At 70.5% G+C, this 114,198-nt stretch carries 99 protein-coding genes and 4 pseudogenes (2 of these 103 only partly in view); 52 read left to right on the top strand and 51 right to left on the bottom strand.

Features of this window, described 5'->3' with window-relative positions; translation table 11 throughout:
• The 4 genes from OG780_RS40535 to OG780_RS40520 all read left to right on the top strand — a co-directional run.
• Nucleotides 1–1,566 carry the final stretch of a DNA-binding protein gene (locus OG780_RS40535; RefSeq protein WP_328456844.1) on the top strand. It extends 3,339 nt beyond the left edge of the window, so the window shows 1,566 of its 4,905 coding nt (coding positions 3,340–4,905); the start codon falls outside the window, past its left edge; it ends in the stop codon at nt 1,564–1,566.
• A gap of 111 nt (nt 1,567–1,677) precedes the next feature.
• Complete coding sequence (locus OG780_RS40530; protein ID WP_328456842.1) at nt 1,678–2,838, top strand: ATP-binding protein; 1,161 nt, start codon at nt 1,678–1,680, stop codon at nt 2,836–2,838.
• On the top strand, nt 2,835–6,476 hold the full coding sequence (locus tag OG780_RS40525) for a vWA domain-containing protein (RefSeq protein WP_328456840.1): 3,642 nt from the start codon (nt 2,835–2,837) through the stop codon (nt 6,474–6,476). The genes OG780_RS40530 and OG780_RS40525 overlap by 4 nt, the downstream gene beginning before the upstream one ends.
• Complete coding sequence (locus OG780_RS40520) at nt 6,473–8,482, top strand: hypothetical protein (RefSeq protein WP_328456838.1); 2,010 nt, start codon at nt 6,473–6,475, stop codon at nt 8,480–8,482. Before OG780_RS40525 ends, OG780_RS40520 begins: the two co-directional genes overlap by 4 nt.
• Here OG780_RS40520 and OG780_RS40515 read toward each other — a convergent pair whose 3' ends face one another.
• From OG780_RS40515 to OG780_RS40505, 3 genes are read right to left on the bottom strand one after another with little or no spacing between them, the layout of a single operon-like run.
• Entirely contained in the window at nt 8,483–8,932 is a 450-nt protein-coding gene (locus OG780_RS40515; RefSeq protein WP_103552443.1) for a response regulator, read from the bottom strand.
• On the bottom strand, nt 8,929–10,539 hold the full coding sequence (locus OG780_RS40510) for a sensor histidine kinase (RefSeq protein WP_328458719.1): 1,611 nt from the start codon (nt 10,537–10,539) through the stop codon (nt 8,929–8,931). The genes OG780_RS40515 and OG780_RS40510 overlap by 4 nt, the downstream gene beginning before the upstream one ends.
• A gap of 53 nt (nt 10,540–10,592) precedes the next feature.
• Nucleotides 10,593–11,810, bottom strand: a complete 1,218-nt coding sequence (locus OG780_RS40505; RefSeq protein WP_443062271.1) for a PP2C family protein-serine/threonine phosphatase — start codon at nt 11,808–11,810, stop codon at nt 10,593–10,595.
• A 271-nt stretch (nt 11,811–12,081) separates the two neighbouring features.
• On the opposite strand from OG780_RS40505, the gene OG780_RS40500 reads away from it, so the two are divergent.
• From OG780_RS40500 to OG780_RS40485, 4 genes are all read left to right on the top strand, one after another.
• Nucleotides 12,082–12,714: a TOPRIM nucleotidyl transferase/hydrolase domain-containing protein gene (locus OG780_RS40500; protein ID WP_328456830.1), complete on the top strand. Its 633-nt coding sequence runs from the start codon at nt 12,082–12,084 to the stop codon at nt 12,712–12,714.
• 140 nt (nt 12,715–12,854) lie between these two features.
• Nucleotides 12,855–13,817 (top strand): NAD(P)H-dependent flavin oxidoreductase, encoded by a 963-nt coding sequence (locus tag OG780_RS40495; RefSeq protein ID WP_328456828.1) that lies wholly within the window; start codon nt 12,855–12,857, stop codon nt 13,815–13,817.
• A gap of 354 nt (nt 13,818–14,171) precedes the next feature.
• Nucleotides 14,172–14,777 (top strand): hypothetical protein, encoded by a 606-nt coding sequence (locus OG780_RS40490; RefSeq protein ID WP_328456826.1) that lies wholly within the window; start codon nt 14,172–14,174, stop codon nt 14,775–14,777.
• A 171-nt stretch (nt 14,778–14,948) separates the two neighbouring features.
• The gene (locus OG780_RS40485; protein WP_328456824.1) at nt 14,949–15,494 is read left to right on the top strand and encodes a 2'-5' RNA ligase family protein; all 546 of its coding nucleotides are present in this window, start codon (nt 14,949–14,951) and stop codon (nt 15,492–15,494) included.
• Nucleotides 15,495–15,591: 97 nt separating this feature from the next.
• On the opposite strand, the gene OG780_RS40480 is transcribed toward OG780_RS40485, so the two are convergent.
• Together OG780_RS40480 and OG780_RS40475 are read right to left on the bottom strand one after the other, a co-directional pair.
• The gene (locus tag OG780_RS40480) at nt 15,592–16,092 is read right to left on the bottom strand and encodes a GNAT family N-acetyltransferase (RefSeq protein ID WP_328456822.1); all 501 of its coding nucleotides are present in this window, start codon (nt 16,090–16,092) and stop codon (nt 15,592–15,594) included.
• Between the two features lie 261 nt (nt 16,093–16,353).
• On the bottom strand, nt 16,354–17,196 hold the full coding sequence (locus tag OG780_RS40475; protein ID WP_328456820.1) for a hypothetical protein: 843 nt from the start codon (nt 17,194–17,196) through the stop codon (nt 16,354–16,356).
• 284 nt (nt 17,197–17,480) lie between these two features.
• Here OG780_RS40475 and OG780_RS40470 point away from each other — a divergent pair, with 284 nt between their 5' ends.
• The 3 genes from OG780_RS40470 to OG780_RS40460 all read left to right on the top strand — a co-directional run bounded on the left by OG780_RS40470 (nt 17,481) and on the right by OG780_RS40460 (nt 20,473).
• On the top strand, nt 17,481–17,954 hold the full coding sequence (locus OG780_RS40470) for a carboxymuconolactone decarboxylase family protein (protein WP_328456818.1): 474 nt from the start codon (nt 17,481–17,483) through the stop codon (nt 17,952–17,954).
• 49 nt (nt 17,955–18,003) lie between these two features.
• The gene (locus OG780_RS40465) at nt 18,004–18,927 is read left to right on the top strand and encodes an RNA polymerase sigma-70 factor (protein ID WP_328456816.1); all 924 of its coding nucleotides are present in this window, start codon (nt 18,004–18,006) and stop codon (nt 18,925–18,927) included.
• A 259-nt stretch (nt 18,928–19,186) separates the two neighbouring features.
• On the top strand, nt 19,187–20,473 hold the full coding sequence (locus OG780_RS40460) for an MFS transporter (RefSeq protein ID WP_328456814.1): 1,287 nt from the start codon (nt 19,187–19,189) through the stop codon (nt 20,471–20,473).
• Nucleotides 20,474–20,529: 56 nt separating this feature from the next.
• On the opposite strand, the gene OG780_RS40455 is transcribed toward OG780_RS40460, so the two are convergent.
• Nucleotides 20,530–21,369 carry a virginiamycin B lyase family protein gene (locus tag OG780_RS40455; protein ID WP_328456812.1) on the bottom strand — a complete coding sequence of 280 codons (840 nt, stop codon included), beginning with the start codon at nt 21,367–21,369 and terminating at the stop codon, nt 20,530–20,532.
• A 399-nt stretch (nt 21,370–21,768) separates the two neighbouring features.
• Here OG780_RS40455 and OG780_RS40450 point away from each other — a divergent pair, with 399 nt between their 5' ends.
• Both OG780_RS40450 and OG780_RS40445 read left to right on the top strand, forming a co-directional pair.
• Complete coding sequence (locus OG780_RS40450) at nt 21,769–22,026, top strand: hypothetical protein (RefSeq protein WP_328456810.1); 258 nt, start codon at nt 21,769–21,771, stop codon at nt 22,024–22,026.
• 127 nt (nt 22,027–22,153) lie between these two features.
• The gene (locus tag OG780_RS40445; RefSeq protein WP_328456808.1) at nt 22,154–22,711 is read left to right on the top strand and encodes a pyridoxamine 5'-phosphate oxidase family protein; all 558 of its coding nucleotides are present in this window, start codon (nt 22,154–22,156) and stop codon (nt 22,709–22,711) included.
• A gap of 105 nt (nt 22,712–22,816) precedes the next feature.
• Here OG780_RS40445 and OG780_RS40440 read toward each other — a convergent pair whose 3' ends face one another.
• Nucleotides 22,817–23,731 (bottom strand): helix-turn-helix domain-containing protein, encoded by a 915-nt coding sequence (locus OG780_RS40440; protein ID WP_443062270.1) that lies wholly within the window; start codon nt 23,729–23,731, stop codon nt 22,817–22,819.
• Between the two features lie 95 nt (nt 23,732–23,826).
• On the opposite strand from OG780_RS40440, the gene OG780_RS40435 reads away from it, so the two are divergent.
• On the top strand, nt 23,827–25,383 hold the full coding sequence (locus OG780_RS40435; RefSeq protein WP_328456806.1) for an alpha/beta fold hydrolase: 1,557 nt from the start codon (nt 23,827–23,829) through the stop codon (nt 25,381–25,383).
• Between the two features lie 47 nt (nt 25,384–25,430).
• On the opposite strand, the gene OG780_RS40430 is transcribed toward OG780_RS40435, so the two are convergent.
• Nucleotides 25,431–26,246 carry a DUF427 domain-containing protein gene (locus tag OG780_RS40430; RefSeq protein ID WP_328456804.1) on the bottom strand — a complete coding sequence of 272 codons (816 nt, stop codon included), beginning with the start codon at nt 26,244–26,246 and terminating at the stop codon, nt 25,431–25,433.
• Between the two features lie 557 nt (nt 26,247–26,803).
• On the opposite strand from OG780_RS40430, the gene OG780_RS40425 reads away from it, so the two are divergent.
• The 6 genes from OG780_RS40425 (at nt 26,804) to OG780_RS40400 (ending at nt 32,860) form a co-directional block, all read left to right on the top strand.
• The gene (locus tag OG780_RS40425; RefSeq protein WP_328456802.1) at nt 26,804–27,343 is read left to right on the top strand and encodes a toxin-antitoxin system, toxin component; all 540 of its coding nucleotides are present in this window, start codon (nt 26,804–26,806) and stop codon (nt 27,341–27,343) included.
• A 3-nt stretch (nt 27,344–27,346) separates the two neighbouring features.
• A complete protein-coding gene (locus tag OG780_RS40420; protein WP_328456800.1) occupies nt 27,347–28,558 on the top strand; it encodes an MAB_1171c family putative transporter in 1,212 nt (403 codons plus the stop codon).
• Nucleotides 28,559–28,781: 223 nt separating this feature from the next.
• Complete coding sequence (locus OG780_RS40415; RefSeq protein ID WP_328456798.1) at nt 28,782–30,092, top strand: hypothetical protein; 1,311 nt, start codon at nt 28,782–28,784, stop codon at nt 30,090–30,092.
• A gap of 251 nt (nt 30,093–30,343) precedes the next feature.
• The gene (locus OG780_RS40410) at nt 30,344–31,741 is read left to right on the top strand and encodes an FAD-dependent oxidoreductase (protein WP_328456796.1); all 1,398 of its coding nucleotides are present in this window, start codon (nt 30,344–30,346) and stop codon (nt 31,739–31,741) included.
• Nucleotides 31,742–31,838: 97 nt separating this feature from the next.
• Nucleotides 31,839–32,297, top strand: a complete 459-nt coding sequence (locus OG780_RS40405; protein WP_328456795.1) for a GNAT family N-acetyltransferase — start codon at nt 31,839–31,841, stop codon at nt 32,295–32,297.
• A gap of 149 nt (nt 32,298–32,446) precedes the next feature.
• Nucleotides 32,447–32,860, top strand: a complete 414-nt coding sequence (locus OG780_RS40400; RefSeq protein WP_328456793.1) for a pyridoxamine 5'-phosphate oxidase family protein — start codon at nt 32,447–32,449, stop codon at nt 32,858–32,860.
• Nucleotides 32,861–32,921: 61 nt separating this feature from the next.
• On the opposite strand, the gene OG780_RS40395 is transcribed toward OG780_RS40400, so the two are convergent.
• Complete coding sequence (locus OG780_RS40395) at nt 32,922–33,983, bottom strand: NAD(P)H-dependent glycerol-3-phosphate dehydrogenase (RefSeq protein ID WP_328456791.1); 1,062 nt, start codon at nt 33,981–33,983, stop codon at nt 32,922–32,924.
• A 311-nt stretch (nt 33,984–34,294) separates the two neighbouring features.
• Here OG780_RS40395 and OG780_RS40390 point away from each other — a divergent pair, with 311 nt between their 5' ends.
• On the top strand, nt 34,295–34,774 hold the full coding sequence (locus OG780_RS40390; protein ID WP_328456789.1) for an NUDIX hydrolase: 480 nt from the start codon (nt 34,295–34,297) through the stop codon (nt 34,772–34,774).
• A 142-nt stretch (nt 34,775–34,916) separates the two neighbouring features.
• On the opposite strand, the gene OG780_RS40385 is transcribed toward OG780_RS40390, so the two are convergent.
• Both OG780_RS40385 and OG780_RS40380 read right to left on the bottom strand, forming a co-directional pair.
• Nucleotides 34,917–35,255, bottom strand: a complete 339-nt coding sequence (locus tag OG780_RS40385) for a thioredoxin family protein (protein WP_328456787.1) — start codon at nt 35,253–35,255, stop codon at nt 34,917–34,919.
• A 370-nt stretch (nt 35,256–35,625) separates the two neighbouring features.
• Entirely contained in the window at nt 35,626–36,912 is a 1,287-nt protein-coding gene (locus OG780_RS40380) for a tetratricopeptide repeat protein (RefSeq protein ID WP_328456785.1), read from the bottom strand.
• 275 nt (nt 36,913–37,187) lie between these two features.
• Here OG780_RS40380 and OG780_RS40375 point away from each other — a divergent pair, with 275 nt between their 5' ends.
• Nucleotides 37,188–37,850, top strand: coding sequence for a lysophospholipid acyltransferase family protein (locus OG780_RS40375; protein ID WP_328458715.1), 663 nt, complete (start codon nt 37,188–37,190; stop codon nt 37,848–37,850).
• Between the two features lie 96 nt (nt 37,851–37,946).
• Here OG780_RS40375 and OG780_RS40370 read toward each other — a convergent pair whose 3' ends face one another.
• Both OG780_RS40370 and OG780_RS40365 read right to left on the bottom strand, forming a co-directional pair.
• Nucleotides 37,947–38,408, bottom strand: coding sequence for a hypothetical protein (locus OG780_RS40370; protein WP_328456783.1), 462 nt, complete (start codon nt 38,406–38,408; stop codon nt 37,947–37,949).
• A gap of 662 nt (nt 38,409–39,070) precedes the next feature.
• Nucleotides 39,071–40,846 (bottom strand): serine/threonine-protein kinase, encoded by a 1,776-nt coding sequence (locus tag OG780_RS40365; RefSeq protein ID WP_328456781.1) that lies wholly within the window; start codon nt 40,844–40,846, stop codon nt 39,071–39,073.
• 310 nt (nt 40,847–41,156) lie between these two features.
• Between OG780_RS40365 and OG780_RS40360 the strand changes: the two genes are divergently transcribed.
• The 3 genes and pseudogenes from OG780_RS40360 (at nt 41,157) to OG780_RS40350 (ending at nt 42,382) form a co-directional block, all read left to right on the top strand.
• A complete protein-coding gene (locus tag OG780_RS40360) occupies nt 41,157–41,450 on the top strand; it encodes a hypothetical protein (RefSeq protein WP_328456779.1) in 294 nt (97 codons plus the stop codon).
• Between the two features lie 48 nt (nt 41,451–41,498).
• Nucleotides 41,499–41,741: pseudogene (locus OG780_RS40355) on the top strand (alpha/beta hydrolase); the annotation flags it as partial.
• A gap of 173 nt (nt 41,742–41,914) precedes the next feature.
• Nucleotides 41,915–42,382: an HIT family protein gene (locus tag OG780_RS40350; RefSeq protein WP_328456777.1), complete on the top strand. Its 468-nt coding sequence runs from the start codon at nt 41,915–41,917 to the stop codon at nt 42,380–42,382.
• Between the two features lie 161 nt (nt 42,383–42,543).
• Here the strand turns inward: OG780_RS40350 and OG780_RS40345 are convergent, their stop codons facing one another.
• From OG780_RS40345 to OG780_RS40335, 3 genes and pseudogenes are all read right to left on the bottom strand, one after another.
• Nucleotides 42,544–42,999 (bottom strand): VOC family protein, encoded by a 456-nt coding sequence (locus OG780_RS40345; RefSeq protein WP_328458713.1) that lies wholly within the window; start codon nt 42,997–42,999, stop codon nt 42,544–42,546.
• Between the two features lie 102 nt (nt 43,000–43,101).
• Nucleotides 43,102–43,885 (bottom strand): annotated as a pseudogene (locus tag OG780_RS40340) (IS5 family transposase); the annotation flags it as partial.
• 624 nt (nt 43,886–44,509) lie between these two features.
• Entirely contained in the window at nt 44,510–46,195 is a 1,686-nt protein-coding gene (locus tag OG780_RS40335) for a ribonuclease J (protein WP_328456775.1), read from the bottom strand.
• 60 nt (nt 46,196–46,255) lie between these two features.
• Between OG780_RS40335 and OG780_RS40330 the strand changes: the two genes are divergently transcribed.
• Nucleotides 46,256–46,573, top strand: a complete 318-nt coding sequence (locus OG780_RS40330) for a MerR family transcriptional regulator (protein ID WP_328458711.1) — start codon at nt 46,256–46,258, stop codon at nt 46,571–46,573.
• On the opposite strand, the gene OG780_RS40325 is transcribed toward OG780_RS40330, so the two are convergent.
• The gene (locus OG780_RS40325) at nt 46,570–46,821 is read right to left on the bottom strand and encodes a hypothetical protein (RefSeq protein ID WP_328456773.1); all 252 of its coding nucleotides are present in this window, start codon (nt 46,819–46,821) and stop codon (nt 46,570–46,572) included. The genes OG780_RS40330 and OG780_RS40325 overlap by 4 nt on opposite strands.
• A gap of 210 nt (nt 46,822–47,031) precedes the next feature.
• Here OG780_RS40325 and OG780_RS40320 point away from each other — a divergent pair, with 210 nt between their 5' ends.
• On the top strand, nt 47,032–47,184 hold the full coding sequence (locus tag OG780_RS40320) for a hypothetical protein (protein ID WP_328456771.1): 153 nt from the start codon (nt 47,032–47,034) through the stop codon (nt 47,182–47,184).
• 163 nt (nt 47,185–47,347) lie between these two features.
• On the opposite strand, the gene snpA is transcribed toward OG780_RS40320, so the two are convergent.
• Nucleotides 47,348–48,043: a snapalysin gene (gene snpA, locus OG780_RS40315; protein ID WP_328456769.1), complete on the bottom strand. Its 696-nt coding sequence runs from the start codon at nt 48,041–48,043 to the stop codon at nt 47,348–47,350.
• A 186-nt stretch (nt 48,044–48,229) separates the two neighbouring features.
• Here snpA and OG780_RS40310 point away from each other — a divergent pair, with 186 nt between their 5' ends.
• Nucleotides 48,230–49,267 carry a LysR family transcriptional regulator gene (locus OG780_RS40310; protein WP_328456767.1) on the top strand — a complete coding sequence of 346 codons (1,038 nt, stop codon included), beginning with the start codon at nt 48,230–48,232 and terminating at the stop codon, nt 49,265–49,267.
• A gap of 373 nt (nt 49,268–49,640) precedes the next feature.
• On the opposite strand, the gene OG780_RS40305 is transcribed toward OG780_RS40310, so the two are convergent.
• Nucleotides 49,641–50,240, bottom strand: a complete 600-nt coding sequence (locus OG780_RS40305) for a hypothetical protein (RefSeq protein ID WP_328456765.1) — start codon at nt 50,238–50,240, stop codon at nt 49,641–49,643.
• 726 nt (nt 50,241–50,966) lie between these two features.
• On the opposite strand from OG780_RS40305, the gene OG780_RS40300 reads away from it, so the two are divergent.
• The 5 genes from OG780_RS40300 to OG780_RS40280 all read left to right on the top strand — a co-directional run bounded on the left by OG780_RS40300 (nt 50,967) and on the right by OG780_RS40280 (nt 57,364).
• On the top strand, nt 50,967–51,425 hold the full coding sequence (locus OG780_RS40300; RefSeq protein WP_328456763.1) for a hypothetical protein: 459 nt from the start codon (nt 50,967–50,969) through the stop codon (nt 51,423–51,425).
• A 450-nt stretch (nt 51,426–51,875) separates the two neighbouring features.
• Nucleotides 51,876–52,919 (top strand): hypothetical protein, encoded by a 1,044-nt coding sequence (locus OG780_RS40295; RefSeq protein ID WP_328456761.1) that lies wholly within the window; start codon nt 51,876–51,878, stop codon nt 52,917–52,919.
• Between the two features lie 43 nt (nt 52,920–52,962).
• On the top strand, nt 52,963–53,820 hold the full coding sequence (locus OG780_RS40290) for a hypothetical protein (RefSeq protein ID WP_328456759.1): 858 nt from the start codon (nt 52,963–52,965) through the stop codon (nt 53,818–53,820).
• Nucleotides 53,817–56,657 (top strand): ATP-binding protein, encoded by a 2,841-nt coding sequence (locus OG780_RS40285; protein ID WP_328456757.1) that lies wholly within the window; start codon nt 53,817–53,819, stop codon nt 56,655–56,657. Before OG780_RS40290 ends, OG780_RS40285 begins: the two co-directional genes overlap by 4 nt.
• Before the next feature lie 23 nt (nt 56,658–56,680).
• Entirely contained in the window at nt 56,681–57,364 is a 684-nt protein-coding gene (locus OG780_RS40280) for a hypothetical protein (RefSeq protein WP_328456755.1), read from the top strand.
• 317 nt (nt 57,365–57,681) lie between these two features.
• Here OG780_RS40280 and OG780_RS40275 read toward each other — a convergent pair whose 3' ends face one another.
• A complete protein-coding gene (locus OG780_RS40275) occupies nt 57,682–57,930 on the bottom strand; it encodes a hypothetical protein (protein ID WP_328456751.1) in 249 nt (82 codons plus the stop codon).
• A 176-nt stretch (nt 57,931–58,106) separates the two neighbouring features.
• On the opposite strand from OG780_RS40275, the gene OG780_RS40270 reads away from it, so the two are divergent.
• Both OG780_RS40270 and OG780_RS40265 read left to right on the top strand, forming a co-directional pair.
• Nucleotides 58,107–58,619: a GNAT family N-acetyltransferase gene (locus tag OG780_RS40270; protein ID WP_328456749.1), complete on the top strand. Its 513-nt coding sequence runs from the start codon at nt 58,107–58,109 to the stop codon at nt 58,617–58,619.
• 612 nt (nt 58,620–59,231) lie between these two features.
• Nucleotides 59,232–59,756 carry a pentapeptide repeat-containing protein gene (locus OG780_RS40265; RefSeq protein WP_328456747.1) on the top strand — a complete coding sequence of 175 codons (525 nt, stop codon included), beginning with the start codon at nt 59,232–59,234 and terminating at the stop codon, nt 59,754–59,756.
• 124 nt (nt 59,757–59,880) lie between these two features.
• Here OG780_RS40265 and OG780_RS40260 read toward each other — a convergent pair whose 3' ends face one another.
• Nucleotides 59,881–60,861, bottom strand: a complete 981-nt coding sequence (locus OG780_RS40260) for a phosphotransferase family protein (protein WP_328456745.1) — start codon at nt 60,859–60,861, stop codon at nt 59,881–59,883.
• A gap of 70 nt (nt 60,862–60,931) precedes the next feature.
• Entirely contained in the window at nt 60,932–62,068 is a 1,137-nt protein-coding gene (locus OG780_RS40255; protein WP_328456743.1) for an FAD-dependent oxidoreductase, read from the bottom strand.
• 219 nt (nt 62,069–62,287) lie between these two features.
• Here OG780_RS40255 and OG780_RS40250 point away from each other — a divergent pair, with 219 nt between their 5' ends.
• Entirely contained in the window at nt 62,288–62,917 is a 630-nt protein-coding gene (locus OG780_RS40250; RefSeq protein WP_328456741.1) for a TetR/AcrR family transcriptional regulator, read from the top strand.
• 26 nt (nt 62,918–62,943) lie between these two features.
• On the opposite strand, the gene OG780_RS40245 is transcribed toward OG780_RS40250, so the two are convergent.
• From OG780_RS40245 to OG780_RS40235, 3 genes are all read right to left on the bottom strand, one after another.
• Complete coding sequence (locus tag OG780_RS40245) at nt 62,944–63,462, bottom strand: adenylate kinase (RefSeq protein WP_328456739.1); 519 nt, start codon at nt 63,460–63,462, stop codon at nt 62,944–62,946.
• A 131-nt stretch (nt 63,463–63,593) separates the two neighbouring features.
• Nucleotides 63,594–64,490 (bottom strand): arginase family protein, encoded by an 897-nt coding sequence (locus tag OG780_RS40240; RefSeq protein ID WP_328456737.1) that lies wholly within the window; start codon nt 64,488–64,490, stop codon nt 63,594–63,596.
• A gap of 91 nt (nt 64,491–64,581) precedes the next feature.
• Nucleotides 64,582–64,914 (bottom strand): hypothetical protein, encoded by a 333-nt coding sequence (locus OG780_RS40235; protein WP_328456735.1) that lies wholly within the window; start codon nt 64,912–64,914, stop codon nt 64,582–64,584.
• Between the two features lie 97 nt (nt 64,915–65,011).
• Between OG780_RS40235 and OG780_RS40230 the strand changes: the two genes are divergently transcribed.
• Together OG780_RS40230 and OG780_RS40225 are read left to right on the top strand one after the other, a co-directional pair.
• Complete coding sequence (locus OG780_RS40230; protein ID WP_328458709.1) at nt 65,012–65,368, top strand: PRC-barrel domain-containing protein; 357 nt, start codon at nt 65,012–65,014, stop codon at nt 65,366–65,368.
• Nucleotides 65,369–65,395: 27 nt separating this feature from the next.
• Nucleotides 65,396–65,569, top strand: a complete 174-nt coding sequence (locus tag OG780_RS40225) for a hypothetical protein (RefSeq protein ID WP_328456733.1) — start codon at nt 65,396–65,398, stop codon at nt 65,567–65,569.
• A 48-nt stretch (nt 65,570–65,617) separates the two neighbouring features.
• On the opposite strand, the gene OG780_RS40220 is transcribed toward OG780_RS40225, so the two are convergent.
• From OG780_RS40220 to OG780_RS40210, 3 genes are read right to left on the bottom strand one after another with little or no spacing between them, the layout of a single operon-like run.
• Nucleotides 65,618–67,114: a pyridoxal phosphate-dependent decarboxylase family protein gene (locus OG780_RS40220; RefSeq protein ID WP_328456731.1), complete on the bottom strand. Its 1,497-nt coding sequence runs from the start codon at nt 67,112–67,114 to the stop codon at nt 65,618–65,620.
• Nucleotides 67,111–68,478, bottom strand: a complete 1,368-nt coding sequence (locus tag OG780_RS40215; protein WP_328456729.1) for an MFS transporter — start codon at nt 68,476–68,478, stop codon at nt 67,111–67,113. Before OG780_RS40215 ends, OG780_RS40220 begins: the two co-directional genes overlap by 4 nt.
• Nucleotides 68,475–69,137: a TetR/AcrR family transcriptional regulator gene (locus OG780_RS40210; RefSeq protein WP_328456727.1), complete on the bottom strand. Its 663-nt coding sequence runs from the start codon at nt 69,135–69,137 to the stop codon at nt 68,475–68,477. The genes OG780_RS40215 and OG780_RS40210 overlap by 4 nt, the downstream gene beginning before the upstream one ends.
• A gap of 315 nt (nt 69,138–69,452) precedes the next feature.
• Here OG780_RS40210 and OG780_RS40205 point away from each other — a divergent pair, with 315 nt between their 5' ends.
• Complete coding sequence (locus tag OG780_RS40205) at nt 69,453–70,193, top strand: DUF4142 domain-containing protein (RefSeq protein WP_328456725.1); 741 nt, start codon at nt 69,453–69,455, stop codon at nt 70,191–70,193.
• Between the two features lie 43 nt (nt 70,194–70,236).
• Here OG780_RS40205 and OG780_RS40200 read toward each other — a convergent pair whose 3' ends face one another.
• From OG780_RS40200 to OG780_RS40170, 7 genes are all read right to left on the bottom strand, one after another.
• Nucleotides 70,237–70,890: a nitroreductase family protein gene (locus OG780_RS40200; protein WP_328456723.1), complete on the bottom strand. Its 654-nt coding sequence runs from the start codon at nt 70,888–70,890 to the stop codon at nt 70,237–70,239.
• Nucleotides 70,887–71,762, bottom strand: coding sequence for a hypothetical protein (locus tag OG780_RS40195; protein WP_328456721.1), 876 nt, complete (start codon nt 71,760–71,762; stop codon nt 70,887–70,889). The genes OG780_RS40200 and OG780_RS40195 overlap by 4 nt, the downstream gene beginning before the upstream one ends.
• A 119-nt stretch (nt 71,763–71,881) precedes the next feature.
• Nucleotides 71,882–72,862 carry a ScbA/BarX family gamma-butyrolactone biosynthesis protein gene (locus tag OG780_RS40190; protein ID WP_328456719.1) on the bottom strand — a complete coding sequence of 327 codons (981 nt, stop codon included), beginning with the start codon at nt 72,860–72,862 and terminating at the stop codon, nt 71,882–71,884.
• Nucleotides 72,863–72,872: 10 nt separating this feature from the next.
• Nucleotides 72,873–73,817 (bottom strand): nucleoside-diphosphate kinase, encoded by a 945-nt coding sequence (locus tag OG780_RS40185; RefSeq protein WP_328456717.1) that lies wholly within the window; start codon nt 73,815–73,817, stop codon nt 72,873–72,875.
• A complete protein-coding gene (locus OG780_RS40180; RefSeq protein WP_328456715.1) occupies nt 73,814–74,995 on the bottom strand; it encodes an SDR family oxidoreductase in 1,182 nt (393 codons plus the stop codon). The genes OG780_RS40185 and OG780_RS40180 overlap by 4 nt, the downstream gene beginning before the upstream one ends.
• 53 nt (nt 74,996–75,048) lie before the next feature.
• Nucleotides 75,049–76,701 (bottom strand): hypothetical protein, encoded by a 1,653-nt coding sequence (locus OG780_RS40175; RefSeq protein ID WP_328456713.1) that lies wholly within the window; start codon nt 76,699–76,701, stop codon nt 75,049–75,051.
• Nucleotides 76,698–79,463, bottom strand: a complete 2,766-nt coding sequence (locus OG780_RS40170; protein WP_328456711.1) for a phosphoenolpyruvate synthase — start codon at nt 79,461–79,463, stop codon at nt 76,698–76,700. Before OG780_RS40170 ends, OG780_RS40175 begins: the two co-directional genes overlap by 4 nt.
• A 496-nt stretch (nt 79,464–79,959) precedes the next feature.
• Here OG780_RS40170 and OG780_RS40165 point away from each other — a divergent pair, with 496 nt between their 5' ends.
• Nucleotides 79,960–81,852 (top strand): arabinofuranosidase catalytic domain-containing protein, encoded by a 1,893-nt coding sequence (locus OG780_RS40165; RefSeq protein ID WP_328456709.1) that lies wholly within the window; start codon nt 79,960–79,962, stop codon nt 81,850–81,852.
• Between the two features lie 193 nt (nt 81,853–82,045).
• Entirely contained in the window at nt 82,046–82,903 is an 858-nt protein-coding gene (locus tag OG780_RS40160; protein WP_328456707.1) for a ribonuclease BN, read from the top strand.
• A 38-nt stretch (nt 82,904–82,941) separates the two neighbouring features.
• Here the strand turns inward: OG780_RS40160 and OG780_RS40155 are convergent, their stop codons facing one another.
• The 3 genes from OG780_RS40155 to OG780_RS40145 all read right to left on the bottom strand — a co-directional run bounded on the left by OG780_RS40155 (nt 82,942) and on the right by OG780_RS40145 (nt 86,614).
• Nucleotides 82,942–83,757 carry a hypothetical protein gene (locus OG780_RS40155; RefSeq protein ID WP_328456705.1) on the bottom strand — a complete coding sequence of 272 codons (816 nt, stop codon included), beginning with the start codon at nt 83,755–83,757 and terminating at the stop codon, nt 82,942–82,944.
• A 205-nt stretch (nt 83,758–83,962) separates the two neighbouring features.
• Nucleotides 83,963–85,636 (bottom strand): PASTA domain-containing protein, encoded by a 1,674-nt coding sequence (locus OG780_RS40150; RefSeq protein WP_328456703.1) that lies wholly within the window; start codon nt 85,634–85,636, stop codon nt 83,963–83,965.
• 228 nt (nt 85,637–85,864) lie between these two features.
• On the bottom strand, nt 85,865–86,614 hold the full coding sequence (locus OG780_RS40145) for a YoaK family protein (RefSeq protein ID WP_328456701.1): 750 nt from the start codon (nt 86,612–86,614) through the stop codon (nt 85,865–85,867).
• A gap of 377 nt (nt 86,615–86,991) precedes the next feature.
• On the opposite strand from OG780_RS40145, the gene OG780_RS40140 reads away from it, so the two are divergent.
• Nucleotides 86,992–87,378, top strand: a complete 387-nt coding sequence (locus OG780_RS40140) for a hypothetical protein (RefSeq protein WP_328456699.1) — start codon at nt 86,992–86,994, stop codon at nt 87,376–87,378.
• Nucleotides 87,379–87,393: 15 nt separating this feature from the next.
• On the top strand, nt 87,394–87,945 hold the full coding sequence (locus tag OG780_RS40135) for a YciI family protein (protein WP_328456697.1): 552 nt from the start codon (nt 87,394–87,396) through the stop codon (nt 87,943–87,945).
• 248 nt (nt 87,946–88,193) lie between these two features.
• Here the strand turns inward: OG780_RS40135 and OG780_RS40130 are convergent.
• A pseudogene (locus tag OG780_RS40130) lies at nt 88,194–88,661 on the bottom strand (IS5 family transposase); the annotation flags it as partial.
• Nucleotides 88,662–89,131: 470 nt separating this feature from the next.
• Here OG780_RS40130 and OG780_RS40125 point away from each other — a divergent pair.
• From OG780_RS40125 to OG780_RS40115, 3 genes are all read left to right on the top strand, one after another.
• Nucleotides 89,132–90,739, top strand: a complete 1,608-nt coding sequence (locus tag OG780_RS40125) for a glycosyltransferase family 2 protein (RefSeq protein ID WP_328456695.1) — start codon at nt 89,132–89,134, stop codon at nt 90,737–90,739.
• A 98-nt stretch (nt 90,740–90,837) separates the two neighbouring features.
• Nucleotides 90,838–91,716: a glycoside hydrolase family 26 protein gene (locus OG780_RS40120; protein WP_328456693.1), complete on the top strand. Its 879-nt coding sequence runs from the start codon at nt 90,838–90,840 to the stop codon at nt 91,714–91,716.
• A complete protein-coding gene (locus OG780_RS40115) occupies nt 91,713–93,365 on the top strand; it encodes an ArnT family glycosyltransferase (protein WP_328456691.1) in 1,653 nt (550 codons plus the stop codon). Before OG780_RS40120 ends, OG780_RS40115 begins: the two co-directional genes overlap by 4 nt.
• 292 nt (nt 93,366–93,657) lie before the next feature.
• On the opposite strand, the gene OG780_RS40110 is transcribed toward OG780_RS40115, so the two are convergent.
• Nucleotides 93,658–94,104 (bottom strand): DUF6228 family protein, encoded by a 447-nt coding sequence (locus OG780_RS40110; RefSeq protein ID WP_443062351.1) that lies wholly within the window; start codon nt 94,102–94,104, stop codon nt 93,658–93,660.
• A 348-nt stretch (nt 94,105–94,452) separates the two neighbouring features.
• Here OG780_RS40110 and OG780_RS40105 point away from each other — a divergent pair, with 348 nt between their 5' ends.
• A complete protein-coding gene (locus OG780_RS40105) occupies nt 94,453–95,646 on the top strand; it encodes a cytochrome P450 (RefSeq protein WP_328456687.1) in 1,194 nt (397 codons plus the stop codon).
• 115 nt (nt 95,647–95,761) lie between these two features.
• Here the strand turns inward: OG780_RS40105 and OG780_RS40100 are convergent, their stop codons facing one another.
• From OG780_RS40100 to OG780_RS40080, 5 genes are all read right to left on the bottom strand, one after another.
• Nucleotides 95,762–96,619 (bottom strand): Cof-type HAD-IIB family hydrolase, encoded by an 858-nt coding sequence (locus OG780_RS40100; protein WP_328456685.1) that lies wholly within the window; start codon nt 96,617–96,619, stop codon nt 95,762–95,764.
• 41 nt (nt 96,620–96,660) lie between these two features.
• Nucleotides 96,661–97,803 carry an ROK family transcriptional regulator gene (locus OG780_RS40095; protein ID WP_328456683.1) on the bottom strand — a complete coding sequence of 381 codons (1,143 nt, stop codon included), beginning with the start codon at nt 97,801–97,803 and terminating at the stop codon, nt 96,661–96,663.
• A 283-nt stretch (nt 97,804–98,086) separates the two neighbouring features.
• On the bottom strand, nt 98,087–100,027 hold the full coding sequence (locus OG780_RS40090; RefSeq protein WP_328456681.1) for a lamin tail domain-containing protein: 1,941 nt from the start codon (nt 100,025–100,027) through the stop codon (nt 98,087–98,089).
• 198 nt (nt 100,028–100,225) lie between these two features.
• A complete protein-coding gene (locus OG780_RS40085; protein WP_328456679.1) occupies nt 100,226–101,458 on the bottom strand; it encodes a cytochrome P450 family protein in 1,233 nt (410 codons plus the stop codon).
• A 107-nt stretch (nt 101,459–101,565) separates the two neighbouring features.
• Nucleotides 101,566–102,012 carry a DUF1772 domain-containing protein gene (locus OG780_RS40080; protein WP_328456677.1) on the bottom strand — a complete coding sequence of 149 codons (447 nt, stop codon included), beginning with the start codon at nt 102,010–102,012 and terminating at the stop codon, nt 101,566–101,568.
• A gap of 91 nt (nt 102,013–102,103) precedes the next feature.
• Here OG780_RS40080 and OG780_RS40075 point away from each other — a divergent pair, with 91 nt between their 5' ends.
• From OG780_RS40075 to OG780_RS40065, 3 genes are all read left to right on the top strand, one after another.
• The gene (locus tag OG780_RS40075) at nt 102,104–102,682 is read left to right on the top strand and encodes a TetR/AcrR family transcriptional regulator (RefSeq protein ID WP_328456675.1); all 579 of its coding nucleotides are present in this window, start codon (nt 102,104–102,106) and stop codon (nt 102,680–102,682) included.
• 160 nt (nt 102,683–102,842) lie between these two features.
• Complete coding sequence (locus OG780_RS40070; RefSeq protein ID WP_328456673.1) at nt 102,843–103,301, top strand: PPOX class F420-dependent oxidoreductase; 459 nt, start codon at nt 102,843–102,845, stop codon at nt 103,299–103,301.
• Between the two features lie 588 nt (nt 103,302–103,889).
• A complete protein-coding gene (locus OG780_RS40065; RefSeq protein ID WP_328456671.1) occupies nt 103,890–104,570 on the top strand; it encodes a DUF4328 domain-containing protein in 681 nt (226 codons plus the stop codon).
• Between the two features lie 233 nt (nt 104,571–104,803).
• Here the strand turns inward: OG780_RS40065 and OG780_RS40060 are convergent, their stop codons facing one another.
• The 4 genes and pseudogenes from OG780_RS40060 to OG780_RS40045 all read right to left on the bottom strand — a co-directional run bounded on the left by OG780_RS40060 (nt 104,804) and on the right by OG780_RS40045 (nt 109,804).
• On the bottom strand, nt 104,804–105,154 hold the full coding sequence (locus tag OG780_RS40060) for a hypothetical protein (RefSeq protein ID WP_328456669.1): 351 nt from the start codon (nt 105,152–105,154) through the stop codon (nt 104,804–104,806).
• A 287-nt stretch (nt 105,155–105,441) separates the two neighbouring features.
• Nucleotides 105,442–107,165: pseudogene (locus OG780_RS40055) on the bottom strand (FAD-binding dehydrogenase).
• Nucleotides 107,166–107,609: 444 nt separating this feature from the next.
• Complete coding sequence (locus OG780_RS40050) at nt 107,610–109,208, bottom strand: glycerol-3-phosphate dehydrogenase/oxidase (protein ID WP_328456667.1); 1,599 nt, start codon at nt 109,206–109,208, stop codon at nt 107,610–107,612.
• Nucleotides 109,205–109,804: a TetR/AcrR family transcriptional regulator gene (locus OG780_RS40045; RefSeq protein WP_326789950.1), complete on the bottom strand. Its 600-nt coding sequence runs from the start codon at nt 109,802–109,804 to the stop codon at nt 109,205–109,207. Before OG780_RS40045 ends, OG780_RS40050 begins: the two co-directional genes overlap by 4 nt.
• A 72-nt stretch (nt 109,805–109,876) precedes the next feature.
• Here OG780_RS40045 and OG780_RS40040 point away from each other — a divergent pair, with 72 nt between their 5' ends.
• Nucleotides 109,877–111,466, top strand: a complete 1,590-nt coding sequence (locus OG780_RS40040; protein ID WP_328456664.1) for an FAD-binding oxidoreductase — start codon at nt 109,877–109,879, stop codon at nt 111,464–111,466.
• A 176-nt stretch (nt 111,467–111,642) separates the two neighbouring features.
• Nucleotides 111,643–112,524 carry a diacylglycerol kinase family protein gene (locus OG780_RS40035; RefSeq protein WP_328456662.1) on the top strand — a complete coding sequence of 294 codons (882 nt, stop codon included), beginning with the start codon at nt 111,643–111,645 and terminating at the stop codon, nt 112,522–112,524.
• A gap of 30 nt (nt 112,525–112,554) precedes the next feature.
• On the opposite strand, the gene OG780_RS40030 is transcribed toward OG780_RS40035, so the two are convergent.
• A complete protein-coding gene (locus OG780_RS40030; RefSeq protein ID WP_328456660.1) occupies nt 112,555–113,496 on the bottom strand; it encodes a L,D-transpeptidase in 942 nt (313 codons plus the stop codon).
• Between the two features lie 330 nt (nt 113,497–113,826).
• Nucleotides 113,827–114,198: the final stretch of an MFS transporter gene (locus OG780_RS40025; protein WP_328456658.1), read on the bottom strand. 1,086 nt of this gene lie beyond the right edge of the window; only the last 372 of its 1,458 coding nucleotides appear in the window; its start codon lies beyond the right edge, outside the window; the stop codon is at nt 113,827–113,829.

The raw sequence follows: 114,198 nt of genomic DNA, 5'->3' as shown, positions 1-114,198 counted from the left end.
TGCGTCTTCGCCGGCTTCTTCCACGATCCGGCCGGGCGCTTCGAGACCCCGGAGCCCTACACGCTGCGGGCATCGACACCGCTGGGCGAGGACGGGCACGCGGCCCGGCTCGGCGCGTTCCTCACGGAGCTGTCCGCGCGCGGACCCGCGCCCTGGTTCCCTGAGGCCGCGGAGGAGTTCGCGCGGCTGACGGGCGTCACCGAGACCACGGCCAAGCTGATCGTGGCCGGTCTGCCCCAGGTCGACGTCTACGAACGGTCGTTCCTGACCGCCCAGGCATGCGCGGCCATCGGCGTGAAGGCCGCCGCGGCAGCCGTCGCCAAGGAGGAACTGCACCAGGTGGATCCGGCGATCCGTGCCGCGGTCGTGGCCGCGCTGCTGCCCGCCGAACCCGCCCGCCTGTGGACCGAGGGACCGGACTGGGCCGCCGCGGCCGAGGTCTGGAACAGCAGGATGGGCCGACGGGCCGCCGTACCCGAGGAACTGCTCGGCGACGCGGTGCGCGCCTTCAAGCACGGGCAGTGGAATGTCCGCCAGGCACTGCCCGCACTGCTCGACCCGGCCGGTGAGCCCCGGCTCACCCGTGACCTCGAGTGGGCCGTCGACGGAGACCGGGTCCAGTGCGTCGACAGGAGCGCGGCCGGATTCGGCGGACCGGTGCTGCTCGGCTTCGTCGGACTCGCGGCCTGGCTCGCCCACCGGCTGCCGGCCGGCGATCCGATCCGCGCCGCGCTGCCCACGGCGCTCGCCGCCGTACGCGACCGGCTGTCCCACCCCGGACTGATGCTCGACCTCGGTCAGTACATCAGCATCACCGCCTTCCGGAAGACGGCGGGCGCGCCGACCGAGGTCGGCAAGGGCTTCGAGCGGTACGGCGCCGTCGTCCTCGCCACGCACGACGACCAGCCCTCCCCCGCCCTGCGGGTCTCCCTGCTCGACGAGGCGGGCCAGGACCCGTACCTGCCCGCGCTGCGCGTCGACGGCCAGCGCCCCTACCAGGTGGAGGTGGCCCTGCGCCTGGCCCGCTCCGCCCGCTTCGAGGCCCTGCTCGGCGATCCGGGCGACCCGCAGGCGGGCGAGCGGGGCAAGGACGGCACCTGGTGGCCGCAGGACCCCAGCCGCTCGGTGCCGGATCTGGTGACGGAGGCCGCCAAGGAGTACGGCCTCGGGGAGGACGCCGCGGCGCTCTATCTGATGCTGCTCGCCATGCCCGACCCGACGGACCGGATGACGGCCCGGTGGACGGGGTGGAAGCCGGCCCGTCTCAAGGCGGCCCGTGCCGAACTGGCCGCCACCGACCTGGTGGTGGAGGCCAGCCGCGCCAGGGCCGGGCGTTCGCTGTTCCTGCCCGGCGGCTGGGTGGTGCCGAAGGCTCCGCGCGTTCCGCTGGAGCAGTGGAAGCGGCCCCTGTACGACGACCTGCTGTGGCAGGAGGAAGCTCTGCTCGCCGTGATCGTGCCGACCGAACCGGTCGCGGAGCTGTACCGAAGGGTCTGGCAGCAGGTCCAGGAGGGCGGCGGGCCCCGGTTCGCGGAGTTCGAGGTGCGACCGGGCCGCCGCCGCTGAGCCACCGCCGGGGCCCTGGCGACCGCCCGGGCCCCGGCACCTTCCGCCCCTCACCACACACGTATTCACCAAACCGCTCACCAACACGTACCTACCGAGCAAGGAACACGCATGACCCCGACCGACACGGCGACGGCCCTTCCGGCACGGCAGACGCTGCCCGCCGAGGAGCGCCACGCCACCGAACTCGCCTTCCTCGCCGCCCACGACACGGGCCCCCGCCCGCCGGGCTGGCGGCTGACACCGCGCGCCGTCATCACCTTCGTGTGCGGCAGCGGCGGCGAGCCCCTCGAACTCCCCGGGCGCCACGACACGCTGCCCGGCCGACTGGTGATCGCCCCCAAGTTCGTCGGCGAACGCGCCCTGGTGGAGCGGTGTGTCGTCACCCTCGCCGGAGAACGCGGTCTCCTGCTGGTCGGGGAGCCGGGCACGGCCAAGTCCATGCTCTCCGAGCTGCTGTCCGCCGCCGTCTGCGGCACCAGCGCGCTGACCGTCCAGGGCACCGCGGGCACCACCGAGGACGCCTTGCGTTACGGGTGGAACTACGCCCTGCTGCTCGCCCAGGGGCCGACGCCGACGGCGCTGGTCGACTCCCCGGTGCTGGCCGCCATGCGCGCCGGGCGGGTGGCCCGCGTCGAGGAGATCACGCGCTGTCTTCCCGAGGTCCAGGACGCGCTGGTGTCGATCCTGTCCGACCGGCGGATGAGCGTGCCCGAACTGGCCGGCACCGAGGACGCCCAGGTCGCGGCCACCCCCGGGTTCACCGTCATCGCCACCGCCAACCTCCGCGACCGCGGTGTCTCGGAGATGTCCGCCGCGCTCAAGCGCCGCTTCAACTTCGAGACCGTGCACCCGATCGCCGACGTCGAGGCCGAGACCGCGCTCGTACGTCGGCAGGCGGTCGCGGCCGTCGAGCGGGCGGGTGCCGCCTTCGGCGTCGACGACGCGGTCCTTGACGTGCTGGTCACCGTCTTCCGCGACCTCCGGGCCGGGCGGTCCGCGGAGGGCTGGGACGTGGAGCGGCCCGGCACGGTCATGTCGACGGCCGAGGCGGTGCAGGTGGCGGTCTCCCTCGGAGTGGCCGCCGCCTACCTTCCCGGGTCCGACACCCTCGACCTGGTCCCCGGTCACCTGCTGGGCGTCGTCCGCAAGGACGACCCCGCCGACCACGCGCGTCTGCTCGGCTACTGGGACGGTCCGGTGCGCCGCCGCGCCGAGGACGGTTCCGCGGTGTGGCGTCGGCTCTGGGACCTGCGGGAGAACCTCCGGTGACGTACACCCAGGATCCACGGGCGGCCCTCACCGCCCTCGCCGGCTCCGTGGCGCCGTACCTGCTCGGCGTACGGCACCACAGCCCGGCGCTCGCGGCCGCGGTGCCCGCCCTGCTCGACGCGTACGGGGCGGAGGTCGTGTGCGTGGAACTGCCCGCCGACTTCCAGGCGTGGCTGCCTCATCTGGCCGCGCCCGGCACCGTCGCGCCGGTGGCGCTCGCCGGGGCGGGTGAGAACGGTCGTCTCGGCTTCTATCCGTTCGCCGACTTCTCCCCCGAGCTGGCCGCGGTCCGCTGGGCGCGGGACCGCGGGGCGGACGTCGTGTGCTGCGACCTGCCGATGTCCGATCCCCTGTGGACCGCGGAGGGTCCCCTCCCGTCGGGTGACACGCGGACCGCGGTCGCCGAGGAGGCGCCGGTGGGTGTGTCCGTCTCCTTCGGGAACGCTCTCGCCGCGTCCGGGACCGGCCGTGACGGTGACGATCTGTGGGACCGCTGCGTGGAGGTCCTCGCCCCGGGATCCACCCCCGAGGCGATCCGCCGCGCCGCGCTCGGTGTCGGCTGGGCACTGCGCAGCGACGCCGAGGCCTCGGGCGGCACACCGGCGCTGGACCTCGCCCGTGAGGCCCACATGCGCGAGACGATCGCCCGTGCCGCCGATGACGGGCGCCGGGTCGCGGCCGTCGTCGGCGCGTTCCACGCCCCGGCGCTGACGGCGATCGCCGCCGCGCCCGGCACGGATCCGGGTGTCGCCGACGAGGGGGCGGCGCCGCTCGAACGCAGTTCCGGCACGAAGGATCCCGAGGTCGTCACCTCCCTCGTCCCCTACGCCTTCGATCTGCTGGACTCCCGCTCCGGCTACCCGGCCGGCATCCGGGACCCGCGCTGGCAGCAGGCGGTGTTCCGGGCCGACGGCGACCCCGAGCGGGTGCGGGACGCGGCCGCCCGAGCGGTCACCGACGTGTGCCGGGAACTGCGAGCGGCCGGGCACCCCGCCGGAACGGGCGAGGCCGCCGAGACCCTGCGGATGGCGGGCGACCTCGCGCGCGTGCGCGGCCTCGCGGCGCCCGGGCGGGGCGAGGTCGTCGAGGCGCTGACGAGCGTGATGGGCCAGGGCGAACCGCTCGGGCGCGGCCGGGCCCTCGCGCGGGCGCTCGAAGTGGTCCTGGTCGGCACCGACCGGGGCCGGATCGCACCGGGCACACCCCGTTCCGGGCTCGGCCCCTACGTGGAGGCGGAGGTCGCCGCGCTGCGGCTGCCCGGCCCCGACGACCACGCGGCGCGCGAGGTACGGCTCGATCCGCTCCGCTCCGCCCTCGACGGCCGCCGCGAAGTCCTGCTCCAGCGCCTCGCCGTGTGCGGCGCGGGCTACGGCGAGACCGTGGCGGTGGCCGGTACGGGCGACGCTGCCGCGCTGACGACCCGCTGGCGGGTGTCATGGACACCGGCCGTCCCCGTACGGCTGGACCTGGCCGGGATGCGGGGCGTGACCCCGGCCCTGGCCGCCGAGGGCACCCTGCGGGAGACCTTCCGCCGGGAGTCCGCGGACGGCGGGCCCACCTGCGCCCATGTTCTCGCGGCACTCGGCGCCGCCGCCCGCTGCGATCTGCCCTCGCTGGTGTCGGAGCGGCTCGCCGACGCCGCCGCACTGTTCCCCGCGACGGCCACCCTGCCCGAACTCCTGGCCGCACTCGATCTGTTGGAGGCTCTGTGCCGCGGCCATCTGCCCGGCACCGGCCCGGACACCCGGCAGGCCGCCGCCGAACTGGCCACCGATCTGCTGGAGTCGGCGGTCCGCACCCTGCCCGGACTGGCGGGCAGCGACCGGCCGGAGGACACGGCCGCGCTCGTCGAACTGGCCTCGCGGGCCGGTGAACACCGCCTCGGACTGCGGATGGACGACGCCCTCGGCACCCTCGCCCGCACCGGCTCACCACTCGTCCAGGGCGCCGCGCTGGCCGCCCGGGTGCTGCTCGACCTCGACGACGCCACCGTCCTCGGCGCACGTACAGCGGGCTGGATCGACACGGCCACCGGCCCTGAGGCTCGGCATGCTCTTGGCCGCCGTCTCGGCGGACTGCTCGGTGGCGCGGCCGCGCTCCTCCAGTCGGCACCGACGGCACTCGACCCGCTTCTCGACCGCGTCGACACCCTCACCGACCAGGACTTCCTCGACCGGCTGCCCGCCCTGCGCGCGGGCTTCGACACGCTCACCCCCGCAGGCCGCGACCGACTCCTGCACACGGTCACCGAACGGCTCGGTGACCGACTCGACCTGTCGCTCACCGCCTCGCCGCGACTCCTCGCGCTGTGGACGGCCGCGGACGCCGCGGGGCGCGCGGCCCTGCGCGCGCTGGACCTGCCCGCGGGGACGGACGCCGCTCAAGCGGGGGACCCAGGGATCCGCGCGGTCCCCGGCCGTCCCAAGACGGCCGAGCACCCCGCGTCCGCACCCCCCGCACCCACGCACTCCACGGCCACAGCCGCCACCACAGCACCGTCCGCCCCGCTCCGGATCACTCCCACCGACCGCTGGCGGCTGCTGCTCGGCCGGGAGACCGACAAGCTCCCGCAGCACGCCCGCCGCTACGCGCACGCGCTCGACGAGCTGTACGGCACCGGCCGCGGTGAAGGCTCCGCCGACCTCGGCCGGGAGGGCACGTCCCCGGGCCAGGGCGGTGGCCGCGAGGCGTCCTTCCCCACGGCCCGCGACTGGGCCGAGGAACTGGAGGCGCTGTTCGGAGCACAGGTCCGGGAGGAGGTGCTGGCCCGCGCCGCCGACCAGGGCCGCAGCGACGTACTGGCCGAACTCGACCCCGCCGCGGTCCGCCCGTCGGTCGATCTGCTGACCTCGGTGCTGTCCCTCGCGGGCGGGATGCCAGAGAAGCAGCTGGCCGGCCTGCGCCCCCTCGTACGGCGTCTGGTCGATGAACTGGCCAAGGAACTCGCGACCCGGATGCGCCCGGCCCTCACCGGGCTCGCGACACCTCGCCCCACCAGGCGGCCCGGCGGCCGGCTCGACCTGCAGCGCACCCTGCGGGCGAACCTCGCCCACGCACGCCGCACGGCCGACGGACGAACCGTGGTGGTGCCGGAGCGGCCGGTGTTCAGCACCCGCTCGCGCAAGGAGGCCGACTGGCGCCTGATCCTCGTGGTCGACGTGTCCGGGTCGATGGAGGCCTCCGTCATCTGGTCGGCCCTGACGGCGGCCGTCCTGGGCGGCGTCCCCACCCTGTCCACACACTTCCTCGCGTTCTCGACGGAGGTGATCGACCTGACGGACCGGGTCGACGACCCGCTCTCACTGCTCCTGGAGGTACGGGTCGGCGGCGGCACCCACATCGCGGCCGGGCTCAGTCACGCGCGTTCCCTGGTCACGGTGCCCAGCCGGACGCTCGTGGTCGTGGTGAGCGACTTCGAGGAGGGCTACCCGCTGGGCGGCCTCCTCGGTGAGGTACGGGCCCTGGCGAGCTCCGGGGTGCATCTGATGGGATGCGCCGCCCTGGACGACACCGGCAACCCGCGCTACTCGGTGCCCGTCGCGCAGCAACTCGTCGCGGCCGGCATGCCCGTCGCCGCGCTCAGTCCCCTCGCCCTCGCCCGCTGGGTGGGCGACCGTCTCCGCGGAGATGCCCGATGAACGCCGAACTGCCCCTGGTGACGCCCGATGTGGTCGCCTCCGCCGTGGAGGGCCTGACGAGCAGGCTGCGCAAGAAGCTGGACGCCGCGATCGCGTCGTACGCGGCCCTGCCGGTCCTCGCCGACGGCACGGTCCTGCGCGTGCGGTGCGGTGAGGACGCGGAGGTCGCTCTCGCCCCGGGCCCGTCCGGCGCCGTCACGGACGCGGGCCAGGTGGTGTGCAGCTGTCTGCTCGCCCCCCGGTGCCTGCACAGGGCCGCCGTCCTCGGCTCCTGCCCGCTGGCCGATGCGGACGCCGAAGCGGAGACCGCGGACCACAGCGCGCCGCTGGAGAGCTCCGAGACGGCTGCCGACACGCCCCTCGCCGCCGCGACCACCAGGGTTCCCGTCGCCCCGCCCGACGCCGTTCCCGGGGCGGCGCCCAGCGCAGTTCCCGGGGTGGCGCACACCGCCGCTGCCACCGCGTCGCACGCCGCGGAGGCCGTCGACGCGGAGGCCGTCACCGAGCCCGGGGAGGCGGTCTCCCTCACCGACGCCCAGCTGGCCGCCGCGTCCGACCTGTGGACGGCGGCCGCCGCGCTGCTCGCCGCCGGGGTGCCCGCCGCGGGCGCGGTCCCCCAGGCCGGGTTGCTGCGGGCCGCGCACACGGCCCGGCTCGCCGGGCTGCACCGCGCCGAGGCAGCCGCGCTAAGGGTCGTACGAGGGCTGCGTGGCGCGCGTGCCCGCGATGACGGCCACCGGCTGGCCGACCTCGTCGCGCAGGTACGGGAACTGCTCCTCACCACGGCCCTGTTGGGCGCGGGAACGCCGGGACCGGCGCTGATCGGCACCGCCCGCCGCGCCTACCGGCCGGGCGGCAGCCTGCGGGTCCACGGGGTCTGCAGCGAGCCAGTGATCGCCGCCACCGGCTACAGCGGCGTCGTCACCCATGTCGTCTCCGACGACGGACGCTGGTTCTCGGTCGCCGACGTCAAGCCCGGTGGACCGGCTCGTGCCCAGGGCGCGGCCACCGCGACCGTGGCGCTCGGCTCGGGAAACCTCGATCACGCCCAGCTCGCCCGTGGGGGGATGCTGATCTCCGGCGCGACGGTGTCCGAGGACGGCCGCCTCGGCTCCGGCAAGGGAGTACGGGCGACTCCGCTCACCGGTGGGTCGTGGGCCTCGGGTCCGCTCGCCGCGCTGTTCGCCCGTCCGCTCGCCGAAGCTGTCGCCGAGCGGTTGACCGTGGCGCCTGACGCCGACCCGGAGCGCACCGAGCAGGCCGCGCGCGAGCTGGTCGGCTGCGACCTCGTCCTCGTCGGGGCGGCCGGGGATCACTTGATCGCCCGGGAGCTGCCCCCCGGACGGCCGGACACCGAGGGCGTCCTGATGCGGCTGGTCCCGGCCCACGGCCACCCCGGCCTCGCCCACACGGCCAACTTCCGTCGGCTCGCTTCCCGGCCGGGACTGCGGCTGCGGGTCATCGGCCGTCTGGACCCGGAACGTGCCGCCACGCTCCGCCCGCTGGCCGTCGCCCCGCTGCCGGTGACCGAGGCGACACTGCGGCTGCCCGCGGAGTGGCGGGGCCACGCCGACCTGGGCTACAACCGGCTGGAGGGCGCGCACTTCCCGCCGGCGGATGTCGTAGGGGCCACCGCCATGCCCGCTGTGGACGGACCGGGCGACGAAGCGCCGGACCCGCTGGCGCAGGCGCCGTTGTGGCGGCTGCGGCGGCTGGTCGAGGTCGCCGTGTCGGGCGGCCGCAGAGCCGTCGCGGAACCCGCGCGCGACGGCGATCTGCGCGGGGACGGGGCGGCCTTGCGACGCGGTGGTTTCCCTACGGCGGCGGACCTGGCGGCCGGTCTCACGGCGGAGGCCGACCGGCGCACCCGTGACGTCTTCGGCCGCACCGGTGGGTCCGACCCGGACCGCTACGCACGGGCCTGGCTCGCCGCGGCCGTCTATCTGGCGGGCGTCGAACGGGCTTTGGTGCAGGCCACCTGGCAGCCGGGGGCCGCCGGTTCCTGATCAGCCGTTCTGCCGTGGCAGGCGCACCACCTGGACGAAGAAGTCGTCGATCTGGCGGACGGCCGCGATGAACTGGTCCAGATCGACCGGCTTGGTGACATAGGCGTTGGCGTGCAGTTTGTAGCTGCGCAGGATGTCCTCCTCGGCCGCCGAGGTGGTGAGGACGACGACCGGGATGTGGGACAGGGCCGGGTCCGACTTGATCTTCTCCAGGACCTGGCGGCCGTCGTACTTGGGCAGGTTGAGGTCGAGGAGGATCAGGTCGGGCCGCGGTGCGTCGGCGTGGGCGGCGCGCCGGTAGAGGAAGTCGAGTGCCTCCTCGCCGTCGCGGACGACGTGCAGGGTGTTGCCTATCTTGTTGTCCTCGAACGCCTCCCGGGTCATCAGCTCGTCGCCCGGGTCGTCCTCGACGAGGAGGACGTCGATGGGGGTGCCGGCGGGAGTCGTCATATCAGGGCCTTGTCCTCGGTGCTGTCGTGAACGGTGTCCGCCGTGTCGGTGGACGGGATGGTGAAGCAGAAACGCGTGCCGTCGGTGTGGGCCGTGTCGATCCAGATGCGGCCGCCGTGGTATTCGACGATCTTCTTGCACAGCGCGAGGCCGATGCCTGTTCCACCGTAGGCATCGCGGGCGTGCAGCCGCTGGAAGATGACGAAGACCTTGTCCTCGAACTCGCCGGGGATGCCGATGCCGTTGTCGGTGACACAGAAGCGCCAGGAGCCGGGGTCCTCCGGGTCTCGCTCACAGGTGATGCGGATGTGTGGCGGGCGGTCGGGGTGGCGGAACTTGACGGCGTTGCCGACCAGGTTCTGCCAGAGCATCGTGGCCAGGGTCGGATCCCCCACGACCTGGGGCAGTTCGTCCGGCCGGTCGATGCGGGCTCCGCTTTCGGTGACCGAACTCTCCAGATTGGCCAGTGCCTTGCTGAGCGCCTGGTCCAGGTCGACGGGAAGGCGGGCGTCGTTGACGCGGCCCACGCGGGAGAAGGTGAGCAGGTCGTTGATGAGGACCTGCATGCGTTTGGCGCCGTCCACGGCGAAGTCGATGTACTGCCGTGCGCGGTCGTCCAGTTGGTCGCCGTAGCGTTTCTCCAGCAGCTGACAGAACGAGGCCACCTTGCGCAGGGGCTCCTGGAGATCGTGGGAGGCCACGTAGGCGAACTGTTCGAGTTCGGCGTTGGAGCGGCGCAACTCCACCGCCTGCGCGTCCAGGTCGGCGGTCTGCCGGGTGAGGATCTCCCGCTGCTCGCGGGTGGAGCCCAGCTCGGCGACGATCCGCTGGCGCATGTTCTCGACGTCGCCTGCCACGGCGGTGAGGTCGACGGGCCCGCCACCGGTGATGGCATGGTCGAAGTCGCCCTGCGCCACCCGGCGTGTGGCGATCCGCAGGTCGTCCAGCGGGCGTGTCACCAGGACGCGGATCAGGATCGTCAGCACCACACCGGTCAGCAGGAACACGACGACCATGGCGATGAGCACCGCGTCGCGGACCTTCCGCGAGGACTCCAGCCGGTCTCGGCCCTCCTCGACCGCCGTCGCCAGTCCGGCGATCTGCTGGGCCGAGGCGCCGCGGATACGGTCGAAGGACTTCTTGCCGCGTTCGGCGGTCGCGGAGTCGATCGTGCGGGGCTCGCCCGGTGTGACGCCGTCCACGAGGGGTTCGGCGTAGGCGCGCCGCCAGTCGGCCGCCCGCTTCTCGACCGTCTCCAGTTCGCGGAGCAGTTCGGGTCGGTCACCGATGAGGGCGCGCATCCGGGCGGCGGCGCGGGCCTCGTCCTTCCGGCCCTGCACATACGGCTCCAGGAACCGGCGGTCGGCCGCGATGGCGTACCCGCGGATTCCCGTCTCCTGGTTCACCAGGGCCGACTGCAGCCGGTAGGCCTCCGTCTGCGCGGGCTCGACGTCCAGGAGCAGATGGTCGGTGACCGAGGTCGTGCTCCGGAGGAGCCCCGCGCCGATCCCCGCGCCCACGACCACCAGCAGCGCCATGAGCGCCAGCACCAGCCTGATCCAGCCCTGCACCGTCAGCCGTCGTCCGGCCCACCGCCCGCCGGTCATGTTCCGTGTCCCGTCCTCGAAGTCACTGTTCTCCCGTACGTTCTTCACACCCGTCAGCCCCAGCGCAGATAGAGCACGGCGACGTCGTCGGCCAGGCCGCCCTGTGTCTCGGCCAGTGCCTCGGCCCGGTCGATGAGTCCGTCGACGAACGCGGCCGGGGGCAGACCGTCCAGTTCACGGGCCATCGCCAGCAGTCCCTCCTCGCCCAGCCGCTCCGTGCCGCGGCCGACACGTCCCTCGAAGAGGCCGTCGGTGAACAGCACCATCGCCGCGCCCTCGGGGAGCTCCAGTTCCTCGACGGGCCAGCGTGCTCCGCCCGGAATGATGCCGAGCGCCGGGCCGCCCGGGACCTCCACCCACTCGACGCCGCCGGTCCCGCACAGCAGCACGCCGTGATGGCCCGCCCGCACCATCCGGACGCGTCGCCGGCCGGGGCCGACGCTGAGGACGACCAGGGTGGCGAAGACCCCGTTCCTGGCCCGCTCGGCCATGAGGATCTCCTCGAGCCGGCCCACCTGGTCGGCACCGGTGACGCCGCTGAGCACGAGGGTGCGCCAGGCTATGCGCAGCGCTACCCCGAGGGCGGCCTCGTCCGGACCGTGTCCGGAGACGTCACCGATCAGGGCGTGCACGGTGCCGTCGGCGCTCTGCACGATGTCGTAGAAGTCCCCGCCCAGCAGCGCGTGCGCGCGGCCGGGCCGGTATCGGGTCACGACCTCCACACCGTCGCCGCGCAGCAGGGGGCGCGGTAGCAGCCCCCGTTCCAGGCGGGCGTTCTCCTGGGCCTGCATCTGGCCGGCCTGCAACGCCACGGCGTCACGCTCGGCCTGTTTGCGCTGGATCGCGTAGCGGACCGCGCGTCCGAACAGCTCCGGTTCGACCCGGCCCTTGACCAGGTAGTCCTGTGCGCCGGCGGCCACGGCCGCCAGACCGGTTCCCTCCTCGGCGAGTCCGGTCAGGACCACGACGGCGACGTGTTCGGCACGCTCGCGCACCCTCGACACCGCTTCCAGGCCCTGCGCGTCCGGGAGGTGCAGGTCGAGCAGCACACAGTCGGGGACCTCGGACGCGAGCACGTCACAGGCCTCGGCCATCGAACGCACCCAGCGCAGACGCATACCGAGTGCGCTGTCGGCGACCATCTCCTCCACGAGCAGCGCGTCGCCCGGGTCGTCCTCGACGAGCAGCACCGACGGCTCTTCCGTCCCCCAGGCCGCGGCGCGGTCCAGCTCGGGCGAAGCCACGCCGGCAGCCCCGGGCTGCGACGTCATCATTGAATGAACCCCCACACCCGCCACCACTCCGCCGCTTCATGACGGACAACTCCGCGAGCATACTCACGCTCGCATCGGCTTACGTGGACAGGACTTCTGTTCGTGACTCCGCGCCCGGGCCGGTGTCGGCGACGATAAACGATCTCGCTCCGGGAGGGTGGCCGGAGCCCGCGCAGGGGTCGGTCCGCCTCCGGCACATCCGCCCCGCCGATGGGCGCGGCAGCGGAATCTCGTTGCCGTGCCGGACGGGAGGGCTCAGACTCGGCCCATGACCGACATGGGGGCGTTCCGGGAGTCAGTCACCGCCTGGGCGGCCGGTGGCCCCGGTGACCTCACGCGCGAGCTGGCCGCGCGGCTGGCCGTGAGGACGGTCGTTCTGCTCGAAGGACCGAGCGATCTCGCGGCGGTCGACGCGCTCGCCGCGAGCCGCGACCGGGACCTGGAGGCCGAAGGGGTCTGTGTCCTGGCGATGAACGGTGCCATGAGCGTGGGGCGCTTCGCCCGCCTCCTCGGACCCTCGGGCCTGGGCCTGCGTCTCACGGGACTGTGCGACGAGGCGGAACGGGGCTACTACGCCCGCGCCTTGGAACAGGACGGTCCGGAAGGGAACACGGCGCGGCCACAGGAGTTCTTCGTCTGCGCGGCGGATCTGGAGGACGAGCTCATCCGCGCGCTGGGCGTGTCCCGGGTGGAGGAGCTCGTCCGGGCGGAGGGTGATCTGCGCGCCCTGAGGACCTTCGTTCGTCAGCCGGCACAGCACGGCCGTTCCTCCCAGCGGCAGTTGAGGCGCTTCCTCGGGACGAAGAAGGGCCGCAAGATCCACTACGGCCGTGTCCTCGTCGAGGCCCTCTCCCCCGACCACGTACCCGCTCCGCTCGACGGCTTGCTCGCCGCGGTGTGAGCGCTCCGGACGGCTCACCGGCCCCATTCTTCTCAGTGGCTCGGTCACATCGATGTCCGGAGCCACATCGATGTCGGTCCGGGGTCACAGATTCGCCCACGCTGTAGGCATGATCCGGCGAACGGGCGATGATTGCCGTCATGCCCTTATCGACCGCGTTCACGACGTTGTTCGGTGTCGAGCACCCCATCGCCCTGGCTCCCATGGGCGGATCGGCCGGCGGCGAGCTGGCGGCGGCCGTCTCGCGCGGGGGCGGACTCGGCCTGCTCGGCGCGGGCGGGGGAGATCCGGACTGGCTGGCCCGTGAGCTGCCGATCGTGGCGGGGGCCGGGAAGCCGTGGGGAGTGGGGTTCCAGACCTGGGCGGCCGGCGCAGCCGTGATCGAGCAGACGCTGGAGTACGGCCCGGCGGCCGTGATGTTCTCCTTCGGCGATCCGAGCCCGTACACCGAACGGGTCCGTGAGGCCGGCGCGGCCGTGATCATCCAGGTCACCGATCTCGACGAGGCCGGACAGGCCGTGGAACTCGGGGCCGACGTCATCGTGGCGCAGGGCACCGAGAGCGGCGGGCACGGCGGTCGGCACGGGCGGTCGACGCTCCCCTTCGTACCCGTCGTCGTGGACATGGCCGAGGGTGTGCCGGTGCTGGCGGCCGGCGGGATCGCGGACGGCCGGGGTCTCGCGGCCGTCCTGGCCCTGGGCGCCGCCGGGGCGGTCATCGGCACCCGCTTCCAGGCCACGGCCGAGTCCCTCATCGATCCCGCGACGGCCAAGGCGCTCGTGGAGGGACGCGGACAGGACACGGAGCGAAACCGCATCCTCGACATCGCGCGGAGTTCCCGATGGCCGTCGAAGTACACGGCCCGCACCCTGGGTCACCCGTACCTCGACCGGTGGCGGGGCCGGGAGACAGAACTCGCGGCGGACCCCGCGGCGGCACGCCTTGCCTATCAGGCCGATGTGGCGAGCGGGAATGTGCCCGCACAGCCGGTCTGGGCGGGCGAGGGCATCGACCTCGTGACCGACCTGCCACCCGCGGCCGAGCTTGTCGCCGCCCTGGCCTCCGAGGCCGGACAGGCCCTGGCCCGAGCGGGACGCGGCTGACCGGAGCACCGCTCCATGACCTGACGGTCCGCCATCACTGCAGGGAAGGCCTCGCCCTCCTCACGCACCACACCGAGCACGACTTCGCGAAAGACGGGAAGTCGCCCTGACGGAATGTCACCATTGCCCGGGAAACCGTTCGGGCCCGCCCCTCCGACCCCCGTCGACCTCCGTCACAGCGCCACCGCTCGTCCCTCTCGGATTCAACTCACCGGCCGTGGAAACCCGTTCCTCGCAACCCACCTCCACTCCCTCGTACGCACACGACCGGCCGATCCTCGACGGTACGCCCCGCAGCGCCTCGTGAGACTCGACCGGTCCGGTCTACGGCATCGCCGGAACAGGAGCACGCCCATGCGCCTTTACGCCCAGACCCCAGCACGCCGGAGCCGGCAGGTGGTCGCCGACCTGATCGCCGTGACACTGATCGCGGCCGCGGTGAAGTTCGCCCTGGTGGTGCACCACGCGATCATGCTGCTGGCCGAGCCGGGGCGAAAGGCCCAGAGCGCGGGCGACAGCCTCGCGGGCGGTCTCGACGACGCCGGCGACGCGGCGTCGAAGGTGCCGCTCGTCGGGAGCTCACTGAAGAAGCCGCTCAGGTCGGCCGCCGACGCCGCCACCGGTCTCTCCGACGCCGGGCAGTCGCTGGAGGACCTGGTGGGCCGCGTGGCCCTGCTGGCCGCGATCGCTCTGATCGTCCTCTCGGTGGCCTTCGTCCTGGTGCTGTGGCTTCCGCCGCGCCTGCGCTGGATCCGGCGCAGCGCCACCACCCGCCGTCTCCTGGACGCTCCCGGAGGCGCCGACCTGCTCGCGCTGCGCGCCCTGACCGGACCGCAGCGCGACCTCACGGCGATCCCCAGCCCGCCGGGCGGCCTCGCCGACGCCTGGCGACGCGGAGACCAGCAGGTCATCGCCGACCTGTCGGGCCTGACACTCAGGCAGGCGGGCCTGCGGCCGTGAGCAGGTGGGCCTACGGCCGTGAGCAGGCGGCGGGCACCCGCTCCCCCACGCCACAAGTCCACGAGTCACGAGTCCACGAGCAGGGTGAGGGCGGCGGGAGGTGAGGGCGGCGCCGCGCATCACCCTCGAAAATCGGTCGCGGATCTCCTCGTCGGCCGATAGACCGGGGCGATGACAGGCGACGACTCCGGCACACCTCAAGTAGCGCGGTCGGGACTGGTGGTGAGGATTCCCGAGGCGGAACCCGCTGTTCGAGGGTGGCGGGACCGGCTGGACCCGGCCGTCCGTTCGGGTATGCCGACCCATGTCACCGTGCTCTTCCCCTTTCTCCCCGAGAGTCGTATCGACAGCGGCACATTGGCCGCCATCGACGCCGTCATCGGGCGTCACGAGCCCTTCGAGGCCCGGTTCGAGCGGTTCGGGCGGTTTCCCGGGATCCTGTATCTCGCCCCGGAACCGGCCACCTCGTTTCGCGCGCTCACCGAGGCCATCGTGGACAGGTGGCCCGAAACCCCGCCTTTCGGCGGGGAGTTCGCCGAGATCGTGCCGCATCTGACCATCGCCCAGGGGCAGGACGACACCGTCCTGGACGAGGCCGAGGCCGACCTTCGAGGCCGGCTCCCCGTCGTCTCCCGCGTAGGGTCGGTGGATCTCATGGCCCACGACGGATCGCGGTGGCGGCAGCGGGCGTCGTTCGCGCTCCGGGGATCCAGGTAGTAATCCACCGATCGGGGACGCAAAGGCCCGGCCCGGAGAGAACACCGTCGGCTCGGCGGCCGGACGGCGGCTCGAAGCAACCCGACTCCGGCGGGCATCAGGTCAGTTGCTTGTGCATGACGATGCACGGACGGCCGTACTGGCGGTCGGTGCGCCGGTCGATCTCCTGCCATCCCAGAGAACTCCAGAAGGCCAGAGACGCGGGGTTGTTCTCCAGGACCGCCAGCCTGATGCCGGCCCTGCCATCGCGCCGATAACGTTCTTCCACCAGGCCGGCCAGGCGCCTTCCGATCCGTTGCCGGTGAAGGCCCCCGTGCACCAACAGCAGTCCGATCCACGGGTGTCCGTCGGTGGGATGACGGTCGAGCAGACACAGCAGACCGACGATCCGGTGCCCCTCGCCACGGGCGAGCAGGACCTCGCAGCCTTCGGTACCCGCCTCTTCCCGCAGATCCGCCTCGACCCTGTCGGCCGGAATGCGCTCGGGGTCGTACTCACCGGCGGCACGGCAGTACTCCGGATTGCTCGCGTAGAGGCCGACCACCTCGGCGATCTCCTCCGGGGAGAAGCGGAGCGGTGTGAGCGACAGGTATGACATCCAGGCAGGCTAACCAGCCGCGCCGGCCGCCGAGGGCCATGAGGACTCGACGGCGGGGCGAACCACCCGGGCCTCCGCGAATCCCTCGTTACGGCTAGGAGCAGCCCGAACGGCAGGTGCGACCCGTACAGCAGGTGCGACCCGTACAGCAGGAGCGGCCGGTACGGCAGGAGCGGCCGGTACGGCAGGAGCGGCCGGTACGGCAGGAGCGGCCTCGTTCCCGAGCCGTGGATCCGTCCGGCCATGCGTCCTGGGCGGCTGTCACGCGGAGACGGCCTCGCTGCCGACAAGCAGGGAGCGCAGCCGTGCGGTGTCAGGTGTGTCGGCCACGGCCGCGTCGAGGGCGTCGTCCAGGCCCTTCTCCCAGTGCTCCGGCAGGGCGAGTCCGGGCTGTCCCGACCAGCCGGTGTCGGGAACCGCGTGTCCGTTCCGGACGAGATGCAGATGGACCATGCCGGCGAGCCCGTCGAAGATCCTCGGCCGGATGAAGTTCCGGGCCGACGGCCCGGTCAGCCGGGCCGCCTGGGGCGGCTTGGGCATGCGATCGGCGACCTCCATCCACAGGAGTCCGCGGTCGAACGCTTCCAGCACCTCGTCGAGGCCGGGCAGAGCGGTTTCCTCAGGCTGACCGGCCGGACCGCCCTGGCGGACGGGTGCCGCCGCGTCCGCCGTCGGGGCCGAGGCACGCAGCGCCCTGGCCACGGCGACCCGCAGCGGCCGCGACCAGTCCTCGGCGTCGGCGACAGCGCGCGCCAAGACGAGATCGTCCCAGCTCATACGGGGCAACTGTGCTGCCCCGCCCGGCAGCAGGCGTCTCTCCAGCGCCGCGAACACTCCGTCCACGTCGCGCAACAGCGTGAGCGCGGCCGGGCCGTCCCCGCCGTCGGCTCGGCCGTCGGCGGTCAACTTCTCGATCCGGGCGACCCGTTCGGAATCCGGGGGGTGCGAGTCATAGCGGTGCGGCCTCGGTGGACGCGTCCCGCCGGCGAGAACGGCGAGCCGGTCACCGGGCCGGGCTGCGAGCAGCCGTCGGAATCCGCCGTACACCTCGCCCACCGGAGGCAGGGCTCCCGTCGGCGCCCCCATTCCGGCGTAGGTCTTCATGTAGTGGGCGTGGGCGGCGGCAAGGACCCCCACAGAACTCGGCAGCCCGGACGGGCCACTTTGCTCGCGGATCTTATCCAGTGGCCGAAAACAGCTGCCGGCCGTCCCCCGCGGCGGTTCATGCTCAGTGCGACGGCGCGGCTCGGTGCGGCGGATCGGGCTCGGGATCGGTGCGCCGGTGGGCGTCGGCGGTGGCGTGACGTGGGTCGCATGCGCTCGTGTCACAAGAAGGCGGGCTGTCTCGTCTCGGGGGTGTGACCACTCACGAACGGAAGGGGCCCACGATGGACCCACGACTGAACTACTTCGCCAGCGCGACCGCGGGCAAGGCTCTCAAGTACCTGATGTCGGCCGGGAAAGTGCTGAAGGACTCGGCTTTGCCGTCCACGACGCAGGAGCTGGTGTCACTGCGGGTGAGCCAGATCAACGGATGCGCCGTCTGCGTCGACATGCACACCAAGGAGGCCGCCGCCGCAGGCGAGACCTCGGTACGACTGAACCTGGTCGCGGCCTGGCGGGAGGCCACGGTCTTCACCGAGGCCGAGCGGGCCGCGCTGGAACTGGCGGAAGAAGGCACCCGCGTGGCGGACGCGGCCCAGGGGGTCAGCGACGAGGTATGGGCGCACGCCGTCAAGCACTACGACGAGGAACAGCTCACGGCCCTGGTGATGCTGATTTCCTTCATGAACACGGCGAACCGGCTGAACATCATCGCCCGCCGGCCGGCCGGCGACTACGAGCCTGGACAGTTCCACTGAGCGAGACCGGCGACCGGACGGGACAGGATGGATGGAAAGGGAGACCGGAGTGAACAAGGCCGAGGAGTTCGAAGAGCTGCGAGCGCTGCTGTTCTCGATCGCCTACCGGATTCTGGGCAGCGTGAGCGAGGCCGAGGACGCGGTGCAGGAGACCTGGATCCGCTTCGACCGTTCCACGACCCTGCCCACCTCGGCCAAGGCCTTTCTGTCGGCCACGGTCACGCGGGTGTCGATCGACGTGCTGCGCTCCGCGCGCGTGCGGCGGGAGCAGTACGCGGGTCCGTGGCTGCCCGAGCCACTGCTGAGTGATCCGTACCAGGATCCGGAGCGCTCCGCGGAGCTGGCCGACTCCGTTTCGATGGCGGCCTTGCTGTTGCTGGAACGGCTCAGCCCGCTGGAGCGGTCGGTGTTCGTACTGCGGGAGGTGTTCGCCTTCGGGTTCGACGAGATCGCCACGGCGGTGGGACGTTCGGAGGCGGCGTGCCGGCAATTGCTGGTGCGGGCACGCCGGCACATGAGGGCCGGCCGGCCACGGTTCGCGGCGGACCACACGGAGCGGCAGGAACTCGCGAAGCGTTTCTTCGACGCTTTGAGGGACGGCGATGTGGACGCCCTGCGGAGTCTGCTGGCGGCGGACGTACAGATGGTCGGTGACGGCGGAGGCAACGCCCCGAATCTGGCCCGGGCCGTCGTCGGCGCGGAGAACGTGGCCCGGCTCCTGGCCTCCGTCTTCCCCGTGCTGGCCCGGATCGACGTGACGTTCGAGCCGCACGAGGTCAACGGCCAGCCCGGCGCGGTCTTCCGCACTCCCGACGGCAAGATCCTGCACACCCTGGCCCTCGATGTGCTCGACGGGCGGATCCAGGCCATCCGCTCGGTGCTCAACCCGGACAAGCTTGGTCACCTGGGTCCGGTCGCCGACGCCTGGGCCGTCCACCGCGAGGTGAAGCAGGCCCGCCGTCGGATGAACTGACGCACGTCGGTCCGTCCGACGGGGCGGGCCGCTACGGAATTCAGCCGAGCCGTACGAGGAACGCGCGACCGACGCGCCGCAGCTCCTCGTCTTTCCCGACACCGTAGAACCAGCCACCCCGGCGCTCCTCTTGCGCTCCAGGGCCGCGGCGCGCACGCCGGAGGGGAGCGTCGGTCTAGGCGAAAACGATTCGCCCCGGCCGGAGGGCGCCGGTTACCCTGCGCGACGTGAACGACCCCCGCGCATCCCGCCGCCCCTCATGAGCCTGGCCCGCACCCTGATCGACGTCCGGCCACTGCGTACGTCACCGGTCTTCAGGCGCCTGCTGATCGGCCGGACCGTGTCCGTGCTGGGCAGCTTCATGACCATGGTCACCGTCATGTTCCAGGTCTGGGACATGACGCACAGCACGGTCTGGACCGGCGCGGTGGGGCTGGCACAGGCACTGCCGATGGTGGTGTTCGGACTGCTCGCCGGTTCCTGGGCGGACCGTGGCGACCGTCGGCGGATCTACCTGTTCGCGACCGTCGGCCAGGCGGCCGTCTCGCTGCTGCTCGCGGTGCAGGGCTTCACCGGGCATGTTCCGGTGGCGGGTGTGCTCGCCCTGGTGGCCGCGCAGGCCTGCTTCGCGGCGATCGGCGGTCCCGCGGCGGGCGTGTTCGTGCCGAGGCTGCTGCCGAAGGAGCAGGTGGCGGCCGGGCTGGCGCTCCACCAGTTCACCGGTCAGGCCATGATGCTCGCCGGTCCGGCACTCGGCGGCATCCTGCTCGGCTGGGCCGGCATCGGACCCTGCTACCTCGTCGACGCCCTGTCCTTCGGGCTCGCCTTCTACGGCGCGTTCGGGCTGCCCGCTCTGCCGCCGGCCGGTGAGCCGTCCCGGGCCGGGCTGCACGGGGTGCTGGACGGCCTCCGCTTCCTGGCCGGGCACCGGGCGGTCCGCGGCGCCCTGATCACCGACCTCGCCGCCTGCGTGCTCTCGATGCCGACGAGCCTGTTCCCGCTGGTCAACGCCGAACGATTCGGTGGCAGCCCGCGTACGCTCGGTCTGTTCCTGTCCGTGCTCGCCGTCGGCGGCATCTCCGCGTCCGCGCTGTCCGGGACGATCACGCGACTGGGGCGTCCCGGGCCGGTGATGCTCTGCGGGGCGGGACTGTGGGGCGGGGCCCTCGCGGCCTTCGGCCTGGTGCGTGATCCGTGGGCCGGGCTCGTGCTCCTGGCCCTCGCCGGGGCCGGTGACGCCGTCTCGGTGATCTCGCGCAGCACGATCGTCCAGACCCACACACCGGACGCCCTGCTGGGCCGGGTGACGGCGGCCGAGCAGATCGTCGGCCAGGCCGGCCCGAACCTCGGCAACCTGCGCGGCGGCGTCGTCGCGGGCTGGACCTCGGGGGCGACCGCCCTGGTCAGCGGCGGTCTCCTCTGCCTGTTCGCGGTCCTCTGGGTCGGCGTGAGGACCCCGGAACTGCGGGGCGGATCCGTGTCCGGGCCCGGTGCCGGCATCACGCCGCTCAAGCCCGTGGAGGTCCCCGTAACGGACGGATCATGAGCGGCTTCTCTCCGTGGTAGTCAGTGGTGCTCCGCGATACTCAGTGGTGCTCCGTGTCACCCGACCGGCTTGTCGGCCGGCGGGAACGCGACGCCGGTCGGCGTGCTGAGGCCGGAGGCGGGAAGCGTGACCTGACCACCGCCGCTCTCTGCGACCCGTACCACCCGGTTGTTGAAACCATCGGCCACATAGAGGCCGCCGCGGCCGTCCAGGGCGAGGCCCAGAGGATCGCTCAGTCCGGTCGTGGGCACCGTGCTCTGCGTACCACTGCCCGCGGACACCTTCACGACGCGGTTGTTGCCGCTGTCCGAGATGTAGAGGTCACCGGCGGCGTTCAGGGCGAGTCCGGTCGGCTGGGACAGGCCGACCGCGGGGACCGTGGTCTGGCCGCTGCCGTCCGCGGCGATCTTCACCACCCGGTCGTTGGCGAAGTCGGAGATGTACAGGTCCCCGCCCGCGCCGAGTGCCAGACCCCAGGGGTGGAGCAGTCCCGTGGTGGGGACGGTGGTCTGCCCGCTGCCGTCGGCGGGAACCTTCACCACACGGTCGTTGAAGCTGTCGGCGATGTAGAGCGTGCCGTGGGCGTCGACGGCGAGGCCCAGCGGGCGCGACAGGCCGACGGTGGGAACGGTGGACTGCTCCCCGCCCTTCGCCACCACCTTCACCACCCTGTTGTTGCCCGTGTCGGCGACATAGAGATCGCGGGCGGCGTCCCACGCCAGACCGGTCGGACGTACGACACCGTCGAGGGGGACCGTCGACGGGCTGTCGCCGATCGCCGACAGCCTCACCACCCGGTTGTTGCCGTAGTCGGACACGAACAGCGGCGCTCTCGCCGGTGAGGGACCGTTCTCCTGCGCCGCGCCCGCCGGTCCGGTGGGCAGTGCGCACAGCACGAGAACTCCCGTGACGGCCGCCAGCCGCCGAGCCCATCCCGCACGGCTCCGAGCCGGTGACGTCCTGCGCGTTCGTACCTGCGTAGTCCTGTGCCTCACGGTTCGCCCATCTGTTCTCGACGGTCGGCGCGTCGCCGTACCGTCCGCGGAAACCATCGCCGCCGCTCAGGCGCGAGGCCGCGCCGGACGACAGCCGCGCCGCCGATGCGACGAGTGACCGTCCGCCGGCAGAACGCCGTCATGGGGCCGAGCGGCGGCCGGGACGGCGGCATGATCGATGTCTTCCCCCATCACGCGGCGCATCCCACCGCTGTCGCCCGCTCGGCCGACCGCCGAGGTGCGAAGAACTACCGTGCGCCTGCGCGACGGGCGACGGGCGAGGCACTTAAATACCGGAGCGTGACTACCGAACCCCAGCGTTTCACCGTCCTGCTGGTCCCCGAGCACGTCGTGAACAAGGACGCCGTCTCCGCCCAGGAATCCGCTGTGCGATCGGCGGCCGTCGAGGCGACCGGCGAGACAGGAGAGACGGGCTACCCGCGCTACGCGGGCGACGGAATCGTGGCCGACATCGACCCTCGTTCGCGCACGGTCGAGGCGGTTCTGGTCGACGGCTCGGAGCTGGACTACGGACTCAACGCCATTGTGTCCACCTGATCCGGCCCTCACTCCCCAGCCACGGACCGATTATCGTCACTAAGACGATATGGCGGCGCGGCGATGAATACTCACCGGTCGACCGGTCGTCATCAGGAAAGAGGCAGGAAGAGGAAGGGAGTTCTCCATGCCGACACAGGAACCCGCCAAGCAGCCCACCACCGAGCTCGACGCCCGCTACAGCTCCGCGCTCCGTCCCCGCCCGGGTGCCGCGGACGTCACGGCCACCGAGTGGGCCGAGGCCCGGCGGACGATGGAGGCCGCCGAGATCTTCTGGGTGTCGACCGTGCGGCCCGACGGCCGGCTGCACGTCACCCCCGTGATCGCCGCCTGGCACGACGGGGTGTTGTACTTCTCCACCGGCCCAGGGGAGCAGAAGGCGAAGAACCTCGCCCACAACGGGCACTGCGCGCTGACCACCGGCGGGAACTCGCTCACCGAAGGGCTCGACCTCGTGATCGAGGGCGAGGCGGTACCGGTCGCCGATCCGGTCGTTCTGGAAGAGGTGATCGCGGCGTACGAGACGAAATACGGGCCGCACATCACCTCCCCTCAGGGCACCTTCCACAGGATCGGGAACGCGTTCAGAAAGGGAGACGCGGTGGTGTACGGGGTGGCCCCGGCCACCGCGTACGGGTTCGGTCGCGACGACGGGGTCTACACCCACACACGGTGGGCGTTCTGAGCACACACACGGTGGGCGTTCCGAGCGGCCTTCCCGGCGACGTGGTCCTCATGGCGCCGTGGGCGGCGCCGGAGCCTCTCCGGCCGCCGGGCGGAGCCACCCTGATCAGCCGGCCTGGTGGGCGATCTGGTCGTCCAAGGCGGCGCAGAGCCAGTCGTGGATGGCGCCGGGGGTCGGTTCGGGTGAGGCGGTGATCTCGGCGGTGAGATTCCAGTAGTGGTCGATACGGGGGTCCGCGGCCAGCATCCCGCTGAGTCCGCGGCGGAACCCGGGCGTGTCCCGCGTGTCACGGGAGCGGGCGTAGGCGGAGACGAAGCAGTCGAGTGCCTCGCCCGTTCGCGGTGACCGCTCCGCTCGTACCTGCGGCGACGCCAGCGCGTACGCCTCGACGAGACCGTCGTAGAGCACCGCCGGGCGTCCGCCGTCGGGCCGGTGTGCCGCGGGCTGCCCGTTGTCCGTGCCGGGGCAAGGGGCGGTGACGAAGGCGTGCAGCCGGGTGAAGGCCAGCACCTGGGCCGGTGTCGGGCCTTCGGGAAGCTGTGGAACGGAGTGTTCGACGATCGCGGAGACCAGCCGGGCCGGGAGCCGCGGAGGCAGCCAGCGCCGCCAGAAGCGTGCCAGCGGCGCGGTGCTGGGCGGGACGGACACGGAGCCGATCAGCCGCAGGCGAGCGGCGCGTTCCTCGGGGGCGCAGTCCTGGAGCAGTTGGAGCGCCGCCTCCTGCCAGCGCAGGGCGGTCAGCCGCGAGCCGATCTGCCGCAGCTGTCCCGCGACGACGTCCTCCAGCGTGTCGTCCCGGTCGAGGATCCGTTCCACTTCGGGAACCGGCAGGTCGAGGGTGCGCAGGGAACGGATCAGGTGCAGCCGGTCGAGGGCCTCCGGGCCGTAGCGGCGGTGGCCGCCGGAGCTGCGGGCCCCTTCGGGCAGGAGGCCCCGGTCCGAGTAGAAGCGGACGGTCTTGACGGTGACGCCAGCGCGCTCGGCGAGCTCTCCGATGCTCCACATGCTGTCGGGGGACACGGACTTGAACCTCCCTCAGGGGGAGTTCCTACCGTACCGGCGAGCGCGGAGCGCCGGTACGCCCGGCCCGCGGACCCCATTACGAGGAGACGGCGATGACGACTTTCATCCTGGTGGCGGGCGCCCACACCGGCGGCTGGATCTGGCAGGAAGTGGCCGCTCGGCTACGGGAGTCGGGGGCGCGGGCCTGTCCGGTGACGCTCACCGGCATGGGCGCCGACGGTCCTGCGGCGGGCCCCGGTACGGACCTTGAGACGCATATCGGCGATCTGCTGCGGCTGATCGACGAGTTGGACGCGCCGGAGGTGGTCCTGGTCGGTCACTGCTACGGCATCCACCCGGTCCTCGGCGCAGCCGACCGGCGTCCCGAGCGGATCGCCCGGATCGTCCACCTGGACGCCGGCATGCCCCAACACGGCGACCAGGCCCTGACCTTGGTGCCGGACGAGGCTGTGCGCGAGCGGCTGTCGCAGCGGACCGGTGCGGACGGGGACGACTGGCTGATCCCTCCACCGCCGCTCGAGGCGTGGCAGCGCTGGGGCAGCGTCGCCGGGATCCCGTCGAGCGCCCTGACCCGGTTGACGGAGAACGCCGTACCGCAGCCGGTGGGCACGCTCACCCAGCCGCTCCGTCTGACGGGAGCGGTCTCCGCTCTGCCGTCGACCGGCGTGCTGTGCACCGGCAACGGTTCGAGCATCGCGATGGTCGAGGGCTTGGTGGCGTTGGGGGACCCCCGGCTCCGGGCTCTCACCGAGCCCCGGGTGACGTTCTTCGAACTCGACACCGGGCACTGGCCGATGCTCTCCCGAGCCGACGAGGTGGCCGGGACGCTGCTCCGGGCCGCCGCGGGGGAAGGCCACCGGGTGACGGCCGCGGTGAGCGAACAGCCGGCTCACCTTCGCCCGTTCCTGCTGGACGTACCGGAGCGGCGCCGCGAGCGGATCGGACGGGTCGATCTCCACTTCCCCGGTGACCTGTCCGACGCCCTCCCCGCGGACCTTCCTGACGGCCTCCCGGAAGCCGAAGGCCCATGGCCGGCGGTCGTGTTCGTCCATGGCGGTCCGGTGCACCCCGACGTGCGGCCGACTCCGCGGGACTGGCCGGGCTTCGTCGGCTACGCCCGACTCGTGGCGGGTCTGGGAGCGGTCGGCGTCACGCTGGACCATCGGCTGCACGATCTGGCCGATTATGGACGGGCCGCCGAGGACATCGCCGAAGCGGTCGACCTCGTGCGGGCCGATCCCCGTGTCGACGCGGACCGCGTGGCGCTGTGGTTCTTCTCCGCCGGCGGGCTGTTGTCGGCGGACTGGCTGGCGGCGCCCCCGCCCTGGCTGCGGTGTGTGGCGGCGACCTATCCGGTCCTCGCACCGATGCCGAACTGGGGGCGCGTCGACTCCCGGTTCCGGCCCGCGGCCGCCCTGCGAAGCGCGGAACGGCTGCCGGTCGTACTGACCCGGGTGGAACTGGAACGCGCCGAGATCGCGGCGACGGTCGAGGAGTTCCTGGCCACCGCCAAGGAGTGTGACGCCGATGTCGAGGTGATCGACGTACCTCTCGGCCGCCACGGTTTCGAGACGACCGACCACTCCGAGCAGGCCCGCCGTGCCGTGGAGCGCGCGGCACGGTCCGTATGGGGACATCTGCGAGGTTGACCGATCGCCGCTTCCGCCGGGGCAGCCGCGGCTGGACGGCTGATCCGTCACGGCCGTGTCTGCTCCGCGAGCGCTCGGGTGAACGGGGTGACGGGGCGCTCCAGGCCTTCGCCGTCCACGGTGATGTCGACCACCTCGTTGTAGAAGGCCAGGAGGTCTTTGACCGCGCCCACCGCCGGCAGCGGATCCGGGTAGGTCCAGACGATGTTCGCCGGGACGGCGGCGCCGCCCCGCCACGACCAGTAGTCGGCCGTGCCCTTGTAGGGGCAGCCGGTGTGGTGGTCGGTGGGGACGAGGAGTTCGAGACGGACGTCCTCGCGCGGGATGTAGAACCGCGTCGGCAGCCCCGTCTCGAAGAGCAGGACCGGGCGGACGGTGTCGGCGACGAGCGTGCCGTCGATCTCGACCCGCACATGACGGCCGCTCGCGATGGCGTCCACCCGTTTGTGCGGGTCGCGCGGGTGGATGAAGATCTCTTCCTCCTCCTCGTACCAGTGGTCCAGGCCCCGGCCGACGCGGCCGAACCACTCGAAGGCGATGTGTCCGGCCAGGTCGGAGGCGGGGAACGTCCAGGCCGCGTTCTCCTGGAGCTCGCCGTCGAGCTCCAGGTCGTAGAAGATCCGCGATCCGGTGTGCGTGCCCGTCGCGGGGTTCTTCGCGGGGCGGAGCAGGTCCTCGCGGACCTCCTCGCGCGGGAAGGCGTACAGCGGCACCGGTACGCCCGGCTCCCACACGAGGACGGGGTGCCTGCTGTCCACGACGGTCACCTCGCCGCGTCGTCCGCGCACCCAGCGTGCGCTGGGTTCCCACAGGAGACCCTCCGGGGTGGTCCGGACGGCTCGTGCGGTGGGGAATGTGGTCATGACCCGTTCTCCTTCGGATCGCCCGGCGGTGACTCGGACAAAGTGGGCACGGTCATTACGGTCGTCCTGAACCCTCGCGAGTTGTCCAGACCGCCAAACACCCGCGGGCACTGATCCGCGTCTCCGCCATCCCGCAGAGCGGGGTGGGCGACACCGCTTCCCAGGCGGACGGATGACCGACGGGTTCACGATGCACCAGCGGCGGCGGCCGCAGCCGTTCGGGCTGCACGGACAAGGGCAATAACCAGTCATCCGGCCCAGCGCTCACGGGTCTGCTTATATCGGACTTGTTCAGCATCATATGACCCACCGCGTCGCCGCCTTCGCATGATTGCCCGTGCACGGCAAGCCCGGGTTTGGCATATTGCGTACGGAGGCGGACTGCGTCGGCGTCCCGGATCAGCGCGGCCTGTCGGCGATACCGACCGGGAGCCGGGCGGGGGTCCGTCCCACGGGTGCGCCTTCGGACGGTCCGGCAGGCACGGAGTGAAGCACGAAGACACGAAGCCGCAGGCTTCTCGCACTTCCTGGGGAGAACAGTGCGCACGGTAAGGGTCATGCGTCGTCTCGTCGACGAACTGGTCGCCGGTATCGGACTGCCGGTCCCCACGGAGCCGGACGCCCTGTTCGACGCTTTGATCCGCTTGGTCAGCGCGAAGACGGGACGGGAACTCATCGTCCTTCGTAAGGAATTCCCGCACCGGACAGCCAGCGGTCTCTGGCTCGACCTGCCCGACCGCGACATCATCGTGATCGACGAGCGAGCAACTCCCCTCCATCAGCTGGCGATCTTCTTTCACGAGGTCTGGCACCTGCTCGACGGTGCGTGCGGCAACCACGCTGTCGGCCGGTCCGTGGCGACCCGGATGCTCTCCACCCGCCCGGATCTACCCGAACTCGACGAGACGGTGCGCAGGGTGGCCGCGCGAACCCAGTTCAAGCACAACGAGGAAAAGGCCGCCGAGATGTTCGGCCTGCTGGCGGCCACCCGGTTCCGCGTCTGGCTCGAGAGCGAGCCCGGCAGCATGCCGACGGGTCGCGGTGACATCGCCGGGCGCATCAGTGCGTCGCTGGGAAACCGCCGCCGGCAGGTCTGATCCGTGGACTCCTTCGACTACTACATACCCGCCGCCGCTCTGTGGATCTGCTTCGCCGTGAAGCTTCCGGATCTACGGAGAGCCTGGCGTGACCCTCTCGTCCGGTCAGTCTGTGTCGTCATCGCCGTGGGGGGCGCGGGATTCTTCTTCGCGGCTCCCACGACGATCGCCGCGGTGAACGACATCAGCGGGATCCCGAACGCCTCGAGTCTGCTGGTCTACATCATCATCAGCGGGTTCAGCGCCGCCTGCCTGTTGCTGATCGTTCACTGGCGCGGCGGCTCGCCTGAGCACGTACGGCGGGTCTCGCGGCACTGGCTCCTTGGATACACGCTGGTCGCCGCCGCCCTCATCGTTCTGTTCGGCCTGGGTGACGCTCCCGTCGAACGCCGCGTCGACTTCGACACGTACTACGCGTCAGCGCCGTTCATCGGCGAGATGATCATGCTGTACCTGCTGGCCCACATGACCGCCGCGCTCGTCACCACCTTGATGTGCTGGCGCTGGGCCCTTCAGGTGCACGGCTGGCTGCGCGCCGGCCTGTGGATCCTGTGCGTCGGCTGGCTGCTGAATCTCTCCTTCAGCAGCCTCAAACTCGCCGCGGTCGCCGCTCACCGGAGCGGCCGGGACTGGGACGTGCTCAGCACCACCCTTTCGCCCTTCTTCTCGGCCATGGCCGCCCCTTTCGCCATCGTCGGATTCCTGCTGCCGCTGGTAGGGCCCTGGGCGGTCACTGTCGGACGGACTCTTGCCGCCTACGTACAACTCGGGCCGCTGTGGGACGAACTCGGTGGAGCCAGCCCCGACACGTCCCTTGCCGCGCCCATCCGCTGGTACGCCTCGCCCCAAGTCCACCTGACCCGACGCGAGGCAGGCATCCAGGACGGACTGAGCCTCGTACGTCCGCAGCTTGACGACGAGGTTCGCGCACGCGCGCAATCGGCCGCCGAAGCCTCCGGAATCGCCCGCCCGGACGCCGTTCTCATCGGTCAAGCGGCGATGATCCGCGCAGCCTCGCAGGCCACACGTCAGGGCCGCACCCGCGCACCGCGCACAGCTGGGGACTCCGCCGTCCCGACCCTGCGTGCCGCTCTCGTGGGCGTGTCCCGTGCCCTGCGCAGTTCACCCGTCGTGGCCGCCGTCCACACGGATTCCGCGGTCTCGCCTCGTCCTGCCGTCAAAAACATCGAGGATGGCGAGAAATCACCCACATGAGCTCCCCCGCCGCCCCACCCCCGGGGTTCACCCCTGTGCCACTCCCCCACCGAACCGGGGCGCCCACCGAGCCGGTGCGCCCGCGGACCCTGCTGAGCCTCGCGCCCTCTGCGGTTCGCGGTCACGCACCCGCACCGGTCCCCGGCTGCGCCGTGGAGTCCTCACGCCCGCGTCCGCCGCGGTGAACCCGCATGCGTCCCCCTACCCGGAAGGGGAGTGAGCGATGAACGGCAGCGGCTTGGTGTTCTACGTGCCCGGTGCGATTCTGCTGATCGCCGTCGCGATCAAAGTTCCCTCCCTGAAAGGCACGTGGCGGGACCCTGTGATCATGCCCAGCTGCGCGCTCCTGCTGATCGGCTCTGCCGTATGCGTGCTGTCCGCTCCGCCGACGATCACCGAGGTCAACGCTTTCACCGGGATATCCAACTTCTCCGGACCGCTGGTGTACTGCGGCATGTCCGCGCTGAGCGCTTCCTACCTCGTCCTGATGATCGCCTGGCGGGGCGGACCGCTCCCCCGAATCAAGCGGCGGACGCTTCTGGTCGTGACCCTCTACACATTGGTGATCATCGCAATCGTGGTGCTCTTCGGACTGGCCGAAGTGCCCGTCGAGCGGACACGGGACCTGGACACCTACTACGCCAATACGCCGTATATGCGCGAAATGATCCTTCTATATCTGGTGTTTCACACCCTTGCCACCGTCGCACTGACGGGCATGTGTCTCAGCTGGCTCCGGATGATCACTGGTGTCACACGCACCGGTCTGGCCCTGATCGTCATCGGCAGTTGCTTCGACCTGTCCTACCAGGCGGTGAAGTACACCTCCATGGCTGCCCGTTGGGCCGGCCGTGACTGGGACTATCTGAGCACCGACGTGTCACCCCCTCTGGTCTCGGCGGCCGGCGTCCTTGTCGCCACCGGCTTCGCGCTGCCCCGCCTCGGCCCCCCTCTCGCGGACAACGTGCGCGCCTGGAGGCGCTACCGGCTCCAGAAACCGCTCTGGGCGGAGCTGCGCGAGCTACGCGGCCCGGTCACGGCGGAGTTCCGCTGGTGGACCTCTCCCGTGGTGCGACTGACCCAGCAGGAGATCACGATCCTGGACGGCATCCTGGCCTGCGCGCCGTACCTGGACACGGAGATCCGTGACGCCGCCTACGCCGAGGCACTTCGCCAGTCGGTCCCTCCGGCGGGCTCCAGCCCTGTGCCGAGAATCCGCACCGGGTGGGCAAAGTTCCGTACACGGCGACCGCGGGCCGTACCCCTTCCCGCCTCCCCGGGCCCTCAGCGGGTCGCCGGCGCACGACAGACGGAGCTCGAGGACGCCATGGTGGTGGCGGACGCCGCCATGCTGGCTGCGGCCCGCATTCATGTGACGAGTCATCACAATGAGCACCACACCTCCGAGATGAGGCTCCTCGAAACCATGGAGCGGCCCCACACAAGGGTCAGGCTCGCCCAGGCAATCGAGACGTCGCCCATCGTCGCGGCAGCCCGTCGGCGCGCCGGTCTGCAAGACATACACCAAGAGTGACCGCAGCGGCAGAAAGGATCGCGACGCGCGTACATGGTGCCGGTCCGCTCGGGAACCGATCTCCGGAAGACCGCACGCACCGCCGGCCGATGCCAGGAGGCGGACGTCCACGTAGCCGCGCCCCGCGCCCTGGTGGCCGGATCTGACGGTACGTTGTCGTTCCCCGCAGTTCGAACTCCGGTGCTTCTGGCGGCGATTGCCTGTCAGGGGCCGTCACGGCCGGGAAGGCCGCCAGAAAGGTGCTTCCGCCAATGCCCGAAAGAACGTCCGGTCGTCGGCCCGCCGCGCTCGTGATCGGGGGAGGAATGACCGGCATGCTCGCGGCGACCATACTCTCCGACCACGCGGACGTCACAGTCATCGAGTCCGACGTCCTTCCCCTGCTGCCGGCCCCGCGCAAGGGACTTCCCCAGGCCCGCCATGCCCACGTGCTGTGGTCGGGTGGGGTGCTGGCCCTGGAAGACCTGCTGCCCGGCATCACGGATCAGCTCGTCACGCGCGGCGCCCGCCGCGTGCCGATCATGTCGGGCATGGTCAGCAAGGCGCCCTCGGGACAGTGGTTCAGACGGTTCGACAACGCCCACCACATCAACCTCGTGTGCAGCCGCGACCTGCTCGACTCGACGATCCGTACCGAGGTGCTCCAGCGGCCTCGCGTGACCTTGCGCGAGCAGACCGACCTCGTCGCACTCGAAGGAGACGCCGACCGCGTGACCGGGGTGCGCGTACGCGGGACCGCGGGGGACGGGACTCTCTCGGCCGACCTCGTCATCGACGCCACCGGACGCGCGAGCCGCGCACCGGTCTGGCTCACCGGCCTCGGACTGCCACCAGTGCGGGAGCGGGTCGTCGACGCCGGCGTCGGCTATGCGAGCCGGCTCTACCGGGCCCCCGCCTCGACGGGCGAAGACTTCCCCATAGTCAACGTGCAGGCGGACCCCACGCGGCCGCCGGGCAGGGGCGGCATTGTCCTCCCCATCGAGGAGGGCCAGTGGCTTGTCACCCTCTCCGGCAGCAGGGGAGGCCAACCCAGCCGCGACAACGCCGAGTTCGTGCCCTTCGCCCGTTCTCTCGCCCATCCCGTCATCGGAGATCTCCTCGAAAAGGCAGAGCCACTCACCGATGTCGTTACCACCCACAGCACGGCCAACAAGCGGCGCTACTTCGAGCAGTTGCCGAGTTGGCCGGCCGGCTTCGCAGTTCTGGGAGACGCCGTCGCCGGATACAACCCCGTCTACGGACACGGCCTGACGGCTGCCGCGCAAAGCGTCCTGGCGCTCAAGCGGGTGCTCGCGAAGCATGCCATCGGCTCCCGGGAGACGGCTGGGCTCATCCAGCGTCGCGCGGCACGCCCCGTGGGGCAGGCGTGGGATCTCGCCGTGGGCCAGGACGCCCTCTACCCAGGCGCCACGGACGAGGCGCCCAGCAGACTGGAACGTGTCGCTGCCACGTTCATCGACCGCGCCGTTGACGCCGGGGCGCGCAACCCGCACGCCTTGCGGGTACTCCTGGACGTCATGAGCATGGAGCGGTCCCCGGCCCGGCTCCTCGGGCCCGACATGCTCTTTCGTGTCTTCCTCGGCCGGAAGGAGCCCCTCCTGGACGGCCCACCGCTGACGGAGGCCGAACGGAAGGCCGCAGGCCTCTGATCACGGCAAGTGATCCACCAGGCCCTACACGTCAGGGTCCGGCGGCGGAAGCGCACCTGCGATCCCGGGAAGAATCCCGGGCGATAGTGTGATCATCATGGCTGACTGGGATCTACGTCCGGCCTCGCTTCGAGACGTCGAGGCGGTGGTCGAATTACGGGCCGTGGTGATGCGGGCGGATCTGGAGCGGCTCGGACGCTACGACCCGCACCGCGTGCGCCAGCGGCTGCGGGACGGATTCGACCCGGCCCACACCTGGGTGATCGAGGTCGCCGGCGCGTTCGCCGGGTCCGTGGCACTGCGGCCGGCGGAGGACTGCCGGTGGTTCGAGCACTTCTACCTGGCGCCCCGTCTTCAGGGCTGCGGTATCGGCTCGGCCGTACTGAGCGAGCTGCTGGAGCGGTGCGATCGCATCGGTGTCCCCGTCCGGCTGAACGTGCTGCAGGGCAGCCCGGCCCGGCGGCTGTACGAGCGGTACGGGTTCACCGCCGAGGCGGAGGATCCGGTGGACGTGTTCATGGTGCGCGAGCCCCTGCCGGTGAGCGAGCCCGGCTGACAGGCGCCGGAACGGTTGCCTGACCTTCCGGGGCGCCTTCCGGGGCGTCCTGCCCTGGGCCGTCCGGCAGGAGAACCTGCCTTTCGGCTCCCCCTCAGTAGGGCCGACCGGCCCTACTCGGTCCCGGCGTGGGGAGGGACGATGGCTGGATGTCGCAGGAAGACACGTTTCACGAACTCGACCGGCAGGAGTGCCTTCGCCTCCTGGCGAAGGTCCCGGTCGGCCGCGTGGTGTACACCCGGCAGGCACTGCCCGCGGTCCTGCCGGTCAACTTCTGTCTGGACACGGACGACTCCGTTCTGCTGCGCACCTCGTCGGACTCGGAACTCGTCCGCGCGATCGACGGCGTCGTGGTCGCCTTCGAGGCGGACGAGTTCGACGCGGAGACCCGGTCCGGCTGGAGCGTGGTCGTCACCGGACGGGCCATCGTCGTGACCGACCCCACCGAGCACGAACGGCTGTCGCAGGTCGGCCCGACCTCCTGGATGCCGTTGCGGAGCACGGTGTTCGTGCGGATCGAATCGGAGATGGTCAACGGACGTGAGCTCAGGGGACACGCGTGAGCGGTGATCGCCGAACCGGACCCGCCGGACGGTTGACCTGCCTGCCGGTCGGCTGATGGCTTCAGGCGCCGTAGTGTTCCGGTTTCGGGGTGCGGGACAGCAGGACCGCGGCGGCGTCTTCCACGGTGGCCTCACCGTCGATCACGGCGGCGACGACTTCGGTGATCGGCATCTCGGCCCCGTGGGCCCGCGCCAGGTCCAGGATGGCCCGGCAGGACTTCACGCCCTCCGCGGTCTGGTTCGTCGCCTTGGTGGCCTCCTCGACGCTCATGCCCTGCCCAAGGTGCTCGCCGAAGGTGCGGTTGCGGGACAGGGGCGAGGAGCAGGTGGCCATGAGGTCACCGGCCCCGGCGAGCCCGGAGAAGGTGAGCGGGTCGGCGCCCATCGCAGCGCCGAGCCGGGCGGTCTCCGCGAGACCGCGGGTGATCAGCAGAGCGCGGGAGTTGTCGCCGAGGCCGAGACCGGCGGCAAGCCCGACGGCGAGGGCGATGACGTTCTTGGTCGCGCCGCCGAGCTCGCAGCCCGTCACGTCGGTGGTCGTGTACGGGCGGAAGTAAGGAGTGTGGCAGGCCCTTTGGACCGCGGCGGCCGCGGTCTCGTCGGGGCAGGCGATGACGGAAGCGGCCGGCTGCCCGCCGGCGATCTCCCGGGACAGATTCGGCCCGGACAGCACGGCGATCCGCTCGCGCGAAATTCCCGTAACCTCGTGGATCAGCTCGGACATGCGCAGCCCGGAGTGTGTCTCGATGCCCTTCATCAGGCTGACGACGACCGCATCCGGGGCGATGTGCGGGGCCCAGGCGGCGAGGTTCTCCCGTAGCGTCTGCGCGGGGATCGACAGCACCACGTATGCCGCACCGTCGAGAGCCTCGGCCGCGCTCGTCGTCGCCCGGAGGCGGGCTGGCAGGAGGACGCCCGGCAGGTAGGACGGATTCTGATGCCGCATGTTGATCGCCTCGGCGACCTCTGCCCGCCGGGCGTGGGCCACGACGTCGTTACCGGCGTCGGCGAAGACCTTCGCCATGGTCGTTCCCCACGATCCCGCGGAGAGCACCGCAACCCGGGCCACCCGACACACCCCATCCACGTCCTGAGTCCTGATCCCGGTCACCCTATCCGGCATCGCCGCGGTCACCCCGTCGACCGAGCCCTCTCGGAGCAGCCGCCGAATTTCGGCGGCCACATGAGCGACAGGGCGCCCCGCGCAGACACGTTCGACCAGCAGCCGCGCCCGAAGGCCCGCGCGTGGTGAGTCGCAGCAGGCCAGGGGTTCTGCCGACAGACTCAGCCAGCCGGTGCAAGGAGATCTCCTCGCACCGGCAGTGAGGTCTCCCGCAGGGGCGATGTCCCTCGACTGCCCCACCCGCGTCGCGGCCGTTCGTCCGTCATGACCGGATCGGGCTTTCACGGCGATGAACTGGGAATCATAGCGAGGTGCCCCCTTCTCATGTCCCGCCTCTCGCAGTCGACGGTCGCGGCAATTTCCTGGTCTCCTTCGCACGCGGGACCGAAGACGCGCCACCGTGTGACGCGCCGCTGCCGGCGGCGTTGGTCGCCATCTGGCACGCCGACCGTGTCCTCATGGTCTTCGATCGATTCCGCCAGGCGTGGGAACTGCCCGGCGGCCGCATAGAGGAAGGCGAATCCCTTCGGCAGGCGGCCGCGCGCGAGTTGCTGGAGGAGAGCGGCCAGGTACCCGACGGACCGTTACGGTTCATCGGCTACGCGGGCTTCGTACTCGCACCCGACCAACGAGCCGAGAACCTGGCGTTGTTCACAGGCCGCACCACCGATGTCCGGGGCTTCCAGGCCACCGAAGAGATCGTGGCCATCCGTTGGTGGAACCTCCGGGAAGTCCTCCCGGGACGTGTTCAACCCCTGGACACCTACCTCGCCCGACTCACGAGAGAGTAGGGCTCTGGCCCCTCCGACAATCCACCGTGCCGTTAGAACTCAAGCCAAGGTTCCGGTGTCCACGAGCCGGCCCGAGAAGCATGGGGTGTCGGGGGTGGTGGGCCAGGGTGCGACGTCGCGGCCGCAGTGCAGCGGCCGCCACTCAGAGGTGGCCGTCCAGGAACTTCCGTACCTCGGCGATGGTCATGGGCCCCGTGCCTTGCGCCACCGCCTCGCCCTCCTTCAGCAGGACGTAGGACGGGGCTCCGGTGACCCCGTATCGCTCGGTTGCGGCCGGACAGCGCGTGATGTCGGTGCGGACTGCCGTCAGGCGACCCGCGTATTCGTCGGCGACAGCACCCACGACGAGGTCCATCGCCCGGCAGGGCTCGATCGCCTTGGGCCATGTCCCGGTGAAGTAGGCGAGGACCGGGGTTTTGCTCATCCCGAGGATGAAATCGAACTCCGCGTCCTCACGGGGTTGGTGAACCCGCCTCACCATGGGATCTCCTGACTTCGCGTTCCGTCATTCCGTCCCCATCATCCCCCGGTGTCGCGGGCCCGTCGTCAGCGCGGTGCATCGGTCGGCAGCCTCTTGGGCGGGGGGCGTCTCCCGTGGGACGGCTGTCAGGGTCAGGCCGCGGACAGCAAGCGTCAGCACCCGGCCTGAGCGCATCCGCGCGGGTCGGCCGTGTTCGGAGTGGGCGGGCGCGCTCGGGGACCGCGAACCGGACCGGCGAACTCTCGTACCACGCCTGCGACCTGATGGGGCTGCGCCCGGAGGTCGCCGACGGGCTCCCGGCAGCACTCGGCCTCCGGCCGTGTGCGTCGAGAACTGTCCGAATACCATGCCCACTTGCCCCTGAGACAGGTCAGTTCGGGGCGCTCCCGGCAGTTGCGTACAGGTCATGAGCTTCACGGAGCGCCTCACCTGCCGCCGAGTTGGCGCCGGTGACCAGGTGGCCTATGGCTTGGTCGGTCAGAGATCGGATCAAGCGTCGACGGCTGCTGTCCGGACGGGCGGTGGCAAGCCGGCGCTCGAGGACGACGCTTTCACCCAGGGTCGGCATGACCTTCTCGATGAACTGCTGCGGAACGCAGTTGAACGCGACCGATTGGCGTATGTTCCGGCGGCGCAGCAGGGTCCCGAGCTCGGCCAACTGTGTGGGATCGAGTGCCGACAGGTCCCCTGTCGTGGAAATCGCGTCATCGATGGCCTCGCGTCCCGCGCGGTAGCTCTGCCGGACGCTGAAGGCCCACCAATCAAAGCTGACGCCGAGGACCGGCTGGAGAGCCTGGGGATCTGGGCTGACGCCGATCGGGACGGCCCTGCCGTCGGTGGTCCGCTCGTCTCCGGCGCCGGACCTGGCGAACAACGCGGCCTGGACGCCTTGATTGAATCCGAAGTTCCCGCGGTCGCCTCCGGGTGGAAGCAGGTCGCAGACGGCGATGGCTTCGTTCAGGAGTTCTCCGGCTTCCTGTGGATGCCCGGTGTCGGCGAACCGGTGCGAGACCCCCGCGAGCCAGATCACCAGTCCGGTCCGGCGCCGTGGTTCGGCTGCGGCCATGCGGCGCTTGAGCTGGAGCGCCTCGCGTTCGGTCTCGAGGCTCGCGTCGGTCTGTCCCGCCAGATCGAGGTAGACCGCCAGATCCAGGAGTGACCACACGACGCCGTCAGGTGAGGGGTAGCCCGCCGGGCCCTCCGTTGCGCGGTAGATGTCGACCACCTCGCGTTGAGCGGCCACGGCCCGCTCGAACCGACCTGCTTCGGCAAGGCCGTGCGCGAACGCGCCGAGGATTTTGATCTCCTTGTTTCCGTCCTGACGGTGACGGTTCAACTGCCGGGCAAGCGCCGCTGCCTCGGTCTTTGCCGCCAAGGAACGATCATCGGCATGCACAAGCGAGTAGTGCAGGCCGAGGTAGGAGATTGCGTGCATCGCGGCTGCGAGGTGTTCTTCTGAACCGCCGGCGAGAAGGTCCCGATAGATTGCCGCGGCCTCCTCGAAGAACGGGATGCGCGCAGATAGCCTCTCGCGATCGATGCGCCATCCGAACTCCACCAGGCGCCGAGCGAGCACCGGCAGCCCGGTGCCCGGCTCCTCGCGGGCCGATGACCGTGCCTCGGCGATCGACTCCTCGGTGACCGGCTCACTCCTCATCGAAGCCCTCCTTCGCTGTTGTGCACCTGGTGATCAGGTAATCCTGCGGATGCGCCGGCTGTCCCGACAACTCCCTGAAGGCGAGCCCAGCGGGACGCAGAACGTCCCGGCGGGCCTGGTGACCGTGACTGCCGGACGTGTCGATCATGCCGGTCACGCGGTTCACGCCGGAGGGAAGTATCTGAAGGCCGTCAAGATGAGTACGAGGACTCAGGCCGTGGCGTCGTCCAGGAGCGAGGATGAGGATCAACGCCGTCCAGACCGGGAGACCTTTCGTGCTCAGCCGCACCGCCGACTTGCTGGTGCCCGCGTTCGGGCGTCTGTCGGTGACCACCGACGCATCCGCCGAGCTTGAGCCCGGCAGCATCATCGCCGCCAATCACACCTCGCTCGCGGACCCCGTCGTCGTGGTCGCCGCTCTGTACCGCCTTGGCATCGAACCGGTCATCATGGCGGCAGCAGGCCTGTGGCGGATCCCGGTGCTTGGCCGCATCCTCGTCAGCGAAGGACACATCCCCGTGCACCGGGGCGGTCCGCGGGCCGCGGCCGCCCTCGATCTGGCCGCGGAAGCCCTTCAGCAGGGGCGCCACCTCCTCATCTACGCCGAAGGGGGTCTCCCCCGCCGCAAGGACTCCGCGGAGGGTGCCCCAGGCCAGTTCCGCAGCGGCTTGGCCCGGCTCGCCGAGCACACCGGCGCTCGTGTCATACCCGTAGGCCAGGCCGGCGCCCGGCGGATGGTCTCAGGCGGTGTGGTCAAGCAGCTCGCCGGTCTTGCGACGGCACCGGTGCGCCGTCCTCAGCTGCATGTCCACGTGGGCACGCCGCTGGTCCTGTCCGGCGACCGAGCCGCGCGTACAGCAGGTGCCAGAGCCGCGGTGACCGCAGCCTGGCGGACAGCCGCCGCGCACCTGGGCGAGCCGGCCACGCTCGCCGCATAGCTCTCACCGACTGGTGTGATGCCGGACTGCGGCCCCTTCATGGTCAGGACCGCTCCATTGGAGGCGGAGGAAGCGGCCGACAGTCAGCCGCTGATGTCAGAAGGCGTCCATGTCCCCTGGGCCTGCGACGCATTGCCCGGTCTCGTCCACTACGTAGATGACGTCACGGGTGCTCACGTTGTCCGGGTCCTCCGTCCTGCCGGGCTCGGGGTCGATGAACGGGCAGACCGACTCCACGCCTCGGACGACAATCCTGTACGTCACAGGCCACAGGCGTTCTTCGGTCCACCCGAAGTACATGCCGCCGCTCTCGCCCGGTGTTCGGTCAGGATCCCCCTCGACCACGACACCGCGCTCTCCGCACAGCGGACAACCGACCACGAGGGCATCCCACGCCGACTCATTGACCACTCGCACCGGCAGTCCTTCATCGTCGGTACCGCCGCACCCCGTGACGGAGACGGCAGCGATACCCAGCGCGGCCAGCAGCGAAATAGGCGGTCGCTTCCTGTTCCACCACAACGCGGCGTTGGGACTGCCTGACCTCAAAAGTCGCATGCCCGGACTCCCCCGTGATCATGGTCGTGTCAGGATCATCGCAGGTCATAGGCATGATCGGCAACGGTTCAGGGCGCTGACCACCGGGACCTGTGCGCCGTGCGGGTTCGGGCCCCTTCACGGGAGAGCCAAGGCCGCGAAGGGCCGCAGGTTCCCCTCAGCCACCTACGATGTGGGCATGCCATCGCCTGGGGCCGCTCCGGAAGGCCGCCGCGGGGAAACGAGGTCGACCGACCTGGTGCCCGCACGAACGGATCGGATCATCAGGGCACTGTCGTGGGGGTGGGCGTCTGCGCCCCTCATCACGTTCGCCCCGGCGATCGCGCATGCGATGGGGTTGCCGGACGTACGACGAGAGATCGGCTGGGTGTTCGGCCTGACGGGGCTGTTCACTGTCGCCCTCGCGCCGGCAGCGGGATTCGTGGTGGCTCGGGTCAGCAACCGGCGACAGGCACGCGGACGATTCCTGGTCATGGCCGCGGTGTCCACTCCGCCGATTCTCTGCCTCTTGTTTTTCGGAGTGCTGTTCCCCGAGTGCCCGGACGGATACCACTGCTGAGGGCTGCCTCGTAACCGCTGGTCGCAGGTGGGATCGTCTTGGGGTGTCTGCCGTGATCACGGCTCGGAACCGACCTGGAAGTCTTGTTCCGGGACAGCCGCCGCTACTTCCGCACCCACTCCCCCGGTTCGGCGTCCACAGCCATGCTGAACTGCAGCAGATGACCGTTGCGGTCGAGGATGAAGAAGATCGAGTCGGGCTGACGGCAGTCCTTGCCCGCGTCCGCGGCGTACATCGCCGGACTCAGCGCCAGCACGGGGGACACGGCGCCGACGGTGAAGGTGTTGTCGCAGTTCTCCGAGCCGTCCTCCGCGGCACCCGTCTCCCAGATCTGCACCAGGCGGCCGCTGGCCGGTCCTTGAGAGATCCGGAGCATCCCCTTGTCCCGGTTGCCCTCGATCGCCGGCACCCAGACGCCGACGTATTCGTCCGGCACCGCTTTCCTGCCTTCGGTCGACCGGTAGAGCTCGGCCGTCACGTCGCCGGACTTCCACACCAGCACGTCCCGCGACCGTACGGTGAGGGTTTGCCGGGACAGCGGCTTGCAACGCCCCTGCGGTACCTCCGCCGTCACCTGACCCCTGTCGACGACCAGCGAGTCGGCATCGGCGGAGACCAGCTTGGCGCGCCCGGTGCACTGCGCGGATCCGGCGGTGTCGATGTAGGCGGCGACCTTGTCGCCCTGCCGGCCCGTCGAGATGTCCAGGCGCAGCACCCGCCTCGGATAGTCGACATCGCCCTTGAGTACGCCTTCCCAGGCGCCGACGAAATCCTTCGCAACGCCCGGCCCGGTACTCCGCGACGCCGCCCCTGCGGCGGCCGAACCGGTCGCGGAGGGCTTCCCGTCCGCCCCGGGATCCGCGTCACCGTTGTAGTGGAGCGCCAGCGCCGTGCCGGTGGCCACCGCGGCGAGTGCCAGCACTCCCGCGAGCAGTGGCTTCCACCGCCGCCCGGACCGTTCCAGCGCCGGTGAACCCTGCGGCGGTGTCTCCGCGTTGAGCAGCCTGGCGGCGAGCCTGCCGAGATCGGCCAGCAGTTCCGCGGGCAGCCAGGGGGCGGCCACGTCGGTGCGGGTGTGGGCGGCGATCTGCTCGGCGGTGGGCCGCCTCTGCGGGTCCTTGGCCAGGCAGGAGGCGACCAGGCCGGCCAGGGTGTGCGGCACCCCGGCGAGGTCCGGTTCCTCCTCGGCAATTCGGAACATCAGCGCGTGCAGGCCCACTTCGGCGGAGCCGAACGGCAGCCGCCCCGTCGCCGCGTACACCAGCACCGACCCGAGACTGAACACGTCCGAGGCAGGCGTCACCCGCTGCCCGCGCACCTGCTCCGGCGACATGAAAGCCGGCGAGCCGATCACCAGTCCGGTGGAGGTCCGCACACTGCCCGCCATGGTGTCGAGCGCCCGCGCGATGCCGAAGTCGATGATGCGCGGTCCGTCGACGGTCAGCAGAATGTTCGACGGCTTCAGGTCACGGTGCACCAGGCCCGCGCCGTGGATGGCGCGCAGCGCCCGGGCGAGGCGCCCGGCCAGGCAATGCAGTGTGTCCTCGGGCAGCGGCCCGTAGTCCGATTCGACGACCTGCTGCAGAGAGGGACCGGGCACGTACTCCGTGGCCACCCAGGGTGCGGTGGCCACGGTGTCGGCACCGAGCACAGGCGCCGTCCACTCACCGCCCACCCTTCGCAGCGCGGCCACTTCCTGGTGGAACCGGGCCCGGAACTCGGGCTCTTCGGCCAGCTCCGCCTTGACCACCTTCACCGCCGCGGCCCGCCCGCCGGCGGAACGTCCCAGGAAGACCTGCCCCATACCACCGGCACCCAGCCTGCCGATCAGCGTGAAGTCCCCGATCTGCCGGGGATCCCCCGGTTCCAGGACATGCATCAGTGCCCCGCTCTCCCCGTACGTCAATGCGCTCCGCGCGGCGGCGACATTACCGGTTCGAACAGCACACTGCGGTGGGGCGCGTTGCCGGTGCCCGTACCGGGTTCGAGTTCCGCGTCCAGCAGTTCAGGGTCAAAGCCGTGGCTGGGCCATTCGGCTGCCGTCGTCCGGCGTCCCCGTGGATCTCGATGACGTTGCCACGGAAGCGTGCCGGTGCCCGCATGGGGCGGCGTCGGACGCCTGCCGTGAAAGGACCGGGCATGTACAAATCGGTGCGCATCCGGTGGGCACCTGGACGTATGCCAGGACGGTGGCGGACACGATCAACAGCCTCTACATCGTCCACCCCGGATGGACCCAACTCGCCGTCAGGCTCCAGGAGCTGTGGCAGGGCAGAGAGCCGCAGCCCGCCGCGCCGGACACGTCACCCCTCCCCTACCCGATCCCGTACCTGGGCGAGGAGCAGGCCGGGGCCGTGTTCTGCGGAGACAGCCCCAACCCGCGTGATCCCCAGGTCTACCACCGGCTCGAAGAGGCGAGTGCGGCCCGGACAGGCGACGCCGGGCGCTACTGGACCTGGGCCGCCGAGCCGTGTGCCACCTGACCGGCGACAGCCGCCAACCGCCACACCGGCCCGTGGAACAAGCCCACGTCCAAGCCCATCCTCGTCGTCGGCACCGCCTACGGCCCCTCCATCCCCTACCGCGACGCGCAGGCCATTGCCGGGGAACTGGCCGACGCCCGTCTGCTCACCAACACCGGCTACGGGCACACCGCACTGCTCAACCCCAGCACCTGCATCAACGCACACGAGAGCCGCTACTTCATCGACGGCACCCTCCCGCGCCCCGGAACGAGATGCGCCCAGGACGCTCCGCCCTTCTCCGCGCCCTGACACACACGGGACGCCTCCGGGAGAACGAGCCGGTCCGTGCCCGGAAGGGCGGCGCGGACCGGCTCAGGGACGCGGTGGCAGCGCGAACTCCTTCGGGAAAGAGCCCTCCTGACGTGACTGCCGATGAAGACCGACAGGCGTTTCGCCATGCGACAGTTCTACGATCACGGTTCATGACGACTCCCGACTGCTTTGCATGTGGCCAGGAAGCGGGGTTCGACGACCTTCCGCCACGCGAGTGCGTGACATATGACCAGCACTGGCGGGTGGCCCACGCCTTCAACACCGCGCTGCCGGGCTGGCTGGTGCTCCTTCCTCGACGCCACGTCGCCGCGGTTCATGACCTCACCGACGACGAGGCATCTTCCCTGGGGACGTGGCAGGTGAAGCTTTCCCGAGCCCTCCGAACCATGACTGGTTGCGCGAAGACCTACGTCATCCAATTCGCCGAGGCCGAAGGATTCGCGCACGTGCACTTCCACATCGTTCCGCGCGCGGAGGATCTGCGGCCGGAGCATTGCGGGCCGGGCATTTTCGAGCTGCTTCGACGACCGGAGACAGAGCGTGTATCGGCCGACCAGGCAGACCGGATTGCCCACTCCCTCCGATCCCAATTCCAAGATCACCCGAACCCTCGGTAGGCGGCGTGGACCGTGTCGCGCACGCAAGCGAGAGCGACCGGTCGGTTTCAGAGGCAACCTGCCGTCGCGAGCCGCTACGACAAGGTCGCGGTCTACTGCGAAGTGACCGTCCTCGTCGCAGTGTTCAGCAGCTGGCCGTGAGCAGCCTGACCGAACGGCTCCTAGACAACGTCGAATTCGTTGCCTTCGGGGTCCTGCAGCTGGACGGCGTAGTGCCCCATGTCCGGCGCATCCGTGATCCGGAGCACAGTGGCGCCGGCTTTGACGAGTCTGTCCACTGTGGCGGTGACCCGCTGCGTGCGGACCGCCAACGGGACGTCGCGCCCGCCGCCGACCTTCAGGTCGAGATGTATGCGGTTCTTGGTGGCTTTGGGTTCTGGAACCTGCTGGAACCACACCCGGGGCCCTTGTCCTGCGGGATCGACGATCGACTCCGGGACGTCGCCCGCACCCGCCGGAAGCTCCTCCGCGGGCACGCCCATGGCTGCCCAGTACTCCCGCCACGTGGCATGGTCACCCGGCGGGGGTTCGGGTACGTATCCCAGAGCCTCGCTCCAGAACGCCACCATCCTCGGCGGGTCGGCACAGTCGATCGTCAGTAGCAGCGTCATCTCCATATCCAGAGCCTGACAGACGCCTCTGACATTCACGCCGGACCGGCCCCACCAAGCACGCGGACGCCGGCCGCTGTTCGAAACTGCTGACACCGTGTCCTGCATGGTCAGCTTGAGGAAGCGCTTGTAGCAGCAGATGGCGGCGGCGAGACCAAGGAAGGCCCGGTAGTTGCGGGGGTGGCGCTCGTAACGAGGGGACAGGCGGCGGTATCCGGTGAGCCAGGAGATCGTGCGCTCGATGACCCACCGCCGGCGGCCCAGGCGTTCGCTTGAGTCGATTCCCTTGCGTGCGATGCGGATGTCAATGTGCTGGCTGTGTAGCCATTTCCTCAGGTCAGGGAGGTCGTAGGCCTTGTCGGCGTGGAGTCGCTCGGGCTTGGAATACTCGCTGTGGGATCCGTGTCCTACGTGGAGATGGGCGACCATCGGCTTCAGCCCGAGGCTGTCGTGAGTGTTCCCTGCGGAGAGGCCGACGCGTAGAGGCAGTCCGTTCGCGTCGGACAGGACATGCGTCTTGGAACCGGGCTTGCCCCGGTCCACGGGAGACGGACCTGCAAGTTCGCCCCCTTTTAGCGCGGACATGAGCGGAGTCCAGTACCGCCCGGGACAGGTCGACCAGGCCCTGGCCGTAGAGCATCTCGAGCACCTTCTGGTGCAGCCGCCCCCAGACGCCGGCTCGCGACCAGATCAGGAACCGGCGGTGCACTGTCGACTTCGACGCCCCGAAACACGGAGGCAAGGTCCGCCAGGCACAGCCGCTGACCAGGACGTAGACGATCGCCGCGAACACCGCCTCATCATCGATGTTGGCCACCCCGCCGCCCTGCGGACGCACGCGTGCCGACGGCAGCAACGGCTTCACGATCTCCCACGATCCGTCCGGCACGATCCATCCCCCCGTCCACTCCCCATGACCCGGCCAACGGCCAACTGACCATGTAGGACACGGTGTAAGTCGACGGCCTCTTCAAGCACTCGAACTCGCGATGGCCTTGGCGTCCTCAGCCGCAGGGGCATTGAGCAGCAGGCGCTGACCCAGTCCACAAAAGGGGGCGTCATCAGCCTGGGTGCGACGCCGCCCGACAGCAACGCCTGCACCTGGTCGACTGGCGCAGGGGCGCCTGGTGGTACGCACGCCTGTACGGCACGAGCGATCTGCTGTGAACCCGGCTCGAAACACCCCTCGTCCGCTCCCCTCGCCCAGAAGTTGGACTGTGGGCGGATGGCTGCCGAGTGCGGCCCGTGCCACCCCGTTAACGACTCCCACTGAGCGAATAGATGTGCCGGGCCCACCGGGACCCGGCACACACTCGAGTGAGATCCGTACGAACGAGTTCCGCCGCCGTGCCGCGCCCGCCAGGATGGAGCGGGTGGCAATGTCACCCTTCGCTGCCCGAGCGCCATCGGCTGCGACCGGCTGCGTGGCGACTCCTCGGGCGGCTGCTGCCTGCCGTGCCCGGCTTCGATACTCGCGAGGCCGGGCACGGCAGTCAGGGGGCCGTGCTGCCGGGGCTCAGGCGTCGATGATGACGGGGATGATGAGGGGCCTGCGGCGGTAGGTGCGAAACGCCCAGTTCGCCACGGCGCGGGCGATGAGCTGTTCGAGTTGGACCGCGTTCCCGACGCCTTCGTCGGCGGCGGTGGCTAGGGTCTTCTCGATGACGGGGATGACCGGCTCGAAGGTGGTGTCGTCATGGGCGAAGCCGCGGGCCAGGAAGTCGGGGGCTTCGGCGAGGGCGCCGGTGTCGGCGTCGACGATCGCCACCACCGTGACCACACCCTCTTCCCCAAGCGTGCGGCGGTCCTTGAGGGAGGCTTCGGTGACGCCTCCGACCTCCATCCCGTCCACGTAGACGTAGCCTGCGGGAACCTTCCCGGTGATGGACGCGCGGCCGTCGACGAGGTCGACGACGACGCCGTCCTCGGCGATGACGACCCGGTCCGGGTCGACACCGGTACGGATGGCGAGGTCGCCGTTGGCCTGCAGATGGCGCCATTCGCCGTGCACAGGCATGACATTGCGGGGTTTGACGATGTTGTAGCAGTAGACGAGTTCGCCGGCGCTGGCGTGCCCGGAGACGTGGACCTTGGCGTTGCCCTTGTGGACCACGTGGGCGCCCCACCGGGTAAGCCCGTTGATGACGCGGTAGATGGCGCTCTCGTTGCCGGGGATGAGGGAGCTGGCGAGCAGGACGGTGTCGCCCTTGCCGATACGGATCTGGTGGTCGCGGTTGGCCATCCGTGACAGCGCGGCCATCGGTTCGCCCTGGGAGCCGGTGCACACCAGAGTGATCTTGTGGTCCGGGAGCTTCTCCAGCTCCTTCGTGCTCACGACCAGACCGGAGGGGACCTTCAGATAGCCCAGGTCACGGGCGATTCCCATGTTGCGGACCATCGACCGGCCGACGAAGGCGACCTTGCGGCCGTGCTGGTGGGCGGCGTCCAGGACCTGTTGGATGCGGTGCACATGGCTGGCGAAGCTGGAGACGATGACCCGGCGCGGCGCGGTGCGCAGCACCTGCTCGATCGCCGGGTTCAGCTCACGCTCGGAGGTGGTGAAGCCGGGTACTTCGGCGTTGGTGGAGTCGGTGAGGAACAGGTCCACGCCCTCCTCGCCGAGGCGGGCGAAGGCACGCAGATCGGTGATGCGGTCGTCGAGAGGGAACTGGTCCATCTTGAAGTCGCCGGTGTGCAGCACCATCCCGGCGCCGGTGCGGATCGCGACCGCGAGGCCGTCCGGGATGGAGTGGTTGACCGCCACGAACTCGCAGTCGAAGGGCCCGAAGCTGCGCCGGTCGCCCTCCCGCACGCGCACCGTGCGCGGCCGGATGCCGTGTTCCTTGAGCTTGGCCTCCAGGAACGCCAGCGTCAGCTTGGAGGCGACGATGGGAATGTCGGACCGCTCGCGCAGCAGGTAGGGCACGCCGCCGATGTGGTCCTCGTGGCCATGGGTGAGGACCACGGCCACGATGTCGTCCAGCCGGTCCCGGATGGAGGTGAAGTCCGGAAGGATTACGTCTACGCCGGGCTGGGTCTCTTCGGGGAACAGCACGCCGCAGTCGACGATGAGCAGCTTGCCGGCGTGCTCGAAGACGGTCATGTTGCGGCCGATCTCGCCCAGGCCGCCCAGGGCGATGACCCGCAGCCCTCCTTCAGGAAGGGGCGGAGCGGCTTTCAGCTCGGGGTGTGGATGACTCATGCCTGGACGTTACCCGGAGAGTGGGACGAGGTGATCCATTGCCTGGGCGATCTCTTCCTCCTGCCGAGCGGATCGAGCGGTGCCGGCAGCAGGCCAACGACCGCCTCACCAGCCGCCTGCGGCACCACCCAGGGCTTCCTCCGCGCGATCGGCGAAGCCCTCCTGATCACCTCGCTGCGCTCCGCGGGCGGCCACCGCCGCTACTCCCGTTACCAGCTGCGCATCGCGGCCCGCGCCCGTGAGCTCGTGGACCGGGGCACTCCGATCGAGGCCGCGTGCCGCATCATCATCCTCGAGGACCAGCTCGAAGAGGCCCAGCAGCTGAACGCCGCATACCGCCGTGAGACCGGAACGGCGGACTCGACGATTGCTGTTTAGGGAGCGGTCTGCGGCGAGCTGGAGGCGTCAGCCATCTGCTGCTCGTGGTGGTGCTTGAGCGCGTCACGGGCCGCGAGGAGGTCGGCCGGGGCGAGGCTGGTCCAGTACGCGTACGTGACGATCGTCCCGGCGAGTTCGACTTCCCGCTCCCGTAGCCGGGCGATCTCCGCCGCGTCCTGGGGATCCCAGCCGGGGGGAGGAGGGCCGGGACGACTTCCGCCAGGCGTTCTCGTGCGTCTCCCACGCATCCAGCAGGTCGGCCGACCACGCCAGCCCGTCACACGGGTGAGGGCCCGATACCGGTGCGTGGAGTCCGGTCCCTCCGACCGCACGCCTTTCAAGAATGGGATTCCTGATCCGGCCCGCGATGACCTGCTCAACGATTTCCATCACCTGCAGACACGCACTGGACGTACTTCGTCTGCCGCCCTTCCTGGACACGGGAAAACGAAAACGAGGTGGCACTCCTGGAGGGTGTCGTCACGCTCGCCCGTCACTTCGGCGCTAACGAGGTGCTGCGCAAGAGCGGGCAGTACGGGCCGCGGGTCGAGGTCCCCGAGAGCGCTGACGTACAGACTCGTCTGCTCGCCTTCATCGGACGTCAGCCCTGAGCGACGCGTCCGGCCGGATCACCGCCCGGACGCGTCGTGTCCCGGTCGGGCCACGCCCGCACCCGGACGAACCCGGTATGGGCCGTGGCGTCACACCACGGCCCATACCGGCTCGACTCGAGTGTGCGGCGCGCAGCGCTCGACACACGTGCAGGACGCTGGGTCAGCGCGCCTTCTCCAGCTTGGCGAGGGCCTTCGCGAGGCCGTTGACCCAGAGCTGGTTCACGCGGGAGCGCTCGGCCGTGTTCGGGTAGCGGTTGGTGCAGGACGTGCCCGGGCCGCCGCCCGACATCAGCTCGCTGCACGGACCGCTGTAGTGGTCCGGCAGACCCAGCACGTGACCGGTCTCGTGGGCGGTGACGCGGATCGAGTCGTACTGCCGGTTCTGCGCGTAGTCGAGGAAGATGTAGCCGCTGCCGTGGCCGTCCGTGGAGGCGTACGATCCGCGCGAGTCGTTGCCCTCGTAGTAGGTGAAGTCCGCACCGCTCGAGGTCGCCTGGAGCTTGACGTTCGACACGGAGCTGTTCCAGATCGAGGCGGAACTCGATATCTGGGAGCGGAAAGTCGGCGCCTGGGAGGCGTTGTAGTAGACGGTCACCGACTGCACGGAGGGGTTGGCCGCCTGCTTCTTGGCGACCGACTTCAGGACGGCGTCGAAGAACGCCTTGTTGCCGGCGGTGTCTTCGGCCGAGCCGGCGTACCGGGCCGTCGCGGCGGAGGCGGAACCGGCCGGGGCGGAGTCCGCCGACTTGGCGCTCGCCGGGACCGCGGTGCCCAGCGCTGCGGATGCCAGACCGAGGCCGAGCGTGAGAGCCAGAAGCCTCCTGGAGGCCTTCGACTTCATGCGGGAGGACAGCATGGGGGTGCTCCTACTCGTTCGTGTGGGGTGGTGAACGATTGGTTCAGCAGGAGTCTCGGGGAGGCCAAGGGGGCGGCGGATGATGGCATTCGGGGATAGCGCGGAGCTATCGGGGAGCCGACTCGTCAGGCTTCGTCGCGTTTTGAACATCTGGTGCGCCGCTCCGCGTCGCCCTACCCTTCCGGCATGGAGCTCGAGGTGAGGCACTTACGTGCCCTGTGCGCCATCGCCGACACGGGCAGCCTGCACAAGGCGGCCCGTGAGCTCGGGGTGGCACAGCCCTCGTTGAGCACCCAACTGCGCCGCATCGAGCAGGCACTCGGCGCGCAGCTATTCGTCCGCGCGGGCACGGGCTGCCGCCCCACACCCCTGGGCCACGCGGTGCTGAGCCGTGCCAGGCCTCTCGTCGCCGAACTCGCCGCGATCGTCACGGAGACGAGGGCGGCGGTGGCCCGGGCCACGGATGAGTACACACTGCGGATCGGTGCCACGGCCAGCCGTGCCCTGCCCGGCTGGCTGCGCCGACTGCGCGCCCGTGTTCCCCGCACCGAACCCACACTCCGGATGGACGTCTCCGCGAACTCCCTGCTGCGCATGGTCGCCGGGGGGTGGCTCGAACTGGCCTTCGTGCATGAGGTCGAGGGCAGTCCCCTGTGCATCCCGTCCGGGCTCTGTCTGCGCGTCCTGGTCGAACGCGAACCGCAGTTCGTCACGCTCGCCACCGACCACCCGGCTGCGGAACGTTCCGAGGTGCGGCTCGCCGACCTGGCCGACAACCACTGGATGGTGGACTCCACGGTCGACGGCGAGTGGGACGCGCTCTGCCGTGTCCTGCGGGACGCGGGGCTCGAGCCCGACATGCTGCACGGCGACTACCTCACGGCGTACTCGCTGGCCGCCACCGGCGAAGTCGTCACGGTCAGCCAGCCCACCGCCCGCCCGCGATCCGATGTCGTCGTCCGGCCCCTGCAGGGCGACCCGATAGGAGTACGACTGCTGCTCGCCGCCCGGTCGGAGGCCGAACTCGATCTCGGATACGACGAGTTGGTGGACGCCTACTGGGAGGCGGCCCGTCAGGCACCGGCCTACCGTGAATGGCTGAAGCGTTCGGGTACGCCGGAGGCCACGCGAGTCCTGTGTGAACCCGGGACCGCCGACACGCGGAAGACGCCCGAGCGGGTGCTCACGACGGACGGTACCGGCATGGGCAAAGTCGTGCGGTGACTGGGTGGGTCCGGGCTCGTGATCAGTCTTTGCGCATCAGGAGATGGTCCGACGGGTCTGATGCACGATTGGGTGAGGTTGACCTGCCCCACGGTTTGGGTTCCAGCTGCGGTGGCTGACTGGCGGCGGGGATACCGGCCGATCAGCCCCCGAGAGCCAGGCAGTTTCGCCCGGCGCGCCCTGCTCCCACGCGAAGCCGACGCGCCTGATCGGCGAATACGCGGAATGCTCCGCAACCTATGCGGGTCACGCGGGGCGGGGCGCCGGCACCAATGCCCCGTCCCGCCCCGAGCCGATTGGCTCATGCTGCGTGCAGAAATCGGACTGTGAGAGATCGCAGCCGTCGGCGTACCTTCTCCGGGCTGCTGTCAGCTCAGATCGTCGGCGTGTCGTCGATGGCCTCCTGGTGCGGTTCGACGATGAACTTCCAGCCGACGCTGGGCTCCATGAACCGCACTCGGGTGGGGTAGATGTCCAAGGCGCGGCGGTCGCGGTTCTGGCCGCTCGTGCCCTTTCGCCCGCGGGCCGGCTCTTCGTACAGGTCGACCTTGACGTCCGGCACCGCCACGACTTCCTCGTTCCAGCGCTGAACGATTCCCGCGCCGAACGCTTCCCTTGCTGCGGTGTAGAGCGACTCCAGAGATTCCTTGTTCCCGTTGGGCACGAAGAGAGCGAGGTTCAGGAGGACGCCAGCACTCTGGAGAACCTCGATTTCTTCCCCAGCCTCGTCGGCAACCCAGATCCCACGCTCTTCAACGTTGTTCGGAAGAACATGAATTTCCTTACCGAAAATTGTCCTTGCGATGAAGGATCCTCCATCGAAATACTTTCCCGGCTTCGTGAGGAAGGCCGGAGCGTAGCAGTCGAGAGAAAGATCGTCCAGCTCTGCCGAGACGAAGATCTCCTCCTGGAGACCCAATTCTGAAACTTCCTCGGCTGTAAGACGTCGAGCCGTAACCTTTTCGGTGTTCACGCTATTTCTCCTTCTTCGTATGGCCATGGACAGTCCGAAGATCCGCTGCTCGCGGCTTGGCCACGGCTCCACCCGTAGGCCTGGGTTGGGGCCGAGGCGAGTGGTGCCGACGGCCGAGCGCGTTGCTTGAGATCGCCGCTCCGGACAAGATCCCAGACACGGGACCCGGGCGGCAAATCTTCATGGGGAAAGGCGAAGGTGACAGCATCGCGTCCGGACACCGTGGGCTTCCCGACCCGCTCCTCCGGTCAGGACGCCCGCCCGCGTAGACCTGTTGAGCTGTATCGGTTTGCAGGTATTGATTTTTCGACGTGGATGTGTCAACACGTGGAGTTTTGATAACGGCCGGTTGGTTTGCGTGAGCAGTTCCAGCGCCGACATCAGGTGATTGCCCTTTGGTGGTGGCGGTTGTTGGTCACGCGGGCCACCGCTCAAGCTGGTGTCGGCTTTGCGGCAGTGAGGGTGTGTCAGCCGCACTTGAGTGGGCGAATTGTGTTCCTGCTGGTTGTCGGCCTGTGGCTGGGGGCTTGTCACTGACGCGGTGGTGGTACCTCGCGACCTCGCGGCTGTCGAGGGGCGGCACCATCCCCAGTTGGCTCACTGTCACGAAGCCGGCACATCGCCTGCGGGGCTGAAGTCGTCGTTCTGTGAGGGTGTTTCAGTAATGGCATTCACAGGCGGCGGTATGTCCACGAATAGGCAGTTGTGCCGGAAAGATCGATTACCGTGAGCGTACCCATCTGGCCGAGTGCCACCAGCTATCCGTGCAGGTCTCTCGCGCCGGCCCCAGGTTGTCGGGCCCGTCTGGGCAGCCTGCCGAGCTGCCCGTTCAGTGGCAGCAGATCGTCCATGCTCGGCTGCTTCTCCGAGCCGAGAAGCGCAGGCAGCATCACCGGCGTCTCCCTGAAGGAAGGACTCGCCCACCGCTCCGAACAGCGCGGCGGCCACCTCACTCTCTCTGGCCGCACGGCGCAGCCGCTCGCGTCGGCCGCGGCGCGGATCGCCCGGGAGATGATCCGCGCGTCCCCGCTGCGCGACGGATGGACACTCCTGCACGCCTCCGCCGTCGTCCGCGACGACCGGGCCCTGCTCGCCTTCGACCCCAAGGATGCGGGCAAGCCACTACAGCCCCGCTGCCGGCCCATCGCGGCTCCCAGCTCCTCGCTAACGACCGGGTGTTCGTGAAGGTCGTCGGTGACGAGCTGCGCGTCCCGCCCTGGCCGTCGCCGGGGCCGAGCCGTCAGACGTGACTGATGCTGTTCGTGCCACAACGGCCCTACCTCAGCGACAAGTTCAGCGATCACCGTCGGCGACAACCCGGTGATCCGGTACTCCGCCACGATCAACTCACGTGCCCCAGCCCCCGTCACGCTCAGTTCAACGAGCCAACTGGGCACCGAGCCACGGTCAACCGTGCACGAGGTCGCCAGCGCCACCTTCACGTATCCAGCACATCTCCTGCGGATCCCATCCTTCAGGCCTGGCGTTGACCAGGCAGTCTCTTGAATGCTAAAAGATCTTTCACACACTTTCTTTACATGGCTGATACACCTTTGGGGGCTCCCCGCGAGTCCCCCGATCTGGTGTGCCGGTCATCGAACGGCGGGGGTATCGATGGAGAATTGCCCAGGCTGCGTGACGGCCGCCACCGAGGCGCGCTTCTTCTGTCGCCAGTGCGGCACACCTGTCCAGGCCCAGGCACCGACAACGTCGGCGCCCGCGCCGCAGCACGCACCACCCCCGCCGGCCACCGCGCCCACCCTCGCCTTCGCACCCGTGTTCCCCGTAGCACCGGCTGCTCCCGTCGACGCGCCCGCCCCGGTTGCCGCGCCGCCACAGCTCGCCGCACCCACCTTGGCGGCCCCGGAGTTCACCCCGCCCACCCTGACGGTCCCGCAGTTCACCCCGGCATCAGCAGCAACCCCGCCCGCCTCCGCCCGTAAGCGACTGTGGGCAGCCGGCGGTGTCGCGGGGGTGGTAGCCGCGGCACTCGTCGCCGGCTACCTGCTGGGCAACGGCGGCACGACAGGATCCGTACGGACACCGGACACGGACGCGCGTGCCGACGTGGCGTCACCGTCGGCCGCTCCCGAGGCGAGCACACTGCAGGACGGCGCGGACACCGACACCGGGGACGATACGTCCGCGTCGGACGGCACCGATGAAGAGGTGTTGCTCGCGGACAGCACGTTCGATCCCGGCTACGTCTTCTTCCCGCCGTCCGCGAGCTCGGACTGTGTCCTGCCCAAGAGGAAGGACACCACAGGCCAGTACTTCACTTACGAGCCCGAGAACGCGACGGACAAGCTGGACGACACGGCCTGGCGGTGCGGGCACAGGACCGGTCGGTTGTCACTGGACCTGGGCGGTCCCACGCGGCTGACCAACGTCGGCCTGGTTCCCGGCTACACGAAGACCGACCCCGACGGGACGAACTGGTTCTACGAGAACCTGACCGTGACGAAGGCGAAGTGGACGTTCTACCTGCACGGACAGGTGGTCGCCCAGTACACCGAGGTGATCGACGAGCCCGAAGAGGCGATGGAGTGGATCACCTTGCCGTCAGCCGTCACCGCGGACAGCGCGAGCCTCGACGTCGTCGAGACGGGCAACCCCGACGCCCGCTTCCCGTACATCGCGATCAGCGGCATCGGACTGGCGGACGACAACAACGTCTGAGCCCCATCCACCCTCCGAACCATGACAAGGAACACCAGAACAAATGACCACCCCGGCCTTCGCGGCCCAGGCCGAGTCCCTCTCCAACGCGACCTACTTGGGGAACCAGCTCAAATACTCCCCTAAACTCGATGCAAAGCTCGCCGGCGTCGTCGACCCCTCCGACCTGCGTTCCTTTCTGAAGCGGGCCCGCTGGGCGTTCATGGCGACGGTGCTCTTCATGCTGCCCGTCGCTCTCATCATGCTGGTCTCCGGCGGCCTAGAAGCGATCCCTGTCCTCCTCGTGATGCCCCTGATCGCTTCCCTGGCCACGCTCTTCATACCCGACCGCCAGGGCCTGTCGGAGTGGCAGCTGGTCGTCGACGGCAAGGCGGCCGCCGCGGAATCCGCCTACGGCGTGATCTACCAGGTGATCAGGGCCCGGCAGTTGCCCGCTTCGGTGGTGCCCCGCCGCTTCCGGACGGTTCACGACCCCACGATCAAGAACTTCCTGGTCATCGCCGACGGCGAGTACCAGGTCTACGTCTCGGTCTTCGCGTACGGCACCGGCCTCTACGTGGGCTGGTCCCTGTGGAGCAGCAGGCGTCCCATGGCGATGTTCAGCCGCTTCCTCAAGGACTCCGTCACCAGCCCCTTCGCGGGACAGAAGGTGTTCAAGGGCCAGCTCTCCTCGCAGCGGGCGCGGGCGCTGCGCGAGGCCGTCCACTCGGCGGTCCGTGAAGGTGTGGACGCCGCCAACCACGACATCCGTGTCCCGCTGAGCCAGACCTTCGGCCATGACATCCCGGTCGAGACCGTCGCCCTGCCCACGGCAGCGGCGGCTCCCGCGGCCTGGCCCGGGGCCGCTCAGCCGCCCGCCCCGTTCCACCCGCCCGTCCCGGCCTCCCCGCCCGCACTGTGAGCAGCACTCCCGCCACGCCCGTCCAGGTCCAGCAGGCCACCACGGTGATCGCTCCGGCGACACCCCACGGCCACTGGGCCTGGGCGGGCCTCCGGCTGACCGCCGCCCGCGACCTCACCCGCAGTCACGAGTACGCCAGCCTGCCCGAAGCCGATCGACTGGCCCGTGCCGTCCGGGAACAGGCGGACTTCCTCGCGGGCAGGCTGGGCGCCCCGGCCGGTTACGCGCTGGAGCTCCGCTGGCTGTGGGACCCCGCGTCGGGCCGGCTCCAGGCTCATCTCCTCACCCGCGTATGGGCGCCTGATCCGGCGACGGCGGACGCGGCGGCCCGGGCGGAGACGGAACGGCTCTCCCTCACCGCGCCCCACGTGGTGACCGAGCCGCTGGACGCGAGCGAACTGCGCGCCGTACTGGCCCCGTTCGGCGCCGCGCCGGGCGGTGCCGTCGAGATCCGCAGGCGACTGTTCACCGAGACACCCAACCGGCCCGACGCCGGGGTGCGGTTCTACACGGCCACCCAGCCGTTCGCCGGCGCCTCGCGCCACTGGGAGGGCCTGCTCACCGCACTCACCGCGCATCCTCACCCGATCGCGCTGAGCATCGGTCTCACCCCCATGGCGGTGCCGGCCTCGCTGCGCACCGCCGTCGCCCACTGCGCCACCGCGTACAAACGCCTCGCCACCGACGGCGAGTTCGAAGGCGGCTCGCTCTACCACGGCAAGGTCAAGCTCACCGCGGACGCCTTCGCGGTGCGTGCCGAGCAGTTGTACGCCGACGCCGGGCGGCGCTACCTGAACACCGCTTTCCGGATGCGGTTGTCGTGCTGGTCGCCCATGCCCTTCGACGACTCGCTGCCCTCGCTGGCCGGCGAGACCTTCTCGCGCGGCGCGCCGGGGGTCTCCGACGGACGGCTGGACCCGGCCGCCCTGGGGCCGGCCTACCGGCTGGTGCGGCCGGCCGACCCCGCGCAGGCCTCCGTCTTCGCCGGGAACACCGGCTGGCTGGACTCCACCCTGTGGGGAGACGACGGCGGCTGGGCGCAGGCGATGCCCCCTGCTCTCCAACCGCTGGAATGGCTGGCCGACGTGACGGAGGCGAGCGCGGTCTTCCGGCTCCCGGTCGCCCTGAACGGCTTCGTGCCCGGCTTCCCCGTCCAGTCCGTCGAGCAGGCGACGACCCTGGCGTACGTACCCCAGGCACCGCATGTCGTCCTCGGACACGCGGCCGACGGCCGGACCAGGACACCGCTCGGCGTCGAGCTGGACGATCTGACCCGGCACTCGCTGATCGTCGGTGGCAGCGGTTCCGGCAAGACCAACTCGACGCTGTCCCTGTGCCGTCAGCTCTGGGCGGACCATCGGGTTCCGTTCACCGTGCTGGAACCGGTCAACACCGACCACGACGACTACCGGTGGCTCGCCACCCTCCCCGGCTTCGAGGAGATGCTCGTCCTGACCGCCGGTGACGAGGAGACCGCCCCGCTGCGCCTCAACCCCTTCGAGGTGCCGGCCGGCGTCCGGATCTCCACCCACGCGGGCAACCTGCTGGACTGCTTCGACGCGGCCTTCGGACTGTGGGACCCGCTTCCCTACCTCTACCGCACGGCACTCACCGAGACCTACCGGCGCAAGGGCCTGGACGTCAACGCCACCGCGCGCGGCGACGAGGAGTGGCCGGTGCTGGCGGACTTCGTCGACATCATGGAGAACGTGGCCGACGGCTACGACTACGCGGGCGAGGCACGCGCCAACATCGTGGCCGCTTCCCGGCTGCGCGCGCGGTCGCTGGCCGAAGGGGCCTGCGGGCCGGTGTTGTCGGCACCCCGCTCCATGCCGATCGGCGAACTGCTCAGCCGCCCCGTGGTGGTGGAACTCGCCTCGCTCGGTGACTCCCAGCAGCAGGCGCTGGTCATGGCGCTGCTCCTGAACGCGATGACCGAGCACTACAAGGTGCACCGGAACTCCTCGCGGCTGGCACACGTGACGCTGGTCGAGGAGGCCCACCGGCTGCTCCGGCGTCCGCAGCCCGGAGCGGGGTCCGCGAAGGAGGGCGACGCCACGGCCAGAGCGGCGGAGGCGTTCGCCAACACCCTCGCGGAGAACCGCAAGTACGGGGAAGGGCTGGTGGTGATCGAGCAGGATCCGTCCAAGCTGATCCCCGACGCGTACAAGAACACGGCGCTGAAGATCGTCCACCAGCTCAAGGCGGCGGAGGACCGGCGGCTGGTCGGCGACACCATGCTGATGAACGACGACCAGCGCGATCATGCCGCCGTGCTGCCGAAGATGTCGGCGTACGCGGCACACTCGCGCATCGACCGCCCGGTACTGGTGGAGGTCCCCGACGTACGGGCGAAGGACGCGGCCCGGCTGGGTGCCGAACGGGCGCCGCTGGCCGGCCGGGAGGAACTCGCCCGCAGGCACGCCCGATGGGCCGGGGCTTCTCCGGTCGTCGCCGAGTCGCTCCGCCCGCAGGCGCCCTGCGGGTTCTGTCCGGTGGACTGCGCCCTGGAGTTCCTGGCGGGGCGGGCGGCCGGACAGGCCACGGGCTTCGTCCGGTTGATGGAGGAGGGTGCCTCCGAGCGTTTCGTGGTCGCCTGGTGGCGGCGGCTGGCCGGCTACCTGGACGAGACCGGTGAGTCCGTGCGACCACGGCACATCCCGTCGGACGACTCCCACTGGCGGGTCGCCCTGCTGCGGGCGGTCCACGCCGCCGCCTATCCCAAGTCGACGGCGGAGCCGACGGCCACCCGGAAGGCGGCCGAATGGGTCCGTCAGTTCCACCGGTATCTCGACAGCCCCGCGGGGCGAACGGTCGCAGCGAAGAAGGGGAGTTGACAGTGTCGGAACAGTCCTGGTCGATGGAGCCGGCCGTCGAGTCGGCGCCGGAGTCCGTCGAGGCCGGTGCGGCGGAGGACTTCGAGGCCGCCTCGGAGCCGGAGCTGCCCGAACCGGTGGAGATCGACTTCTCCCAGTACGCCGAGGCTCCGGAACACGACCCGGAGGGTGACGAGACCGAGCCTGAAGCGGAAGCGGCGTTCGAGGTGGATGTCGAAGCCGCGGCCGCGGCCGGGGCTGACGCCGAGGTCGCAGCCGTGACCGCGGCGGACTCCGAGGTGTCGGCCGAGTTCGAGGCGGAAACGGAAGCGGAAACGGAGGCGTCGGCCGAAGCAGAAGTAGAAGTAGAAGTAGAAGACGAGATCGAGTTCGAGGTGTCGGCGGAGTTCGAGGCCGAAGCCGAGGCCGAGTTCGAGGCCGAAGCGTCGGCCGAGTCCGAGACGGAAGGCGAAGCGGAGGCGTCGGCCGAAGCAGAGGCGTCCGCGGAGGCGAAGGCCGAGGCGGGAGCCGCCGCCGCAGAGGGTGGCGCCGGTCGAGAGCCCGAACTGCCTGACCCTTTCGAGCTGTTGAAGAACATCGACGTCGAGTTCGGCTTCACGGTGGACGAGAAGGGGCTGACCTTCTCGGCGGGGGTCTCGGTAGAGGTGGTGGAGGGGGTCAAGATAGGGGTCGAGGCAGAACTGCCGCTCACCCCTCCAGGGGGCTGACCAAGCCTCCGGTACGACCTCGGCGGCCTGCCGCTCCCATCGCCGGACGGCGGCGGGAGCCGGGCACGGACGAGCGCTGGACCGGCGCTGCACCAGCGCTCGACCGGCACGGGACGCACATCGTGCGCGGTCACGCCTCCCACACGGCGGCGGCCGTCCGGTCGTCGGCGTACCCCTTGACCCGCACCAGGCTGTCCGCCAGGAACCCGGCGAGGCCGGGCGTCCAGTTCGTCGAGCGTCGAGAACACCGCCTCGTAGGCCACGGCTCGGACCAGGCGAACAAGGTCCTCGCGGTCCACCCCGGCGGCAAGAAGCCGCTATGCGGTGGGCAGTTGATCGAGTGAGCCGGGGTCGGTCCAGCCGTCGATCGCAGCCTGCCACAGGCTCCGCAGCAGCACGGACCGCGCGAGCTGCGGAAGATCATCGATGACCTCCGACTTGATCCGGTCGACAGGATCGGCCACGCCGGGGGCACTGAACCGGGCACGCAGCGACTCCGCAGCAGCCTGCCGTGGCGCGTCCAGGGTGTTCAGCCATTCCTGCCATGCCGGCTGAGGATCACTCACGACAACAGGATTCCCCACGATCGGGAGACAGGAGGATCGGGGCACTGTCCGTGCCGGCACGCCAGGCGCCGTGGTTCACGGAACGGCGAACGAAGCCGCCTTCAAGAATCGTCATCGCCGTTGAGCCCGTCGCGGCGCGCGCCGCTTCGAAGCCGGTCGCACTAGGGTCACACGGCATGACCGTGCTGCGTGGCGCTTCCGTCGTTCTCCGGCCCACCGTCCAGGACGACGTCCCCGCACTGGCCGCCATCCGGGCCACGCCGGAAGTACGTGCGCGATGGCGGGGCGGGGACGATCTCGAGGCGGAGCTCACGGCCGATCTGCAGGACACCGGCACCCGGTGCCTGACGGTGGACCACCAGGGGCGGATCATCGGCATGATCCAGTGGCACGCCGAGGAGGAGCCGGACTACCGGCACGCCGGCATCGACCTCTTCCTCGATCCCGCGGTGCACGGCAGAGGCCTGGGCACCGACGCCGTACGCACACTGGCCTGCCACCTCATCGATGATCACGGCCATCACCGCCTGATCATCGACCCTGCGGCCGACAACTCCGCGGCGATCCGCTGCTACGCCAAGGTCGGCTTTCGCCCGGTCGGCATCATGCGACGGTACGAGCGTGGCCTGGACGGCAGTTGGCACGACGGCCTCCTGATGGACCTCCTGGCCGACGAGGTCGTGCGCTGATCGCCGTCGGCCACCGACCGGGTTGAACAGGCGGCCACGGTCACAATAGCGTCACACTGACGAGAATTCTTGTCAGTGTGACGCCATTTGTTTCGAGGGGAGCCATGACACAGGCACTGCTCGCCGGGCGCTACCGGCTCAAGGACGTGCTCGGCCGGGGCGGCATGAGGGCCGTCTGACGCGCGGAGGACGAGCGGATCGGCCGAACGGCGGCGCTGAAGGTGCTGCCGCCCGAATACGGTGTGCCGGCCGCGCAGGAACGGCTCGCCTCGGAGGCGAGAGCGCTCGGGCGGATATGGGACCCGCGCGTGGTGGCCGTGCTCGACTACGGGCAGGACGCGGACGGCACGGTGTTCGTGGTCGTGACTCCTCCCCCGGCTGAGGCCGGGGGCTTCTCGCTATGCCGGGTCGGCGTCGCGCCGAGGCGCCCTCTCCCGCACAGGGTCCTGCGACCCGGACCCGGGTCATGCCGATGTCCGTGTCCGGCCTCGACCGCGTTCGCGAACGGCCGACTGGCAGCGCGGCCACCAGGAGGCATGCCGGGACCCACGCACGCCCGCCGTCAAGGAACTGCGACACCTCGTCGAGGAACTGGCCCATCTCCCGGGAGGCATGCCGGCCCACATCGACCTCTCCGGCCTGAACCTGGACGGCGCGGTCCTGATCCAGGGAAAACTGGCCGGGGCGCGGCTGACGGGGACCCAACTCTCCTTCGTTCTCATGCCCTTCGCCGATCTGCGTGAGGTGAACCTCGTCGGCGCGGACCTGGCGGGCGCCCAGCTCTACACGACCCACCTCACGGAGGCGAACCTGGCCGGGGCCCACCTGACAGGCGCCAACCTCGTGGCCGCGGTGGTGTCCGACGCCGACCTGCGGGGCGCGGTCCTGCACGGCGCCTCACTCCGAAAGGCCCGGCTGAGGGGCGCCGATCTGTCGGGCGCCGACCTGCGGGGTGCCGACCTCGCGGGCGCCGACCTGAGCGGCGTGCACTGGTCCGTCGAGACGGGCTGGCCCTTCCCGTCGACCGCGCTGCGGAAGCTGTCGTACTCCTCGCAGGCGCCGGGCGGATTCGTCCTGCCCGACCCCTGCACCTCGCCGAAGCTGCGCCGGCTCCTGGACGGTGACGGCGGCCGGTAGGTCTCCATGGCGGCCGGCGGCCATGGGGACTTCGGCTGCCCCTCGGCCCGGCCGCGCCAAGGGCCGAACAGCCACAAGCCGTTCCGCCGGAAGACGGTACGGGTGAAGAGACTTCGGGCCGGACCTACGCGTAGCGCTCGAACAGGGCAGCAATGTAGTTCTCGAGCCTGCTGGTCAACAGGGCAGGGGTCAGATCTGTGCGGCCCAGTTCGCGCCAGGGGACGGCGACCTTCTCCGCGTCCGGGGCGAAGGCCAGGGCGTCGATGAGCCTCCAGTACAGGTGCGCCGAGCGCCGTTCGGCCAGTCGTCCTCCCGCGGCGAGGTACCGGTCCGCGAAGCTCATTCCCAGGGGGACACCGTGGAGCAGGGCCAGGGCTGTTGAACAGTGGGCCACATCGAGGTCAGCCGGTCCCCACGAGGTCTCCACCCAGTCGACCACACCGCTGAGACGGAGGTCGTTCCCGTCGCCTTCGAAGAGAACGTTGCCCGGGTGGAAGTCCCGGTGGAGGAAACAGGACCGGTGATCGGGAGGACCCTGCCGGATGACGTCGACGGCCCGCTGCCACAGCTCCGGCCGCGGCGTGGACTCAGGTGGCGTCACCCGTTCCGGCGAAGTCCATGCCTGCCAGGTCCGCGGCCTCGCCTGTGCGGGGACCTCGATCTGATGAATGCGCAACAGCTGCGCGGCCAGCAGACCGGCCCGGCGCTCAGCACCTCGATCGTCCAGGCGGACGGACCCGGGCAGCGACGACATCAGCAAGGACGGGTAGTCGCAGCACGTCCCGGCCGAGTCGACGTCCACGAGCACGGCCGCGGGCACGGACGTCTCCCCGAGCAGGCGCAGAATCGCGGCTTCGCGGGACAGCAGACCATCCGCGTGCCGGACGTAGAAGGGCTTCTCGAAGGACCGCAGCACCAGAACCCGCCGGCCGTCAGGCCCCGAAATGCGCAGGCTGCGCATGTGCGAGGTCCAACCGCCCCGCAAGCGCTCGACGCCTTCTATCCGCTCCCCGTCAGCGAGCCGCTTCTCCACCCACGACCGCGTGGCACCCCAGTCATGCGCCTCGCGATCGTCTCCGGCTCGCCCGTCCTCACCCTTGATCATGAGGGGGAGGCTATCGCCACCGTGGACGGACGGCACCGGCACCGTGATGGGTCATCAGCGGGCCGTACGGTCAGTGGTTGTCGCCCCCGTTCGGGCCGTGCGGTTCGTCGGAGAGCAGGTCTTCGGCGCGGCCGTCGAGGGCGTACTGCATTTCGGTGGAGCGAGGCTCCATGGTCTTCTCGTAGGCCTGGACGGCGTCGCCGACGGTGTCGTGGCGGGCGAGGGCGAGAGCGAGTTCGCAGGCGTCGAGCATCGCGAGGTTGACGCCGACGCCGAGCGGGGGCATGAGGTGGGCGGCGTCCCCGAGCAGAGTGACGGTGGGGTTGTGTTCCCAGGTGTGGGGGACGGGCAGTGCGTACAGCGGGCGGTCGACGTAGAGGTCGTCATTGTCGCGGAGCATCTGCCGCAGGCGGGGGGACCAGTCGCGGTAGCGGTCGAGGAGGACGGCTCGGATGCCATCGGTGTCCTGTGGCGTGAGGCCCCCGGCGGTGATCCAGTCGGCGGGTACGCGCTGGATGACGTAGACGCGGATGTGGTCGCCGCTGTTGCGCTGGGCGAACAGACCGCGCTCGCCGTCGCCTGCGGCGGCACTGCCCCGGCCGACGAGTTCCGCGAGGTCAGGGTGCCGGTTGTCGACGTCGTGGAACCACGCCTCGAGAAAGCTGATGCCGGTGTACCGAGGCGTGGCGTCGGAGAGGACGCGGCGCACCTTGGACCAGGCGCCGTCGGCCCCGATGACGAGATCGGCCTCGACGCTCGTGCCGTCGGTGAAGTGCAGCAGACGGGGTCCCTGCGAGGGGCCGCCGACCGAACGCAGGGTGTGGCCCCAGCGCACGGTCCCGGGCTGGAGGGAGTTCAGGAGAAGGTCGCGGAGCTGTCCGCGGTCGATCTCGGGCTTGAAGCTCTCGCCTTCCCCGGGCAGATGATGGAAGCCGATCGTCCCCGTCGCATGGTCGAGTTGGCGCATCTCCTGTCCTTCGGGGCGGCTGAGACGGAAGAAGTCGTCCAGCAGTCCGGCCTCGCGCAGGGCGATCTGGCCGTTGTCCTCGTGCAGGTCGAGCGTGCCGCCCTGGTCGCGGGCCTCCGGCCCGGCTTCGTGGTCGTAGACCGTGACGCTGATGCCGTGCCGCTGGAGGATCCGCGCGCAGGTCAGACCGCCGGGACCGGCTCCGACGACGGCGATGCGGGGAGTGGGGTCGGTGTTCATGGTGGTGCTCCGTTCGTGCGGTGCGGCGGGGCGCTGGGGCCGGCCGCGGGAAAAGGAGCGGTCGCGGACATGGCCGATCACTCCATTCGGGCAGAGGGAGGTGAGGTGCAAGGGGGCCGGGCAGTGCCTCACGGCCACCACACCAGAAGAGCACACCGGATCAATAAGTGCAACAACTCAACTTTTTCATCGAGGCAATTAGTGGTGTAGATTGCTTCTATGTCCGAACCCACTCGCCCGGCCGTCGGCGCCCCGGCTCCCGTAGGGCGCCGCGAGCGCAAGAAGGCGGCCACTCGCCAGGCCATCGCCGACGCCGCACTGCGCCTCTTCCTGGAGCGCGGTTACGACGACGTCGGCATCCGCGAGATCGCCGACGCCGCGGACGTGTCCACGACCACGCTCTTCAAGCACTTCCCCGTCAAGGAGGCGCTCGTCTTCGACGAGGAATCCGATCTGGAAGCCAGCCTTCTCGCCGTCGTACGCGAGCGGCCCCCGGGCCAGTCCATCCCTAACGCCCTGCGCGAGCACGCGCTGCGCCACCGCAGAGCGGGCGCCGACAGCGATCCCCGCTTCGTCACCTTCCTCGCGCTGGTGAACAGCACCACGGCTCTGCGCGACTACCACCAGGCCATGTGGCTACGCCACACGGCCGCACTCGCCCAGGTGATCGCCGAAGAAAGCGGCCTCCCCGCGGGCGATCCCGCCTGCACCGCACTGGCCCACTTCGCCCTCGAAGCACCGCACGCCGCCCGCGCCCACGACGACCCCCAGCAGGTCATCACCAGAGGTTTCGACCTGCTCGACAGGGGCTGGCGCGACCTCGGAAGCGAGGAAGCGGGCCAGAGCTGAGGAACGGAAGCGCGGCCGACGCGGCGTCAGAGGGTCGCGAGCCAGAAGGCGGCCTCTTCGGGGCGGGCGAAGCACAGGGTGTCGAGCGGGGCGAAGCGGGGATCACGGGTCCGGCGATCGATCTCCTCACGGCGGCCCGCGTACTGGGACCAGGACCACCGGACCGGATGCTCCCTGCTCAGCCACCCCCGCCAGGTCTCCCGATTGCCGCCGAAGAGGACCTCGCGGCGGGCGGAGCGCCGCAGCGAACGGCGCAGCACGCGGGGCGCGACCACATGCCTCGGATAGTCCAGCCACACCACCGTGTCGGCCCGGCCCCACAGGAGATCACGGACCTCCGGATGACCGAGGGAGTCCACCACCCAGCGGGGCCCCGCGCTGAGCCGCGCCACGTCCTCGGCGAACGAGGCGTTCACGGACCACCCCGGACCGTCGTAGTAGAGCGCGTCCATCTCGTGGTACGCCAGCCCCAGCCGCTCGCCGAGAGCGCGCGCGAGTGTCGACTTGCCCGCGCCCGTGACCCCCACCACCAAGATCCGTTCCACAGCCGAGCAGCCTATCCCGGGACTCCAGACCCAGAGGGTGCGCCGGCGGGTGCGCTCGTGCCTGGACGTCGGCACCCGGCCGCAGGCGCACGGCGCAGCCGCTCGTGCCGTGGAGCTTGACAGCCTGTCGTTCAAGCGGCGGTGAAGGCCGTCCGGAGGAGGTCGGCGAGGAGGGCCGCGCAGGTGCCGTCGGGGTCGAGATCGGGGTCGTAGACGGTGAGGTTGAAGCCGACGCACCGCTTCGATCGCACCAAGGTCCGCAGCAGCGCGACGAGTTCGTCGGGCAGGAGTCCGCCGGGGTCGGGGCTGTCGACGGCGGGCATGACGGACGGGTCCAGCACGTCCGCGTCCAGATGGACCCAGAACCCCTCGGTCACGGGCACTTCGAGAGTCTGCAGGACCACGCCCGCCAGTTCCCCGGCGCCCCACTGCCGGATCTCCCCGACCGTCGCGTTCATGATCTTCAACTCGGTGAGCTCGGCCCGCTCGTCGTCGTAGTCCCGGATACCGAGGACCCGTACATCCTCGTCCCTGACATACGGCCGCAGCCCTTCGAGGTCGGTCAGGTCCAGCTGGCCACGGCCGGTCGCGAGGGCCAGCTCCTCGCCGCCCGCGGCACCGACCCGGTCGGAGTTGCCCGGGTGCCGGAAGTCCGCGGATCCGTCGATGACGACGAGTCCGTACCGTCCGATGCGGCGCAGGGCGAGCGAGGCACCGAGCTGGATGGAACAGTCCCCACCCAGGACGACCGGGAAGTCTCCCGCCCGGACATGGTGCTCGACGCGGTCCGCGAGCTTGCGGCTGTACGCGGCGATCGCCCCGGCGTTGAACACACCGTCGCCCTCCGCCCATCCGCCACGGTCATAGCGGGGCGGCACGACGACTCCACCCTCGTACGCCCCGAGCCGCTGTACCAGCCGTTGCTCCCGCAACGCACCCGCCAGCTTGTAGCACCCGGGCACGGTACCCTCCGCGGGCGGCCGGAGGCCGAGATTGGACGGGGCATCGATGACGACGAGACAGCGCATCCGGCCATTCTGGCTCTGCGGCGGCTTCAGTTCAACGGACTGGTCGACCGGCAGGCGGACCCCGAAGCACCTTCACGATTCGAGGAGCAACTCACCGATCCGGGCAGGCCGTTGCCGGCACCGGCATGCGTCGGCCGGCAACGGCCCCTGTCCGGTGGCCCACTCCCTGCGCCTGTTGCGCACACGCGTCCCGGCCTTCGGCATCGGCGACGCGACGGTTCACGTGGACGCGTCGCGGGCCGGTCAGGGCCCGCGGGTCGATCTGCTCGCGCCGGCCGCCGAGGCCTTCCCCCCGCGAGTAGTCGACCGCCTGGTCGTCGGAGTCCTGGGCGAAGCCCGTCCGGAACGCCTCGGACGTGCCGGGGGCGCTGGTCAGGCGGGTGGCGTCGCGGTTGACGTCGGCGATGACGTTCTCGATCCGCAAAGCAAACCGCCCGCCGGCAGGGTGCCGGGACCGTCAAGGCATCAGACCCGTGATCGGGGGAACTCCCGAAGGGGAACCCCCGCATCGGAGGCACATGATGTTCGAGGCAGGTGACATCCGCGAATGGCGTGGTCACGACGTGGTGGACCCCGGTGGCCACAAGATCGGCACCCTGGAGTCCGTCTACGTCGACACGGCCACCGACGATCCTTCCTTCGCCACCGTGACCGTGGGCCTTCCCACCCGCCGTCGCCTGGTGTTCGTCCCCCTGGACCGGGCGACCGTCGGCCCTGGCTACCTGAGGGTCGCCCACGACCGGAGTCTGGTGAAGAGGGCCCCCTCCATCGACACGGACGGTGTGCTGCCCGCCACGGACGAGCCGGAGGTCTTCGCGCACTACGAACTCGAGTACACGCCGGGTGTCAAGGGCGAGCGGCGTCTCGCCCGTCGCTGATCCGCGCCGAGAGCCCGGGAGGGCCCGATGAGCCTGTTTCTGTTCCTGATTCTCGTGGCGGTCGTCCTGGGCATCATCGGGGTCGCCGCCCACGGACTGTTCTACCTGCTGGTCATCGGCGTCGTCGTCCTTCTCGCCGATCTCGTCTACGGAGGGATGCGCCTGCGCCACGGCGGCCGGAAGCAGCGCGTGGCGCGGTGAGCGCGGCACCGCCCCGGCCGACGCGGAACGGTTGTCCCGGCCCGGCGCTCAGCCGCCCAGGTAAGGGCTGTAGAGCGCGGACAGGAAGCGGGTGACGATGACCTCGCGGGTCGTCGCCGGGAGGGCGTCCAAGAGGCGGTTGACCGGGGCCATCCGGGCCGCGTTGTCGCCGCTCAGGTCGACGCCCGCGGCCGGGAGCAGTGCCGCGAAGGAGGCGTTGTCGAGTTCGGTCAGGTCCACCTGGCGGAGCAGGTCGACGATGTCCGCGGGCGGCGTCGGGGGCCCGAGCGGACGGACCACGTCGACGCATTCACGCAGGACGGCGAGCAGTTCCTCGACGCCCCGCTCGCTGACCCCGGTGAGGGTCAGGTGCAGGTTGGCCGGCAGCCCGTCGAGGCTGAGCTGCGGCTGGAGGAAGAAGCCCCGGGCGCGGGTCTCGTCGGCGAGGGCGAAGAGGTCGAGCGGGGTCTCGGCCGCCGGATCGGTGCCGATGGCGACCAGGGTGGCCTCGGGGGTGCCGAGGACGGTGAGGCCGTCGATCTCCTGGACGCCGCTGATCAGTGTCCGGGTCGCGGACAGGGCGGCGCGGCCCAGTTCGCGGTAACCGTCGGCGCCGAGGGCCTGAAGGGTGGCCCACGCCCCGGCGAGCGGGCCGGCTCCCTTGCTGCTCTGGATCGTGGAGTTGACGACGCTGTAGCCGGGCCAGGTGGCGCAGGCGTAGTAGGCGTCGAGGCGCAGGGCCTCGGCGCGGAACAGCAGGACGGAGGCTCCCTTGGGGGCGTAGCCGAACTTGTGCAGGTCACAGGAGAGAGAGGTGACGCCGGGGACGGAGAGGTCGAAGGCCGGGACGGGCGCGCCGGCCTCGGCGAGCCAGGGCAGCAGCCAGCCTCCGACGCACGCGTCGACGTGGCAGGGGATGCCGCGGCCGGCGGCGTCGGCGGCTATCTCGGCGACGGGGTCGATGACGCCGTGGGCGTAGGAGGGGGCGGAGGCGACGACGAGGACCGTGTTCTCGTTGCAGAGCTCGGCCATCGCGGCCGGGTCGGCCCGGTACGTCACGGGGTCGACGGGTGCGCTGCGCACGGCGACCCGCAGATAGCTGCCGGCCTTGTGGAAGGCGGCGTGGGCGGTGACGGGGACGACGATCTCCGGGGCGAGGACGTCCGGGCGGGCGTCCCGTGCGGCCTTCACCGCGAGGATGATCGACTCGGTTCCGCCGCTGGTGAAGATGCCCGGCGTGGTGTCGTCGCCGCCGAGGCGGGTGGCGGTCGCGCCGACGACCTGGCGTTCGAGGGCGACGATGCTGGGGAACGCGGTCGGGTCCAGGCCGTTGACCTCCATCATCGTCAGGTAGGCCCGTTCGGCGGCCTCGCGTACTTCGGGACGGCCGCTGTCGTAGACGTAGGCCGTCGTGTTGCCGCCCCTGGTGGGCAGGTCGGCGGCGGTGAGGACGGCGAGTTCGGCGAGGAGGTCGGCGCCGGAGCGGCCGGTCTCGGGCAGGCCCGGGTGGGCGGCCGGGGCGGCGGTCTGCTGAGGGGTCGTCATCGGGTGGTTTCCGTTTCTCGCACGGCGCGGCGTCGGCCGTAGGCGCGCAGGGCGGGCAGGGAGAGCAGCATGAGCAGGGCGGGGACGAGACTGAAGCCCAGGAGGATCCCGGTTCGCGCGGTGGCGGACTGGGCGACCGGGTGGTCCAGGGTCGAGGAGACGAAGCCGGTGGCGGCCAGGGCGATCGAGTAGGCGCCGGGGCCGACCGCGAGACCGACGGTCTCCCCCGCCGTCCACAGTCCGGTGAACGCGCCGGACTGGATCTGTCCGGTCCTGGCGGTGTCGGCGTGCACCGTGTCGGGCAGCAGGGCGAGCGGCAGGACCTGGAGGGCCGCGTAACAGACCCCCAGCAGTCCGCAGAGCGCGAGCGTCGTGGCGATCGCCACGGTGCCGCTGCCGCTGCCGGCGGCCGGGAGCAGGGCTGCGGCGCCGAGGGCGTAGCCGCAGGTGGCGACGGTGAGGCAGCGCAGTCGTCCCCACCGTCCGGCGGCCTTGGCCCAGAGCGGGACGGCGACGGCGCTGGGTGCGACCAGGCAGACGAAGAGCATCGAGGTCAGGCCGTAGCCGCCGAGGCGGTAGGTGGCGACGTACGGTGCGGCGGCGAGCATGATCGCGACGGCGGCGGCCTGGAGCACGAAGGAGAGCAACAGCGCGAAGAAGGCACGGTTGCCGCGTGCGGTGCGGAAGGCGGCGACCAGTCCGAGGGGTTCGGGTCCGGGCCGTGAGCGCACCCAGCGGGTGCCGAACGCGGGCACCAGCAGGACCGCCGCGATGACGAGGCCCACGGTCAGCCCCATCGTTCCGTATCCCTTGCGGCCTCCGCCCGCGGCGTCGACCACCAGGGGTGCGGCGCCGCCCGCGACGAGGATGCCCAGGGTCAGGAAGACGATCCGCCAGACCATGATCCGGGTGCGGACGGACGGCTCGGGGGACATCTCGGCGGGCAGGGCGACGTAGGGCACCTGGAAGAGTGAGAAGGCGCTCGCGGCCAGGACGAAGGTGACCGTCACCCACACCGCCGCGCCCGTGCCGGTCATGGGTGACAGGAACATCGCCGCGAACGCGGCGGGCAGCGCGAGCGCGCCGGCGACGAGCAGCCGGGTCCGTCGGCCGGTACGGACGGCCTCACGGTCGCTCGCCGCCCCGACCAGCGGGTTGAACACGGCGTCCCAGGCCTTGGGCAGGGCGACGACGAGTCCGGCGATACCCGCGGGGACACCGAGCGCGTCGGTCATGAAGTAGAGGAGCAGCAGGCCGGGAACGGTGGAGAAGAGGCCGGTGCCGACCGAGCCGAGTCCGTAGACGAACAGGCGGCGCCGGGTGAGGTCGCCGACGGCGGGCGGGGGGACCAGGGCGGTCGTCATCCGCGCTCCCGGTCGCGCGGTCGTGGGGCGGCGAGCCCCAGTTCGCGCAGGACGAGGGCGCGCAGGTGGGCGCGGAAGCGCGGGACCTCAGCGCGGATGCCCGAGCGGCAGAAGCCGTGGGTGCTCCACAGCACCGTCCAGACGGTCATCTCGACGTCGGCGGGCTCGGCGGATCCGGCCCGCGGTGCGGACGGGACGACCTCGCGCACGGTGTCGCGGACCGCGTCGACGAGCGGCCGCGCGTAGGCGGCCTCCAGATCCGCGAACTCGGCGGCGTCCGAGAGCCAGCGGCGCATCCACAGGGCCGGGATGTGCGGCTGGTCGAGACAGAAGTCGAGGTAGCGGTCGACCAGGCCGGCGACGGCCGCGGCCGGATCGGTGGGCGCGAGCTCCCGGAAGGCGGCCAGCGCGTCCGTCAGCACCCGCTGCTCGGCGAGGTGGGCGCGGAGCATGACCTCGCGGTAGAGGTCCGGCTTCCCGCCGACGTGGTAGGCGACGGTGGCCATGTTCAGCCCTGCCTCGGCGGCGATCCGCCGGGTGCTCGTGCCGTCGTAGCCGTGGTCGGCGAAGAGGGAGGTGGCTGCCGCGATGATGCGTTCGCGGCTGGCGTCGGCGGGCGGTGGGGCCGGGGCCGGTGAGGCGGGTGGCGAGTCGGACATGGCGGGGAGGATATGCCGTCGGGAGGCGCCGATCAATCGATTGATGGAGACGATTTCGCGGACCCCACCGGACGCGCACGGCGGTTCGCCCGTACGTTCCTGCCGAGGACGCCCGCCGGACGGCCCCCGCCGACTCCCGGCCGGCCCCTCGGACCCGGCACCGCCGACGGCACCGCGCCGCACCGAACCGACAACCTGTGCACCGACTGTGACGCACAACACAGCGAAGAGGTCAGAATTTACCCAGCAAAATGATCAATGGGGCCGTGACATCCGTACCCCCTGTGAAATCTGATCGATACGTCAGGAGGCATCATGCCCGTCTCACGCAACTTGGCAGGAACGGTCTTCGTGGGCGGCGCGGTGACTCTGACTCTCGCCGCTCTGGCATACCCGACCATGCTCGGGTTCCAGACCGCGTCCAGCGCCCAGACCCGCGTCATCGCGGACACCCAGTGGGGCCCGCTCACCGAGGGCGACCGTGACTTCGTCGTCAAGGTCCGCGCGGCCGGGCTGTGGGAGTACCCCTTGGGCGAGATCGCGCTCAAGAAGGGCTCGACCCCGGCGATGCGGGAGGCCGGCAAGCACCTGATCGTGGGGCACGCCCGTCTCGACGATCTGGACCGCAAGGTCGCCGTCCAGCTGAACATCACTCTGCCCAACCAGGCGTCTCCGCAGCAGCAGCAGTTCGTGGCGACCTCCGCGGCCCTGAGCGGCAAGGAGTTCGACAGGACCACCGCCAACATCCTGCGCGTCACGCACGGTTCGATCTTCTCGGTGATCGCCAAGGTGCGCGCCAACACCAACAACTCCCTCGTACGCGAGCTCGCGGACCTCGCCAACGACACGGTCCTCGACCACATCACCATGATGGAGAAGACCGGCACCATCGACTTCGCGCAGGTCATCGCCCAGCAGAGTGCCCCGCCCACACTTCCCAAGGACCAGCTCACGCCGCCCGCGCCGCAGCCCGGCGCCCCGATGGTCGTCCTCACCCCGCGCCCCGACCTCAACGTGAACACCAACAGCCCGACGCCCAGCCCGACGGTCGGCTGAAGCGCGGGCGGCCGGGCGGCCGGTCGTTCCTGCGCGCGGGACTTCAGGCCGGCCGGGTGCCCTGCCAGCCGTCGTGGTGCAGGACCTGGTCCAGGGGCAGCCGCGGGCCCGGACGGAACGTGTCGCGCAGCGGGTGGGCCGTGGGCAGCAGGGCGCCCTGGCGGACCGTGGGCGGCAGGCCCAGCAGGTCGGCGACCTCCTGTTCACGGTCCAGGTGCACCGCCGTCCAGGCGGTGACCAGGCCGCGGCTGCGGGCGGCCAGCGCGTAGCTCCAGGCGGCCGGCAGCAACGACGCCCACAGCCCGGCCTGGTTGCCCGTGGGCAGCCGTCCGCCGGGCACTTCGAGACACGGGATGACCAGGACCGGTACCCGGTGCAGCCGGTCGGCCAGCGCCCGGGCGGAGACGAGGACCGAGCGTACGCCCTCGGGCAGGTCCGCCGGCCGGTCCAGACGGGCGGAGTTGCGTTCGTAGAACGCGGCCCGGTACACCTCGGCGACATCCGCCCGGACACGCGGGTCGGTGACCACGATCCAGCGCCAGTTCTGCCGGTTGTTGCCGCTCGGTGCCTGGAGCGCGATGCTCAGACAGTCCTCGACCAGGGCCGGGTCCACCGCCCGGTCCAGGTCGAGGCCGTACCGCACCGACCGCGTGGTGGTCAGCAACTCCTCGCAGGAGAGGGGGAGTTCGGCGGTCATGGCAGCAGCACCGCCCCGACGGCCAGCGCGAGGTGGGTGGCCACGACGAAAGCGATCGCGGCGGGCACCGGCCACCCGCCGTGGCCGGCGGCCAGGAACCGCCGGGTGCCGTGGGCGGGAAGGACGGCCGCCAGGCAGGGCAGCAGGGCGAGCGGACCGTGCGGGGCGAGCAGCACGACCTCGCAGCCGACGGCGCCGGCCGCGAAGCCCGCGGTCACCGCCGCGGCGCGCCTCGGGCCGAGGGCGGCCGAGTACAGCCGGGCACCCGGTGGCGCTTCCCAGGCGGTCTTGCGCGCGAACTCGAAGTGCAGGAAGACACAGGCGCACAGGGCGAGCAGCACCGCGCCGCGCCAGTCGGCGGTGACGGTCCCCGCGGCGACGAGGGATCCGTAGACATAGCCGCCGAGCAGCAGTTGGACCGGGTAGGTGAACGCCAGGCCGAGCAGGGGCCGTTCGCCCACGGCGGGAACTAGACGTTCCAACGGGGCGAGGAACAGCCCGTATCCGAGGGCCGCGAGAATCAGCAGTGCGTCGGTCGTGGAGCGGGCCGCGTTCAGACCGGTCACCACCACGGTGATCACCGTCATCGCGCCGCGCAGTTCGGCCGCGGTGATCGCGCCGGTGACGAGCGGCCGGTCCGGGTGGTGGACACGGTCGTGGGCGAGGTCCTTCTGTTCGTCCAGCATCCGCAGGAACAACAGGGCCAGTACGACGCTGACGACCCGGATCGCGGTGGCGCCGGAGGGACGCCAGGCCGTGCCGGTCGCGGCCGCCGCCGTGCCCTCCAGGGCGAGGACCCACAGCAGTCCGTAGGTGACGTAGATCTGCGGCCGGAACATGCGCAGCACGAAACGGCCGAGTCGAGCGGGCACATGCCGTCCAGGGCGGGCGGGCAGACGCCGGCCCGGTCGGGCGGGCACGTGCGGGGCGGCGGCGGTGGGCACTGCGGGGACCTTCCGGTGGGGTGCGTCTCGGTTCGGTACGGCCGAACTCATGCGGCCCTGTGGGTGGTCGGGGCCGCCATGGAACGAACCGGTCGGGTGTCCGGGTCGGCGAGCCTGACGCTGGCCTCGGCGGCCAGGGTGCCTGGCTGGCGCAGGGTGCACTCGATGTCGGCGCCCGGCCGGACCGGAGCGGTCCGGCACACCAGCGGCAGATCCATCTCGGCGAAACGCCGGAACCGTGCTCTCAGGGCGACGGGCAACGGGCTGGGTGTGCGGACGGTTCCGGCGGACACACAGGCGCGCAGGGCGAGTTGGCGGAACGCCTCCAGTTCCAGCATGCCGGGCACGTGGTCCACCCAGTGGTCGTAGAGGGTGGGGTGGCTGGTCTCGGCGACCAGGTCCGCCGTGTGGGTGCCGTCGTCCGCGGTGCGCGGCGGGGAGATGACCGTGTTGGCAGGGGTGCGCCGGCCGACGAGTGCGGGCTCGACGTGTGGTCCGCGCAGGGCGACGGGCATGGCCGGAAGGCCGAGCGCGCCGCGCTGTCCGGCCCTCAGACGCGTCCAGTCCTCGGGCGGCATCCAGGAGTAGTCGATGCGGGCCAGCAGGGTCTCGCGGCCGCCGATGGCCAGCGTGAAGCAGAGGCGCAGGCCCCGTACTTCGGCCCGGGTCCGGAACCGCTTCTCGATCCGGGTGACGACGACCGCCTCGGTGGGCCGGTCCTCCCGGGTGAGGGCGGCCGGGTCCGGCACCTCGAACTCGACCGCCCTGAGCAGGAACTTGTGCCCCGGACGGACGCCGAGGCAGCGGTGGGCCACCACGAAGATGCCCTGCCGGCACGCCTCGAAAAGCAGCAAGGGGTCGAGGCGGTCGCCGGGGCCGAGGGTGTCGTCGTAGAAGGCGTGACGGCGGGGGAACCGTGCGGCCAGCAGCATCTCGTTCTCGCCGTGCCGTTCGGCGTCGGTCAGGAAGACCTCCGCGGCCGCGGAGCGGTGGACCAGTTCCTTGGGGAGTGTCCGGGTGAACTGCATGGGCCGCTCCTCAGTTCGCGGTGGCGCGGACGGTGTCCAGGTGAAGGCGCCAGGTGTCGGCGTCGGCTCCGTCCAGCACGGGCGTCCGGCCCGGCTGCCGCATGGGAAGCACCTTCGAGCCGACGATGACGGCGTCCCACGGGTCGAGTTCGATTCCCCGCCGCCAGGCAGTCTCCAGCAGCGTGCGCGGAGTGGCGGAGGGGTCGGCGCCCGGGTGCCGGGACACGGTGTCGCGCAGCCGGGCGACGGCGGGATCGAAGGCGAGGTCCCGGGGCGCGGTCGCGTCGTACAACCGGCCGGTCAGTTCCCGGGCGTGCCCGGTGCGGTCCTCGTCGGCGAGGGCGGAGCGGAACAGACGGTCGCGCTCGCCGTCGTCGAAGTGGACGGCCAACTCGCGCAGGACGTCGGCGGGTTCGTCGGGGGTGTGCACGAGGTTCAGCAAGTAGCTGTAGCGGCCCAGGAGATGACGCAGCTGACCGGGCCGGCGGACGTCAGGGTCCGTGGGTCCCTTGAGCCGGGTGAGTTCGACCGAGGCGGGCACGTCCAGGTCGTGGCGGGGGCGGACGAGGAGCACGAGGGCGTCGGCGTCCTCCAGGAAGAGTGCGGCCAGCCGTCTGCGGTAGGGGGTGGCGAGGTTCCACTGGAAGTACCACAGGGAGCGGATCATGGTGCGGGTCAGCCGGGTGACGGCCGCGCCGACGATCCTGAAGCCCTGCCCGGCCAGCCAGTCCGCGGCCACGTCCAGCCTGCGGGCCACGACGGCGTCGGGCTTGAGGAGCAGCAGCGCGTGCCGGTGGGCGAAGCCGGTGATGTCGCCGGTGAGGGCGGCGAGTTGGTCGTGGCTCTCCTGGTAGTAGGTGTCCGCGCCGTACAGGCGTTGCTTGTCGGGGTGGCAGGTCAGCAGCGGTGAGACGGGTATGCCGTACGAGGGTTCGGTGGGGTGGGCGGGCGTCATCGGTGGGTGCTCCCGTCGGGTCGGGCGGCGGCCGGCTCCTTGCGCGGGGGCGGGCCGAGGTAGCCGGTCGCGAGGCAGTGGTCGAGGAGGCGGCGCAGGTAGGCGTGTGCGCCCGTCGCGGGCGGGCGGTGGCCGAAGGCCTCGGCGTGGGTGGCGTCGAAGCGGACGCGGCGCCGGAAGTAGGGGGCGTACAGGGAGACGACACGGTCGTAGTAGGGGCGTTCACGGCCGGGCAGGGCCGTGGCGGAGAACGCGGACGGGGGGACGAAGCGCGGCACGTGGAGGGACGGGTACTCGGCGAGGACGTCGGACATGTCCCGCAGGGTCAGCTCGTGGCCGACGGCGTGCAGGGTGCGGCCCTCGGTGTCCTGGAACCGGGTGGCGGCCTCGGTCACCAGGTCGGCGACCCGGTCGACCGGGACCAGGTCGAGGACGGCGTCCAGGTGGCCGGGCACGGTGCGGACCAGGCCTCTGGTCAGGACGCGGAGCACGGGGTAGATGGTCTTGAGGTCGCGGACACGGCCGGTGCGGGCGGCGCCGGTGACGATGCTCGGGCGGACCACGGCGACTTGCAGGCCGTCCGCCGCGGCCTTGCGGACGAGGGTCTCCGCGGCCAGCTTGCTCTTCTCGTAGTCGTTGCCGGGGCGCCGGCCGAGGTCGAGTTCGTCCTCGTACGCGGTGCCGTCGCGTTCCCCGCACACGTAGGCGGTGCTGACGTGCACCAGGGGGACACCGCCCGCCAGGGCGACGCCCAGGACGTGCCGGGTGCCCTCGACGTTGACGCGCTCGTACCGTCCCGGTGGCAGTCCGAAGTCGGTGACGGCGGCGCAGTGCACGATCCGGTCGGCGGTGGCGGCGAGCCGCCGGTCGTCGCCGCTCAGCCCGAGGCCGGGGCGGGTGATGTCACCGGTCATCCGGGTGAGGGTGCCCGGACCGGCGGTGAGCTTTCTGCCGTTGTTGCGGACGAGGTCGCCGTTGCGGTGCAGCACCGCCAGCACGGTGTGACCGGCGGCGGTGAGCCGGGCGGTCACCTCTGCGCCCACGAAGCCGCTGGCGCCGGTCAGCAGCACCGTCATCGGGCCGGACACCGCCGGATCGGCCGCCATCGGCTGAGACGTCATCAGATCGGAAGCCGACGTATCGGCTTTCATCGGACCGGAGTTGATCGGATCGGACATCGGTGGATCCTCCGCGCGGAACGTCGGGTGGGATGCTCGGGAGCCCGGCGCCGTCACCGGGCCTGATGGGGCTGGGCCCCGTTGCCGGCCAGCAGGTCGCGGGCCTCTTCGATGGGCAGCTCCGCGCCGAGGTGGGCGCCCATGCGCAGCCAGTCGTGGCCGAGCTGCAGCGTCGCCCGCCAGGTGTGGGCGGAGTCGAACGAGAGCGGGAAGGAGTCGGCACCCACGGCACCCCGCACCAGGCCGATGAAGCGGCGCAGCTCCGCGCGGAGGGCGTCGCCGTCCTCCGCCGAGTCCACGCCCCGCCCCAGCAGCTCCGCGGCGTGCACGCCGATCGGCCGGGTGGCTGCGGGAAGCAGGTCCATACGCCGTACGAGGTCGGCGTCCGCGGGCAGTGGATTGACCCCGTGGGCGCTGAACAGCGCGCGCAGCGCGGCGTGCACGGCGCGGCGCGCGGTGAGTTCGGCCACCCGGTGCTGGCCGCGTCGCAGGGCCCCGGTCAGGTCCTCGACGGCGTTCTCGACCACGACGTTGGACCACACCAGGGCCATGGCGGCGGCGGCGAACCGGTCGGCGGGCAGGGGCATCAGGTCGACCGAGCGGGTTTCGCCGACGGCCGCGCCGCGCACCGACAGCAACGGCTGCGCCGTGGAGGGCGGCGGGGTCACGGGGCCGGGCGGAGCGGCGAGGGGAAGCGCGGGGGTGACGGCGCCGCCGCCCTTCCAGGCGAGGCGGATCAGTCCGTAGCGCAGGAAGACGGCCAACAGCGCTCCGGGGCCGGTGACACCGGTACCGGCGGCCCCGGCCAGCACTTTGGGCAGCGGCCTGCCCAGGACGAGGGAGCGCCAGACGGCCCCGGCGTCGGCGCCGAGGGCGAACACGTCGCGCCGGCCGCGGACGACGTGGATCCGTTCGCCGGTCTGCCAGGTGGTCACCCGGGCCACGCGTTCGACGGTGAGCCGCTCGGGCCGCCGGGGGACCTTGGTGAGTCCGAGGTCCTCGGCGAAGCCGAGGCAGTCGGTCAGGTGGGCCTGGGCGGCATCGGTGTCGCCGGGCCGGACCGCGGCCGATTCGAGCTCCCAGTAGCGGTCGCGTATGTCCGCCCGTCCCGCCCGGTCCAGTTGCATGGACAGCCACTTGGGTTCGAGATAGGTCTCGCCCAGGCCGGCCGCCCAGGACTTGACGCTCTGCACGAGCGCGGCGCGCGTCCAGTCGACCGCCTCTTCGCTCTCGCCGAGGCACTGGAGTGCCATCGCGTGCCGCAGGGACTGCCGGGCCCGGTGCGCCCACCAGTCGGCGGCGATCCGGCGGAAGCGCTCCACGGGCAGCAGCGCCTTCACCTCCTCGATGAGGCTGTGCCCGCGCAGCGGATGGCTGTGCAGCACCCGCTGGCAGCGGTTGAGGAGATCCTCGGAGAGCCGGCCGGGCCGTCCTGCTCCTTGCTCCAGCGCCGTGAACTGGTCGGCGAGCCGGCGCACCGACCGGGTGCGGATCTCCACCCGCCTGCCGTCCACGAACAGCAGCGACGGCATGGTCGGCAGATCGTCGTCCGTGCGGCTCACGAGCAGGAAGTCGATGTCGGAGGAGGGGTTGCCGAACCCCTCCGCTATGGAGCCCTCCAGGGTCACGGCCCGCTCGGTGTCGGGAGGGAGTTCGGCGAGCGACTTGTCGAGCAGGCCCTGCAGCCGTTCCTCGGTGAGGATCACTTGTGTGTCTCCGTTCGGGGGCTGTCCGCGGCGGCCGGGCTGTCGTGCGGCGGGTCGGCGAGTACGGTGACCGTGCCCGCGGCGCCGTCGACCCGAAGCCGGGTGCCGGAGCGGATCTCGGTGGTGGCGCCCTTGACCTGGACGACGGTCGGAATGCCCAGCTCCCTTGCCACGACGGCCACATGGGTCAGCGGGCTGCCCCGTTCGATGACGAGGGCCGCGGCCGAGGAGAGCGCGGTCACCCATCCCGGGTCGGTGCGGTAGGCGAGCAGGATGCCGCCGCCGATGTCGCGCGGGGTGTCGGTGACCACGGCGGGCCCCTCGACGACGCCGGGGCAGCAGGGGACTCCGGTCAGTTCGCGGGCGCCGCTGGGGGCGGCGGGGCCGCTGCTCCAGCCGGCCCGTTCGAGGTTGCCCGACCAGTACGGCGCGCCGTGGGTGGTGAAGCGGGACGGCGCGTGCAGTTCGGCGTCGGCCGCCTGTTGCCGGCGGCGCAGCACGACCAGGTCCCGCAGTTCGGTGTGGGCGATCGTGCCTTCGTAGGCGCCCCGGATCTCCTCCAGGCGCAGCAGGAAGACGTCGTCCCAGGCGTCGACGGCACCGGCTCGCGCAAGATCGCGGCCCAGGGCGCGCAGCATGCGCTTGGCCGCTCCGAAGGCGCGGGTGCGGCAGAACCTGAGCCGTTCCCGGTCGGCGAGGGCGGCACGGGCCTTGCCGCGCACCCGTTCGTACACCAGGCGCCGCGGACGGCTCAGGTGTTCGTCGAGGTAGGCGTCGGCCTCGCCGCCGCGGTCCGGCGTGCCGCCGCCGTCGCCGGTGTCCGGCAGGACTTCACGCAGCAGGGTGAAGACTCCCGCCGGGTTCTCGCGCAGGTCGGGGACCTCCAGCTTGAGTTCGTCGGGGCTGCGGTAGCCGTAGTCGGCGATGTACGCGTCGACGGCCCGCAGGAAGCCGGTGTGACCGGCGTCGGCCAGCGCCTGTCGGGCCTCGGAGTCAGGGGTGCGTTCCAGCAGCGCCAGGATGTCGGCGTCGGCACGCGCCTGCACGGCCAGCTCGCGCAGGGCCCAGACGGGTTCCGCGGACTCGACCGTGTCGCCCGGGGCCGCCGCGGCCCAGATGAACCATTCGGGCGCGGCCGGCAGCCATCTGCGGGTGAGCAGGGCCAGGAGTCCCACGGAGAGCAGGATCGTGGCGTCGAGGGTCTGCATCGGGCCCCATTTTTCGATGAGTTCCCGCTGAAGCCGCCGGAATCGGCGGTAGGTCTCGTCTCCCGGCAGTGCGTCGTAGTCGACATTGTTGAATACCGTGTAAGCGCGATAGAAATCTCGATGAAACGTGTCGACGGACTTTCGGATGGTGAGAAATCTTCCGGCAAAGATGACCGTACGTGTCAGACGTGAGGCATGGCCGCGCAGCCCGGGCCGGGGCGTGAACGGGTGGAGCGTGTCCGCGAGTTCGTCGGGAATACTCTCGGCGACGCCCAGGGATTTCTCCAGGACGCGCCGGTTGAGCGGGTACAACGGGGCGAGACGCACCATGCGGTACCAGTGGAATAGGTTGTAGTAGACCCGTCCGTGGACATAGCCGAGGAGGTACGGGGTCCACTCCCGCACCTCGCGCAGCCGCTCCCCGCGGACGCCCAGGGCTCGGGCGTAACTGTCGTATACCTTCGCGTAGGTGTCGGCGGCGAAGCTGAAGGTGAGCGGGGACACGACACCGCTGAAGCTCTCGATGATGTTGGAGTTGTCCCACAGCCGCAGGTCCTGCCCGGGCTCAGGTGCGGGGCCGGTGGCCGGGGCGAGGGTCGTGACGGGCCGGCTCTGCAGGATCCACAGGGCGTCCTCGTCGATGGCCCACTCGATGTCCTGGGGGGCGCCGTACCGGGCGGTGACGCGGACCCCGGCCGCGTGCAGCCGGGCCAGTCGGGCGGCCGTCAGCACCGGTTGGGCGCGGTCCTCGTGGGCGACGGGTGACACCTGGCAGCCGGGTCCGGATCCGGCGTCGTAGCGCTCCTGTTTGTCGCCGATCACCGTGGTCAGCGGCTCGCCGGTGGCGGCGTCCAGGACGACGGTGTCGGCGTCGACGGCGCCCGAGACCAGCCCCTCCCCCAGTCCGTGGACGGCGCTGACGACGTGCCGGTCGGTGCGCCCGCTCGCCGGATCGGCGGTGAACAGCACCCCGCTGACTTCGGCGGCCACCATGCGCTGCACGATGACGGCGACGCCTCCGGTGTCGATCACCAGCCCGTGGCGCGCGCGGTAGCGCAGGGAGCGTTCGCTGAAGGCCGAGGCCCAGCAGCGGCGGACGTGGGCGACGACCTCGTCGAGGCCGCGGACGTTGAGGAAGCTGTCGAACTGCCCGGCGAACGAGTGGCGTGCGCCGTCCTCCTGCGCACCGGACGACCGGATCGCGACGGCGCCCCCGCCGGCCAGGCCGTAGGCCAGTCCGATGGCGTCGGTGAGGCGGTCGTCGAGCGGAGCGGCCTCGATCAGGCCGGCGATCTCGGCGGCGATCCGGCCCGCTTTCGGCTCCCAGTCGTCGGCGAGCAGCCGCTTCAGGTGCCCGTCGAGGCCACTGCCGCGGCTGAATTCCGCGAATACGTCCAGGCCGATGACCGACCATCGCGGTACTTGAAATCCGGACGCGGTCAGGGTGTGCAGGTTCTTCCCTTTACCACCGGCCCATTCGGTGACAAGGGATTCGTCGCTGGACTGTGTGAGAACGTGCGGGGACCGGTGTTCGGATCCCGTGGTGGGCGACAATGCGTTTCCCCTCCGAGGCTGTTGCTCGACCTCGCTCGAATGTTGCACAGCAGGGCCGGTCGAAAAAACTCCGGCGGGCCGCCGTAGGCGCTTTTCGGTCGTCGTACCTCGTTCACCTTCCGGTGGCGCGCCGCTGTTCAGGGCGAATGCCGGCGGCGCGAAGAGAAACGGGATGATCCGGCCGAAGTGGGTCGGCCCGACGCCGGTCACGGGCCGGCCCGCGGTGGCGGTACGCGGCAGTAACACCGCGTACGTCCCCGTCGTCTCGCCCGTCCTGACGGAGTGAGGGCGCCGGGCCGGAGCAGACCGCCACGCAGACCGTCGGGCTCCACAAAGCCACACGTTCGGACACCGGCAAAGGTCGACCAGAAAGGAAAGCAACAAATATTGACGCAATCGACCAGCGCTTGTAACTTCCGTCTCAGTCGCCAGGCAGCCCTGAACTCGGCTGTCCCGAGGGCGAGTTGTAGCTCCACCCTCCACTCCGGGAGCACACATGCGCAGAAGAAGATCTGCCTCCTCGCGTCTCTTCCCCTCCCCCACGGCCGGGGCGTTACCCCGACTGCGCCACGCCCTGCTGTCCGTCGGAGCCGTCCTCGGCCTCCTGGTGACCGTCCTGGTCGGCATGCCCGGTATCGCTCAGGCCGCGGGTTCCCAGCCCTGCGACATCTACGCCGCCGCGGGCACCCCGTGCGTCGCCGCCCACAGCTCGACACGCGCGCTGTTCTCGGCGTACAACGGCCCGCTGTATCAAGTCACCCGCGTCTCCGACGGCGCGAGCGCCGACATCGGGCTGCTCGCGGCCGGCGGCTACGCGAACGCCGCCCAGCAGGACGGCTTCTGCGCGAACACCACGTGCAGCATCTCGAAGGTGTACGACCAGACGTCCCGCCACAACGACCTGTTCCCCGGCCCCGCGGGCACGGCCGGCATGGGTGCCGACCGGGGTGCGGACGCCGGTGAACTGTCCGTCACAGCGGGCGGCCACAAGGTGTACGGGATCTGGATCTCCCCCGGAGTCGGCTACCGCTCGCACGGCGCCGCGTCCGGCACCGCGGTCAACGGGCAGCCGGAGGGCGCCTACATGGTCGCCAGCGGCACCCACGTCGGCTCCGCCTGCTGCTTCGACTACGGCAACGCCGAGGCCACCCCCGCCGACACCGGCAACGGGCACATGGACGCCGTGTCCATCGCCACCACCTGCTACTTCGCTCCCTGCAGCGGATCCGGCCCCTGGATCGAGGCCGACCTGGAGAACGGCATGTTCCAGGGCGACAACGGCTCCAACACCGCCAACAAGGGCAACAACAGCACGTACGTCACGGCGGTCCTCAAGAACAACGGCCAGACCACCTACGCGCTGAAGGGAGGCAACTCGCAGTCAGGGGGCCTGACCACCTGGTGGGACGGAGCGCTGCCCACACGGGGCGGATACCGGCCGATGCAGCAGGAGGGCGGCATCATCCTGGGCACGGGCGGCGACAACAGCAACTGGAACATGGGAACGTTCTTCGAGGGCGTCATGGTCGCGGGCTATCCGACCGACGCGGCCGAGAACGCCGTCCAGGCGAACATCGTCTCCGTGGGCTACTCGGGCCAGACCAACGTCCCGAACGGTCCGCAGGGCACCATCAGCGGCCCCGGCAGCCAGTGCGTCGACGTCGCCGCGGACGACACCGGGGTGAACGGCGCCGCCGTACAGCTGTGGAACTGCCAGTCGTACGCAGAGGACCAGCACTGGACGCACAACGCCAACGGATCGCTCGGCACCATCGGCCGCTGCCTGGACATCGTCGGCAACGGCACCGCCAACGGCGCCCAGGTCGAGCTGTGGGACTGCAACGGGGTCGGGGGCCAGAAGTGGGTGCAGCGCGCCGACGGTTCGCTGTTCAACCCGCAGTCGGGCCGCTGCCTGGACTCCCCCGACGGCGCCACGGCCAACGGCACCCGCCTGCGGATCTGGGACTGCAACGGCTCCGCCGCGCAGCGGTTCGCGGTCAACGCGGGCGCGCCCGTCACCGGCCCCGGCGGCACCTGCGCCGATGTGGCCGGTGACGACAACGGCTCCAACGCGACCGCCGTTCAGCTCTGGAGCTGCCAGTCGTACGCGGTCGACCAGCACTGGTTCCACAGCTCGGACGGCCGGATGCACACGCTGGGCCGCTGCCTGGACATCATCGGCAACGGCACCGCCAACGGCACCCAGGTCGAACTGTGGGACTGCAACGCGGCCGGCGGTCAGATCTGGCAGCAACAGACCGACGGCTCGCTGCTCAACCCGCAGTCGGGCCGCTGCCTGGACTCCCCCGACGGCGCCACGGCCAACGGCACCCGCCTGCGGATCTGGGACTGCAACGGCTCCGCCGCACAGAAGTTCGCACTGAGCTGACCCCGTCTCACCACCCTTCGGCCCGGCCGGACGCGACGCCCGGCCGGGCCCGCCCTTCGCGGGTCACAGACGGCCCACCCGTCGCGGGTCACGGACGGCCGCCCTTAACCGTTCCCCGGATCCGGCGGGAACGGACCCCGCACCGGCAAGCCGCCCTTGACGCTGTCGGCGCCGTCTGTGGTAATCGGTCTGCATGCCGAAAAACGCCCCGCCGGACGCCGACGACCACGACCGGCCCACCGCGCGGGTACGGCTGTCCACGGCGCTGCGCGACTCCCCGGCCGGCCGGGGATGGCGGCACGGCAAGGACATCGAACTGGGGCAGAGGTCGCTGGGCTTCGCGGCCCTGGGTTTCCTCACGCTGGTGCCCCTCCTGGTCGTCGTCTCCGCCGCCGATCCGGCACACGGGCGGGGCTTCGCACAGTGGCTGGGGGACGGCCTCGGGGTGTCCAGGGCCGCCCGGGACGAGGTCGCGCGGCTGTTCGCCGGGCCCGCGCAGGTACGGCAGACCACGACGGCCTTCGGTCTCGCCGCGCTCGCCGTCTTCGGCCTGAGCTTCGGCGCGGCGGTGCAGACCGGCTACGAGAAGATCTGGGACCTGTCCGCGGCCCGCTGGTACGCCAGATGGCGCCAGGTCCTCTGGCTCGCCGTGCTCATCGGCACCATCTACGTGACCGCGACGACCACGTTGTGGCGCCACTCGGCCGCCGGAACGGTGACCGCGGCACTGAGCGCCGTCCTGTTCTTCTGGTGGTCGCAGTGGATGCTGCTCGGCGGCAGGATCGCCGGGAAGGCCCTCCTGCCCGGCGCCGTCCTGACGGCACTCGGCCTGTTCGGTCTACGGATGTTCTCGCGTCTGGTCTTCTCGCCCCTGATCGCCTCCAGCACCGTCAACTACGGTCCTTTCGGCACCGTCCTGGTCGTCCAGTCCTGGCTGGTCGGTGTCGGCGTCGTCGTCTTCGGCGGCGCACTGGTGGGGCGGCTGGCGCACGAGGAGATCATCACCGCGGTGGAGACCCTTCTGCGCCGGGCGCGGCATCGTAGACGGTGAGTCCGGGTGGCCCTCCTCGAACTCCGGCTCCCGCCCGGTCAGACGGGCTCGCGGAGCGGGCCGGTGACCTCCTTGCCCGGCGGGGATGCCGGGGACGGCTCCCGGTCCCAGCGCAGGGCGAGGATCGTGGCCGGGACCGCGATCAGGGCCCAGAGGAGCACGGCCATGACCACAGCCGTCCAGGTGTCCCAGAAATGACCGGCGCAGAAGGCCGCGACAAGCGGCACGGCCACCACGCCCACGGGCTTGGCCCTGCCGAACGGGACCCGGGGAACGACGGGGCGCCCGGTGGCTAGGCAGCGGGCCCGGCGGGCGCTGCCGAACGCGGCGATGAAGGCCAGGGCCGCCGACCAGACGACGACCAGGGCGGCTCCGGTGAACACGGTGGGGTCCTCGTCCGGCAGTCCCGCGAGCCTCTCGCGCACCGCGCCCTGGCGGACGGAGACCACGTCGTTCCGCCACGTGGTGACGTCCACCCGCTCCCCCGGCTGGACGAGTTCGGAGAGGTCGCCGTACGCGTCGAGGTCGATGGACTGATCGGCGGAGGCGGGAACCGGCGGCCGCAGTCGCACGCGGAAGACCTTCGTCCTGCCGCTCTTGACCGTCCGGGCGGACAGGACCGTGCCCCGGATCGTGCGCAGGCAGCCGGCACCGTCGTCCCGTGCCTGGGCTTCACCGGCGCACGGCCGGGCGTCGCGGAAGGCCGCCTCCGTGGCGACCTTTCCGGGGACGTACAGGCTCGGCCCCACGGCCACCGCCGACAGGGCCAGTCCGAGCAGCGCCCACGCCGCCGCGCGCCACCACTCCTTTCGGATCGGCGCCGCGATCCACCGGTCCGTCGTCCGCACAGCCACTCCCGTGTCTCCTTCGTTCCGGAGCATTAGGTCACACGTTGCCGATCGGCCGACATGGCAGGTCCCGGAAGCGTGGAGCCCCGGCCGAACTGCCGGGTTCCGGCAACATCGAGCGCTCACGGGGGTCGGCCCCCGACCAGCCGGAGCCGCCGCCCCGACGGGCGCTCCCGATCAGCCGGGGTCGCAGCCCGACGGGTGTTGCCGATCAGCCGGAGTTGTAGCCCCAACGGGCCTGACCGTCCCTGCCCATGAAGCACTTCGCGGGGCGACCGTCGGCCGTGGTGGCGGTGGCGCCCACGGGAGAGCAGTACTGCCCGAACCCGATGCCGGACCGGCCGCCCGTGCCGCCGGTGGTTCCGCCCGAGGTCCCGGAGGAGCCGCCCGTGGAACCACCATTGCCGGTGCCCCCTCCTGACGCACCACCCGCCGTGGCGGAGCCGCTCGTGCCCCCGGTACCCGGTTTCGGCTTGGGTTTGAGCTTCGGCTTGGGTTTGGGCTTCGGCTTCGGGCTGGACTTGGCGCAGGAGTCACCAGGACCGATCAGCCACAGGTCGGCCCGGGTCGAGAGCAGAACCTCGCTGTCGGGTGCCGGCTGCTGGCGGCACACCCGCCAGTCGTCCACGTCCCGGGAACCGTGGTCGAGACGCTCACCCGTGTGCGCGTGCATGGCTGCCGTGTACACGAACCCCAGGTCGTCCACGGCACGTGAGGCCTCGCGGAAACTCTCGCCCCGGAGGTCCGGCATGACGATCCGTCGGGGGCCGAGCAGCCGCGTGGGGCACGCCTCCTTCTCGGGGACCGCGTAGAGCGTCAGCACCCTGACGGCCGGGCGGACCATTTCCTTTCGGGAGGGCGTCTGGAAGCAGACCCGCCAGCCGGGCGCCGAGTCCTTCACCGGCCGGAAGGACGAGGAGGCATCGGCCGCCGTCACGGCCATCCAGGACTGGCGTCGCGCGTCCGCGACGGCCGTGGTGAGCGCCGTTCCCTTGAAGTCCCGTACCGCCACGGGGCCGTCGGCGCCTGCCCGGGCGGGTGTCTCGTGTCCCGCGCCCCAGGCGGCGGAGACCATCGTCATCGCGACCATGGAGGCGAGGATGGGGCGCCTGCGGGCCCAGGCCCACACCCGGGCTCGGCCGTGGGGGCGTACGAAGGAGCCGGCGGGCAGCATCTCGCCCGTCTCCGCGAGCAGTTCCCCCTTCGGGTCGAGCGTGGACCCGTGAAGCTTGCACTCCTTGCCGTCGACGACGATGACGGTGGAGTCGAGGATGCCGTGCTCGCGGCGAAGGATAGACACGGGTTCGGGCACGCGGGTCGCCTTGGGGGCCATGAGACTGCGGAGCAGCACGAGTCCGCGCCCGGTGAGCGCGGCGTAGCCCCAGCCGCAGTGGTAGAGGGACCGCACGGATTCACCGGGTCCGAGTTCCGCGAGCAGTGCCTTCTTGTGGTCGTCGGGCAGCGACAGCTTCTCCCCGGCGACGACCGCGGCCAGGCGCGGATCATCGGCGGTGGAGGCCTGCACCACGTTCCCGGTCCCCGGCAGAAGGTCGCCGGACGGGTCGATCAGCGAACCCCACACGGTGATCCGTCGCCCCTCGACGGACACGTCCACGCGTGACGCGGCCCCGTGCGCGGGGCGCATGATCACCAGAGGCCTGTCGACCCGCGCGGGCGTCTCCCCGTTCAGGAGGATGAGCGCGTCGGTGGTGAGCGCGGCGTACCCCAGCCCCTGGTGGTAGAGCGCGATCACCCGCTCCCTGGACCCGAGCGTACGGAGCAGTGCGTCGGCCTGACGGAGGGGAAGGGGGACGATCTCGCGGGCGGCCACCTCGGCGGTGCGCGGGTCGTCACGCAGCCGACGCTGCGCGGGAGTTGGGGACATAGGCGGAGAATAGCCGCTGTCGATCTTCGGCAGAAACTCCGCTCCATGAACCGATGCAGGGCTGTGACCTGCACAGATGACGCCGTCTCGCCGTCGCGTCACCAACCGTCCGGCGGCGGGAGGCGGTCGGCACGCCCGCAAGGTTTCGGCCATCGGGTCAACTCCGGTACAGCACGACGGCACAGACGCTGCGCCGGGAAGCGAAACGGAGCTGTCCGGGAGAGGACGTCAGCCGATCAGTTCCGGCGCGAGCCGGTGATACCGCACCAGGAGCACGTTGAGCGCCGCGATGATCAGGACCGCCGCGGCGATGGCGAGCAACGCGCGGCCTGTCCCCCACGGCGTGATGAGCGTGCCGAGGGCGCCGCCCACGAAGATGCCGCCGACGGTGGCGACGAGCCGGGGACGGATCGTGTGCCGTTCCGGTGTCGCGGGGACGGCTCCGGTGAGGCCGTGAATGAGGCGGACCAGCGACACCTGGACGAGCAAGGTGGGCATACCGGGAACAGCCGCGCGCAGTGCGGTGTCCGCGCGCAGTCCCATGGCGAAGCCGACGATGGCGATGACCAGGTTGTCCGGGTCCTCGGCGAGCGAGCCGGAACCGTGCCGCCACAGCGCTGTCGCGCCCGCGAGCGCCAGCAGTACCCCTTCCACCGCCAGCGCGGCCGCGAACCAGTGCCGGTGGTGTGCGACGAGACCCTTGGTGGTCAGGGCACCGGCCAGGGCACCGAGGACGAAGGCGACCAGGGCGATCGCCGGGCGGACCACCGACACCTGTCCCTCACCGGCTACGGCGAAGGACAGGAAGAGCACGTTGCCCGTGGCCAGGGCGGTGAAGACGTGGCCCATGGTCAGGAAGCTGACCGCGTCGGCCGCGCCCGCCAGGACGGTGAGGGTCGCCATGACGACGGTCCGTTGGCGTTCGCGTCGTTCGGCGGACGGCAGCGGTGGGGGTGGCGGTGCGGATTCTTCACTCATGCGGACAGTCTCGGCACCGGCGACTTCACAGCCGCGGAGTCGGGTCCGACACGCGCCGACCGTGCCGCCAATGGACGGCCCGCAACGGTCGTCCACCGGTTGTTCGATCCGGCCCGCAACGCAGAATGACCAGAACCCGGGCGGGTCTCCACGGGACATCGCCAGGCACCGGGGTGCCAGGGCTGGGACAGGCTTCCCTCCCGGACCGGATGAGAGGGGTGACGGTGGTGTCGAGCGGCGCGGTGTCAGCGGACGATCCTGACCGGGACCCAGACGAGCATGTGCGGTTCGCTCGTTACCGGAGCGCGTTCGACGAGGTGGCCCCGGCGGATGCGGCTTCCCTCATCGCCCAAGTGCTCACCGATCCGGATGGAGAGATGGCGAGCAGCGCCGTCTGCGAGTACCTCGACAGACGAGCCGCAGAACTGCTCACGGATCCCGTCTACCCTGCCTGGCGCCTGGAGATGACCGGCCCCGTTGGAGTGGACGACTTCTCCACACGGCGCCTCAATGAGTGGACCTTGCTGCGGGCGATGACCTTGAACGAGCCGTGGGACGCCGAGAACCTGCTCGCGTCCTCCAACTGGCTGCAGCTCCGCACCGCCGAGGAGTTCTCAGCCGTGACCGTTCTGGAAGTTCTGGCCGAGAGTGGCCGTACCCGCCGCATCCGCAACATCGCCGAGTCCCGGATGTCCGCCGCCCAGCGGTCGATGCCGGCCGGACCGGTGCGCAGTGAAATCCGCTCGACCCGGTCACCTCGTTGAAGAGACCCTATGGGCATGGAGTTCCTCTGCTTCCACCGCGACCGGCCCGACTCCCTGCCGCTGCGCGACGAGCTGCTGGAAGAGCACTGGTCATATATGGACCGGTACGCGAAGGAGATGATCGCCCGGGGCCCGACCCTCGCCGACGACGGCGACACAGCCACCGGCAGCGTGCACATCGTCGACCTGCCCGATCCCGCCGCCGCCCGCGCGTTCGCCTTCGACGAGCCGAACTACCAGGCCGGCGTCTACCGGGACGTGCTGCTGCGACGGTGGCGCAACACCCTGGGGCGCACCATGTGGGACTTCCCCGGCGGCCGGACCGGTGGCAACCGGTACCTGGTGCTCGGCCTCGGCACGGGGCAGGCCGCCGATCTCGCGGTGCCGCCCGCCCGGGACGAGCTGATCGCCTACGGGCCGCTGCTGTCCGACAACGGCGCCACCTGGCTGGGCACGGCGGCGTTGCTCCGGGCGCCTGACCCGGACACGGCACGCACCATCCTGGCCCCGGACCGGTACGCCGACATCGAGGTGCACAACTGGCAGTTCGGCGGGCGGCCGTCATAACCCCAGGACGTCCGGCCGAAGCCCCTCGGATCGCTCGGCATCCTCGCGTTTCACCCGAACCCACGGATGCATCGGTCTGACGCACATCGGTGCACCCGTGGGTTCGCGCCGAAGAACCTTCGGTTTTCCTGAACCCACGGGGATCCTGGGGCGCCGTTGACGTGTGTGTCGCCGGCCCGGACCGGGTTGGCGAGCCAGGTGGTTCCCCCCGGCCGCATACAGGCGTTCTCCGCCGTGCACGTTCGCGCGGTGATCAGGACGGCCAGGACCAGGCCGAGTGTGCCGGTGATGAGATGCCGTTCGCGTCCTTTGATCTTCTTGTTCGCGTCGATGCCCTGGCTGGTCTCGGCCACGTTCGCCGAGGTCTTCACGCTCTGCGCGTCGATCACGGCCGCGGTCGGCTCCGCGCGGCGGCCGTGGGAGCGTCGGGTCTTGTCACGCAACAGGTCGTGGACCTGCTGGGTCGTGCCGTCCGCTGCCCACTTCGCGTAGTAGTCGTAGACGGTCTTGTACGGCGGGAAGTCGTGCGGCAGGTACTCCCAGGGAATGCCGGTTCGGTTGACGTAGAGGATCGCGTTGACGATCTCCCGTAAGTCGTGGACCCGGGCCGCCGCGCCGGGACCCGTCCGCTTGGCTCGCCAAGCGGTGAAGGCAGGCTGGATCAAAGCCCAGCGGGCGTCGGAGACATCACTGCGATACGGACAACGAACACTCACACATCACCCAACGACCACCAACGCCGGCAGTCGCAAAATCATCCCTGACTACCAACTACTTGGATCAGATGCCCTCCAAGTCCGAACGCCCAACCCGGCCGCTCGACCCATGCACAAGCGTCGTCCGCATCCGTACCTACCTCTTCAGCCGCGCGCGGGATCATCTCCTGGCGCAGTCGGCTCGCTCCACCCGAGGGACCGGGGAGACGCAAGGGCTCCCGGGCGCAACAGGCGTGAGCAGAAACCGCCCACTCTCCCTCTCTTCATCTCAAGTGATTACGAAACGGACGCCCGCCGACTACGCCGAAGCCCTGGTCCTCACCCTGGAGGGACAACGCTGAAGACGCTCATTATTTCGAGTTAACCATCACTACCTTCGACCGCGTTATCCGTGGTGCCCGCAGGTCTCATCCTATGGTTCGGGCATATCGACCTCGCCCCCTACGAGGCGGTTGGTACGGGAGACTTGCATGAGTTCAGTTGAAGCCGTCCGTGCGGTACGGTCGGCCGCACAAAATCGACAGGCCCTTGAGCGACGTCCCTGCGGATCGATCAACTCGGACCTGTTGCCGGTACCGCCGTCGGATTTCGAGAAGTATTCCTATGTAGGCCGCCGCCTACGGGTGTTGACAGTTGCGTCGCTGGTGAGCATCAGCTGCCTCGCCTTGAGCCAGTTCCGACTCTTCTCCTCGGCGCCACTGCTGCGGTTCTTCTATCCGCTTCTGGCATTCACAGTCCTCTACTACTTGATCTCGCTTTGGGTGAACCTGTTCAGCCGTGATTTCGACCTCTCACGCCACCAAAAGCTCGTGGGTTCCTGGCGCCCCGATGTCTACCCGTCGGTCGATGTCTTCCTGCCGGTGTGCGGCGAGCCTGTCGAGATCCTGCACAACACCTGGACCCATGTCCGTGCGCTGGCAGCCCACTACCCGGGGGTCTGCGAGCCGTTCGTCCTGGATGACTCGGCCAGTCCTGAACTGCAGTCCATGGCTGATGAGTTCGGATTCCGCTATGCCACCCGCAGCAACCTGGGCTGGTTCAAGAAGGCCGGCAATCTGCACTTCGGGTTCGAGCAGACCCACGGCACGTACATCCTTATTCTCGACGCCGATTTCGCCCCGCGCGCGGATCTGCTCCACGAACTTCTTCCGTATCTGGCGGAAGACGAGCGTCTCGCCATCGTCCAGTCCCCTCAGTACTTCCGTGTGCTGGACGCCCAGAACTGGATCGAACGGGGTGCCGGCGCCGTCCAGGAGCTTTTCTACCGGGCTGTCCAAGTCTCCCGGCAGAGCAACGACGGGGCTATCTGCGTCGGAAGCTGCGCCGTCTATCGACGGGCGGCACTGCATGAAAACGGCGGCACTACGCTCGTCGAGCACTCGGAGGATGTCCACACAGGCTTCGACCTGCGGAGTCTCGGGTGGGATCTGCGCTACGTCCCGATCGCGCTGTCGGCAGGCGTGTGCCCCGACAACGCGGATTCCTTCTTCCGTCAGCAATACCGCTGGTGCGCCGGCTCGATGAGCATGCTGTGCAGCTCCAAGTTCTGGCGGGCAAAGATGCGGATCTCAAGCAGGCTTTGCTACCTGTCGGGCTTCCTCTACTACATCCACACGGCCCTGTTCACATTCGTCGCTCCCCTCATTCCGATTCTGCTCCTGCTGGCGTTCCCGGAGAAACCCACCGCGGAGACCATGTGGCTGGTCTTGCCCAGCGTCTTGTACACGACCACTGTTTTCCCTCTGTGGCACAAGGTTCCCTACCGCCTCGAAGCCTGGGCCGCGCGGATGATGTACGGCTGGGCGCACACCTTCGCGATCTGGGACATCCTGCGTGGGCGGCATGTGGGCTGGCAGGCAACCGGTTCTTGCAGCGCGAAGCTCAGCGGCACCGAGCGGCATCGGATCGGCATGTGGTCGTGGGGCGGCGGGACCGCCCTGCTGTGGGTCGGATCCGCCGCATGGCGCACACTCACCCTCGACCCCGTCGATTTCGTCATTCTCCTCTCGTCCGGACTCTTCTACGCTGTGGTCGTCGCGAGAGCCCTGCTGCAGCCTCGTGCGATGGGAACCCCATGACACGCGCCCTTGCCGTCGTCGCGCTGATGTCTCTCACAGCCTTCGTGCCCGCAGCGTCCGCCTGCGCCCCAACCGCGGCAGGCCGCCATGGCGGTGCCGTGGCGGCTGCCGATGCCTCGCCCTACGACGTAGGCCCGCTGTTGCACCCGTCGAAGAAGTACTTCGGAGTGTCCCGGCCCAAAGCCCCACATTCCATGGAGCCGGTGCTCGACTGGGCTCGGAAGGTCGGCAAACAGCCAAACTTGATCGTCTATTACGCGGGCTGGGGCGACAGTTTCGATGCCTCGGGCACGCGCAACGCCTGGAACTCGGGGGCGATGACAGTCGCCTCCTGGGAGCCGCACGGCACGACGCTCACCCGCATTGCCGACGGTGCGTCCGACAGCTATCTCCGGGAATACGCGAAGGCGGTCCGGAGACTGAACATCCCGATCGCCATCAGCTTCGCGGACGAGATGAACGGCGACTGGGAGGAGTGGGGGACCACCGGGACCACGCCACAGGAGTACGTCAGGGCCTGGCGTCACGTCCACGATGTCTTCGAGGCTGCCGGGGCCACCAACGTGATCTGGACCTGGTCACCGAACATCGTTCAGCCAGGCACACACAAGGATTTGAGCCCCCTTTACCCCGGCGACGCGTACGTCGACTGGGTCGGTCTGATCGGCTACTTCACCGACTGGGACCCTCACTCCTTCGACGGCCTGTTCGGAACGACCCTGACGGAGATCGCACGCTTCAGCCGAAAGCCGCAGCTCCTCCTGGAGACCGCCGCCATGCCTGGCCGACACCGCGCTCAAGACGTGCGTGCCCTGTTCCACGGAGTCACCGCCTCCCCCGGCCTCGTCGGGTTCGCCTGGTTCGACCACAAGGCGCGCGCCGACTGGCGGCTGGACGCGAGCCCGGAGGGCGCCGCGGAGTTCCGGCGTCTGAGCGCCGATGACCTCTACGGCTTCGACGTGCGGAGGGTCCGATGACACCCACACAGCACGGTTCCCAAACCTTCTCCCCCACTCCCGCACAGGTCGACGACCACCACGCGCCGGCTCACCACCTGCCGAAGGCGCCCACGGTCGCATGGAGCTCCGCCGGGTGCCGACGGCGCACCTGGATCAGCCGGACCGTCCTGCTGACGATCCTGGCTTTCCAAGCGGCACTCTCACTGAGACTGTCGAACACGGCGTTCCAGGACGAGGCTCTCTACCTCACAGCCGGTCGTGCCGAAGTGAGCCACCTGCTCCACGGGACAGCGGTGCAGACCAACTACGCCGCGTACTTCTCCGGCTCGCCACGTCTGTACCCGGTACTCGCGGCCGTCGTGGACAGCCGATTCGGACTGTCCGGCGCGCGCATGCTCAGCCTGTTCTTCATGCTGGGCACCACTGCGCTGCTGTACTCGTTCACGCGGCGGCTCTTCAACGAGCGGGCGGGGCTGGCCGCCGCAGGCCTGTTCTCCGTGGCGCAGTCGACCATCGTCATGGGGCACCTCGCCACCTACGACGCACCCGCCGTGTTCCTCCTGGCATCGGCCACCTGGATCGTCGTGCGCACCGCTGGGATGTCCTCTCCGACTGTGCTCCTCGCCGCGCCCGTCGCCGTCCTGGCTGTCGGTGTGAAGTATGCGGCCGGCCTCTACCTGCCCACCATCGTCGCACTGGCCCTGCTCACCGCACTGCCGCATCGGCGCCGCAGCGCGTTCCTTCGGGCTTTGCTGCTTGTGCTCGGTATGAGTGCTCTGCTTGTGCTCGGCATGTACAGCACCGATCTGTCGGCAGGAGTGCGCCAGACCACGACCAACCGTGAACATGGTTCCGACGGGGCCATGTTCCTGCTTGAGCAGTCGATCGCGTGGGGCGGACCACTGTTCCTCGCAGCAGTCGCGGGCGGGATCTCGTACGCCCGGCGCTATCGCTTGCACGAGTCACCGCTCGCTCCTGGGTCGAGCGGCCCGGGACGCGTACAGCGGTCGTTGCTCGGGGCGCTGATGTGCGCCACAGCGCTGCTCGCGCCCGCGTATCAAATGCACCTGGGGACGGTCGTATCGCTGTTCAAGCATGTCGGCTTCGGTCTCCTCTTCGCCGCCCCGATGGCGGGCGTGGGCCTGACGCGACTGGTGGGCGCGCACTTTCGCCACACCCACCTCGGCATTGCCCTGTGGTCGGCAACGCTGTGCATCGGTATCTCGCAGGCAGACTGGCGCTTCGCAAGCTGGCCCGACTCCTCGACGATGATCCGAACGATCTCCTCCCACGTGAACCGCAAGGGCCACTACCTCAGCTCAACGCCCGAGGTACCCGTCTACTACCTGCGTGACAGGACGACTCACCGCCAGTGGCAGAGCGTCTTCGGTATGGAGTACACGGACGGGCACGGCGTCCGCCACACCGGCACCGATGTTTACTGGAAGGCGCTGCGAAACGGCGAATTCGACCTGGTCGTCCTCGACGGGTTCACCAACCCACGAGTGAACGGCGTCATCACGGACGCGCTGAAAGGGAATCCGCACTACCGTCTTCTCGCCGCCCTGCCTTTCCACAGCGCCAGTAACGACGTCCGGACCCACCTGCTGCGAACCGTGCCTTTCGTCGAGCACAACGGCCACTACCGGATCTGGTTGAAGCGATGAGTCACTTGACCTGGCACTGAAGGGCCGGGTTCGGCGACAGCACTCCCGACCATGGCAGCGAACGCAACGGCACACTCGGCCTGGTCCTGGCCGTCCGGATCACCGCCGCGAACGTGCAGGAGAATCCACCCGCGCCGTCCCGATGAGCCTCCCGAGCCCGGCCGGGACGGACCGCCGGTCGTGGTCCTCAAGGAGCACCCCTAGACACTGGTAGACGACTGCTGCCTGCTCACGCATCGGCAACTTGGCGCACTGGTCCGGCCATCGACGACTGGCGAGCTGTCTCCGCTCACTACAGCGGGTCGGACTCCAAGAAGGTACGCATCTCGATGGCAAGGTGGCGCATGTCCTCTCCAGGAGCATGGCTGGTCGTCATTTCGAAACGCCACTCGTCGTCAGGGAGACGGTCGTGCAGCCCCCACGTCAGTCGGACGTGTGATCCTGCGTGCTCGGCAGCCAGCGTCAGGTCGTCCTCAAGAGAGCGCCAAGTCCTGGTGCCGTTCCATCCTCGAAACTTTTCCGCCAGCTCGGCAAGGAAGACATCGAGGCCGTCACCGTCCCAGGTCCTCACCATGACCTCGATTCGCACCGACTCCCCTTGAGCCGTCGCGAGGAAGTCGCGCATCAAGTCATCCCGCTCTTCCGGGAAGGAGCGTGTCAGCTGGTGGAAGCGCAGGCTGATCGCTCGATAGCGGTCACCTCCGACGCGGACGGCTGGGCTGGTCTCGTCTTCCTCCATCACGAGTGCAGGCTACGAGTAAGAGAATCCTTGTGACCAGGGGTTTGTTCCTCCTGCCGGACACCGGCCTTCGGAGTGGGTACAGCGCGGTTTCGACGCCGTCATTCCGTCAGGACGTCATCGACGGCAACGCCATGACCCGCATACGCGCCCTGACCGCCTGCGTCCAGACCGAGCGGACCGCCCGTGTCGCGGCCGTAGTGAGCGCGGTCGGCCTCGAGGACGAGCCACGGGCTCCGGCGGCCGAAGCACTGGCGGCAAGGGCGGCCATCCTGAAGTCTGGCCGCACGTGCCTGACGGGGACTCCTCACGGGAGGGGTACCGACACGACGACGGAGGCAGCATTCGATGGACCGAGCCGACGACGACGCACGGAAGATTCGCAGGGATGGCACCGGACCCGGCTGCCCGATCAGCCGCGGGGACGACGGCACATGGCAGGTGCGCGGCTACACAGCGGCCCGCACCGTTCTGCGCAGCACCGACACCGTACAAGCCGGTCTGGGCATCGAGACCGTCGAGAAGCTACCCGCCCGGATCCGGAGGCCCGTGCTGTACCGCGACGGGCCCGAACACCGGGAACACCGCCGTCAGACCGCCCGCTACTTCACACCCCGCCGCGTGGACGAGCACTACCGGGAACTCACCGAACGCGTCACGCACAAGCACCTGAACACCCTGCGGACCGAGGGCGAGGCACGGCTGGAGGACCTCACCTTCGGCGTCGCGATCGACGTGGCGTGCGGGGTGATCGGCCTGACCCGCAGCAGACCCGGCATCCAGCGCCGGCTGGAGCGCTTCTTCCCCGAGGAGTTCGGCAGGCCCGGGCTGACCAGCCCGCACGGGATCTACTGGCTGCTGCGCCAGAACACCAACTGGCTGCGGATCTACCTCGCCGACGTCCGCCCGGCCGTCCGCGCCCACCGCGAACGGCCCGCCGACAACCTGATTTCGCACCTGATCGCGGAGGGCTGTTCGAACCCCGAGATCCTCGGCGAGTGCCTCACCTACGCCGCTGCCGGAATGGTCACCACCCGCGAGTTCATCTGCGTCGCCGCATGGCATCTGTTCACCGACGCCGCTCTGCGCGAGCGCTACTCGACCGGGAACGAGACCGAACGCCTTGCGGTGATCCATGAGCTCCTGCGCCTGGAACCCGCGGTCGCCCGACTGAGCCGGCGAACCACCGGCGCCCTCGACGTCCCAGGCGCCGACGGCCCGGTCACCGTACCCGCCGGCGCGCTCGTCGACATCTACGTGGACGAGGCCAACACCGACCCGCAGGCTGTGGGCGCCGCCCCCACTGCGGTCTGCCCCGGCCGGCCGGCAACGACCGGGCGGTACGCGGCCGCCCTGTCCTTCGGAGACGGACCGCACCGCTGTCCCGGCGCCGACATCGCGATGATGGAGACCAACGTCTTCCTCGGGCACCTCTTCGCCCTCAAGGGCATCCGAATGCTCACACCGCCCCGCGTCACGTTCCAGGACGAGATAGGGGGCTATGTGATCCGCGGACTCCGGGTGGCCGTCGACCGGGAGTGATGCCGGGCCGTCAGCACTCGTCCAGCGTCCCGGCCACGCACGCGCCCCAACGCGACGAGATCATATGGTTCGCCCGATTCCGTGATACATGAACCTCCCGCCGCCTCGCCCGGTGTCAGATGTCCAGAACGTTCCTGATGGTTCGGACGACGCCGTCCTCGCTGTGCGCGGGAGCCAGGTGACGGGCGCGGCTGATGACGGCGGGGTGGGCGTTGGCCATGGCGTACGACCATTCGGCGGCGTCGAGCATGCCGAGATCGTTCAGGTAGTCCCCGAACACCATCGTCTGGGCCGGACCGATGTTCAGGTGCTCCTGAAGCCGGCGTACGGCAACTCCCTTGTCGGCGCTGTGGTTCATGACGTCGATCCAGTGCTCACTGGAGACGACGACCTGGTGGGTGTCGGCGAAGGACGCCAGGGCGGGCGCCGTGGTGCGCTCGATCGGCCCGAAGTCGAAGACGGCCACCTTGACGATCTCGTCGTCCACCGCGGTGGCATCGTCGACCAGGCGGTGCGCGTTGTAGTACCGGCCCACTTCATCGAGAAAGGCCTGGTCACCTCGTTCGATGTAGGCCGCGCGCTTGCCGCAGACGACGACGCCCACGTCCACTCCCTCGTCCGTGAGCTGCCGGACGGATTTGACCAGGCGGGCGGCGACAGCGGGGTCGAGTGGGTCCGAGGAAACCTCCACGCCGTCACGGACGACGAACGCGCCGTTCTCCGCTATGTAGACCATGCCGTCGTCGGCGCCGGCGAACAGATGCGCCAGCGTGGCGTACTGACGTCCGCTGGCCGGGCTGAAGACGATGCCCCGGCGGCGCAGATCGGCAAGCAGCGGCCACAGCCCCTGCGGGACACGCCCGTCGGCGTCCAGCAGGGTGCCGTCCATGTCGGTGACGACGAGCCGGATGCCGGGACGAGGGGAGAAGGAAGCAGGAGCAGAGGCAGGGACAGGGGCAGGGCGCGTGGTCATCATGTTCCGGGTGGGTCGGTGCGGAAAGGGGCTGAGGGCGGTCACCACTGGGTGGCGGGGTGGGCGGCGCGGACGATCAGGGAACCGAGCTCCTCGACGGCACGGGAGCGTGCTCCGGCCAGCTCGGGCAGGGTCAGGGCCGCCGCGGTGACCGGGACGGAGCGTGGCGAGCGGGTCAGGTGTTCCTCGAGTGCGGCGATCAGGCGGGGGCGGGAGCCCCAGGGTCCGCCCACGACGACCGTCCGGGGGTCGGCGAAGGAGAGGGCCGCGGACAGGACACCGCCGATGGCGTGTGCCAGTGCGACGCGTACCCGCTCGGCACCGGCGTCGGGGGCTTCCAGGATTTCCAGCAGTTTCGGCACGTCGACGGCGCTGGAGGAGACCCGGCGCAGGTCGAGCGCGGCGAACACCTCCGTGAAGGGCATCGCCTGCCCGTCCGGCCCCGCCGTGTACAGGTGTGCGATCTCCCCGACGAGCCCGCGATGTCCGCGGCGCACGACGCCGTCGCCGACCACGGCGCAGCCGAGGCCTTCTCCGAGGTGGAGGTAGACGAAGTCGTCGACGCCCTGCACGCAGCCGTACTCGTACTCCGCGCGCGCGGCCCAGTTGACGTCGTTGTCCACCAGGACCGGGCCTGTCACCGTGCCGGCCAGGACGGCGGGCGGATCGAGTGCGCCCACCAGGAACGGAGCGTCCGGCAGGTGCACCAGTCGGCCGGTCGCCCGGTCCACGGGGTCGGCGGCGCTCACGACCGCCAGACGCAGCGGTCCGCCGACCTGGCCGCCGAGCCGTACGGCGGCCGCGCCGAGCGCCTCGGCGACCGCTTCCTGTCCCGCGTCGGCTTGCAGCGCGGCGCGGACCTGCCCGTGGGTGCGTCCGAGGGCGTCCACCGCCTCGGCGACCACGCCGTGCGGGGTGATGCTCGCCACCAGGGCGGTACCGAGGCGCGGGGCCAGCGCGTAGTAGGAGCCGACCCGGCCGCGCCCGGTGGTGCGCTCGCCGGTGTCGACGACGAGTCGTGCCTGCTCAAGCCGCTGGACACTCTCGGAGATGGTCGGCTTGGAGATGCCGGTCCTGGTGGCGATCTCCGCCCGGGTGAGCCGGGCGTGGGCCATCAGGGCGCGCAGCACGTTCTCGTCCGTCAGGGCACGCAGCAGTTCCAGGGACGGTTTCGGCGCGGTCATACGATCATTCTAGTAAGGACTCTTTCCCAAACATGCACGCGGGCCTGCGTTGACGCGCCAGGGGGTGGAGACGGCATCCAGCCGCTCCGCGATCTGTTCGGGCCGCCAGGCGTCCGTCCGCCGGGCATCGAGTTCATCCGCTGCGAGTACGACGCCACCACGGGGCAAGGAGTCGGTCATCCCCACAAGCTAATGGGGCAGCCCATGGTGACCGCTCCAACGGGAACCGGGCATAAGTGAGGGAGGCGGCCCGTGAATGAGCCGCCTCCCGTGTTCGGCACGATCAGCAGGGGAAGGTGCCGCTGTAGAGGGCGTGTCCGTACGAGGAGGTTCCGGAACCGAAGCCGTAGACGCCGTCGTCGCTCCAGACCGCCTCGCGGAACCCGTTGACGCAGGTCGAGGTCGGCGCGATCGCGAAGCCCTCCAGGTTGTCGGCCGGCATGACGGCCGGGTTCGTGTAGGTCACGTCCGGCACGATCGCGCCGGAGGCGTTGACCTTCATGAAGGTGTGGGTCTCACCGCAGGTGTTGTCGCAGGTGGCGACGAGGCGCTGGGTGCCGGCGTCGTACGTCACGTCCATCACGGAGGCCTTGCCCGTGGCGATCGTGCCGAACGTGGTGAACGTGCCGTCGGAGTTCAGACCGTAGACGTGCAGCGAGCCGTCCCACTCCAGGCCGGCGAAGAACAGGCCCGACCCGTGCAGCGGGTAGTTCGCCGGGTTGTAGGCGGCACCCGTGAGCGGGTTGACCCAGCCGTTCGCGGTCAGCCAGCTGTCCGGCACGTATCCGACGCCCTCGAAGCCGAGGTTGGCGTCGTCCTTGCTACCGGTGTTGAGCTGCGGGAACTGCGAGGTCATGTCCCACTGGTGGACCGGCGTGAGCGTCGATCCGGTCGCGGCCGGGTCGAATTCCAGGATCGTGTCCTTGGGAACCGTGTTGTTGGTGTTGTCGCGCTCGGAGGTCACGTAGAGGTGGCCGTTGCTGCCGACGGTCAGGCCCTCGGAGTCCGGCTCGCCGGAGCCGCTCGCGAAGCGGATCTGCTTGCCGCTCGCGCTCCAGGTCGTGTCCGGGATCCACTTGCCGTTGCTCTTGACCAGCTTGTACAGCCAGTTCTTGTTCTTCACGGCCCACAGCACCGACGGGTTCGCCGAGTCGAACGCCAGACCACTCACGTCCCGGCCTTCGGGACCGGTGGACGTGGTGAACGCGCAGACGTTGTCCACGATCGTGACGTCCAGCCCGCCCGGCCATGCCGTCGTGCCCGAAGGGGTGGAACCCGTACCGGACGGCGCCTCGGGCGCGCAGCCGCTGGTGAGCGAGCCGCCGCCGCCGAGCAGTTGGCCGGTCTGCGAACCGCCGCCGCCGGTGCCGCCGCCGGTGCTGCCCGAGCAGGAGTTCGCGCTGCCGAGCGTCGCGGTCCCGGCGGTCTGGAACCAGCCGGAGCCATTGGCGCAGCGCTCGTCCGACGGCTTGGCGGCGTCGGTCGTCCAGGTCACCGAGTCGATGGTGTTGCCGCTGCTGTCGAGAAGGAGGACCGAGTCGTTGTCACCCAGGCCGATGGTGGAGTTGAACGTGACGTAGCCGCCCGCGGGGATGCTGCTCGCGCTCGGCGAGGAGGACGAGACCGTCACCGCGGAGTGGGAGGTGTCGGCGTCGACGTACTTCCACGAGCCGACGCTGACCGCGCTCGTTCCGCCGTTGTACAGCTCCACGGTGTCGGAGCCGTCCGAGGCGACCTCGTTGATCCGTACCCGGCTCGCCGCCGGGATCGACGACGGGCAGCCCGAGGCGTTCGCGGCGCCGAACGTGGCCGCCGAGGCCGCGGTCACCCACGCCCCGGTGCCGTCGCCGCCACAACGCGCCATCGCCGGCTTCGCCTTGTCGGTCGCCCACTCGACGCGGTCGACCACTGTGCCGCCGGACGTGTAGATCACCAGCTTGTCCGCATCACCCAGTCCCTTGGGCGAGTTGAAGGTGACGAAGCCACCGGCCGGGACAGAACTGGAGGACGGGCTGAACGACTGCTGCGAGAAGCTGTCGTCGGACATCTTCCAACCGCTGATGCTCACCGCGGTCGAGCCGGAGTTGTACAGCTCCACCGTGTCGTTGTTCGATGAGGTGACTTCGTTGATCCGAACGTTCTGATAGCCGACCGGGTCGGCGGCAGCCGCGGGCTGAGCGGCCAGCAATCCGGTGACGAGGAGTCCTGAGAGCGTCAGGGACACGGCGCACACAGAGGCGACGCCGGCACGCGAAGGTGAGGTAGGCACGAAGGGGAACTCTGGTCAGACGATCTTGAAACGCCGTGTACTCCGGTTGAACAGCAACTTCTGGCCACCGGAACGTCAGACATACGCCGCCGCCGGCCGGCATGGCATCGTTCCCCCTGTTCCCCTGAGGCTCAACAGCAGCCGCAAGCCCCGTCATCGATCCGCCGCGGGCTCCTTGGCAGTACCGGTGCGGACCGGAAGGGCAAGCAGACCGCGGGACCGCATCGAGGGACGCCATTGCAGTTCGCCCGGAGACACGTCCAGTGCCATGTCCGGAAAGCGGCCGAGGAGCGCGGACAGCGCGATCTCGGTTTCCATGCGGGCCAGAGGAGCGCCGAGGCAGTAGTGGATGCCGTGGCCGAGGGCGAGGTGCCCGGTGGCGTCCCGGTCGATGTCGAAGCGGTCGGGGTCGGTGAAGCGGCGTGGGTCCCGGTGGGCGGCGGCGAGGGACAGCAGAACAGTGTCGCCCGCCGGGACAGTGACCCCGCCGATGGAGACGTCCTCGGTCGGAAACCGGCGGATGGCCAGGGGTACCGGGCCGTCGTAACGAGCCAACTCCCCGACCACAGAGCTCAGTCGCGCGGTATCGGCCCTCAACTCGGCCAACTGCTGGGGGTGGCGGAGCAAAGTCAGGATCGCGTTCCCGATGAGGTGCACGGTGTTCTCGTACCCGGCGAACAGGATGAGGAAGGCCAAGGACATCAACTCGTCCTCGCTCAGCCGGTCTTCCTCGTCGCGTACGGCAATCAGCGCGGAGAGCAGGTCATCCGCCGGGGCGGTCCGCTTGCCGGCGATGAGGTGGGTGAGGAACGACAGCATGCTGCCGACCGCTTCTTTGGCGAGGGACGGGCGCGCCGGATCGGGAGCCACGAGAGTGTCGGTCCATGACCGGAAGTCGAGCCGGTCGGCTGGGGCCACACCGAGCAGGTCGCAGATCACGGTGATCGGCAGCGGCGCGGCGTACGAGCGGATCAGGTCCGCGTGTCCATCCGCGGCGATACGGTCAAGAAGCTGGTCAGCGGTGCGCTGGACCGGCTCGCGCAGCTGCTCGATTCGGCGCGGGGTGAAGGCCCGGGTCACCAGACGCCTGATGCGGGTGTGGTCCGGGGGGTCCATGTTGAGCAGGTTGGCGTCCAGTGCCGGTGGTAAGGCCATGCCTCGGTAGCCACCGGGAGTCGCGTTGTGCTTGTCGAGGGAGAGCCGCGGGTCGGCGAGCGCCTCACGTACGTCGTCATAGCCGGTCACCAGCCAGGCAGGCAGCCCGTCCGTCCCAGTGATCCGGTGTACGGGCCCTGCCCGGCGAAACTGCGCATAGACGGCGTAGGGATCTTCCGCGAGTGCCCTGATGTCAATTGGCGCCTGCTGAGCGGGGGTTGCATCAGTCATGCCCTGACCCTACTTGCGAATGAGCCGCGTGCCTTTGACGGCCCGCCACCGTCCGCAGAGTCAGGGGAATACGCGCCACCTGCGCGTGTCCGTCTCGGCCCGCGGGTTCAGGCGAGGGCGGCGACCAGCAGGGTGAAGGCGGCGACGATGACGGCGACGCGGACGTAGTGGAAGCGGTCCCAGCGGTTCATCTGCTGCTTCCAGTCGGCGGGGAGGCCGTCGGCGGTCCACGTCTTGACCCGGTTGTTGATCGGGACGAGCAACAGGATCGACATGACCACGCTGAGAATCAGCAGCGCGGCGGCGGTGACGACGAGGCCGGCGCCGTGGTGGTGCCATCCGGCGACGGCCCAGACCGCGGCGAGGACGAGCGAGCCGATGTACCAGAACGGCATCACGGCGCCGAGCAGCCGGGCCCCGTGGATGCGGCCGCGCAGGCCGTTGTCGCCGGGGAGGCCGTTGAGGATCGGGTTGACGAAGAAGGCGACGGAGAACTCCACCCCCACCATCACGCCGACGGCCACGGTGGTGAAGACCTCGAGTGCGTTGAGCATGATGACCCCTCTTGGAATCTAGCGCTGCTAGGTGATGAGGCAACGCTAGTACTGCTGCCGCTCGATTGTCTAGCGGTGCTAGGATCGAATCATGTCGGTACAGGAACGCAAGGAGCGCGAACGGGCGGGCCGCGAGCGCCTCATCGTGGCGACGGCCCGTGAACTCGCGGAGCAGCAGGGCTGGGACGCGGTCACCACGCGCCGGCTCGCCGAGCGCATCGAGTACAGCCAGCCCGTCCTCTACAGCCATTTCCGCGGCAAGCGCGAGATCATCGGCGCCGTCGCCCTCGAGGGCGCCGCCGAGATGGCCGCGGCGCTGCGGGGCGCGGCCTCCGCCGCGGACGGCCCGCGCGCCCGGGTCACCGCCCTGGCCCGCGCCTACCTCGACTTCGCCGAGCGCAACCCGGCGGTCTACGACGCCATGTTCCAGCTCGACGGTGGCCTGGCGTTCGCGCACGAGGACACCCCGGAGCCCCTGAAGGACGCCTTCGCCGCTCTGCTGGAGAGCCTCGGCGAGGTCGCCGGGGACGGCGTCCACCCGGCGCTGTTCACCGAGGTGTTCTGGGCGGCCCTGCACGGGCTGGCGACCCTGACCCGGGCGGGTCGGCTGCCGCCGGGGGACGCCGAGCGGAGGGTGGAACTGCTGGTGGACCGGCTCGCCATGGTCTGACGCATCGCCATGATGACGCCCCGTTGACGGCCGGGTCCGCCTGCTGAGTGTGCACACTGGCAGCGCGTCTCAGCTTCCCCGCTCCAGGGCGTGTCGTGAAAGTGAGTGTCGCGCTCATGGAGCACGAAATTGCTGGACGGTCAGGGACGTTGGTCACTTCATGACTCAACGACCAGAGCCTCGCGCACTGTCCGACGAAGCCCTCTCCAGCTTGCTCGGCCGGCAGCAGTTCGGCACGCTCGCCACCATCAAACGCAGTGGCCACCCCCACCTGACAACCATGGTGTACAGCTGGGACCCCGAAGCCCGCATTGTGCGGTTCTCGACCACGGCGGACCGGGTCAAGGTCCGGCACCTGCGGCGCAATCCACGCGCGGCACTGCACGTGTCGGGCGGTGACGTGTGGTCGTTCGCCGTCGCCGAAGGCGAGACCGTGGTCTCCGAGAGCACGACCGCTCCTGGGGACGCGGTCGGGCTGGAACTGCTCGGGATGATCCCGAAGGCCGCGAGGCCCGAGGACGAGGATACGTACCTGGAGGAGTTGGTCGCCGAGCGCCGGGTGGTCATCCGGCTGAAGGTGGACCGGCTGTACGGCACGGTGCTTGACATCGACGACTAGGGCGTGTCCGCAAAGTCGCGTCGTCCGCCCGAAGGGCGGGCCCGGCGGCGTCATGGGGGTCCCCCTGCTCGAGCGAAGCCGAGAGCTCGGGGGAGCGTGCTCTCGGCGTGCCGGGCGCAGGCCCTCGTACTGGACGTACTTGGGTCTTCGCCCGGTGCGGCGAGTGGGGGTGCCCCCTGCTCGAAGAGCTTGGGGGAGCGTGCCAGGCGTCGCCGGGCAGGCGAGACTTTGCGGACACGGCCTAGGACACAGCGCCGGCAACCGAAGACGAGGCCACCGCTTTCTGCCGGATCTCACCCGCCAGCCTGAGCGGCGCGGACACCATGGACGAGCTCCGTCAGGAGATCCAGGTGACCGTCGGCCCCTTACAGCCGGGTTTCACCCCGCCGTCCCACTGCTCCGCGCTCACCAGCGTCTGCCCGGTGCCGTCACCCGCCTGCACCCCGGTGGCTCCTGAACCGCCTGATACGCCACGAACCCGGGACTGCCGGGCCTGCGGGCCGGGGCTGTGGCATCAGGCTGCCTGGGGGTTAAGATCCGCTGCCGACCTGCGGAAAGTCCGAACGGGCGGCTTCCAGGGGGTGTGAAGTGACCGGATCGGTCAGGGTGCCGCGCGGACAGGCCCGGTTCGCCTGCGGCGCCATCGCCGCGTTCGCGCTGGTGACCCTCGCGGCCGGGCTGGCGGCGTGGCACAAGTACCAACTGCTGGCCGGACCCCTGACGCGAGGACCCTACGTCGACAACCCGTTGGTCGGGGCCGACACGTACTTCAGAAACCTGATGGGCTGGCGGACCGCTCTGCTTCTCATGGCCCTGTTCCAGTTCAGCATCTGGCTGGCCAACATGCGCGACATCGCGGACGTGCTCTGGCGCCAGGGACAGCGTCGGCGCAGAGCGTGGCTGATCTTCGGCTGGGTGATACCGGTGGCGCAGCTGTTCATACCCAAGATGTTCGTCAACGACCTGTGGGCCGCCGGCCGACCCGAGCCGCAGCGCCGTAGAGGGCACCCCCTGCTCACGGCATGGTGGCTGTCCGTCCTCGTCGCGGCGAATGCCTACAGCGACACCTCCGACGATCTGAAGAAGGCGGTCAGCGCGAGCCAGGCACGTCATGCCCTGCGGCAGATCATGCTCAGCGACGGTCTGTACATCTGCGCCGCAGTGCTGTCTATCATCGTCGTCCGGCAGCTCGTCCGCAGGCTGGAACGCGCCGCACCGACGGTGATCGCGCCTGTTGAGGTCTACCCCGCGAGCCTGGCTAAATCCTGATAATTGCCGTACAACCGAGCCGCCCTGCCCCCTCGATGCGGACTATGGGCGCGGAGGTTGCCGATGGCAGGTGAGAGCCTGTAGCCGCTACGGTCCTGCCTCTCCGTCTTCCTGATCGGGAGAAGGTGCACGGCTCCGGCGATCCAGCTTGCGAACAGCAGGCCGGCGGCGGACTCTGCATGCCGCTCATGATGAGTGCGATCAAGCCGCATGGCTGGTTCGAGCCGCGAACCTCACATCGCCTCCCCGCCTACCGTGAGACGGCGACGCCACCAGAGGTCGGCACGCCACTGGCGACGATCGGCGAAGGGATCAGGCAGAGTGCGCACGACGTACACGGCGTCCAGGTGGGCCACTTGGCGCTTCAGCTCGGCGCGGGGCCGGGAAGGCAGCTGTTGCAGTACCTCCTCGAGAACGTCGCGGGCATGCCTCACATCGTCGAAGGAACAGCCGCGGCACGAGCAGTGGGCGTCCTGGGGATACAAGGGCCGCCGCCCCGGCGGTTGCAAGAACGCTTGATAACGCCGCAGCGCGAGGGCGGTAGCGCCGGGGAAGACGTAATAGTCGCCCGAGAGACGCTCCACTCGATGTATTGCCAGGCTGGTAGGAGCGGAGAGTCCGTGGATCCGACTCGGCGGCGGGTCCTCCCAGACGCGAGGACCATGGTGCTGGGCGCGCAGGGCGCCAGGCCGTCTACGCGGCATCGGCCCTTCGGTATGCGGTCATGTCCGTCATCCTGCCGGCCCCACGCCTACGCGGCCAGGGATTTACGGGACAGCCCCCAGACCTGGACCGACGCACGGCTGTGCCGAGTGCGGGGCCGGCACCGGGGAGGGGGCGGCCTGCCCCTCCCCGGCATCGTCGTCGGTCGTCAGGTCGCGGTGGCGGCCGCCGCCGCGCGTCCCGCCTGGCGGCCGGAGAAGAGGCAGCCCCCCAGGAAGGTGCCTTCCAGGGAGCGGTAGCCGTGAACGCCGCCGCCACCGAAGCCGGCGACCTCACCGGCCGCGTACAGACCGGGAACCGGGCTGCCGGAAGCGTTCAGGACGCGGCCCGAGAGGTCGGTCTGGAGGCCGCCGAGGGTCTTGCGCGTGAGGATGTTGAGGCGTACGGCGATGAGCGGACCGGCGTCGGGGTCCAGGATCTTGTGGGCGGGCGCCGTGCGGCTGAGGGAGTCCCCGACGTAGGCGAGCGCGTTCCGGATGCCCATCACCTGGACGTCCTTGGTGTAGGGGTTGTCCATCTCGCGGTCACGGGCCTCGATCTGGCGCTGGAGGTCGGCACGGTCGACGAGGTTGTCGCCGGTGAGCTTGTTCATTCCGGTGACGAGGTCGGCGAGCGTGGTGGCGACCACGAAGTCGGCGCCGTTCTTCTTGAACTTCTCGATCGGCTCCGGGCTCTGCCAGATCCGGGAGAGCAGTTTCCACACGTCCTTGTTGGTGAGGTCCGGATTCTGCTCCGAGCCGGAGAGCGCGAACTCCTTGGCGAGGATCTTCTGCGTGGTGACGAACCAGGAGTAGTCGTAGCCGGAGCCCGTGATCGACTTGAGGGTGTGGAGGGTGTCGTAGCCGGGGATGTCGGGGCTGCCGAAGCGACGGCCCCGTGCGTCGAACCACATCGACGACGGGCCGGGCAGGATGCGGATGCCGTGACCGGGCCAGATCGGGTCGTAGTTGCGCAGCCCCTCGGTGTAGTGCCACATCCGGTCCGGGTTCACGATGCGGCCGCCGGCCTGCTCGGTGATCGCCAGCATGCGGCCGTCCACATGCGCGGGCACACCGGTGACCATGAACTTGGGCGGGGCGCCGAGGCGGTCCGGCCAGTTCTGCCGTACGAGATCGTGGTTGGCGCCGATGCCCCCGGAGGTGACGACGACGACCGGGGCGCGCAGCTCGAAGTCACCCACGACGGTGCGGGAACTGGGCTTCCCGCGTGCCACGCCGCTGGGTTCCAGAACCGCGCCGCGAACACCCGTGACGACCCCGCCGGTCGTCACGATCCCGTCGACCCGGTGCCGGAACTTGAAGGTGACCTTGCCCGCCGCCACCGCGGCGCGGACCTTCTTCTCGAACGGCTCGACCACCGCGGGACCGGTGCCCCAGGTGACATGGAAGCGCGGTACCGAGTTGCCGTGTCCGTCCGCGAGCCCGCCGCCCCGCTCGGCCCAGCCGACGACCGGGAACCACTGCACGCCCAGCCCGGAGAGCCACGACCGCTTCTCACCCGACGCGAAGTCCACATAGGCCTCGGCCCACTTGTACGCCCAGTGGTCCTGGCCGGACGGGTCACCGACGCCCCGGTCGAAGCCCGCGCTGCCGAGCCAGTCCTGCCAGGCGAGGTCACGGGAGTCCTTGACACCCATCAGCCGCTGCTCGTCGGAGTCGACGAAGAACAGTCCGCCGAACGACCAGAACGCCTGACCGCCCAGGCTGCCTCCGGCTCCTGGTCGAGGAGGAGCACCTTCCGTCCGGCCGCGGCGAGTTCCGCGGTCGCGACCAGCCCGGCGAGCCCGTGGCCGACCACGATCGCGTCCGCGTCCTGCAACTCGGCGCCGAAGGCGGGGAAGGCCTGGGCGGCGAGCGCGGCTCCGGCGATCATCCCTCCGGTGACGGTGAGGGCGCGGCGGCGCGTGATGCCCCCTCCCGCCTCCGCGTCGTTCCCGTGACGCGATGCGGAGTTGCCTCTGGAGTTCTCCATGGCTGCCTTTCGTCAAGAGGTGCCGGAGGTACGGGAGATACGTGCGCGAGGTGCCGAGGCGTAAAGGCGTCACCGATGGGCCGACCGGCAGGTGCTACCGATGGGTTGACTGGCAGGTGTTACCGACGGTAGCTCATGAGGTTCGCGTTACAACAGACCTTGAAATAAAGGGAGTTGGGCCAGAGTTGGGACATGCCGTGACCGGCCCGGCACGCAGGCGTCGGGGCGCATCGCGGAGGGACACCCGGCCATACGCGGCCCACGCGGGCACGCGGAACGGCGGGCACACGAAACGGCGGGCCACATGCCGGCTCCGCCGTCCGTGCGAGCCGTTCTGACGAGACGTCAGACGGAGTGCTCCGCAGCCGCGTCGAGCGTTTCACGCGCCGCGGCCAGGGCCGCGGACCGGTCCTCGGGTACCAGGCCGATGCGGGTGCGCCGGTCCAGGAGGTCGGACTCGTCGAGGGCGCCCTCGTGCAGCACGGCCCACAGCAGCGCGGCCCGCGTGACGGGATGTCCTGGCACCACGGGCTCGCCCAGCCGGGGATCGCGGGTGGCGAGGGCGTCGACGGCGGGGGCTTCGGCGCCGTAGCGACGGATCAGGTGGCCGGGGGCGGCCAGGGAGCCGAGCCGGTGCGGGGCCGCCGCGCCGACCAGCGGCAGGGAGGCGGTCGTCGAGGGGCCGGCACGCAGACCCCGGGCCTCGACCGCCGCGTCGACGGCGTCCTGGGCCATGCGCCGGTAGGTGGTGAGTTTGCCGCCGACCACGGTGGTCACCCCGTCGTCGGAGGTGAGGACGGCGTGCCGGCGGGAGATGTCGGAGGTGCGGGCGGCCTCTCCCGAGCGGCCCGGCGCGGTGTCGAGCAAGGGGCGCAGCCCCGCGAACGCGCCGACGACGTCATGGCGCCTCACCGGGGTGTCCAGGGCGGAGCCGACGACGTCGAGCAGGAAGCCGATGTCCGACTCCGGAACCTGGGGCACGTCCGGGAGGTCCCCGTCGACGGGTTCGTCGGTCAGGCCCACGTACACGCGGCCGTCGTCCTGCGGCAGGACGAGGACGAACCTGTTGCTCTCGCCCGGGATCGGGATGTGCAGCCCGGCGGGCAGCGGTCCGAACAGGTCGGCGCGCAGCACCAGATGCGTTCCGCGCGAGGGGCGGATACGGATGCCCTCGACCAGGTCGCCCGCCCAGACGCCGGACGCGTTGATGACCGCGCGGGCCCTGATCTCGCCCTGTTCGCCGGTCAGTTCGTCACGGACCCGGGTGACGGTCCCGCCCGTCCCCAGGGCCCTGACCCGGGTGAGGATCTTCGCGCCGCGGGCGGCCGCGGTGCGGGCGAGCGCTGTCACGAGCCGGGCGTCGTCGGTCACTTTGCCGTCCCAGGACAGCAGGCCGCCGCGCAGGCCCGCCGGGCGCACCGACGGCGCCAGGTGCCGGGCCTCCACCGCGGAGAGGCGGCGCGGGGCGGGCAGGGTGGCGCGGGAGGTGCGGGCCGCCAGCCGCAGGGTGTCCCCGGCGCGGAACCCGGCCCAGGCCAGGGAGGCCTGGCCGCGTGACACCAGCGGTGTCAGGGGCAGTACGAAGGGCTGGGCGCGGACCAGGTGGGGGGCGGTGCGTTCCATGAGGACGCCGCGTTCGACCGCGCTCTCGTGGGCGACGTCGAGCTGTCCGGAAGCCAGGTAGCGCAGTCCGCCGTGGATGAGCTTGGAACTCCAGCGCGAGGTGCCGAAGGCGAGGTCGTGGGCGTCGACGGCGACGACGTCGAGACCGCGCGCGGCCGCGTCCAGGGCGACCCCGGCGCCGGTGGCGCCGAGTCCGATCACCAGGACGTCCACCGTGTCGCCGCCCACCGCCTCGGCCAGTTCACGGCGGCGGCGGGCGGCGGAGAGCGAGGATCCGGGCGCCGGGGCCGCCGGGCCGGACGGACTGCTTGTGGGACTCATGGCGTGAGGGTCCTCTCCAGAAGGGTGCGCAGCTCGTCGAGAAAGGCCGTGCTGGTCAGTTCGGGGTCGTCCTCGTCGGTCATGGTCCGCAGCGACAGGGTGAAGGACTGGACCACGAGCAGCACGGCACGGGCCTGTCTTCTCGTGGGCGCGAACCGCACCGAGCCGTCGGCGTGCCCCTGCTCCAGGGCGTCGGCCAGGAGTTCCAGGAGGGCTTCCTGGCTGGCTCCGCGCCGGTCCAGTACGTACGGGAGCAGGAGTTCGGGGTCGACGTCGATGATCTTGCGGAAGAGCGGGTGGGCACGGAAGCCCTCCACTCCGGCCACCAGACCGTCCACGATCTGGGCCCGCGTGACCTTGTCCGGGTGCGGCTCGGGCATGGCGCGGGTCGCCACGTCGATCCACTCACGGGTCATCAGGTCGCCGACCAGCGACCGCACATCGGGCCAGCGCCGGTAGAGCGTCATGCGCGAGACACCGGCGCGGCGGGCCACGTCGGTCAGGGTGGTACGCCGGACTCCGACCGCCAGGACGCAGTCGCGTACGGCGTCGAGGACGGGGTCGCCGTCCGAGTGCTTGTGACGAATAGGCGCCATGTGTCACAGTGTAACGCCCCGTGCTGCTGTGCGGGAGACGGCACCTCGCGACCGACCGATGAGGACTAGTTCATGGACATGCTGTGGAGTGGCTGGGGCGACCCGGCCAAGGCGGCACCGCTGCCCGACTCGGTGACCGGACTGCTGCGGGACCTGCTGGGCGTCAAGCCGCGGGACACCGCCGCACACGCTCTCGAGGAGATCTCCGTTCCCGAGCCCCTGCCGGGCCCGGCCCTGGACGCGCTGGCGGACGCCGTCGGCGGCGCGGAGCATGTGCGCGCCGACGCGGAGACCCGGATCAGGCACACCCGCGGGAAGTCGACGCCCGATCTGCTGAGGCTCCGAGCGGGCGACGCGGGGGACGCCCCCGGGGCCGTCGTCCTGCCCTCCACCCACGACGAGGTTCTCGCCGTACTGCGCGTCTGCGCCGAACACGGCCTCGCCGTCGTCCCGTTCGGCGGCGGCACCTCCGTCGTCGGCGGCCTCGCCCCGGAGCGGAGCGCCTTCGTCGCCCTCGACCTGCGCCGCATGAACGCCATGCTCGGCATCGACCCGGTCTCCCGGACGGCGACGCTCCAGCCGGGCCTGCGCGCTCCCGACGCGGAGGCGCTCCTGGCCGAATACGGCTTCACCCTCGGACACTTCCCCCAGTCCTACGAGTGGGCGACCATCGGCGGGTTCGCCGCCGCCCGTTCCAGCGGCCAGGCCTCCGCCGGATACGGCCGCTTCGACGAGATGGTCCTCGGACTCACCCTCGCGACCCCTGAAGGCACCCTGGACACGGGCCGCGCCCCCCGGTCGGCGGCCGGCCCCGACCTGCGGCAGCTGATCCTCGGCTCCGAGGGCGCCTTCGGGGTCATCACCTCCGTCACCGTACGGATCAGGCCGCTGCCGCGGACGCGTGTGTACGAGGGATGGCGGTTCGCCTCGTTCGAGGAGGGAGCCACCGCGCTGCGCCGGCTCGCCCAGGACGGACCGCGCCCCACGGTACTGCGGCTGTCCGACGAGACCGAGACCTTCGTCGGACTCGCCCAGCCCGACGCCATCGGCTCGGCCGAGGCCCCCGCGGCCGCCGGCTGCACGGCCATCGCCGGGTACGAGGGGACCGAGGAGGAGACCGCGCGCCGCCGCGAGGAAGCCGCGGCGGTCCTGCGCGCGGCCGGAGGCACCTACCTGGGCGCCGAACCCGGCGAGCGCTGGGCGCACGGCCGCTACTCGGCGCCCTATCTGCGCGACGCGCTGCTCGACGCCGGGGCCTTCGCCGAGACCCTGGAGACCGCGGCCTTCTGGTCCCGCGTTCCCGAGCTCTACGCCGCCGTGCGCGCCGCCCTGACCGAGACGCTCACCGCCGCGGGAACCCCGCCCCTGGTCATGTGCCACATCTCGCACGTCTACGAGAACGGTGCCTCGCTCTACTTCACGGTCGTCTCCGCGCAGGGCGAGGACGCCGTGGCCCACTGGGTGCCGGCCAAGGAGGCCGCCAACGAGGCCGTGCTGAGCGCGGGCGGAACCATCAGCCACCACCACGGGGTGGGAACGGACCACCGTGACTGGTACCTCCGGGAAGCGGGGCCGCTGGGTGTCGAGGCCCTGCGGGCCGTCAAGCGGCGGCTGGACCCCGACGGCCTCCTCAATCCCGGGATCCTGCTGCCCGTCGACTGACACCGCCCCCGATGACGTGGTGGCGGCCCGGGGCCACTGCCACGTCATCGGGCTCCGGCGGCCCGAACCCCGCCGCGTACAGCCGTACCGCCGGACCCGGCCCCGACACCGCCGCCGTACACAGGTTCCGCCCCTGCCCGCTCCGTCCCACCCGTCACTGCCCGGAGGCACACCCGATGCGACAGTTCACCGCCGTCGTCAATCCCACCGCGGGCGGCTCCACCGGGGCGGCGGCACTGCTCCCGGTGGCCCGCCTGCTCAGGGAGGCCGGAGCCGGTCTGGAGACCGAGTACAGCCGCAGCCTTGCCCACGCTCAGGAGCTCGCGCTCCGCGCCGGGGAGCGGGGCCGGGTCGTCCTCGGCGTGGGCGGCGACGGGATCGCGGGCGGGATCGGCGGCGCCCTGAGCGGGACCGACACCGTCCTCGGGCTGATACCGGCCGGCCGCGGCAACGACTTCGCCCGCGCGCTCCGACTGCCCACCGCGGCCGCGGACCTGACGCGCGTCCTGCTGCACCACGAGCCCCGGCGCGTCGACACCATCGAGGTGGAATCCGCGGTGCACGCGCGCACCGTGGTTCTCGGGAGCGTGTACGCGGGCGTCGACGCGCTCGCCAATCAGCACGCCAACCACGCACGCGTGCTGCGCGGGGCCGCCTCGTACTACGCGGGCGGCCTGCGCGCGGTCACCGGCTGGCGTCCGGTGTCGTACCGCGTCACCGTCGACGGGGAGGAACACCTCCACCGCGGCTACACCGTCGTGGCCGCGAACTCCGCCTACTACGGCTCCGGGCGCATCATCGCCCCGGCGGCCCTGACGGACGACGGCCTGCTGGACGTCGTCATGATCCGCGAGGCCCCGCGCCGGCTGTTCTTCACCCTCATGAACGAGCTCAAGACCGGCGCGCACACCGCGCGGCCGGAAGTGGTGATCCTGCGGGGCCGGGAGATCCGCATCGAGGCCGACCGGCCCGTCCCCTACGGCGCCGACGGGGAGGTCGAGGCCGCCCTCCCCGTCACTGCCCGGGTGCGGCCGGGCGATCTGGCCATGCTCTTCTGATCACCCCGGCCCCCGGTGCGCCACCGCAGGTCACCCCGCGGCGGTCTCTCCGCTCGCGCTGCCCGCCAGCCACTGGTCCCAGCTCAGGTTGAACGAGGCGTAGCCGTTGTCGGCCGAGGCCTTCGCGCGCGGGGAGCCGGTGACGGAGACCGGGTCGCCCTGCTTGACCTGGCCGTAGAACCACTTGGCGTCGGTGATCGAGAGGTGGACACAGCCGTGCGAGCCCCGGGCGCTGCCACTGCCCGGGTTCGGGTCGCCGGTCGAGTAGTGGACGTAGGTCCCTGACTGGGTCAGGTGGATGTCCCAGGGAAGGGTCAGGTCGTAGTAGTTCGCGTCACCCTTGTTGCAGCTGATGCCGACGCTGCACGAGGTCATGTGGACCTTCTCCTGCTTGTCGATCACCGCCATCACGCCGTTCCACGTGGGGTATTCGGCGCTGCCCGCGTTGATGGACAGGGTCCGTACCGGCGCGCCGTTCTTGGTGACCTTCATGGTGTGGCCGGTGACGGACACATCCGCGCGGACGTCGTCGCCGACGGTGAAGTCGTGGACGTAGGAACGCGTGCCGTAGCGGCCGTTGCCGTTGGCGACACCCTTCAGGTCCGCGGTGATCTTCACCTTCGTACCGCTCGCCCAGTACGACTTGGGCCGCCAGTCGGCGCGCCGGTCCCCGAACCAGTGCCAGGCGCCCGTCATCGGCTGGGAGCTGGTGACCTTCATGTGCTTCTCCACACCGGCCCGGGCCTTTTGACCCACCGGGTTCGTGAAGATCACCGAGATCGGCATCGCGACGCCGACCGTGGCACCGGTCTGCGGCGTGATCGTCTCCAACAGCATCGGTGGCCCGGCCGGCTTCGATGGAGACGGCTTCGCACTGGCTGTCGGCTTCTTCGACCCCGCCTTTCCGTCGTCTGAACTCGCCTTCGGCGTACCCCCGCCACAGGCACTGGCCCCCGCCAGCACCGCAACCATGACGAGTGCCGTCGATATCCCGCTACGTCGCTTCACTTTTACCCCGGCTCACAATCGTGCCTGCCTCACTGTTCATTTGGACTGCGGGCACCGGCCCGCGGTTGCAGTACGTGTGTAAAGCGCGGTTCAAAACCCGACTCGGGAGGCTCGCGCCCCCGCGGATCGGGCGGAACGCGTGACGGCTACCTGTGCCGGACCGCCGGTCACCGGTACCCGCTTCAGGCCGGCTCACGCCTGTGCGCCGGCGCTGGCGCGGCCCGGATGCCGCGAAAGGAACCGCACCGCGCCGTCGGCCTCGACCCTGGGCAGTTCCTTGTGCCGGCCGGGGTTCTAGGAGCGCGTTCGCCGGGCCGCGTCGACCTCTTGGGGCGCCGTCGCGGGCTGTCCCGTGGACGTCCCCGCGCCGGAGCGGACGAGCGGTACCAGCACTCCGGCACCGGCCACGGCGAGCACGGCGACCACCCGCAGCACCCCGTTGATCGCCGAGCCGTCGGACGCCGCTCCGCCGGCGGACCCGCTGATCTCCTCCAGCACGGTCGCGGCCACCGTCACGGCCACCGCGCCCCACAGCACCAGGGAGGTGAGCACCAGGCCCGACGCGGCCGCGAGCCGCCCGGCGGACACGTACGACTGGGTGGCCGCGTTGGTGAGCGCCCAGCCGAGCCCGACGCCCGCTCCGACCACCGCGAACACCGCGGCGTA

The organism is Streptomyces sp. NBC_00386, assembly GCF_036063235.1.
Classification (GTDB): Bacteria; Actinomycetota; Actinomycetes; order Streptomycetales; family Streptomycetaceae; genus Streptomyces.
Note: the sequence above shows the minus strand (reverse complement) of the source record. Positions and strands in the feature narration are given on the sequence as shown.

Bases quoted from the DNA above. Each gene is read 5' to 3' on its own strand.
- OG780_RS40530 (WP_328456842.1), top strand. From the start codon at position 1,678: ATGACCCCGACCGACACGGCGACGGCCCTTCCGGCACGGCAGACGCTG.
- OG780_RS40520 (WP_328456838.1), top strand. From the start codon at position 6,473: ATGAACGCCGAACTGCCCCTGGTGACGCCCGATGTGGTCGCCTCCGCC.
- OG780_RS40515 (WP_103552443.1), bottom strand. From the start codon at position 8,932: ATGACGACTCCCGCCGGCACCCCCATCGACGTCCTCCTCGTCGAGGAC.
- OG780_RS40510 (WP_328458719.1), bottom strand. From the start codon at position 10,539: ATGACCGGCGGGCGGTGGGCCGGACGACGGCTGACGGTGCAGGGCTGG.
- OG780_RS40505 (WP_443062271.1), bottom strand. From the start codon at position 11,810: ATGACGTCGCAGCCCGGGGCTGCCGGCGTGGCTTCGCCCGAGCTGGAC.
- OG780_RS40500 (WP_328456830.1), top strand. From the start codon at position 12,082: ATGACCGACATGGGGGCGTTCCGGGAGTCAGTCACCGCCTGGGCGGCC.
- OG780_RS40495 (WP_328456828.1), top strand. From the start codon at position 12,855: ATGCCCTTATCGACCGCGTTCACGACGTTGTTCGGTGTCGAGCACCCC.
- OG780_RS40490 (WP_328456826.1), top strand. From the start codon at position 14,172: ATGCGCCTTTACGCCCAGACCCCAGCACGCCGGAGCCGGCAGGTGGTC.
- OG780_RS40485 (WP_328456824.1), top strand. From the start codon at position 14,949: ATGACAGGCGACGACTCCGGCACACCTCAAGTAGCGCGGTCGGGACTG.
- OG780_RS40480 (WP_328456822.1), bottom strand. From the start codon at position 16,092: ATGTCATACCTGTCGCTCACACCGCTCCGCTTCTCCCCGGAGGAGATC.
- OG780_RS40475 (WP_328456820.1), bottom strand. From the start codon at position 17,196: ATGAAGACCTACGCCGGAATGGGGGCGCCGACGGGAGCCCTGCCTCCG.
- OG780_RS40470 (WP_328456818.1), top strand. From the start codon at position 17,481: ATGGACCCACGACTGAACTACTTCGCCAGCGCGACCGCGGGCAAGGCT.
- OG780_RS40460 (WP_328456814.1), top strand. From the start codon at position 19,187: ATGAGCCTGGCCCGCACCCTGATCGACGTCCGGCCACTGCGTACGTCA.
- OG780_RS40445 (WP_328456808.1), top strand. From the start codon at position 22,154: ATGCCGACACAGGAACCCGCCAAGCAGCCCACCACCGAGCTCGACGCC.
- OG780_RS40435 (WP_328456806.1), top strand. From the start codon at position 23,827: ATGACGACTTTCATCCTGGTGGCGGGCGCCCACACCGGCGGCTGGATC.
- OG780_RS40430 (WP_328456804.1), bottom strand. From the start codon at position 26,246: ATGACCACATTCCCCACCGCACGAGCCGTCCGGACCACCCCGGAGGGT.
- OG780_RS40425 (WP_328456802.1), top strand. From the start codon at position 26,804: ATGCGTCGTCTCGTCGACGAACTGGTCGCCGGTATCGGACTGCCGGTC.
- OG780_RS40415 (WP_328456798.1), top strand. From the start codon at position 28,782: ATGAACGGCAGCGGCTTGGTGTTCTACGTGCCCGGTGCGATTCTGCTG.
- OG780_RS40410 (WP_328456796.1), top strand. From the start codon at position 30,344: ATGCCCGAAAGAACGTCCGGTCGTCGGCCCGCCGCGCTCGTGATCGGG.
- OG780_RS40405 (WP_328456795.1), top strand. From the start codon at position 31,839: ATGGCTGACTGGGATCTACGTCCGGCCTCGCTTCGAGACGTCGAGGCG.
- OG780_RS40400 (WP_328456793.1), top strand. From the start codon at position 32,447: ATGTCGCAGGAAGACACGTTTCACGAACTCGACCGGCAGGAGTGCCTT.
- OG780_RS40395 (WP_328456791.1), bottom strand. From the start codon at position 33,983: ATGCCGGATAGGGTGACCGGGATCAGGACTCAGGACGTGGATGGGGTG.
- OG780_RS40385 (WP_328456787.1), bottom strand. From the start codon at position 35,255: ATGGTGAGGCGGGTTCACCAACCCCGTGAGGACGCGGAGTTCGATTTC.
- OG780_RS40380 (WP_328456785.1), bottom strand. From the start codon at position 36,912: ATGAGGAGTGAGCCGGTCACCGAGGAGTCGATCGCCGAGGCACGGTCA.
- OG780_RS40370 (WP_328456783.1), bottom strand. From the start codon at position 38,408: ATGCGACTTTTGAGGTCAGGCAGTCCCAACGCCGCGTTGTGGTGGAAC.
- OG780_RS40365 (WP_328456781.1), bottom strand. From the start codon at position 40,846: ATGCATGTCCTGGAACCGGGGGATCCCCGGCAGATCGGGGACTTCACG.
- OG780_RS40350 (WP_328456777.1), top strand. From the start codon at position 41,915: ATGACGACTCCCGACTGCTTTGCATGTGGCCAGGAAGCGGGGTTCGAC.
- OG780_RS40345 (WP_328458713.1), bottom strand. From the start codon at position 42,999: ATGGAGATGACGCTGCTACTGACGATCGACTGTGCCGACCCGCCGAGG.
- OG780_RS40335 (WP_328456775.1), bottom strand. From the start codon at position 46,195: ATGAGTCATCCACACCCCGAGCTGAAAGCCGCTCCGCCCCTTCCTGAA.
- OG780_RS40325 (WP_328456773.1), bottom strand. From the start codon at position 46,821: ATGCGTGGGAGACGCACGAGAACGCCTGGCGGAAGTCGTCCCGGCCCT.
- snpA (WP_328456769.1), bottom strand. From the start codon at position 48,043: ATGCTGTCCTCCCGCATGAAGTCGAAGGCCTCCAGGAGGCTTCTGGCT.
- OG780_RS40310 (WP_328456767.1), top strand. From the start codon at position 48,230: ATGGAGCTCGAGGTGAGGCACTTACGTGCCCTGTGCGCCATCGCCGAC.
- OG780_RS40290 (WP_328456759.1), top strand. From the start codon at position 52,963: ATGACCACCCCGGCCTTCGCGGCCCAGGCCGAGTCCCTCTCCAACGCG.
- OG780_RS40280 (WP_328456755.1), top strand. From the start codon at position 56,681: ATGGAGCCGGCCGTCGAGTCGGCGCCGGAGTCCGTCGAGGCCGGTGCG.
- OG780_RS40270 (WP_328456749.1), top strand. From the start codon at position 58,107: ATGACCGTGCTGCGTGGCGCTTCCGTCGTTCTCCGGCCCACCGTCCAG.
- OG780_RS40265 (WP_328456747.1), top strand. From the start codon at position 59,232: ATGCCGGCCCACATCGACCTCTCCGGCCTGAACCTGGACGGCGCGGTC.
- OG780_RS40260 (WP_328456745.1), bottom strand. From the start codon at position 60,861: ATGATCAAGGGTGAGGACGGGCGAGCCGGAGACGATCGCGAGGCGCAT.
- OG780_RS40255 (WP_328456743.1), bottom strand. From the start codon at position 62,068: ATGAACACCGACCCCACTCCCCGCATCGCCGTCGTCGGAGCCGGTCCC.
- OG780_RS40250 (WP_328456741.1), top strand. From the start codon at position 62,288: ATGTCCGAACCCACTCGCCCGGCCGTCGGCGCCCCGGCTCCCGTAGGG.
- OG780_RS40240 (WP_328456737.1), bottom strand. From the start codon at position 64,490: ATGCGCTGTCTCGTCGTCATCGATGCCCCGTCCAATCTCGGCCTCCGG.
- OG780_RS40230 (WP_328458709.1), top strand. From the start codon at position 65,012: ATGTTCGAGGCAGGTGACATCCGCGAATGGCGTGGTCACGACGTGGTG.
- OG780_RS40225 (WP_328456733.1), top strand. From the start codon at position 65,396: ATGAGCCTGTTTCTGTTCCTGATTCTCGTGGCGGTCGTCCTGGGCATC.
- OG780_RS40220 (WP_328456731.1), bottom strand. From the start codon at position 67,114: ATGACGACCCCTCAGCAGACCGCCGCCCCGGCCGCCCACCCGGGCCTG.
- OG780_RS40215 (WP_328456729.1), bottom strand. From the start codon at position 68,478: ATGACGACCGCCCTGGTCCCCCCGCCCGCCGTCGGCGACCTCACCCGG.
- OG780_RS40210 (WP_328456727.1), bottom strand. From the start codon at position 69,137: ATGTCCGACTCGCCACCCGCCTCACCGGCCCCGGCCCCACCGCCCGCC.
- OG780_RS40205 (WP_328456725.1), top strand. From the start codon at position 69,453: ATGCCCGTCTCACGCAACTTGGCAGGAACGGTCTTCGTGGGCGGCGCG.
- OG780_RS40200 (WP_328456723.1), bottom strand. From the start codon at position 70,890: ATGACCGCCGAACTCCCCCTCTCCTGCGAGGAGTTGCTGACCACCACG.
- OG780_RS40190 (WP_328456719.1), bottom strand. From the start codon at position 72,862: ATGCAGTTCACCCGGACACTCCCCAAGGAACTGGTCCACCGCTCCGCG.
- OG780_RS40185 (WP_328456717.1), bottom strand. From the start codon at position 73,817: ATGACGCCCGCCCACCCCACCGAACCCTCGTACGGCATACCCGTCTCA.
- OG780_RS40180 (WP_328456715.1), bottom strand. From the start codon at position 74,995: ATGTCCGATCCGATCAACTCCGGTCCGATGAAAGCCGATACGTCGGCT.
- OG780_RS40165 (WP_328456709.1), top strand. From the start codon at position 79,960: ATGCGCAGAAGAAGATCTGCCTCCTCGCGTCTCTTCCCCTCCCCCACG.
- OG780_RS40160 (WP_328456707.1), top strand. From the start codon at position 82,046: ATGCCGAAAAACGCCCCGCCGGACGCCGACGACCACGACCGGCCCACC.
- OG780_RS40150 (WP_328456703.1), bottom strand. From the start codon at position 85,636: ATGTCCCCAACTCCCGCGCAGCGTCGGCTGCGTGACGACCCGCGCACC.
- OG780_RS40145 (WP_328456701.1), bottom strand. From the start codon at position 86,614: ATGAGTGAAGAATCCGCACCGCCACCCCCACCGCTGCCGTCCGCCGAA.
- OG780_RS40140 (WP_328456699.1), top strand. From the start codon at position 86,992: ATGGCGAGCAGCGCCGTCTGCGAGTACCTCGACAGACGAGCCGCAGAA.
- OG780_RS40135 (WP_328456697.1), top strand. From the start codon at position 87,394: ATGGAGTTCCTCTGCTTCCACCGCGACCGGCCCGACTCCCTGCCGCTG.
- OG780_RS40125 (WP_328456695.1), top strand. From the start codon at position 89,132: ATGAGTTCAGTTGAAGCCGTCCGTGCGGTACGGTCGGCCGCACAAAAT.
- OG780_RS40115 (WP_328456691.1), top strand. From the start codon at position 91,713: ATGACACCCACACAGCACGGTTCCCAAACCTTCTCCCCCACTCCCGCA.
- OG780_RS40110 (WP_443062351.1), bottom strand. From the start codon at position 94,104: ATGGAGGAAGACGAGACCAGCCCAGCCGTCCGCGTCGGAGGTGACCGC.
- OG780_RS40105 (WP_328456687.1), top strand. From the start codon at position 94,453: ATGGACCGAGCCGACGACGACGCACGGAAGATTCGCAGGGATGGCACC.
- OG780_RS40100 (WP_328456685.1), bottom strand. From the start codon at position 96,619: ATGACCACGCGCCCTGCCCCTGTCCCTGCCTCTGCTCCTGCTTCCTTC.
- OG780_RS40095 (WP_328456683.1), bottom strand. From the start codon at position 97,803: ATGACCGCGCCGAAACCGTCCCTGGAACTGCTGCGTGCCCTGACGGAC.
- OG780_RS40085 (WP_328456679.1), bottom strand. From the start codon at position 101,458: ATGACTGATGCAACCCCCGCTCAGCAGGCGCCAATTGACATCAGGGCA.
- OG780_RS40080 (WP_328456677.1), bottom strand. From the start codon at position 102,012: ATGCTCAACGCACTCGAGGTCTTCACCACCGTGGCCGTCGGCGTGATG.
- OG780_RS40075 (WP_328456675.1), top strand. From the start codon at position 102,104: ATGTCGGTACAGGAACGCAAGGAGCGCGAACGGGCGGGCCGCGAGCGC.
- OG780_RS40070 (WP_328456673.1), top strand. From the start codon at position 102,843: ATGACTCAACGACCAGAGCCTCGCGCACTGTCCGACGAAGCCCTCTCC.
- OG780_RS40050 (WP_328456667.1), bottom strand. From the start codon at position 109,208: ATGAGTCCCACAAGCAGTCCGTCCGGCCCGGCGGCCCCGGCGCCCGGA.
- OG780_RS40045 (WP_326789950.1), bottom strand. From the start codon at position 109,804: ATGGCGCCTATTCGTCACAAGCACTCGGACGGCGACCCCGTCCTCGAC.
- OG780_RS40040 (WP_328456664.1), top strand. From the start codon at position 109,877: ATGGACATGCTGTGGAGTGGCTGGGGCGACCCGGCCAAGGCGGCACCG.
- OG780_RS40035 (WP_328456662.1), top strand. From the start codon at position 111,643: ATGCGACAGTTCACCGCCGTCGTCAATCCCACCGCGGGCGGCTCCACC.
- OG780_RS40030 (WP_328456660.1), bottom strand. From the start codon at position 113,496: ATGGTTGCGGTGCTGGCGGGGGCCAGTGCCTGTGGCGGGGGTACGCCG.